The sequence below is a fragment of the Larsenimonas suaedae genome, assembly GCF_023712105.1.
GTDB classification, from domain to species: domain Bacteria; phylum Pseudomonadota; class Gammaproteobacteria; order Pseudomonadales; family Halomonadaceae; genus Larsenimonas; species Larsenimonas suaedae.
Genome location: NZ_JAMLJI010000002.1, coordinates 685,853 through 799,940, shown reverse-complemented (window position 1 = coordinate 799,940; position 114,088 = coordinate 685,853). Strand labels below are relative to the sequence as shown.

At 58.0% G+C, this 114,088-nt stretch carries 102 protein-coding genes, 1 other RNA gene and 1 riboswitch (1 of these 104 only partly in view); of the genes, 48 read left to right on the top strand and 55 right to left on the bottom strand.

Going from position 1 to position 114,088, the window contains the following annotated elements; translation table 11 throughout:
* Positions 1-1,368 carry the 5' portion of a LutB/LldF family L-lactate oxidation iron-sulfur protein gene (locus tag NAT49_RS09535; RefSeq protein ID WP_251593534.1) on the bottom strand. Its footprint begins 48 nt before the window's first position, so only the first 1,368 of its 1,416 coding nucleotides appear in the window; the start codon lies at positions 1,366-1,368; the stop codon falls past the left edge of the window.
* Positions 1,365-2,120, bottom strand: coding sequence for a (Fe-S)-binding protein (locus NAT49_RS09530; protein ID WP_251593528.1), 756 nt, complete (start codon positions 2,118-2,120; stop codon positions 1,365-1,367). Before NAT49_RS09530 ends, NAT49_RS09535 begins: the two co-directional genes overlap by 4 nt.
* 287 nt (positions 2,121-2,407) lie before the next feature.
* Here NAT49_RS09530 and NAT49_RS09525 point away from each other — a divergent pair, with 287 nt between their 5' ends.
* A complete protein-coding gene (locus NAT49_RS09525; RefSeq protein ID WP_251593527.1) occupies positions 2,408-3,187 on the top strand; it encodes a GntR family transcriptional regulator in 780 nt (259 codons plus the stop codon).
* Positions 3,188-3,189: 2 nt separating this feature from the next.
* On the opposite strand, the gene NAT49_RS09520 is transcribed toward NAT49_RS09525, so the two are convergent.
* From NAT49_RS09520 to NAT49_RS09510, 3 genes are all read right to left on the bottom strand, one after another.
* Positions 3,190-3,864 carry a metal-dependent hydrolase gene (locus tag NAT49_RS09520; RefSeq protein ID WP_251593524.1) on the bottom strand — a complete coding sequence of 225 codons (675 nt, stop codon included), beginning with the start codon at positions 3,862-3,864 and terminating at the stop codon, positions 3,190-3,192.
* 90 nt (positions 3,865-3,954) lie between these two features.
* On the bottom strand, positions 3,955-4,485 hold the full coding sequence (locus tag NAT49_RS09515) for a gamma carbonic anhydrase family protein (RefSeq protein ID WP_251593523.1): 531 nt from the start codon (positions 4,483-4,485) through the stop codon (positions 3,955-3,957).
* Positions 4,486-4,531: 46 nt separating this feature from the next.
* Positions 4,532-5,887, bottom strand: coding sequence for a sodium-dependent transporter (locus tag NAT49_RS09510; RefSeq protein WP_251593522.1), 1,356 nt, complete (start codon positions 5,885-5,887; stop codon positions 4,532-4,534).
* A 119-nt stretch (positions 5,888-6,006) separates the two neighbouring features.
* Between NAT49_RS09510 and prlC the strand changes: the two genes are divergently transcribed.
* Together prlC and NAT49_RS09500 are read left to right on the top strand one after the other, a co-directional pair.
* Positions 6,007-8,058, top strand: coding sequence for an oligopeptidase A (prlC, locus tag NAT49_RS09505; protein ID WP_251593521.1), 2,052 nt, complete (start codon positions 6,007-6,009; stop codon positions 8,056-8,058).
* 64 nt (positions 8,059-8,122) lie between these two features.
* Positions 8,123-8,374, top strand: coding sequence for a YheV family putative zinc ribbon protein (locus NAT49_RS09500; protein ID WP_251593520.1), 252 nt, complete (start codon positions 8,123-8,125; stop codon positions 8,372-8,374).
* 110 nt (positions 8,375-8,484) lie between these two features.
* Here NAT49_RS09500 and sodC read toward each other — a convergent pair whose 3' ends face one another.
* The 3 genes from sodC to NAT49_RS09485 all read right to left on the bottom strand — a co-directional run bounded on the left by sodC (position 8,485) and on the right by NAT49_RS09485 (position 10,876).
* Positions 8,485-9,015, bottom strand: coding sequence for a superoxide dismutase [Cu-Zn] SodC (sodC, locus tag NAT49_RS09495; RefSeq protein WP_251593519.1), 531 nt, complete (start codon positions 9,013-9,015; stop codon positions 8,485-8,487).
* A gap of 67 nt (positions 9,016-9,082) precedes the next feature.
* Positions 9,083-9,928, bottom strand: a complete 846-nt coding sequence (gene metF, locus NAT49_RS09490; RefSeq protein WP_251593518.1) for a methylenetetrahydrofolate reductase [NAD(P)H] — start codon at positions 9,926-9,928, stop codon at positions 9,083-9,085.
* A gap of 111 nt (positions 9,929-10,039) precedes the next feature.
* Entirely contained in the window at positions 10,040-10,876 is an 837-nt protein-coding gene (locus NAT49_RS09485) for a UDP-2,3-diacylglucosamine diphosphatase (RefSeq protein ID WP_251593517.1), read from the bottom strand.
* 187 nt (positions 10,877-11,063) lie between these two features.
* Between NAT49_RS09485 and NAT49_RS09480 the strand changes: the two genes are divergently transcribed.
* A complete protein-coding gene (locus tag NAT49_RS09480; RefSeq protein WP_251593516.1) occupies positions 11,064-12,191 on the top strand; it encodes a glycerol dehydrogenase in 1,128 nt (375 codons plus the stop codon).
* 109 nt (positions 12,192-12,300) lie between these two features.
* Here NAT49_RS09480 and ahcY read toward each other — a convergent pair whose 3' ends face one another.
* From ahcY to metK, 4 genes are all read right to left on the bottom strand, one after another.
* Positions 12,301-13,713 carry an adenosylhomocysteinase gene (gene ahcY, locus NAT49_RS09475; RefSeq protein WP_432806149.1) on the bottom strand — a complete coding sequence of 471 codons (1,413 nt, stop codon included), beginning with the start codon at positions 13,711-13,713 and terminating at the stop codon, positions 12,301-12,303.
* 16 nt (positions 13,714-13,729) lie between these two features.
* Positions 13,730-13,805, bottom strand: a riboswitch (S-adenosyl-L-homocysteine riboswitch).
* A 263-nt stretch (positions 13,806-14,068) separates the two neighbouring features.
* Complete coding sequence (locus NAT49_RS09470) at positions 14,069-15,310, bottom strand: cation:proton antiporter (RefSeq protein ID WP_251593512.1); 1,242 nt, start codon at positions 15,308-15,310, stop codon at positions 14,069-14,071.
* Positions 15,311-15,316: 6 nt separating this feature from the next.
* On the bottom strand, positions 15,317-16,333 hold the full coding sequence (locus NAT49_RS09465) for a PTS sugar transporter subunit IIC (protein WP_251593510.1): 1,017 nt from the start codon (positions 16,331-16,333) through the stop codon (positions 15,317-15,319).
* Between the two features lie 107 nt (positions 16,334-16,440).
* Positions 16,441-17,661, bottom strand: coding sequence for a methionine adenosyltransferase (gene metK, locus NAT49_RS09460; RefSeq protein ID WP_251593509.1), 1,221 nt, complete (start codon positions 17,659-17,661; stop codon positions 16,441-16,443).
* Between the two features lie 363 nt (positions 17,662-18,024).
* Between metK and tkt the strand changes: the two genes are divergently transcribed.
* Positions 18,025-20,016 carry a transketolase gene (gene tkt / locus NAT49_RS09455; protein WP_251593508.1) on the top strand — a complete coding sequence of 664 codons (1,992 nt, stop codon included), beginning with the start codon at positions 18,025-18,027 and terminating at the stop codon, positions 20,014-20,016.
* Between the two features lie 87 nt (positions 20,017-20,103).
* Here the strand turns inward: tkt and NAT49_RS09450 are convergent, their stop codons facing one another.
* Entirely contained in the window at positions 20,104-21,156 is a 1,053-nt protein-coding gene (locus NAT49_RS09450; protein WP_251593507.1) for a class I fructose-bisphosphate aldolase, read from the bottom strand.
* Between the two features lie 290 nt (positions 21,157-21,446).
* On the opposite strand from NAT49_RS09450, the gene NAT49_RS09445 reads away from it, so the two are divergent.
* Together NAT49_RS09445 and NAT49_RS09440 are read left to right on the top strand one after the other, a co-directional pair.
* A complete protein-coding gene (locus NAT49_RS09445; protein ID WP_251593506.1) occupies positions 21,447-22,466 on the top strand; it encodes a type I glyceraldehyde-3-phosphate dehydrogenase in 1,020 nt (339 codons plus the stop codon).
* A gap of 58 nt (positions 22,467-22,524) precedes the next feature.
* A complete protein-coding gene (locus NAT49_RS09440) occupies positions 22,525-23,694 on the top strand; it encodes a phosphoglycerate kinase (protein WP_251593505.1) in 1,170 nt (389 codons plus the stop codon).
* Between the two features lie 93 nt (positions 23,695-23,787).
* On the opposite strand, the gene NAT49_RS09435 is transcribed toward NAT49_RS09440, so the two are convergent.
* Positions 23,788-23,967, bottom strand: coding sequence for a hypothetical protein (locus NAT49_RS09435; protein WP_251593504.1), 180 nt, complete (start codon positions 23,965-23,967; stop codon positions 23,788-23,790).
* 437 nt (positions 23,968-24,404) lie between these two features.
* Positions 24,405-25,961 carry a DNA ligase gene (locus NAT49_RS09430; protein ID WP_251593503.1) on the bottom strand — a complete coding sequence of 519 codons (1,557 nt, stop codon included), beginning with the start codon at positions 25,959-25,961 and terminating at the stop codon, positions 24,405-24,407.
* A gap of 72 nt (positions 25,962-26,033) precedes the next feature.
* Here NAT49_RS09430 and NAT49_RS09425 point away from each other — a divergent pair, with 72 nt between their 5' ends.
* Entirely contained in the window at positions 26,034-26,336 is a 303-nt protein-coding gene (locus NAT49_RS09425) for a hypothetical protein (RefSeq protein ID WP_251593502.1), read from the top strand.
* Positions 26,337-26,417: 81 nt separating this feature from the next.
* Here NAT49_RS09425 and NAT49_RS09420 read toward each other — a convergent pair whose 3' ends face one another.
* From NAT49_RS09420 to erpA, 14 genes are all read right to left on the bottom strand, one after another.
* Positions 26,418-26,837: a F0F1 ATP synthase subunit epsilon gene (locus tag NAT49_RS09420; RefSeq protein WP_251593501.1), complete on the bottom strand. Its 420-nt coding sequence runs from the start codon at positions 26,835-26,837 to the stop codon at positions 26,418-26,420.
* A 27-nt stretch (positions 26,838-26,864) separates the two neighbouring features.
* A complete protein-coding gene (atpD, locus tag NAT49_RS09415) occupies positions 26,865-28,241 on the bottom strand; it encodes a F0F1 ATP synthase subunit beta (RefSeq protein ID WP_251593499.1) in 1,377 nt (458 codons plus the stop codon).
* A 45-nt stretch (positions 28,242-28,286) separates the two neighbouring features.
* The gene (gene atpG / locus NAT49_RS09410) at positions 28,287-29,171 is read right to left on the bottom strand and encodes a F0F1 ATP synthase subunit gamma (RefSeq protein ID WP_251593498.1); all 885 of its coding nucleotides are present in this window, start codon (positions 29,169-29,171) and stop codon (positions 28,287-28,289) included.
* Between the two features lie 59 nt (positions 29,172-29,230).
* Entirely contained in the window at positions 29,231-30,775 is a 1,545-nt protein-coding gene (gene atpA / locus NAT49_RS09405; RefSeq protein ID WP_251593495.1) for a F0F1 ATP synthase subunit alpha, read from the bottom strand.
* 16 nt (positions 30,776-30,791) lie between these two features.
* The gene (locus NAT49_RS09400; RefSeq protein WP_251593494.1) at positions 30,792-31,328 is read right to left on the bottom strand and encodes a F0F1 ATP synthase subunit delta; all 537 of its coding nucleotides are present in this window, start codon (positions 31,326-31,328) and stop codon (positions 30,792-30,794) included.
* 11 nt (positions 31,329-31,339) lie between these two features.
* Complete coding sequence (locus NAT49_RS09395; protein WP_251593492.1) at positions 31,340-31,810, bottom strand: F0F1 ATP synthase subunit B; 471 nt, start codon at positions 31,808-31,810, stop codon at positions 31,340-31,342.
* Positions 31,811-31,874: 64 nt separating this feature from the next.
* Complete coding sequence (atpE, locus tag NAT49_RS09390) at positions 31,875-32,123, bottom strand: F0F1 ATP synthase subunit C (protein ID WP_251593490.1); 249 nt, start codon at positions 32,121-32,123, stop codon at positions 31,875-31,877.
* 64 nt (positions 32,124-32,187) lie between these two features.
* Complete coding sequence (gene atpB / locus NAT49_RS09385; RefSeq protein ID WP_251593489.1) at positions 32,188-33,054, bottom strand: F0F1 ATP synthase subunit A; 867 nt, start codon at positions 33,052-33,054, stop codon at positions 32,188-32,190.
* Positions 33,055-33,069: 15 nt separating this feature from the next.
* Positions 33,070-33,468 carry a F0F1 ATP synthase subunit I gene (locus NAT49_RS09380; RefSeq protein WP_285836068.1) on the bottom strand — a complete coding sequence of 133 codons (399 nt, stop codon included), beginning with the start codon at positions 33,466-33,468 and terminating at the stop codon, positions 33,070-33,072.
* Positions 33,469-33,675: 207 nt separating this feature from the next.
* Positions 33,676-34,617 carry a ParB/RepB/Spo0J family partition protein gene (locus tag NAT49_RS09375; protein WP_251593487.1) on the bottom strand — a complete coding sequence of 314 codons (942 nt, stop codon included), beginning with the start codon at positions 34,615-34,617 and terminating at the stop codon, positions 33,676-33,678.
* A gap of 14 nt (positions 34,618-34,631) precedes the next feature.
* Positions 34,632-35,402: a ParA family protein gene (locus tag NAT49_RS09370; RefSeq protein ID WP_251593484.1), complete on the bottom strand. Its 771-nt coding sequence runs from the start codon at positions 35,400-35,402 to the stop codon at positions 34,632-34,634.
* A 42-nt stretch (positions 35,403-35,444) separates the two neighbouring features.
* Complete coding sequence (gene rsmG, locus NAT49_RS09365; protein ID WP_251593482.1) at positions 35,445-36,074, bottom strand: 16S rRNA (guanine(527)-N(7))-methyltransferase RsmG; 630 nt, start codon at positions 36,072-36,074, stop codon at positions 35,445-35,447.
* Positions 36,071-37,963 carry a tRNA uridine-5-carboxymethylaminomethyl(34) synthesis enzyme MnmG gene (gene mnmG, locus NAT49_RS09360; protein ID WP_251593480.1) on the bottom strand — a complete coding sequence of 631 codons (1,893 nt, stop codon included), beginning with the start codon at positions 37,961-37,963 and terminating at the stop codon, positions 36,071-36,073. The genes rsmG and mnmG overlap by 4 nt, the downstream gene beginning before the upstream one ends.
* Before the next feature lie 568 nt (positions 37,964-38,531).
* Positions 38,532-38,885, bottom strand: coding sequence for an iron-sulfur cluster insertion protein ErpA (erpA, locus tag NAT49_RS09355; protein WP_251593478.1), 354 nt, complete (start codon positions 38,883-38,885; stop codon positions 38,532-38,534).
* Between the two features lie 125 nt (positions 38,886-39,010).
* Between erpA and NAT49_RS09350 the strand changes: the two genes are divergently transcribed.
* The 6 genes from NAT49_RS09350 to NAT49_RS09325 are packed head-to-tail and all read left to right on the top strand — an operon-like array spanning position 39,011 to position 45,594.
* Positions 39,011-40,762 carry a chloride channel protein gene (locus NAT49_RS09350; protein WP_251593476.1) on the top strand — a complete coding sequence of 584 codons (1,752 nt, stop codon included), beginning with the start codon at positions 39,011-39,013 and terminating at the stop codon, positions 40,760-40,762.
* Between the two features lie 30 nt (positions 40,763-40,792).
* A complete protein-coding gene (gene hemJ / locus NAT49_RS09345; protein ID WP_251593474.1) occupies positions 40,793-41,224 on the top strand; it encodes a protoporphyrinogen oxidase HemJ in 432 nt (143 codons plus the stop codon).
* Positions 41,221-42,024 carry a bifunctional hydroxymethylpyrimidine kinase/phosphomethylpyrimidine kinase gene (gene thiD / locus NAT49_RS09340; protein WP_251593473.1) on the top strand — a complete coding sequence of 268 codons (804 nt, stop codon included), beginning with the start codon at positions 41,221-41,223 and terminating at the stop codon, positions 42,022-42,024. Before hemJ ends, thiD begins: the two co-directional genes overlap by 4 nt.
* Positions 42,017-42,649, top strand: coding sequence for a thiamine phosphate synthase (thiE, locus tag NAT49_RS09335; RefSeq protein ID WP_251593472.1), 633 nt, complete (start codon positions 42,017-42,019; stop codon positions 42,647-42,649). Before thiD ends, thiE begins: the two co-directional genes overlap by 8 nt.
* Positions 42,650-42,697: 48 nt before the next feature.
* Positions 42,698-43,984 carry a glutamate-1-semialdehyde 2,1-aminomutase gene (gene hemL / locus NAT49_RS09330; RefSeq protein ID WP_251593471.1) on the top strand — a complete coding sequence of 429 codons (1,287 nt, stop codon included), beginning with the start codon at positions 42,698-42,700 and terminating at the stop codon, positions 43,982-43,984.
* A gap of 38 nt (positions 43,985-44,022) precedes the next feature.
* Positions 44,023-45,594, top strand: a complete 1,572-nt coding sequence (locus tag NAT49_RS09325) for a bifunctional aminoglycoside phosphotransferase/ATP-binding protein (RefSeq protein WP_251593470.1) — start codon at positions 44,023-44,025, stop codon at positions 45,592-45,594.
* A gap of 27 nt (positions 45,595-45,621) precedes the next feature.
* On the opposite strand, the gene NAT49_RS09320 is transcribed toward NAT49_RS09325, so the two are convergent.
* Entirely contained in the window at positions 45,622-46,266 is a 645-nt protein-coding gene (locus NAT49_RS09320) for a response regulator transcription factor (RefSeq protein WP_251593469.1), read from the bottom strand.
* 894 nt (positions 46,267-47,160) lie between these two features.
* On the opposite strand from NAT49_RS09320, the gene NAT49_RS09315 reads away from it, so the two are divergent.
* Positions 47,161-48,699 carry a SulP family inorganic anion transporter gene (locus NAT49_RS09315; protein WP_251593468.1) on the top strand — a complete coding sequence of 513 codons (1,539 nt, stop codon included), beginning with the start codon at positions 47,161-47,163 and terminating at the stop codon, positions 48,697-48,699.
* A gap of 276 nt (positions 48,700-48,975) precedes the next feature.
* On the opposite strand, the gene NAT49_RS09310 is transcribed toward NAT49_RS09315, so the two are convergent.
* The gene (locus tag NAT49_RS09310; protein ID WP_251593467.1) at positions 48,976-49,707 is read right to left on the bottom strand and encodes a LuxR C-terminal-related transcriptional regulator; all 732 of its coding nucleotides are present in this window, start codon (positions 49,705-49,707) and stop codon (positions 48,976-48,978) included.
* Between the two features lie 265 nt (positions 49,708-49,972).
* On the opposite strand from NAT49_RS09310, the gene rdgB reads away from it, so the two are divergent.
* The 4 genes from rdgB (at position 49,973) to NAT49_RS09290 (ending at position 53,343) form a co-directional block, all read left to right on the top strand.
* The gene (gene rdgB, locus NAT49_RS09305; RefSeq protein ID WP_251593466.1) at positions 49,973-50,569 is read left to right on the top strand and encodes an RdgB/HAM1 family non-canonical purine NTP pyrophosphatase; all 597 of its coding nucleotides are present in this window, start codon (positions 49,973-49,975) and stop codon (positions 50,567-50,569) included.
* The gene (hemW, locus tag NAT49_RS09300) at positions 50,566-51,738 is read left to right on the top strand and encodes a radical SAM family heme chaperone HemW (protein ID WP_251593464.1); all 1,173 of its coding nucleotides are present in this window, start codon (positions 50,566-50,568) and stop codon (positions 51,736-51,738) included. The genes rdgB and hemW overlap by 4 nt, the downstream gene beginning before the upstream one ends.
* 10 nt (positions 51,739-51,748) lie before the next feature.
* On the top strand, positions 51,749-52,411 hold the full coding sequence (locus tag NAT49_RS09295; protein WP_251593460.1) for a YiaD family glycine zipper/OmpA-like lipoprotein: 663 nt from the start codon (positions 51,749-51,751) through the stop codon (positions 52,409-52,411).
* An 80-nt stretch (positions 52,412-52,491) separates the two neighbouring features.
* Positions 52,492-53,343 (top strand): 23S rRNA (adenine(2030)-N(6))-methyltransferase RlmJ, encoded by an 852-nt coding sequence (locus tag NAT49_RS09290; protein WP_309619111.1) that lies wholly within the window; start codon positions 52,492-52,494, stop codon positions 53,341-53,343.
* 80 nt (positions 53,344-53,423) lie between these two features.
* On the opposite strand, the gene NAT49_RS09285 is transcribed toward NAT49_RS09290, so the two are convergent.
* The 4 genes from NAT49_RS09285 to NAT49_RS09270 form a co-directional block, all read right to left on the bottom strand.
* Positions 53,424-54,068, bottom strand: a complete 645-nt coding sequence (locus tag NAT49_RS09285) for a PqiC family protein (RefSeq protein ID WP_251593457.1) — start codon at positions 54,066-54,068, stop codon at positions 53,424-53,426.
* A complete protein-coding gene (gene pqiB, locus NAT49_RS09280) occupies positions 54,065-55,711 on the bottom strand; it encodes an intermembrane transport protein PqiB (RefSeq protein ID WP_251593455.1) in 1,647 nt (548 codons plus the stop codon). Before pqiB ends, NAT49_RS09285 begins: the two co-directional genes overlap by 4 nt.
* The gene (locus NAT49_RS09275) at positions 55,680-56,990 is read right to left on the bottom strand and encodes a paraquat-inducible protein A (protein ID WP_251593453.1); all 1,311 of its coding nucleotides are present in this window, start codon (positions 56,988-56,990) and stop codon (positions 55,680-55,682) included. The genes pqiB and NAT49_RS09275 overlap by 32 nt, the downstream gene beginning before the upstream one ends.
* A 158-nt stretch (positions 56,991-57,148) precedes the next feature.
* The gene (locus NAT49_RS09270) at positions 57,149-58,036 is read right to left on the bottom strand and encodes a LysR family transcriptional regulator (RefSeq protein ID WP_251593451.1); all 888 of its coding nucleotides are present in this window, start codon (positions 58,034-58,036) and stop codon (positions 57,149-57,151) included.
* 109 nt (positions 58,037-58,145) lie between these two features.
* Here NAT49_RS09270 and NAT49_RS09265 point away from each other — a divergent pair, with 109 nt between their 5' ends.
* Together NAT49_RS09265 and NAT49_RS09260 are read left to right on the top strand one after the other, a co-directional pair.
* Positions 58,146-58,787 carry a DsbA family protein gene (locus tag NAT49_RS09265; RefSeq protein ID WP_251593449.1) on the top strand — a complete coding sequence of 214 codons (642 nt, stop codon included), beginning with the start codon at positions 58,146-58,148 and terminating at the stop codon, positions 58,785-58,787.
* Between the two features lie 87 nt (positions 58,788-58,874).
* Entirely contained in the window at positions 58,875-59,819 is a 945-nt protein-coding gene (locus tag NAT49_RS09260; protein WP_251593446.1) for an MBL fold metallo-hydrolase, read from the top strand.
* A 99-nt stretch (positions 59,820-59,918) separates the two neighbouring features.
* Here the strand turns inward: NAT49_RS09260 and mnmE are convergent, their stop codons facing one another.
* Positions 59,919-61,280 carry a tRNA uridine-5-carboxymethylaminomethyl(34) synthesis GTPase MnmE gene (mnmE, locus tag NAT49_RS09255; RefSeq protein ID WP_251593445.1) on the bottom strand — a complete coding sequence of 454 codons (1,362 nt, stop codon included), beginning with the start codon at positions 61,278-61,280 and terminating at the stop codon, positions 59,919-59,921.
* 126 nt (positions 61,281-61,406) lie between these two features.
* Here mnmE and NAT49_RS09250 point away from each other — a divergent pair, with 126 nt between their 5' ends.
* A complete protein-coding gene (locus NAT49_RS09250; protein WP_251593444.1) occupies positions 61,407-62,042 on the top strand; it encodes a flavin reductase family protein in 636 nt (211 codons plus the stop codon).
* A 56-nt stretch (positions 62,043-62,098) separates the two neighbouring features.
* Here the strand turns inward: NAT49_RS09250 and pgm are convergent, their stop codons facing one another.
* The 4 genes from pgm to rpmH all read right to left on the bottom strand — a co-directional run bounded on the left by pgm (position 62,099) and on the right by rpmH (position 66,294).
* Positions 62,099-63,763, bottom strand: coding sequence for a phosphoglucomutase (alpha-D-glucose-1,6-bisphosphate-dependent) (gene pgm, locus NAT49_RS09245; protein WP_251593442.1), 1,665 nt, complete (start codon positions 63,761-63,763; stop codon positions 62,099-62,101).
* Between the two features lie 212 nt (positions 63,764-63,975).
* Positions 63,976-65,640, bottom strand: coding sequence for a membrane protein insertase YidC (gene yidC, locus NAT49_RS09240; RefSeq protein WP_251593440.1), 1,665 nt, complete (start codon positions 65,638-65,640; stop codon positions 63,976-63,978).
* 127 nt (positions 65,641-65,767) lie between these two features.
* Positions 65,768-66,148 (bottom strand): ribonuclease P protein component, encoded by a 381-nt coding sequence (rnpA, locus tag NAT49_RS09235; RefSeq protein ID WP_251593439.1) that lies wholly within the window; start codon positions 66,146-66,148, stop codon positions 65,768-65,770.
* An 11-nt stretch (positions 66,149-66,159) separates the two neighbouring features.
* The gene (rpmH, locus tag NAT49_RS09230; protein WP_251593437.1) at positions 66,160-66,294 is read right to left on the bottom strand and encodes a 50S ribosomal protein L34; all 135 of its coding nucleotides are present in this window, start codon (positions 66,292-66,294) and stop codon (positions 66,160-66,162) included.
* A 392-nt stretch (positions 66,295-66,686) separates the two neighbouring features.
* Here rpmH and dnaA point away from each other — a divergent pair, with 392 nt between their 5' ends.
* The 5 genes from dnaA to argC all read left to right on the top strand — a co-directional run bounded on the left by dnaA (position 66,687) and on the right by argC (position 74,069).
* Positions 66,687-68,204 carry a chromosomal replication initiator protein DnaA gene (dnaA, locus tag NAT49_RS09225; RefSeq protein WP_251593434.1) on the top strand — a complete coding sequence of 506 codons (1,518 nt, stop codon included), beginning with the start codon at positions 66,687-66,689 and terminating at the stop codon, positions 68,202-68,204.
* A 59-nt stretch (positions 68,205-68,263) separates the two neighbouring features.
* Complete coding sequence (gene dnaN / locus NAT49_RS09220) at positions 68,264-69,367, top strand: DNA polymerase III subunit beta (protein ID WP_251593427.1); 1,104 nt, start codon at positions 68,264-68,266, stop codon at positions 69,365-69,367.
* A gap of 64 nt (positions 69,368-69,431) precedes the next feature.
* Positions 69,432-70,517, top strand: a complete 1,086-nt coding sequence (recF, locus tag NAT49_RS09215; protein WP_251593423.1) for a DNA replication/repair protein RecF — start codon at positions 69,432-69,434, stop codon at positions 70,515-70,517.
* 18 nt (positions 70,518-70,535) lie between these two features.
* Entirely contained in the window at positions 70,536-72,953 is a 2,418-nt protein-coding gene (gene gyrB, locus NAT49_RS09210; RefSeq protein WP_251593422.1) for a DNA topoisomerase (ATP-hydrolyzing) subunit B, read from the top strand.
* Positions 72,954-73,106: 153 nt separating this feature from the next.
* Positions 73,107-74,069: an N-acetyl-gamma-glutamyl-phosphate reductase gene (argC, locus tag NAT49_RS09205; protein ID WP_251593420.1), complete on the top strand. Its 963-nt coding sequence runs from the start codon at positions 73,107-73,109 to the stop codon at positions 74,067-74,069.
* A gap of 105 nt (positions 74,070-74,174) precedes the next feature.
* On the opposite strand, the gene gmhB is transcribed toward argC, so the two are convergent.
* Positions 74,175-74,744, bottom strand: coding sequence for a D-glycero-beta-D-manno-heptose 1,7-bisphosphate 7-phosphatase (gmhB, locus tag NAT49_RS09200; RefSeq protein ID WP_251593419.1), 570 nt, complete (start codon positions 74,742-74,744; stop codon positions 74,175-74,177).
* Between the two features lie 311 nt (positions 74,745-75,055).
* On the opposite strand from gmhB, the gene gbdR reads away from it, so the two are divergent.
* The 8 genes from gbdR to NAT49_RS09160 all read left to right on the top strand — a co-directional run bounded on the left by gbdR (position 75,056) and on the right by NAT49_RS09160 (position 84,353).
* Positions 75,056-76,186 (top strand): choline metabolism transcriptional regulator GbdR, encoded by a 1,131-nt coding sequence (gene gbdR / locus NAT49_RS09195; RefSeq protein WP_251593418.1) that lies wholly within the window; start codon positions 75,056-75,058, stop codon positions 76,184-76,186.
* Between the two features lie 184 nt (positions 76,187-76,370).
* Positions 76,371-77,348 carry a dipeptidase gene (locus tag NAT49_RS09190; protein WP_251593417.1) on the top strand — a complete coding sequence of 326 codons (978 nt, stop codon included), beginning with the start codon at positions 76,371-76,373 and terminating at the stop codon, positions 77,346-77,348.
* A 57-nt stretch (positions 77,349-77,405) separates the two neighbouring features.
* Positions 77,406-77,939 carry a DUF5943 domain-containing protein gene (locus NAT49_RS09185; RefSeq protein ID WP_251593416.1) on the top strand — a complete coding sequence of 178 codons (534 nt, stop codon included), beginning with the start codon at positions 77,406-77,408 and terminating at the stop codon, positions 77,937-77,939.
* Between the two features lie 11 nt (positions 77,940-77,950).
* Positions 77,951-80,023: a dimethylglycine demethylation protein DgcA gene (gene dgcA, locus NAT49_RS09180; RefSeq protein ID WP_251593415.1), complete on the top strand. Its 2,073-nt coding sequence runs from the start codon at positions 77,951-77,953 to the stop codon at positions 80,021-80,023.
* A gap of 48 nt (positions 80,024-80,071) precedes the next feature.
* Positions 80,072-82,027, top strand: a complete 1,956-nt coding sequence (locus NAT49_RS09175) for a (Fe-S)-binding protein (protein ID WP_251593414.1) — start codon at positions 80,072-80,074, stop codon at positions 82,025-82,027.
* Positions 82,024-83,295, top strand: a complete 1,272-nt coding sequence (gene etfA, locus NAT49_RS09170; RefSeq protein ID WP_251593412.1) for an electron transfer flavoprotein subunit alpha — start codon at positions 82,024-82,026, stop codon at positions 83,293-83,295. Before NAT49_RS09175 ends, etfA begins: the two co-directional genes overlap by 4 nt.
* Positions 83,282-84,094 carry an electron transfer flavoprotein subunit beta gene (etfB, locus tag NAT49_RS09165; protein ID WP_251593410.1) on the top strand — a complete coding sequence of 271 codons (813 nt, stop codon included), beginning with the start codon at positions 83,282-83,284 and terminating at the stop codon, positions 84,092-84,094. Before etfA ends, etfB begins: the two co-directional genes overlap by 14 nt.
* A gap of 13 nt (positions 84,095-84,107) precedes the next feature.
* Positions 84,108-84,353, top strand: coding sequence for a hypothetical protein (locus tag NAT49_RS09160; RefSeq protein WP_251593408.1), 246 nt, complete (start codon positions 84,108-84,110; stop codon positions 84,351-84,353).
* A gap of 118 nt (positions 84,354-84,471) precedes the next feature.
* On the opposite strand, the gene gbca is transcribed toward NAT49_RS09160, so the two are convergent.
* Complete coding sequence (gbca, locus tag NAT49_RS09155; protein ID WP_251593406.1) at positions 84,472-85,761, bottom strand: glycine betaine monooxygenase oxygenase subunit; 1,290 nt, start codon at positions 85,759-85,761, stop codon at positions 84,472-84,474.
* A 354-nt stretch (positions 85,762-86,115) separates the two neighbouring features.
* On the opposite strand from gbca, the gene gbcB reads away from it, so the two are divergent.
* Positions 86,116-87,222, top strand: coding sequence for a glycine betaine monooxygenase reductase subunit (gbcB, locus tag NAT49_RS09150; protein ID WP_251593403.1), 1,107 nt, complete (start codon positions 86,116-86,118; stop codon positions 87,220-87,222).
* A gap of 275 nt (positions 87,223-87,497) precedes the next feature.
* Here gbcB and glyS read toward each other — a convergent pair whose 3' ends face one another.
* Both glyS and glyQ read right to left on the bottom strand, forming a co-directional pair.
* Positions 87,498-89,573: a glycine--tRNA ligase subunit beta gene (gene glyS, locus NAT49_RS09145; protein WP_251593402.1), complete on the bottom strand. Its 2,076-nt coding sequence runs from the start codon at positions 89,571-89,573 to the stop codon at positions 87,498-87,500.
* 3 nt (positions 89,574-89,576) lie between these two features.
* Positions 89,577-90,542 (bottom strand): glycine--tRNA ligase subunit alpha, encoded by a 966-nt coding sequence (gene glyQ, locus NAT49_RS09140; protein ID WP_251593400.1) that lies wholly within the window; start codon positions 90,540-90,542, stop codon positions 89,577-89,579.
* Positions 90,543-90,683: 141 nt separating this feature from the next.
* On the opposite strand from glyQ, the gene rfaD reads away from it, so the two are divergent.
* Positions 90,684-91,628, top strand: coding sequence for an ADP-glyceromanno-heptose 6-epimerase (gene rfaD, locus NAT49_RS09135; RefSeq protein WP_251593398.1), 945 nt, complete (start codon positions 90,684-90,686; stop codon positions 91,626-91,628).
* Position 91,629: 1 nt separating this feature from the next.
* Complete coding sequence (waaF, locus tag NAT49_RS09130) at positions 91,630-92,631, top strand: lipopolysaccharide heptosyltransferase II (RefSeq protein WP_251593397.1); 1,002 nt, start codon at positions 91,630-91,632, stop codon at positions 92,629-92,631.
* Positions 92,632-92,745: 114 nt separating this feature from the next.
* Here the strand turns inward: waaF and NAT49_RS09125 are convergent, their stop codons facing one another.
* From NAT49_RS09125 to NAT49_RS09110, 4 genes are read right to left on the bottom strand one after another with little or no spacing between them, the layout of a single operon-like run.
* Positions 92,746-93,795: a glycosyltransferase family 4 protein gene (locus NAT49_RS09125; RefSeq protein WP_251593396.1), complete on the bottom strand. Its 1,050-nt coding sequence runs from the start codon at positions 93,793-93,795 to the stop codon at positions 92,746-92,748.
* Positions 93,795-94,613 (bottom strand): glycosyltransferase family 2 protein, encoded by an 819-nt coding sequence (locus tag NAT49_RS09120; RefSeq protein ID WP_251593395.1) that lies wholly within the window; start codon positions 94,611-94,613, stop codon positions 93,795-93,797. Before NAT49_RS09120 ends, NAT49_RS09125 begins: the two co-directional genes overlap by 1 nt.
* Entirely contained in the window at positions 94,606-96,480 is a 1,875-nt protein-coding gene (locus NAT49_RS09115; protein WP_251593394.1) for a DUF3413 domain-containing protein, read from the bottom strand. Before NAT49_RS09115 ends, NAT49_RS09120 begins: the two co-directional genes overlap by 8 nt.
* Positions 96,477-97,175, bottom strand: a complete 699-nt coding sequence (locus NAT49_RS09110; protein WP_251593393.1) for a 3-deoxy-D-manno-octulosonic acid kinase — start codon at positions 97,173-97,175, stop codon at positions 96,477-96,479. Before NAT49_RS09110 ends, NAT49_RS09115 begins: the two co-directional genes overlap by 4 nt.
* Between NAT49_RS09110 and NAT49_RS09105 the strand changes: the two genes are divergently transcribed.
* From NAT49_RS09105 to waaA, 3 genes are read left to right on the top strand one after another with little or no spacing between them, the layout of a single operon-like run.
* On the top strand, positions 97,174-98,253 hold the full coding sequence (locus NAT49_RS09105) for a glycosyltransferase family 9 protein (protein WP_251593392.1): 1,080 nt from the start codon (positions 97,174-97,176) through the stop codon (positions 98,251-98,253). The genes NAT49_RS09110 and NAT49_RS09105 overlap by 2 nt on opposite strands.
* Positions 98,253-99,683, top strand: coding sequence for a bifunctional D-glycero-beta-D-manno-heptose-7-phosphate kinase/D-glycero-beta-D-manno-heptose 1-phosphate adenylyltransferase HldE (gene hldE, locus NAT49_RS09100; RefSeq protein ID WP_251593580.1), 1,431 nt, complete (start codon positions 98,253-98,255; stop codon positions 99,681-99,683). The genes NAT49_RS09105 and hldE overlap by 1 nt, the downstream gene beginning before the upstream one ends.
* Positions 99,684-99,688: 5 nt before the next feature.
* A complete protein-coding gene (gene waaA / locus NAT49_RS09095) occupies positions 99,689-100,948 on the top strand; it encodes a lipid IV(A) 3-deoxy-D-manno-octulosonic acid transferase (protein WP_251593390.1) in 1,260 nt (419 codons plus the stop codon).
* Here waaA and rpiA read toward each other — a convergent pair.
* Positions 100,938-101,618 (bottom strand): ribose-5-phosphate isomerase RpiA, encoded by a 681-nt coding sequence (gene rpiA, locus NAT49_RS09090; protein WP_251593389.1) that lies wholly within the window; start codon positions 101,616-101,618, stop codon positions 100,938-100,940. The genes waaA and rpiA overlap by 11 nt on opposite strands.
* A gap of 165 nt (positions 101,619-101,783) precedes the next feature.
* Here rpiA and ilvA point away from each other — a divergent pair, with 165 nt between their 5' ends.
* Positions 101,784-103,298, top strand: a complete 1,515-nt coding sequence (ilvA, locus tag NAT49_RS09085) for a threonine ammonia-lyase, biosynthetic (protein ID WP_251593388.1) — start codon at positions 101,784-101,786, stop codon at positions 103,296-103,298.
* Positions 103,299-103,641: 343 nt separating this feature from the next.
* Here ilvA and NAT49_RS09080 read toward each other — a convergent pair whose 3' ends face one another.
* The 3 genes from NAT49_RS09080 to NAT49_RS09070 form a co-directional block, all read right to left on the bottom strand.
* Positions 103,642-104,247 carry a 5-formyltetrahydrofolate cyclo-ligase gene (locus tag NAT49_RS09080; protein ID WP_251593387.1) on the bottom strand — a complete coding sequence of 202 codons (606 nt, stop codon included), beginning with the start codon at positions 104,245-104,247 and terminating at the stop codon, positions 103,642-103,644.
* A 28-nt stretch (positions 104,248-104,275) separates the two neighbouring features.
* A non-coding RNA gene (gene ssrS, locus NAT49_RS09075) (6S RNA) lies at positions 104,276-104,457 on the bottom strand.
* A 59-nt stretch (positions 104,458-104,516) separates the two neighbouring features.
* Positions 104,517-104,840: a cell division protein ZapA gene (locus NAT49_RS09070; protein ID WP_251593386.1), complete on the bottom strand. Its 324-nt coding sequence runs from the start codon at positions 104,838-104,840 to the stop codon at positions 104,517-104,519.
* A 147-nt stretch (positions 104,841-104,987) separates the two neighbouring features.
* On the opposite strand from NAT49_RS09070, the gene NAT49_RS09065 reads away from it, so the two are divergent.
* The 3 genes from NAT49_RS09065 to NAT49_RS09055 are packed head-to-tail and all read left to right on the top strand — an operon-like array spanning position 104,988 to position 108,021.
* Positions 104,988-105,578, top strand: a complete 591-nt coding sequence (locus NAT49_RS09065) for a UPF0149 family protein (protein WP_251593385.1) — start codon at positions 104,988-104,990, stop codon at positions 105,576-105,578.
* Positions 105,579-105,603: 25 nt separating this feature from the next.
* Positions 105,604-106,794: a 2-octaprenyl-6-methoxyphenyl hydroxylase gene (gene ubiH / locus NAT49_RS09060; RefSeq protein ID WP_251593383.1), complete on the top strand. Its 1,191-nt coding sequence runs from the start codon at positions 105,604-105,606 to the stop codon at positions 106,792-106,794.
* A gap of 9 nt (positions 106,795-106,803) precedes the next feature.
* Positions 106,804-108,021 (top strand): UbiH/UbiF/VisC/COQ6 family ubiquinone biosynthesis hydroxylase, encoded by a 1,218-nt coding sequence (locus NAT49_RS09055; protein WP_251593382.1) that lies wholly within the window; start codon positions 106,804-106,806, stop codon positions 108,019-108,021.
* On the opposite strand, the gene NAT49_RS09050 is transcribed toward NAT49_RS09055, so the two are convergent.
* The 3 genes from NAT49_RS09050 to gpmI are packed head-to-tail and all read right to left on the bottom strand — an operon-like array spanning position 108,013 to position 112,133.
* Positions 108,013-109,305: a S41 family peptidase gene (locus tag NAT49_RS09050; RefSeq protein WP_251593380.1), complete on the bottom strand. Its 1,293-nt coding sequence runs from the start codon at positions 109,303-109,305 to the stop codon at positions 108,013-108,015. The two genes, NAT49_RS09055 and NAT49_RS09050, sit on opposite strands and share 9 nt — an antisense overlap.
* Before the next feature lie 56 nt (positions 109,306-109,361).
* Entirely contained in the window at positions 109,362-110,570 is a 1,209-nt protein-coding gene (locus NAT49_RS09045; RefSeq protein ID WP_251593378.1) for a murein hydrolase activator EnvC family protein, read from the bottom strand.
* Positions 110,571-110,579: 9 nt separating this feature from the next.
* Positions 110,580-112,133, bottom strand: a complete 1,554-nt coding sequence (gene gpmI, locus NAT49_RS09040) for a 2,3-bisphosphoglycerate-independent phosphoglycerate mutase (protein ID WP_251593376.1) — start codon at positions 112,131-112,133, stop codon at positions 110,580-110,582.
* Between the two features lie 181 nt (positions 112,134-112,314).
* Here gpmI and NAT49_RS09035 point away from each other — a divergent pair, with 181 nt between their 5' ends.
* From NAT49_RS09035 to NAT49_RS09025, 3 genes are read left to right on the top strand one after another with little or no spacing between them, the layout of a single operon-like run.
* Complete coding sequence (locus NAT49_RS09035; protein WP_251593374.1) at positions 112,315-112,737, top strand: rhodanese-like domain-containing protein; 423 nt, start codon at positions 112,315-112,317, stop codon at positions 112,735-112,737.
* A 46-nt stretch (positions 112,738-112,783) separates the two neighbouring features.
* Positions 112,784-113,251: a protein-export chaperone SecB gene (gene secB, locus NAT49_RS09030; protein ID WP_251593372.1), complete on the top strand. Its 468-nt coding sequence runs from the start codon at positions 112,784-112,786 to the stop codon at positions 113,249-113,251.
* 2 nt (positions 113,252-113,253) lie between these two features.
* Positions 113,254-113,985 carry a 16S rRNA (uracil(1498)-N(3))-methyltransferase gene (locus NAT49_RS09025; RefSeq protein WP_251593370.1) on the top strand — a complete coding sequence of 244 codons (732 nt, stop codon included), beginning with the start codon at positions 113,254-113,256 and terminating at the stop codon, positions 113,983-113,985.
* Positions 113,986-114,088 lie beyond the last annotated feature (103 nt).

Sequence of the window (114,088 nt, the reverse complement as noted above, 5' to 3'; positions counted from 1 at the left end):
CGGCGTCGGTCGCACTCGGTTGTCGGTCCAGGGCGCGACCCGCTTCGGCACCGCCGAACGGCACGCCTGCACGACTCGCACTCCTATCCGCCAGCAGCGGGGATGTCGAGCCAGCCAGGAAAACAGTTTCCAGCCCATGGCCTCCATCGGCCGACGTGCACTGCCGGCGCCTTCGATGTTGCCCTTGCCCTCGCCCACCGCCTCGTTTCGAAGCCGAACCAGCAATTTCGGGATGGGGATGCGCACCGGGCACACTTCTCCACAGGCCCCGCATAAGCTTGAGGCTGTGGGTAAGTTTTTGGTGGTGTTGAGCCCTAGAAGATGCGGCATCAGGATCTTGCCGATCGGCCCTGGATAGGTCGTACCGTAGGTATGACCACCCACCCGGGTGTACACCGGGCAGTGGTTCATGCAGGCGCCGCAGCGAATGCACTGAAGCGTCTCGGCATACTCCTCATCCTGATACATACGGGAGCGGCCATTATCGACCAGCACCAGATGCACTTCTTCCGGGCCATCCACTTCCTGGCCCCGCCAAGGGCCACTGATCATGTTGAAGTAAGTCGTGACGTTCTGGCCGATGGCCGAGCGGGTCAGAAGCGCATAAAGCGGCGGTACATCCTTGAATTCAGCCACCACCTTTTCGATCCCGGTGATCGCGATGTGCACCGGCGGCACCGTCGTGGTCAAACGGCCATTGCCTTCGTTTTCCACCAGACACAGGGTACCGGTTTCAGCCACTGCAAAATTGACCCCGGAAATGCCGACATCGGCCGTCTGAAACCGGTCACGAAGTTGCGCCCGCGCGGCATGCGTCAGCTCCTCGGCATCGTTTGTCTCACGAGTACCGGTGCGCTGGTGCATCAATGTCGAGATGTCGGCGGTGTTCTTGTGAATCGCCGGCATGATGATGTGCGAGGGCGTTTCATCCGCCATCTGCACGATGTATTCCCCCAGATCAGACTCGAGCGCCTCGATACCGGCCTCGGCCAGCCGGGCGTTGAGTTCGACCTCCTCGGACACCATCGATTTGCCCTTGATCACGCTTTGAGCGCCGCGGGCCTTGCAAAGCTCCGTGATCACGCGGCCAGCATCGTCGGCGCTCTCGGCCCAGTGCACGGTAATGCCGTTACGCTGACAGCTGGCTTCGAGCTGCTCGAGGAGATCCGGAAGGTGGCGCAGCGCCTTTTGACGAATGCCCTGGCCAAGATCACGCAGGGCCTCGATGTCCCACGAATCGAATGAGCCAAGACGCTTGGCCATCAATCCATCCATGGCGCCCCGGAAGTTATGCCTGAGCTGAGGGTTGGAAAGCGCCTGTGCCGATTGGTGGTGAAACGCTGCCGGAGTGAAGGTTTTTACACTCATGAGCTGCGCCGCCATAGATAGCTTGCAATATGCTCACCGTGAACCTTGGCCTTGCGGTACTTAAAGTGCCCATCGATATTCATGAGACACCCGCAATCAGAAGTGACTAGGTGCTCCGCCTGCGCCGCTTCAATCGCTGCACATTTATCCTCGACCATGGCCTGAGAGACCTTGCCATGCTTGACCGAAAAGGTACCGCCGAACCCGCAGCACTCCGAGGCACGCGCCTGCTCGACCAGAGTCACGTTGCTCAACTGACGTAGAAGCGCCGGGCCGGTATCGGCAAGGCCCATCTCTCGTCGAGCGCTGCAGGACGTATGCATGGCTACCCGCTCATCCGGGCCATGATCCTTAAGCCGAACATGACAGACGTGTACCAGAAACTCGGTCAGCTCAAATATGCGCTCGGCTACTGACTTGGCGGCCTGCTCTTCGGGCTGACCGTCAAAGAGTTCCGGATAATGACGCCGCATCATTCCACCGCAGGAGCCCGAAGGCACGATGATCGGCCAGGGCTCGTCGAACAGACGCAGCTGATGACGAGCCACGTCAATGGCCTGGGCGCGATACCCTGACGTAAAGGCCGGCTGACCGCAGCAGGTCTGGCCGTCGGGAAAGAGGACCTCGATGTTTTCTCGTTCAAGCAACGAAACGGCATCCAACCCCGCGCCGGGATAGAACACATCGATCAGACAGGTTCCGAAGAAATACACCTTCTCCGGTTTTGGGGGATACAGCTTCACTGTGCTCATCCGAACGCCCACGGCTGATAATTGGTAAAACCAATTTATAGTTGGTGTGAGGTACGGTAGGCGCTTCGCTTGACCACGGTCAACGCCTTGCTGGCGAAGCCGGCGTATCAATTAGTATAACGCTATAAAAAGATCAACAATTACAGGGCATTGCCCAGTCGTCAGCTTTAGATCCCTTACTATATATTGGTAATACCAATTTATACCTTTGGGCCGATTGTGGCTTTTGACACAATGACACCACTGCCGATCCCTGGTTGGCCCATTCTTTATCGAGCGAGAACCGCATGGCCTATCCTCCGCTTCGCCAGCCACGCCTGGCTGATGTCATCACCGAGCGCCTTGAAGCGATGATGCTCGAGGGCAGCCTGCTTCCGGGTCAGAAACTACCGCCGGAGCGGGAGCTGGCCGAACAATTCGGAGTCTCACGCCCCTCGGTTCGTGAAGCGATTCAAAAGCTGTCGGCCCGAGGGCTTCTGACCAGTCGTCAGGGCGGGGGCAATTTTGTCAGCGAGCGCCTGAACGGCGGGTTCGACGACCCCATGCTCGAGATGCTGGCACGGCATGAGGAATTTCACCTCGATTTGCTGGAGTTTCGCTCGGCCATGGAGGGTATTGCCGCGTATTACGCTGCACTCCGCTCGACCCAGGCCGACCGGGACAGACTTCAGGCCTGCTTCGACGCCCTGACCGACAGTTACAACCACCCCTCGAGCGAGCGCCACGCACAGTCAGAGGCGCAGGCCGACGCCGCCTTTCACTTCGCCATCGCGGAAGCGGCGCATAACGTGTTGGTGCTGCATAACGTACGCGGCATCTTTCATCTGCTTGAAAAAAGCATCACGGCCAATCTTGCGTTTCTGTTCGAAAAGCCGGGCACGCGCGACGTCTTGATCCAGCAGCACCGGACCCTGCTTGAAGCGATTCTGGAAGGACGAGCCGACGACGCCCGCGCCAGCGCGCATGAGCATCTGGCATTCGTCGAGGACAATATTCTGGAGATGGAGCGCGCCGAAACGCGCAACCAGCGGGCACTGAGACGCTCTCAAACCCATCTTCCGCGCTAGGGTCAGGTCACAAACAGCGACCAGGTGTGCTGAACCAGCGCCAACAGGGCTTCGGTGGGTGGAAGCCAGGGCGTAAGGGAGGCAAAGGCCAACAGCATCAGTACCGCGGTGGCTGGAGAGCCATAATCGAAAAGCTTGAAGGCCGTTCCAAAGGAGCGCTTGATGCGGGTGCCGGCCAGGTCAATGCTGTAGCACTCATCAAGCAATAGATGAATGCAGGCACCGACGAACAGCGCCACACCATGGCACCACGCCTGCGTCGGCGGTTGCTGGAACAACTGATAGCTCAAGCCGCTGACGGCGGCGCCACTGACGGCGGCGGCCAATAGCGAGTGCCAGATCCCCCGGTGGACCGAAAAGCGCTTGAAGATGGCGCTGCCCAGATACCGTATCGCGAGAAATGTCCCGGCGCCGAGCCCGAGTAGCCACGGCATCGGTAACCTCGACTGATACATCCCGATGCTGATCACCACCCCGAGAATGGCAAGCACCGTGAACATCAACCGAATCGCGTGGGAATTGTCGGAATCGATGTCCGGCAAAATGCCGCCGAGCGCCACCAGCCCCGCGACCGTGAACGCATTCGTCCAGGGCCAGAGACCCGCCTGAAACCCGAGCCCTGCGGTAACAACGCCGCCGACGGTCGCCACACCCAGATGGGTGTTGAAGTTTGCCATAGCTGTTTACTACTGGATAAAAAAACAGAGTATGGCCCAGAAAAAACAGCTATAACAATAGGTTGGATCAAAAAAGGCGGTGATGCCCGATCACGACGCCAAAAATCGATCCTTGAGCGCGACGTAGTTGTTGGCCGAGTACTCGAAAAAGCGGTACTCCTCCTCCCTCAAGGGACGAAGCGCCTTGGCCGGATTGCCCGCGTAGACATACCCCCGCTCAAGCCGCTTGCCCGACGGCACCATGGCCCCCGCCGCGATCAACACTTCACTTTCGACCACGGCGCCATCCAGCACGATAGCCCCCATGCCGACCAGCACCTTGTCGCCCACCGTGCAGCCATGCAGCACCGCCCGATGCCCGACCGTGACGTCTGAACCGATCGTCAACGGGTAACCTTCCGGATTGAAGTCGCTTGCGTGAGTGATGTGGAGCACACAGCCATCCTGAATGCTGGTGCGTGCACCGATTTGAATGCGATGCATGTCGCCCCGAATCACCGCCGTCGGCCAGACCGAGCAGTCATCGCCAAGCTCAACATTACCAATCACCGTACTGGCCTCATCGATGAATACGCGCTCACCGCACTGCGGCGAGTGTCCTTCGAACGCACGAACGCCCATTGCCTCTTCTCCTGATTCGTTTCGATCACTGCGGCGCAGAAGCGCCTCAGGTCAGCCAGCTCTTGATCAGTGGCGCCATGAGCACCACCACCACCAGTGGAATCGACACCCATCGCGTCAACCAAAGCCACGTCTGGCACAGGGCGTTAGAGCCACCCAGCGCCTTGAACACCTCGTCCCTGTCCATGACCCAGACGGCAAAGACCGCAATCAACGCCCCGCCCAGGGGCAGGAAGATGTCGGTCGGCACCGTGGTCACGACATCGAAGAAGTTGCCATCGCCCCAGAGGTACCAGGATTTCAGCGTGGAAAACGAAAGCGCCGAGGGCAAGCCTACAAGCCATACGCCGCCACCGACCAGCATCGCGGCCTGGCTCCGGCTCATGCGATCGGACTTCACCATGGCAACCATCGGCTCGGCCAGATTGATCGAGGACGTCCAGGTCGCCATGGCCAGAAGCAGGAAGAAGGCCCCGAGCCAGAGACTTCCGCCGGGAAGATCGGCAAAGGCGATCGGGAGCGTGACGAACATGAGCCCCGGGCCTGACGCCGGATCCATTCCTTGCGAAAACACCACCGAAAAGATGGCGATACCGGATAATAGCGCCACCAGAATATCCAGCACGGCCACCGTCAGCACCGCCTTGGGCAGACTCTGATGTTCCGGCATGTAGGCCCCATAGGCCATCAGCGCACACGCACCGATCGCCAGGGTGAAAAACGCATGGCCCATGGCGTTGAGCACGACCGAGGTCGTGATCACGCTGAGATTGGGCGTGAACAGCCAGGCAAGCGCGTCCTGAAACCCGGACGCCGTCGCGCCGTAGCCGACCAGCACGAACAGAACAATGTACAAAAGCGGCATCAAGACGTTATTGAGCTTTTCAAGCCCGCCGCCGATACCCGCCGCCACCACGGTCATGGTCATGAGCATGAAGACGGTGTGGTTGAAGATGACCCGAAAGGGATCCGCCAGAAAGCCCTCGAACGACTGGCCGATCACGGCGCCGCTCTGCCCGGCGAAACGCCCGGTCACTGAATCGAACAGATACTCGAGCGACCACCCCGACACCACCGAATAGAACGAGAGGATGAAAAAGACGGTCACGGCGCCCATAAGCCCGATCCAGCGCCAATGGGGCGAGCGCTGATTATTGACCGCCAGATGCGACAACGCCTGCATCGGGGTGCGGCGCCCGGCGCGGCCGACCGCGATTTCCGCCATCATGACCGGAAGCCCCAGTATCAGCACGAACATCACGTACAGCATCAAAAAGGCCGCGCCGCCGTTCTCACCGGTCATGTAGGGAAAACGCCAAATGTTTCCAAGACCAACGGCCGCGCCTGTCATCGCCATGATAAACGCCCGCCGTGATCCCCAGCGCTCGGCCACTTCACTCATAGGTCGTTTCCTTAATAATTCTCTGGCCTTGAAGATTCGTCATGAGTGGTGCGATTGAAAGTCGCTCGCCGCACCCTCATTGTTGTGAGTATATCTTTTCGCAGGCTGCGAGGTCTTTCATGTCCGACAATCCATTGCTCGATTCCCACACACTGCCGCCGTTTCAGGCCATTCGCCCGGAACACATCGAGCCCGCCATCGATCAATTGATCGATGACAACAAGGCCGAGATCGAGCGACTGGTTGCCCAGAACACCTACAGCTGGGACGCGCTTGCCAAACCGCTGGAAACCCTGAATGACCGCCTTTCACAGGCCTGGTCACCGGTATCACACCTCAACGCCACCATGAACACTCCAGAGCTTCGCGAGGCCTATCAGGCCTGTTTGGCCAAGCTTTCGGCGTACGGCACCTGGCTCGGTCAGCATGAAGGGCTGTTCAAGGCCTATCAGGCGCTGAAGGATGGAAGCGACTTCGACACGCTGACGACCGCGCAGCAGACGTCCATCGAACATACCCTGCGCGATTTTCGTCTGGCGGGCGTGGCACTGCCCGACGAGCAAAAAACGCGCTTTGGCGAGATCAAGGCACGGCTTTCAGAGCTTTCGAACACCTTTTCGAACCACGTACTTGATGCAACACAAGCGTGGTCGCTCGAACTTGAGGATGACACGCGGCTGGCGGGCATTCCCCAAAGCGGACTCGATACGCTTAAAGCCAATGCCGAAGCCAAGGGCAAGGACGGGTATCGCATTACGCTCGATTTTCCGAGCTTTTACCCGGTTATCACCTACGCCGACGACCGCGCCCTGCGTGAAACGGTCTATACGGCCTTTACCACTCGCGCCTCCGACCAGGGCCCGAACGCCGGCGAGTTCGACAACTCACACATCATGAGCGAGATCGTCACCCTGCGTCAGGAACTCGCGGGCATGCTCGGCTTCGAGACCTACGCCGATTACTCGCTCTACACCAAGATGGCCGATAGCCCGCAGCAGGTGCTGGACTTCCTTATCGATCTGGCCGACCGCGCACTCCCCCAGGCGCAGGAAGACATGGCAACGCTTCGCCAGTTTGCCCTCGATGAGCTTGATATCGAGCACCTGAACGCGTGGGACATCGGCTACGTAAGCGAAAAGCTCCGCCAGCAGCGCTACGCCATCTCTCAGGAAGAGCTTCGCCCCTACTTTCCGGCACCCAAGGCCGTCGATGGCCTGTTCAAGGTCACCGAACGCCTGTACGGCCTAACGTTCGAAGAACGCACTGACGTACCCAAGTGGCATGACGACGTTCGCTATTTCGATATTCTCGATCAGGGTGACATCATCGCAGGCTTCTACCTCGATCTTTATGCTCGTGAAGGCAAACGCGGCGGCGCCTGGATGGATGAGTGTCGCGTACGCAGAACACGAAGCGATGGCAGCCTGCAGTTGCCGGTGGCGTACCTGACCTGCAACTTCACTCGCCCTGTAGGCGACAAGCCGGCGCTTTTGACCCACGACGAAGTGCTGACGCTGTTCCACGAGTTCGGCCATGGCCTGCATCACATGCTGACCAAGCAGGACGTTGCTGATGTTTCCGGCATCAACGGTGTCGCCTGGGACGCGGTGGAACTGCCGAGCCAGTTCATGGAGAACTTCTGCTGGGAGCGTGAGGGGCTCGATATGATTGCCTCGCACGTCGATACCGGCGAGCCGCTGCCCGATGACCTGTTCGAGAAGCTAAAGGCTGCGCGCAATTTCCAGTCCGCCATGCAGATGATGCGCCAGATCGAATTCTCGCTGTTTGACCTGCGCCTCCACCATGAGCAGAGCGCGCCCTCGGCAGACGCCATTCAAGCACTCTTGAACCAGGTTCGCGATCAGGTCAGCGTGACTCCGCGCGCCGACAAGAACCGTTTCCAGCACGGTTTCAGCCATATCTTCGCCGGCGGCTACGCAGCCGGGTATTACAGCTACAAATGGGCAGAAGTGCTGTCGGCCGATGCGTTTTCGGCGTTCGAGGAGGCCGGCACGTTCGACCGTGAGACTGGCCAGAGCTTCCGGGAAAACGTGCTCGAAATGGGTGGCGCCCGCGATGCAGCGACGCTGTTCGAAGCCTTCCGTGGTCGCGCACCCAGCATCGACCCCCTGCTTCGCCACTCCGGCATCGTTACCGACGACGTTGCCTGATACTGACGCTTTTTGCTGTACATCGGGGCCGGTCTTCCGGCCCCTTCGTTTAAGGAGGCCGTGAATGTCCACGCCAAAACGTTTTATTGCCGGGGCAATCTGCCCACGCTGCGCCGAGATGGATCGGGTGCGCGCCTGGGAGAGTCAGGGCGTTCGTTATCGCGAGTGCGTCAGCTGTGACTTTTTCGAACAGCTCCCGATCGAAGAGCAGCCCGGCAACGACGAGATCGAGACACGGGTCAACCGCCCGCGCGATACCGAACAGAATAACGACATACAGACCGTCAAGATCATCACGCCGTCGTCGAAATCGTGATCGCTTTCCGCTGATCTCGACGCTTATATCGACGGCATCCGGCCGGTTCAGACACAAAAAAACGGCCTATCGATGGATAGGCCGTTTTGCGTTTGGCGAGCTTGATCGGCTCAGTCGGAGTCGATGACGCCGCATGCCCAGCGCGCGCCACCGCCACCGAGCTTCGGCGGTTCGCTGTAGGTGTCACCGCCTTCGTGGATCACCAGGGCATGACCTGCCAGATCACTCTCCTTCAGGCGCGGCGCCAGAACCGGTGTGGTCGCATTGCCTTCATCCCCTGCCATCAAGACAGGCAGATCGCCCAGGTGGCTGTCCTCGACGTACGGCCCCGCGTGAGTGCCCGTATCTGCCGGGTCGAAGTGACCACCGGCTGCACCAGCCGGCGTTACCTCTCCGTCCTTGGTGCTCGGTTGACAGCTCGGGGTCTGATGCAGATGAAAGCCATGCATGCTGCCGGGCGTCAAACCGTGGATGTCCGGGGTCATCAACAGGCCGTACTGGGTGTCCTTGAGCGTGACACTGCCCACGCTTTCCCCGGTACCAGACTCATTGACCTTGTTCAACGTGACATCGACGTCGGCCATGGCCATAGGCATGGCCACTACGGACAATGCCGCAGCCACTAGAGTTCGCTTCAACATGTCAGTCTCCTTGCCTCGCGTTTTAATGCACCCTACAACGCTAGCTCAGAGCCCGCGGTGATGCGAATCAACGCGGCAAAGACAGCCCATCCAGAATGGCAAGGCTCGGCTCGGCCTGATTGAGCGTGTAGAAGTGGATGCCCGGCGCACCGCCATCGATCAACTGCTGGCTCAGCTTCGTCACGAACTCCTGCCCAAAGGCCTGAAGGCTCTGGGTATCATCGCCGTACGCCTCGAGCTGGCGGCGGGCAAAGCGGGGAATTTCAGCCCCGCACAGCTCCGAGAACCGGGCCAGTTTCGAGTAGTTGGTGATCGGCATGATGCCCGGAATGATCGGCACGTCGCAGCCCTTGGCGCGCACTCGGTCGACGAAGTGGAAATAGGCGTCGGCGTTGAAGAAATACTGAGTGATGGCCATGTCGGCCCCAGCCTTGACCTTGTCAACGAAACGGCTGACGTCCTTTTCGATGGTGTCGGACTGAGGGTGGCACTCGGGGTACGCCGCGACCGAAAGCTTGAAGTGATCGCCGGTCTCCTCACGAATGAACTGGATCAAATCGGAGGCGTAGCGAAAATCACCGACGCCCATGGAGCCGGACGGCATGTCGCCGCGAAGCGCGACCAACCGCTCGATGCCAACGTCCTGATAACGTTTCAGGAGATCGGAAAGATCCGAGCGCTCACTTGAAATGCACGACAAATGAGGCGCGGTATCGACACCGGACTCGCGCACGTTCTGAACGGTTCCGAACGTTTTTTCACGGGTGGAGCCGCCCGCACCGAAGGTCACCGAGAAGAAATGCGGCGAACGCTCAGCCAAGCGGTCACGTACGAGGCGCAGCTTTTCCTCCCCGACTTCCGTGCGGGGCGGAAAGAATTCGAAACTGATGCTCAGGGAGGACTCGGTGCTCATGATCTATTCTCGTCTAGCGCCGGTAGGTACCGGATATAAAAGGGCTTATCGATGAGAGAATTGTGCCCGACTCCCCATCAGGAAACGAATGAATGTTTCTTGGAAACAACTTCAATTTGATTCATACACGGCGTGCGCCCTGGACGGCGTTGCCGAACCTGCGTTGTTGCCTTCGTAGAACGGCGCAGTCGCCAGTACCGTCAGCTCGTAGTCGACCATGTGGAACTGTCCGTCCTTCATTTCCACCAGCGCCGTGCAGTGCTCGACCCAATCGCCACAGTTCGCATACAGATACCCGTTGTACTCCCTGAGACTCGGCAAGTGGATGTGTCCACCCATATAGCCTTGCGTCCGCTCGGTTCGCGCCCGCTCGATCGCGGCGGTTTCGAATACGTTGATGTAGCGCTTGGTGCGTTCGGAATGGCGCTTGAGTGCGGCCGACAGTGACCAGTACGGCAGGTTGAAGCGCTCCCGTGTCTGCGTGATCCAGCGATTGATCACCCGAAGGCCGTTAAGCATGCGACTCCCGAGCTGGTGAAGCCAGGGCGCCACCGCCTCATGCATCTGCTCGTCGAACTCATCGCCATGAGCGATCAGCATCTTCCGACCATCCTTCATCGTGAAAAAGCATTCCTGCTCGATGCGAATGTTGAAGATTTCCGACCCGCACAAGCGCCGAAAGGCAGCGTCGTGATTGCCGGGAATGTAGATCATGTCGCAATCGGTGCGGGCACGCTCGATCAACAGTGAAATCAGCTGCTGCTGCGCAGGCGTCAACACCGCGCGGCGGCGCATGGCGATCAGATCGAAGATGTCACCGACCAGATAGATCCGGCTCGGGTTAATGCGCTCGAGCACGCTGATCAATCGACTGGCCTGGCAGTCGGGCGTCCCCATATGAAGATCGGAGATGAACAGGGTTTCGACGCTTTCGGTATCCAACGTCATCAAGGCTTATCCTTTATTTCGACTTCAACACGAAAGACACCCGCTGAACCCTTCGGTTCTCGGCGCCTTCCGCTCGCTATAGCTGCGGCAATTTTCCACGGCCTCGTTGTGGTTACGCCCCTTTTGAGCCCCTATCCTCGAAAAGGCAGCGTCCCGATACATCTGACGTTTAAACCTAGGAGGCCCCATGGCACCGAGCAAGCCGACACCCCGCGTCTTCATCAGCCCATCACGGTATGTACAAGGCCCGGGTATTCTCCTCGACAGCGCCGAGCACCTCAAGAAAATCGGTCAGCGCCACCTCATCGTCGCCGATGAATTTGTCTGGAACATGACGGGCAACGCCCTGCTGGGCCATTTGGATCAGGCCGGCATCCATGTCCACCATGAACAGTTCAACGGGGAAGCCTCGGCGGGCGAAATCGAGCGACTCTCCGCGCTTGCCGAGCGCTTTGACGCCGACGTCATTGTCGGGCTCGGGGGCGGCAAGACCCTCGATACTGCAAAAGCCATCGCAGATGATATCGGCAGCGCCTGCGCGATCTTTCCAACCACAGCCTCGACCGATGCGCCCACCAGCGCGCTGTCGGTCATCTATGACGATCAGGGCCGGTTCGACCGCTACCGCTTTTACGACAAGAACCCCGACCTCGTCCTGGTCGACACCGAGATCATCGCAAAGGCACCAGCGCGTTTTCTGGCCTCTGGCATCGCCGACGCCATGGCAACCTGGATCGAGGCGCGCTCATCGATTGCCGCCAATTCGATCACCATGGCAGGCGGACAGAGCACTCTACTCGGCGCCGCCATCGGCGAAACCTGCGAAAAAACCCTGTTTACTTACGCCCGCCAGGCCTTCCAGGCCAATCAGGCCGGCATCGTAACGCCTGCCCTCGAGGCTGTGGTCGAAGCCAATACGCTGCTCAGCGGGCTCGGATTCGAAAGCGGCGGACTTGCCTGTGCGCACGCGATTCACAACGGGTTTACTGCGCTTTCCGGTGATATCCATCACCTGACCCACGGTGAAAAGGTCGCCTACGGTACGCTGTCTCAGCTGATGCTTCAGGGCACCTCGGATGAAGAGTTCGAACGTTACCTCGCGCTCTACATCGAACTCGGCTTGCCGGTCACGCTCGAGGCGCTGTCGTTGGACAGCAACGACACCGAGGCCTTGAACGCGGTCGCGACCGCCGCACTGAAAGACGGCGAGACCAGCCATAATCTTTCATTCGAACCCACACCCTCGATGATCGTTGGCGCCATGATCGCGGTGGACCGCTACGCCCAGAGCTATAAGACGCGTCACGGCCTTTGAGCCTTTAGCACGGGCGTGCGTAACCGCCGCCATTCAAAAAAAATGCCGCCCCATGGGGCGGCATTTCGCGTTCAGGATCCGTTTAACTCAGATCGTTGAACAGCGCCGATCAATAGCGGTATTCGTCCGGCTTGAACGGCCCTTCCTGCGGCACGCCCAGGTACTCGGACTGCTTGGCCGTCATCTTGGTCAGAACACCGCCAAAGCCTTCGACCATGTAACGCGCGACTTCCTCATCGAGCTGCTTGGGCAGCACTTCGACCGTCAACCGCGCGCTGCGCTCGCTTTCCTCGAGGTCGGCGAACTTGCGCTCGTACAAGTGAATCTGCGCTAGCACCTGGTCGGCGAAGGAGCCGTCCATCACGCGAGACGGGTGACCGGTCGCGTTGCCCAGGTTGACCAGGCGCCCTTCGGAGAGCAGCAGCAGGTAGTCGTCGCTGGTCGGGTCGAAGTTGTCCTGCGAGCCGTCGCGGTAAATCTTGTGTACCTGCGGCTTCACTTCTTCCCAGCCCCAGTGCTTGCGCATGTAGGCGGTGTCGATTTCGTTATCGAAGTGACCGATGTTGCAGACGACCGCGCCTTTCTTGAGCGCCTTCAGCATGCCGGCGTCGCACACATTTACGTTGCCGGTCGTGGTGACCACCAGATCGATCTTGCCGAGCAGGGTCGTATCGACCGCGTCGTCACGTTCGGTGTTGGCGCCATCGATGTAGGGCGAGACAACTTCATAGCCGTCCATGCACGCCTGCATCGCACAGATCGGATCGATCTCGGAGACCTTCACGATCATGCCTTCCTGACGAAGCGAGGCCGCAGAGCCCTTGCCCACGTCGCCGTAGCCGATCACCAGCGCCTGCTTGCCGGAGAGCAGATGGTCGAGCGCGCGCTTGATCGCATCGTTCAGCGAGTGGCGGCAGCCGTACTTGTTGTCATTCTTGGACTTGGTCACCGAGTCGTTGACGTTGATGGCCGGCACTTTCAGCGTGCCTTTCTTCATCATCTCGATCAGGCGGTGAACACCGGTGGTGGTTTCTTCACTGATGCCGTGAATGGCGTCAAGCAGCTGCGGGTACTTGTCGTGCAGCAGTTCGGTCAGATCGCCACCGTCGTCCAGCACCATGTTGGGCTTCCAGCCATCGGGGCCTTCCACGGTCTGCTCGATGCACCACCAGAACTCGTCCTCGGTTTCGCCTTTCCAGGCAAAGACCGGGATGCCTGCCGCCGCGATGGCCGCTGCCGCCTGATCCTGGGTTGAAAAGATATTGCAGGAAGACCAGCGCACGCTCGCACCCAGCTCGATCAGTGTCTCGATCAACACCGCCGTCTGGATGGTCATGTGAATGCAGCCCGCGATCCGGGCGCCCGCAAGCGGCTGCTCGGCGCGGTATTTCTCGCGAATTTTCATCAGCGCGGGCATTTCGGTTTCCGCGATGCGAATTTCGCGACGGCCCCAGTCGGCCAGCGACAGATCCGCGACCTTGAAATCACCGTCTTTGGTCGTGTCATACGCCATTGCGCACATACCTTTCTCCATTCTTAGCGAATGGGCGCCGTTGCCTCTTCATGAGCGCCCCTCGAGCCTCGCGGTCACCCGCTGCAGCGCCCCTCGAGCGGCACGTAATCAACCTGTCGACCGCCTGAATCCGTCAAAAGGTCGACAAGACGTCAGTATAACGAAGATGACTCGAATGCCGAACCGTCGGGCTCGGCACCTGTTTACACGCCTGGTCCTTCTTTTCTATCTCTACTTCGCCTATCCCTGTTTCTTCGGCCATGAGGCGGCGGAGTTTAGACGATAAGCAATACGCAGTATCCCGCTGTGGATGATTTTTCCATGACACCGGCTGTGGATAGATCACATTGGAAAGGCCGCACCGCTACTTGTGAGGCAGTACCGCCCTGACCAGCGTTCCGATCGTCAGGCCCTGCACCAGAATCGAGAACAGCACGATGATGTAGGTGATGACCACAAGCGTCTCCCGGTATGGGCTTTCAGGCAAGCCAAGCGCCAGCGCCACCGAAATGCCGCCGCGAAGCCCACCCCAGGTCAGCACGCGCGTCGTGCCCGCTCGAAAATCGAACGTCTTGCGCAACAGCGTGGTCGGAAGCCCGATGGTCAAAAAGCGCACGCACAGGATCAGAGCAATCAAGGGCGCAGCGATCCAGAGGTAATCGAGCGTCAGCGGAATCAGCAAAAGCTCGAGCCCGATCAACACGAACAGGACCGCGTTCAGAATTTCATCGATCAATTCCCAGAAGCCATCGACGTAGCGGCGGGTGTTATCGGACATCGCCCCGGTACGAGCCATGTTGCCGATGATCAGCCCGGCCACCACCATCGCAATGGGGCCGGACACATGAAGGCTCGAGGCCAGAGCGTAGCCGCCAATCACCAGCGCCAGGCTCAGCATCACCTCGACCTGATGCTGATCGATGCTTTTCATCAGGGAATAGACCAGCCCGCCAAGCGCCAGGCCAAGTGCGATGCCGCCGCCGGCCTCTTCAAGAAACAGCAGACCAACGCCCGATGGCGTGAGTGCATGGCTTGACGACGCGCTCGCCGCGCCCAGAAGCGCGGTAAACACCACCACCGCAACACCGTCATTGAACAGCGACTCCCCGACGATCTTGATTTCCATGTCGTCCGGCGCACCGGCATTTCGCATGATGCCCAGCACCGCAATGGGGTCGGTTGGCGAAATCAGGGCACCGAAGGTCAGGCAGTAGAGATAAGGCACATCGACCCCGAACTGGGCAAACAGCCACCAGGCCGCCGTGCCGATCGCCATCGTCGAGATAAGAACGCCAAAGGTCGCCAATAGCCCGATCGAATAGCGGTAGCGCTTGAGCTTGTCGAGATCAACGTGCAGGGCTCCTGCAAACAGCAGAAACGACAGCATGCCGTCCATCAACAGGGCATTGAAGTTGATCTGATTGAGCCAGAACTCGGCGTGATCGGTAATGACGGTCATCCCGAAGTGATTGAGATTGACCAGCACCAGCGATAACGCAAGCCCGATCACCATCACGCCGATGGTGGGCGGCAGCCGCAATACCTTGTAGTTAAACCAGAGAAAGAGCGCCGTGATGGAAATGAAAAGCGCGGCGATGTTCAACATGACCTTTTACTCGATCGATAAACGAAAATCGCCAGGGTGAATCCAGCCCTGACGGCACATGAAAAGATAGCTTGCGAAGGCGATGAGTGCCGGGCCAAGCACACACAGCACCGCGATGCCTAAAAGCGATGCGCTTGAAACGCCCATCGTCTGAACCACCATGATTGGCCCGACCAGCCCACTGGTGCCCATGCCCGCACCGGCGGCGTTGCTGCTGAGCGAAAATACGGTCGTTGCCAGCGGCCCGAGCAGCGCCCCTGCAAGCGTCGGCGGCACGAGAATCAGCGGCTTGCGGGCGATGTTGCCGATCATCAGCATCGATGTGCCCAGCCCGAGCGCAAGCGCGGGCCCAACGCCGTTATCCCGATACCCGGCTGCCGCGAAGCCGATCATCTGTGCGGCGCAGCCGACCGTGGCCGCACCGGCCGCCAACCCGTTCAGATCAAGCATGATCGCGATCGCCGCGCTCGAGATCGGCGCCGTCAGCGCAAGGCCCATGACGGTTGCAACGATTGCGCCCATCAGAATCGGGCGAAGCTCGGTGGCCCAACTGATTGTCTGCCCAAGCCCGGTCAGCGCCGAGGCGATGGGCGGCGCCACCAACACCGAAACCAGATACCCAAGCACAAGCGTCACCAGCGGCGTCACCACGATGTCCAGTGGCGTTTCCTTGGCAACCAGCTTGCCTCCTTCGACCGCGACCAATGTCGCGAGCAATGCGCCTGCCGGCCCGCCGAGTGCGGCGCCGAGGCTTCCGGTGACCAGCGCGCTGTAAAGCACCAGCGGCGGCGCGCCGAGCGCATAGGCCACCGCCACACCGATGGCAGCCCCCATCAGACCCATGGCGGTGGTACCAAGCGTCACCAACGCCTCGACGCCAAGCCCGTTACCCAGCGTCTTTAAAATCAACCCGATGATCAGCGAGGCAAAAAGCCCCAGCGCCATATGGCTCAAGCACGTGACACCGTAGAGCTTGAGCCCAGGCGTTACGCCCTTGCGTTGAGCGAACGTCTTGAACGACACGCGTAATCCTCACTCGACGTCATCGAGCGCCAGGCGCTCATGAACAGGAAACCGACATGAAAAGACCCGAACGAAGTCGGGTCTTGGAAACGGCGTACAGCGATTGGTCAGAGGCCGGCGGCCGCCTTGAGATCGTCCGCCTTGTCGATCTTTTCCCACGGGAAGGCCGTGAAGGTTTCGGTCTGGGCCTGGCCATTGACGTCGGTCCAGCTGTAGCTGTGCTCGAACGGATCACGGCCAAAGTGACCGTAGGACGCCGTCAGCTGATACATCGGGTGCAGCAGATCGAGCATGCGCGTGATCGCAAACGGACGCAGGTCAAAGTGCTCGCGCACCAGCTCGATGATCCGGTCGTCGCCGATCTTGCCGGTGCCGAACGTGTTGATCGAGACAGAGGTGGGCTCGGCCACACCGATGGCGTAGGAGACCTGAATCTCGCATTTGTCGGCCAGGCCCGAGGCGACAACGTTCTTGGCCACATATCGGCCAGCATAGGCCGCGCTGCGGTCGACCTTTGACGGATCCTTGCCGGAGAACGCTCCGCCGCCGTGACGCGCCATGCCGCCGTAGGTATCGACAATGATCTTGCGACCGGTCAGACCGCAGTCACCCACCGGGCCACCGATCACGAACTTGCCGGTCGGGTTGATGTGAAACTTGGTGGAATCAGTGATCCACTCGCTCGGCAGCACCTTGCGGATAATAAGCTCTTCCACCGCCTGGCGGAGCTCTTCCTGAGAAATGCCGTCGTCGTGCTGAGTGGACAGGACTACCGCATCAACCGCTACAGGCTTGCCATCGGCGCCGTAGCGGAAGGTCACCTGGCTCTTGGCGTCCGGACGCAGCCACGAAAGCGTGCCGTTCTTTCGAAGCTCGGCCTGACGCTCGACCAGACGATGCGAGTAGTGGATCGGTGCCGGCATATAGGACGGCGTTTCATTGGTGGCGTAGCCAAACATCAGGCCCTGATCGCCTGCGCCCTGATCTTCGGGCTTGGAACGATCGACCCCCTGGGCAATGTCCACACTCTGCTTGCCGATCAGGTTCAAGACGCCGCAAGTCGCACCGTCAAAGCCAACCGCGGAGGAGGTGTAGCCGATGTCGTTGATAACACGACGCACCAGATCCTCAAGATCGACCCAAGCCGAAGTAGTGATCTCACCGGCAACGATCGCAACACCGGTCTTGACCAGTGTCTCGCACGCCACGCGGGCCTGCTTGTCGCGCGCGATCAGCGCGTCTAATACGGCGTCGGAAATCTGATCGGCTATCTTGTCAGGATGCCCTTCAGACACCGATTCGGAAGTAAACAGTGAGTATTCGCTCATGAAACGTCCTTGATCCTCACGTCCAGGAAGAAAAGACCGCTAGCAAATCGTGTTGCCGCGCGCGACTTTGTGAAAGATGAACCAAAAAGTGTACACGCTGACCGATAACGTGCCTAGCGCGCGACACACACCTCGATAACTCGGCCATACCTCGAGCAAGATCAAGGCTCTACGATCACCCTAACCTTCTGTTTCAAACGCAGGCGTTTAGTATTGAATACGCCCTGGATTTGTGATCGAGGCGATCAAATCACACCGGCCTATCTCATACGGGGCTGAAACGCTATTCTGAGGGTTCGAAAGTCTTTGAACGGGAGAACCAGGCAGGTTCTTCTGATAATCACAAGCAGGAGCGTTAACGACATGTCATCTCGTCGCCAACTTGCCAATGCCCTTCGCGCCTTGTCCATGGATGCCGTACAGAAGGCAAACTCGGGCCATCCGGGCATGCCCATGGGTATGGCGGACATTGCCGAAGTTCTCTGGAACGATCACTTGAAGCACAACCCGGCCAACCCTGACTGGGCAGATCGTGATCGTTTCATTCTATCCAACGGCCACGGCTCGATGCTGCATTACGCACTGCTGCACCTGAGCGGCTACGACCTGCCGATGGAGGAGCTGAAAAACTTCCGCCAGCTCGGCTCCAAAACGCCAGGTCACCCTGAGCACGGCTACACGCCGGGCATCGAGACCACGACCGGGCCGCTGGGCCAAGGTCTGGCCAACGGTGTCGGCATGGCTGTAGCCGAGCGTACGCTTGCTGCACAGTTCAACCGTGACGGGTTCGACATCGTCAATCACCGCACCTGGGTGTTCGCAGGCGACGGTTGCCTGATGGAAGGCATCAGCCACGAAGCCTGCTCACTCGCGGGCACGTTGGGTCTTGGTAATCTGGTCGTGTTCTACGATGACAACGGCATCTCCATTGATGGCGAGGTCAAGGACTGGTTCACCGACGACACCGCCGGCCGCTTCCGCGCCTACGGCTGGCACGTCATCGACACCATCGATGGCCACGACCATGAGCAGATCAACCGAGCCATTGAAGAAGCAAAAGACGTTACCGACAAGCCGACCCTGATCATCTGCAAGACCGTGATCGGCTTCGGCTCGCCCAACAAGGCCGGCAAGGAAGAATCTCACGGCGCCGCCCTCGGCGACGATGAGATCGTCGAAACCCGCAAGCAGCTTGGCTGGGAATACGACGCCTTCGAGATCCCGGACGAGATCTACAGCGCGTGGGATGCCCGCGAGCAGGGCCAGTCGCTTGAAGACGAGTACAACCGCCAGATGGCTGAGTACGAGAAGGCCAACCCGGAACTGGCCCAGGAATTGAAGCGTCGCTATAGCGGTGAGCTGCCGCCTGACTTCGATGGTGACAAGATCATCAAACAGGCTCAGGAAAAACAGGAAAAGACCGCATCGCGCAAGGCATCACTCGGCGTTCTCAACGAAGTCGGCCCGAACATGCCGGAACTCTTCGGTGGCAGTGCCGATCTCGCCCCCTCCAACCTGACGCTTTGGGATGGTGCCAAGGCAATCAGCAAGGGCGATTTCGACGGTAACTACCTGCACTACGGTGTACGTGAGTTCGGTATGGGCGCCATCGCCAACGGCATCGCGACCCATGGCGGTTTCGTGCCCTATGACGCGACCTTCCTGGTCTTCATGGAGTACATGCACAACGCCGTACGCATGTCCGCCCTGTCGCACACGCGCATCCTTCACGTCTTCACCCACGACTCCATCGGTCTGGGCGAAGACGGCCCGACGCACCAGCCGATCGAGCAGCTGGCGGATCTGCGTAACCTGCCGGGTCTACACACCTGGCGCCCATGCGATGCAACCGAAACGGCTGCAGCCTGGGTCGAGGGCCTCAAGCGTGAAAAAGGCCCGACGGCACTGATCTTCTCGCGTCAGAACCTGGCCGGACAGGCCCGTAACGATGAGCAGTTGGCCAACATTCGCCGCGGCGGCTACGTCCTGAAGGATGCCGACGGCGGCGCGCCGGAGCTGATTCTGATCGCCACCGGCTCCGAAGTCGAAATCGCAATGGACGCCGCTCAAGCGCTTGAGGAAAAAGGCCGGAAGGTACGCGTGGTCTCCATGCCTTGTACCACGCTGTTCGATGAGCAGGACGCCGAGTATCGCAACGCCGTTCTACCGAACGACGTGCGCAAGCGTTTGGCGATCGAAGCCGCAATTCCCTCGACCTGGTACAAGTACGTCGGCCTGGACGGCGATGTAATCGGCATGACCAGCTATGGCGAATCCGGCAAGGCCGAAGACCTGTTCAAGCATTTCGGCTTTACCGTCGACAATGTCATCAAGCGTGCCGAAGCGTTGAGCTAATCAACTCATCGAATTCGGACACGAAAAAGCCCGGCATCTGCCGGGCTTTTTTTTGGTCATGCACTTCGTATCCGAACGATGAAGCGATCAGGCGATCGTTACATCGTTTGACAGATAGACGTCCTGGATGGAATTCAGGAGCTGAACCCCTTCCTTGAACGGCTTCTGGAACGCTTTACGACCGGAGATCAGACCCATGCCGCCCGCGCGCTTGTTGATGACCGCAGTACGTACGGCTTCGCCAAGATCAGATGCGCCCTTGGAACCGCCGCCTGAGTTGATCAGCCCTGCACGGCCCATATAGGCGTTGGCAACCTGGTAGCGGGCCAGATCGATCGGGTGATCCGAAGTCAGCTCGCTATAAACCTTGTCGTGGGTGTGACCAAAGCCGACTGCCGTGTAGCCACCGTTATTTTCAGGAAGCTTCTGCTTGACGATGTCGGCCTTGATGGTCGCGGCCAAATGTACGGCTTGGCTGCTCAGATCGGAAGACACGTGGTAGTCGGTGCCGTCTTTCTTGAACGCCGGGTTACGCAGGTAAGACCACAGTACGGTGACCATGCCAAGCTCATGCGCACGCTCGAAGGCTTCGCTGATTTCGGTGATCTGACGACGGCTTTCCGGCGATCCGTAATAGATGGTGGCACCTACCGCAACACAGCCCATGCGATGAGCCTGTTCGACCTGCGCAAACAGCGTCTGGTCGTAGATGGCCGGGTAGGTCAGCGTTTCGTTATGGTTCAGCTTGACCATCATCGGAATCTTGTGTGCGTAGCGGCGCGAGACGCTGGACAGGACACCCAGAGTGGAAGCAACGCAGCTGCATCCGCCTTCGATGGCGAGCTCGACGATGTTTTTCGGATCGAAGTACATCGGGTTGGGTGCGAAAGAGGCGCCTGCGGAATGCTCAATGCCCTGATCGATCGGCAGCATGCTGACGTAACCGGTGCCGGCAAGGCGACCTGTATTGAACAGTGCCTGCATGTTGCGCAATACGTGCGGGCTGCGATCGCTGTCTGACATGACGCGATCGATGTAATCGTGTCCAGGCAGATAGAGGTCTTCTTTCTTGAAACCGGTACAGGTGTGATTCAGCAAATGATCGGCTTCGTCACCCAGCAGCTTCGCAATATCGGTCATTGATGCTACTCCTTGGCTTTTGATAGGGAACATGCCTTTACGGTCATGCTCATTGGGCACTCGGGCCCACTCTCTCGATTATTGTCCGACGGTCCATCGCGCACGGTTGAGCGCTACCTTACACACTACGTGCGGCACACTATCATGCAGGAGTGACCAATGATCGTGTGAACGCCCTCTCTTTATACAAAAGTAGAATACGATACAGCGCCAGCGCGACATTTCGAGCCGATACCCCTGCCGACATCTGCGTTACCATGCGTATTTACCGCCATCATGACGATAGACACATGCGCTATAGAATCGCCATAAACGGGTACGGCCGCATCGGGCGCAGTGTCTTGCGGGCGCTGTTTGAAAATAGGCTCGATGACCGCTTCGAAGTGGTCGCGATCAACGATCTGGCCGCTCCGGACGCCCTTGCCTACCTTACCCGCTTCGACTCAACCCACGGACGGTTTCCAGGGAGCGTCGAACTCGAGCACGGCGCGTTGATGATCGATGATCACCCACCGATTCGGCTTCTCAGGGAGCCGTCCGTGACGCTGCTGCCCTGGGCGTCCGAGAGCATCGATCTGGTCTTTGAGTGTTCGGGCTATTCAAGCACCCGTGAGTACGGCGAACAGCACCTGGCCGCCGGCGCCGGAAAACTGCTCTTTTCGAATCCGGCCCGCGATGACGTGGACGCCACAATTATCGATGGCGTCAACCATGACACGCTAATGCCTGACGCCCGCATTGTCTCGACCGGTTCGTGTACTACCAATGCTCTTATTCCAATTCTGACCGAGCTCGATCGAACGTTTGGCGTCGCCCATGGCGCAACGACCACCATGCACTCGGCCATGAATGACCAGCCGGTAATCGATGCCGCCAATGGCAACGACCTTCGCCGCACCCGCTCGGCCTTGAGTTCGATGGTACCGGTCTCGACAAGCCTTGATATTGGCATCGCCCGGCTCATGCCCCATCTTGCCGGCCGTTTCGAGTGCCTTCATATTCGTGTACCGACGATCAACGTCTCCATGATCGATATGGCCATCACGCTTGAAAGCGATGTCGATACAGCCACCATCAATGCCTGCCTCGAGCACGCTGCTCGCACCCACTTGAAGGGCCGTCTAGGCTTTACCGACGAACCCGTGGCCTCGATCGATTTCAACCATGACACGCGCTCAAGTATTGTGGATGGCACCCAGACACGCGTGGCCGGCAAGCGCCTGGTCAAACTGGTCTGCTGGTTCGATAACGAGTGGGGCTATGCCAACCGTATGCTGGATGTCGCACAACGCTGGGTAGACCTGTGTTGATCAACTGCCCTTCAATCAAGCCGTTTGATTCATCGCAATAAAAGAGGAGTGCACCGCAATGGATGTTCGCAAGATGAGTGATCTGTCTCTGGACGGACAGCGTGTATTGATTCGCCAAGACCTGAACGTTCCGGTCAAGGACGGTCGAGTGACGTCGGATGCTCGTATTCAGGCAAGCCTTCCAACCATCAAGGCTGCTCTTGAGCAAAACGCGCGCGTCATGTTGATGAGCCATCTGGGTCGCCCGACAGAGGGCTCTCCGGAAGACGAGTTTTCAATGGCGCCGGTGGCAAACCGGCTCAGCGAACTGCTGGGTGTGACTGTGCGTCTTGAAAAGGACTACATGAACGGTGAGCCGCTGAATATCGAGGCAGGAGAAGTCGTTCTTCTGGAAAACGTGCGGTTCAACACAGGCGAAAAGAAAGACGACGAGACGCTTTCAAAAGCCTATGCGGCCTTGTGCGACATCTACGTGATGGATGCCTTTGGTACGGCCCACCGTGCCCAGGCATCTACGCATGGCGTGGCACGTCACGCACCAACCGCCTGTGCCGGCCCACTGCTTGCAAAGGAACTGGACGCACTCGAGAAGGCCCTGTCTCATCCCAACCGCCCCATGGTTGCAATCGTTGGCGGTTCCAAGGTCTCCAGCAAACTGGATGTGCTCGTCGCCTTGTCCGAAAAATGCGATCAGCTGATCGTTGGCGGCGGCATTGCCAATACCTTTATCGCTGCAGCAGGCTATAACGTCGGTAAATCCCTGCATGAAGCCGATCTTATCGATCAAGCCAAGGCTCTGATGGACAAGGTCAGCGTGCCGCTGCCGGAAGATGTGGTCGTTGCAAAAGAGTTTTCAGAAAGCGCCGAAGCCACGACCAAGCTTCTAAACGAACTCGACGATGACGACATGATCCTGGATGTAGGCCCCAAAACGGCAGCAAGCTTTGCGGCAACGCTCAAGGAAGCGGGCACGATTCTTTGGAACGGTCCGGTCGGTGTATTTGAAATCGAACAATTCGGCCACGGAACCAAAGCAATGTCTGAAGCGGTGGCTGAAAGCAACGCATTTTCCATTGCAGGCGGCGGAGACACGCTGGCTGCCATCGATAAATACGGGGTATCCAACGATATTTCCTATATTTCAACCGGTGGCGGTGCATTTCTAGAGTACGTCGAAGGCAAGGAGCTTCCAGCCGTTCAGGCGCTCAAGGCCGCGGCTAAAAGCTGAGAAGTTGGTAAACTCTTCTACCATAGAAAACGGGCGCTCCAGTAGAGCGCCCGTTTTGGCATGACTGCTTGGAAGAGGGGCCAATAAGCCTATCTAGGCAGCATCGCGGTGATTCAAGAAACCTGGCTGTACGTCTGCCTGGTCTGCCGGATGGCTTACCGCATACGCCAACTGTTCTTCACGCTCACTTGTACGGCCCGATACCATCATTGCTCCAGCCATGAACAGGATAAGAAGGGCATAGAGCGCGCCGCCAACGATCAACAGTGTCATAATTATTTCTCCTCAGCCTAGTCTTAGGGCTATTAATAGTGGAGCCACCGCTTTCGGATCGAAGTAGTCCTGCAGGCCGCACGTTCCTATGCGCTAATGCCGCTGTTTTCACAGCCCTGCCTGGAATTACCCGTTAACTTCTTGATCTTGAGCCAGCTTCATCGACAAGAAAATCGGCTGAAAATGGGTTTCTTTAACACCCTACCGTTATCTTTCTATGAATCTATATTGGCAAAAGCATGACTACATGCAGCACTACTTTAGTCACTCGATACATAAAAACACATTACCTATTAGTATGATAAAAGTACTAACTTTTACTTACAAAGCTAAAAAATCTTTGCCATCCTTATAAAATTTATAAATTTCAACGCTTTATATCTAATATCCATCAGAAAAAGGTCGATATTTTCATTTACGATAGTGCTCTATCAAGCTTAATGTAACAGTTCGTTCGCTGACAACCCCACTAATCGCTTACCTTCTGAAACATTCGAGAAGTTTTTTTCCGAGGATAAACCGCTGATGCCTAGGGCCTTAAGCCACTCTGACCGGCTTGGCGCTGACTTTTCCTTAAATATTGTTACTAAGCGCGAGGCACGACGTTTAGAAATGCCCGCTTCTATCAATGTGTCGTACTCGAAATACATCCAGTCATCCAACCGCGTCACTAGTCCATGCTCGATCAGTGACACCCACGTCTTTTCACCAATACCCCGCATATCAAGCCCTTTTACTGACGACAACCACACCAATCTCGCCAGGAATTGCTGCATGCACTGAGCGCTCAAGATTAGACAGGAGGTCTCGTGATAGCGGCGCTCATCGGGCGCTTCAGTCGTTGGTTTACTACCCGTAAACAGCACTGAATCCAGGACAGGAATCACACTGCCCGCTAAACGGATCGTAATGACCGCGCCGGGCCCTATGCCGCTTTCTTTCCATCGTCTTACGGAACCAAGGCTTACGCGAGCAATTGACCGATCATCTAAAAGAGTAGGCTTTATAGTAACTATGGGGGTGATTCGGCCGGTGCGTCCGACGGTAAATTCGACACTCTCGACCGTCGTAAGGCTTTTTAATGCCGGGTATTTCCATGCACGGGCACGATCCACGGAGGGCGAAAGAAATGACTTATGTAAAACGACCCCATCGGTTGCGAAAGGAAGCCCGGTATTCCACCAGTGAGCTCTAAGCTCAGTCACATCCTTGATATCAACTACATTATGGGTAAAGCGGGAACTGGTAGTGAATCCCCATTGGCGAAGCGTGGCTAAACGATCTTCAAGTGAGGCATCCGACACCAGACGCCATGCGAAAAAACCAATGTTCTTTTGGAGGGAAGGCGATAGTGAGGATTGATTCATCCACCCAACAATCTCGCGCCTTGCGCCTTTTGTACCAAGTTTTTGGATGTGCTGACGGCGCTTTGAATAAAGCTCTCCTTGAATGATTACCCTTGAATCGAAGGGCCGAGGCAGCACTAAGGGAACGACAGCACCCGATGACAGCTTATCGCGCCACTCCTGGCCGTGCTGGCCATCTCCTCGACTGATGATATGGGCAAGTACGCCCTGCTTATAGACCAGCGTTACCGCAACACCATCTACCTTGGGCTGGACATAGAGCTTTTGATCGGACGCGGCTATCCAGCGTTGTAGCTCGCGGGCATCGCGAACTTTCTTGAGCCCTGCCTGCACATACGGATGGCGAACGCGTTCTTCTATAGGGGGCTGGCCGGATACTAGGGCCTCGGATACCGATGCCACCTCTCCAATCGTTTTTGAACACTGCGCAAGTTGGTTGCGCGCACTGTCATAGACGTCGTCACTTACAATGCGTCTTCCCTGTTCATGGTAAGCCTTGCGCCAGTTCTCGACGTTTTCACGAAGGATGCTTAACGTCTCTGGTGGAAAGCACGCCACTCTCTCGGACGACCAGGCAAAAACCGGCAGTATCCACCATAATGAAACAATCAAAATCGCAGTACGCATGAACCGTTCCATAAGCAATTAACTTATTTAACGGCCAAGGATATTCAAGTTTCACTGACAAGGACGCACACTATGAGTATGAGAACAATCGAGTGGGATTCCCCGGAACATGAAGGTGTCACTGAGCACTATGACGATCTCTATTTTCTGAAAAAGAAGCCTTCAGAAGGAAGCATTGTTACTGCACGCTATAAGAGCACCAATGTCCGACTGAAAGTCGTCGAACGCCAGGGGGATTCAACATCGGTCGCCGAAGTCATTAGCGTCAACTCTACTGATGCAACCAATAACGGCGTCGATCTTCATGTGGGAGAGCACGTGCTGCTGCCCGATGATAAGCGTGCCTTTGTGAGCGGAAGCGACGAAGACGAGTAACCGCATTAATGGATTGATTCCATGAAAAAAGGCTTCCCGAACGGGAAGCCTTTTTTTAGTCGAACTGAGCAGTCGTGAGCGTTAGCTTCGTCTGCGCAGTTGATGAAGCGCACGCAGTTTGGCACTTGCTTCAGCAAACTGTGCCAAAGCGATAGAGTGCTGCTCGGCAGATTCATGCTCGCTAAGCTCACGCTGAGCTTCTTCACGAGCGCGTTCCGCTTCGGCTTCATCAATATCACGAGCGCGCATCGCCGTATCGGCCAGAAGAGAAACCACGTCTGGCTGGATTTCAAGAAATCCGCCGGAGACATAGTAAACTTCTTCGCGACCGTCTTCACGTATGACACGTACTGGGCCAGGCGCTAACTCGGTCAACAACGGCGCATGACCCGGGCGGATACCGAGATCGCCTTCCGTGCCGGCGGCAATGACCTGCTCGGCGTCGCCAGAAAAGATACTCTTTTCAGCACTCACGATATCGCAATGGATCTTCGTAGCCATATTGATGTCCTCTAGCCAGGCACTGGCTTACTTCATGTTTTTGGCTTTCTCGATCGCTTCATCCATAGTGCCGACCATGTAGAACGCCTGCTCAGGCATATCGTCATAATCGCCATTGAGGATGCCCTGGAAGCCACGAATGGTTTCTTTCAGCGAAACGTACTTACCAGGTGCGCCGGTAAAGACTTCAGCAACGAAGAACGGCTGCGACAAGAAGCGCTGGATCTTACGCGCACGCGCAACGACCTGCTTATCTTCATCGGAAAGCTCGTCCATACCCAAGATCGCGATGATGTCCTTGAGCTCTTTATAGCGCTGCAGAACACCCTGGACCTGACGCGCGATACCGTAGTGCTCCTCACCCACAACCAGTGGATCGAGCTGACGCGAGGTGGAATCCAGCGGATCAACGGCCGGGTAGATACCAAGCTCAGCAATCTGACGGGAAAGTACGACAGTCGCATCAAGGTGCGCGAACGTGGTCGCCGGCGATGGGTCAGTCAAGTCATCCGCAGGAACATAAACGGCCTGGACAGACGTGATCGAGCCCGTCTTGGTCGAGGTGATACGTTCCTGAAGCTGGCCCATCTCTTCAGCCAGAGTCGGCTGATAGCCTACGGCCGACGGCATACGACCAAGCAGTGCCGATACTTCGGTACCTGCCAGGGTATAGCGGTAGATGTTATCGACGAACAACAGAACGTCGCGGCCTTCGTCACGGAATTTCTCGGCAACGGTCAGACCGGTCAGAGCGACACGAAGGCGGTTTCCGGGCGGCTCGTTCATCTGGCCATAAACCAGTGACACCTTATCCAGAACGTTGGATTCCGACATCTCGTGATAGAAGTCGTTACCCTCACGTGTACGCTCACCGACACCTGCAAAGACCGAGTAACCGCTGTGCTCGATAGCGATGTTACGGATCAACTCCATCATGTTGACCGTTTTACCAACACCGGCACCACCGAACAGACCGACCTTACCACCCTTGGCGAACGGGCAGACCAGGTCGATAACCTTGATGCCGGTCTCGAGCAGCTCGCTCGATGACGACTGCTCGGCATAACTCGGCGCTGCGCGGTGAATCGGCATGCGCTCTTCTTCGCCGATATCGCCGGCTTCGTCGATCGGCTGACCCAAAACGTTCATGATGCGGCCGAGCGTCTTGGTACCAACCGGTACTGAAATCGGTGAACCGGTGTTCTTGATTTCGAGACCGCGCTTGAGGCCTTCGGTGGAGCCCATCGCGATGGCGCGAACCGTGCCGTCACCCAGCTGCTGCTGGACTTCGAGAACTGTTTCGCTGTTCAAGACTTCTAATGCGTCGTAGACCTTGGGCACATTGTCCCTCGGAAACTCGACGTCAATCACCGCACCGATGATTTGTACGATACGTCCGTTCATCTTGTTTCCTCTTAAACCTGCTTAAAAACCTGTAGACCCCAACCGTTAAACGGCGGCTGCGCCGCTCACGATCTCGGAGATTTCCTGTGTGATCGCTGCCTGACGAGCCTTGTTGTACTCCAACTGCAGCTCATCGATCATGTTGCCTGCGTTATCTGTCGCGTTCTTCATGGCGATCATTCGAGCAGCCTGCTCACAGGCAATGTTTTCCACGACGGCCTGATAGACCTGGGATTCGACATAGCGCACAAGCAGTTTATCGAGCAACGCCTTTGCGTCCGGCTCGTACAGGTAATCCCACAATGCGCGCTCACGAGTGTCGGAGGCGTCATCGTTCGCGGGCTCGTCCACCGAAAGAGGCAACAACTGACGGACGATGGGTTTTTGGGTCATGGTATTGACGAATTCGTTGCAGACGACATTGAGTCGATCCAATTCGCCGTTATCAAAAGCATCCAGCATGACCTTAACGCTACCAATCAGATCCTGGGTGGTAGGCGCGTCACCGACTCCGGTCTTGGCCGCCAATAGCTCACTGGCATTGTACTTGCGGAAGAAGGTACTGCCCTTGCTACCTACAGTGCAAAAGCGTACTTCCGCGCCCTGATCACGCCATTGCTTCACGTCACGCATGACCGTTTTAAGCAAGTTGACGTTCAAGCCACCACACAGTCCGCGATCGGATGTCACGACGATGTAACCAACACGCTGCACATCTCGAGGCTGCATGTAGGGGTGGTGGTACTCAGGGTTAGCCTTGGACACATGGCCAACGACCTTTCGAATCTGGCGGGCATAAGGCTGACTGGCTGCCATGCGATCTTGCGCCTTACGCATTTTAGACGCAGCAACCATTTCCATGGCACTGGTAATCTTCTGCGTATTCTTGACGCTCCCGATCTGGGATTTAATCTCTTTTCCGGCTGCCATAGCGTTATCCTATTCGAGCAACTCTGGAAAGAACCCGCAGGGCGGGTTCTTTCGAGTCGTTAGTAGCTCTGGGTCGACTTGAAACCTTCGACGCCCGACTTGAGGCCCTGCTGGATTTCGTCATCATATCCACCTTTCTCGTCAATCTTGGCAAGAAGGCTTGAATGCTGAGATTTCATGTACTCAAGCAGCGCACGTTCGAAGTCCAGAACCTTGTCGACGGGCACGTCTTCAAGGAAGCCTTCGTTGGCGGCATAAAGCGACACGGCCATCTCAGAAACAGACATGGGAGAGTACTGTTTCTGTTTCATGAGCTCAGTTACACGCTGACCGTGCTCAAGCTGCTTACGTGTCGCTTCGTCAAGATCGGAGGCGAACTGAGAAAACGCGGCCAGTTCGCGATACTGAGCCAGTGCCAGACGCACACCGCCACCCAGTTTCTTGATGATCTTGGTCTGGGCCGAGCCACCGACACGCGATACGGAGAGACCCGCGTTGATCGCCGGACGAACGCCCGAGTTGAAGAGGTTGGTTTCCAAGAAGATCTGACCGTCGGTGATCGAGATCACGTTGGTCGGAACGAACGCGGAAACGTCACCGCCCTGGGTTTCGATGATCGGCAGCGCTGTCAGAGAACCAGTCTTGCCCTTGACCTTACCGTCGGTGAACTTCTCGACGTACTCTACGTTAACGCGAGCAGCGCGCTCGAGCAGACGAGAGTGGAGATAGAACACATCACCCGGATAGGCTTCACGGCCCGGCGGGCGCTTGAGCAGCAGCGAAATCTGGCGGTATGCCCACGCCTGCTTGGTCAGATCGTCATAAACGATCAGGCCGTCTTCGCCACGGTCACGGAAGTATTCGCCCATGGTGCAGCCGGCGTAAGGCGCCAAGAACTGCATCGCGGCCGGGTCGGCAGCGCCAGCGACAACAATGATCGTGTGCTCCATCGCACCGTGCTCTTCGAGCTTACGAACGATGTTGGCGATCGTGGACTGCTTCTGACCAACGGCTACATAGACGCACGTAACGCCCTTGCCTTTCTGGTTGATGATGGCATCGATCGCGATCGCCGACTTACCAATCTGGCGGTCACCGATGATCAACTCACGCTGACCACGACCGATCGGCACCATGGCGTCGATCGCTTTCAGACCGGTCTGCACCGGCTGGTCGACGCCCTGACGCGTGATAACGCCCGGTGCGACCTTTTCGACCGCGTCGGTTTCAGTGGTCTTGAGATCGCCCTTGCCGTCAATCGGGTTACCGAGTGCGTCCACGACGCGACCGACAAGCTCCTTACCGACCGGCACTTCAAGAATGCGGCCTGTACATTTGCCGGTCATGCCTTCCTGAAGGCTCAGGTAATCGCCGAGCACAACAACGCCAACGCTGTCACGCTCGAGGTTCAATGCCATACCGAAGACGTCGCCGGGAAACTCGATCATTTCACCGAACATGACGTCGTTCAGGCCATGCATCTGGATGATGCCGTCTGCCACGCTGACGATCGTGCCTTCATTGCGCGCTTCGGCATCAACGTTCAGGTTTTCGATGCGACTTTTGATAACGTCGCTAATTTCGGAAGGATTCAGTTGCTGCATGCCATGTCCCTCGAACTCAGATATTCAAAGTGCTTGCTAGTTTGGCCAGTCGACCCCGCACGGAACCGTCGATAACGGTATCCCCTGCGTGAATGACGACACCGCCCAGCAGCGACTTGTCTACCTGAGTAGTAATAGAGATTTCGCGGTTCAAACGCTTTTTAAGCGCGCTTGCCAACGTGTTCTTTTGCTCGTCATCCAACGGATACGCTGAGATGATGACCACATCGATACGCTGCTCATACTCGGCACGTTCGTGCTCGAACAGTTCAGCGATTTCGGGTAATAACGCAAGGCGCCCTTGCTGAGCCAAGACATGAATGAAATTCCTGGCACGCTCCTCGAGATCATTACCGCAAACGTCGATCAAAAGCTCCGCTTTCTCTTCACGGGACTTGCGTGGGTCATGCAGGATCTCGTGAATCTTGTCTTCCAACGTGACGCTGGCGACCGTGGTCAGCATGGCTGACCACTGATCCAGGCTTGCGGACTCCCGGGCCAAATCAAATGCGGCCTTGGCATAGGGACGAGCAAGTTGTGACGTATCAGCCATGTGGCCTCCCCTTAGAGTTCAGCCGCGAGCTTGTTCAGCATTTCGCGATGCGACTGTTCGTCTACAGAGGATTCCAACACGCGCTCTGCACCAGCGATCGCCAAGGCAGATACCTGGGACCGCAAATCTTCCTTGGCACGATTGATTTCCTGCTCGATCTCGCTTCGTGCATTGGCAACCATTCGTTCGCCTTCGGCACGCGCCTGTTCACGAGCTTCTTCAATCATCTGATTGGATCGTGTACGTGCCTGTTCAAGAATCTTTGCAGCTTCGTCCCGGCTTTCGCGCAAGGTCTGCTCAGCTTGCTGGTTCGCCTCTTCGAGCTTTTGCTCGGCGTGGCTCGCCGCGTTCAGACCATCTTCGATTTTCTTCTGGCGCTCATAAAGTGCCTTGGTGACCGGTGGCCACACGTACTTCATGCAAAACCAGACGAAAACGGCGAAGGCGATGGACTGACCGATAATGGTTAGGTTCAGGTTCACGCCAGTACCTCTCGCTTCGTTTATAGGGTGAGTGACTTTCCGATGGCCTTAGGCCCCGGTGCCATTAGCCCGTAAACGGGTTAGCGAAGGTGAAGAACAGGCCGATACCGACACCGATCATGGAAACAGCGTCCAGAAGACCAGCGACGATGAACATTTTGACCTGAAGCTGCGGGATCATTTCCGGCTGACGAGCTGCGCCTTCGAGGAACTTACCGCCCAGAAGACCAAAGCCAATGGCAGTACCGAGTGCGCCCAGGCCGATCAAAAGAGAAACGGCGATAGCAGTCATACCGAGAATTAATGGATCCATGGTTACTCTCCAAAGTTGTGAATCGTCAGTGATGGTTTAAGGGTTAACGGTTATCCGATCAACGTCAGTGTTCTTCACTTGCCTGGCTGAGATACACGATCGTCAGCATCATGAAGATGAAGGCCTGAAGTACGATGATCAGAATGTGGAATGTTGCCCAGGCAAAGTGCAATGGCAGCTGCCAAAGTCCCAGAAGGGCAATAAGGATGAAGATCAACTCACCCGCATACAGGTTACCGAACAGACGCAGCGCCAGTGATACAGGCTTAGCGAGCAGAGTAACCAGTTCCAGCAACAGATTGACCGGGATCAGGATCAGTTGCGCCAATTTGTTCGAGCTGGAAAAAGGATGCAGCGTTAGCTCACCGATGAATCCGGAAAGCCCTTTCATGCGAATGGAGTAGTAGATGATCAGCGCAAAAACGCTCAAGGACATGCCGAAGGTAGCGTTAATGTCTGTAGTCGGTACGATGCGGAAGAACACATGATGCGGATCCGCTCCGAAGAAATCGGTGCCAATGCGCTTGGCAAGCTCTGGAATCCAGTCGACGGGCACCAGGTCCAGAAGGTTCATCAGGAAGATCCAGCAGAAGATAGTCAGCGACAAAGGCGCAATCAATTTGCTCTTGCCGTGGAACGTTTCCTTGACGGAGCTGTCAACAAATTCGACAAGCATTTCCACCATGTTCTGAAGGCCACTGGGAACGCCAGAGCTTGCCGCTTTTGCCGCCTTGCGGAAAACGAAAAGAAAGACCACACCGCAGATAATTGACCATAGCATGGTGTCTACATGGATGGCCCAGAACCCCATATCCGCTGCTTGCTGCGCGTTATGAGCAAATGACAAGCCATTATCGGGATGATAGCCGAATGTCAGATTCTGAAGATGGTGTTGAATATAGCCCGATGAGGTCGGATTACTGCCTGCCATAACTCTGCCTCGGTTCTAGGGCGACGTAGTGCGTTTCACCAGTAAGGGACTTAACCAGTGAACGCCCAGTGCCGCCACGTATGCGCCAAAAAAATAAGCTGGGTTTGAGGGCGGCACTGCAGCGAAGATCAATATGAACAACGCCACCGTCAAACCGAACTTACCGGCTTCTGCACGGTAGAAGTTGGTCATGATTTGTCGAGCATGTCGCGCACCCTGAAGTCTGAATGCACGCCATGCAAAGTAGAAACCGGGCAAGAGACAGACCAAGCCACCCTTCAGCGACGATAGTGCACCTGATGCACCATGTGTCCATCCACTCACGCCGATCATGAGTACGACGACTGCTATTTGTACTACCAGCAGACGAACGACTATCGGTCGTCTGATCGCAGCGGGTTTTTGATTCGCCATGTCGTCGATGCTCGGTTACTAAGGCCCAGTGCACTTACCTTGCATCCAATGGGCAAAGCTCGGCGGATTATAAGAGAGCGGCGTCAGTGCTTCAATGCAAAAGGGCCTAAATTCCGTGATTTTTCGTTCGGTTACCACCAAAGTCCATCAATCTCCAAAACCTTGCCCCGAAATCCCTTTTGTCAATTAAAGCCGCCTTAAAACGCGTTATTTTATGTGCGACAAAATGCCATCAAGCTCATCAAGGCTTGAATAACGGATCGTCAGTCGGCCCTTGCCGGTCTTGCCATGATTGATTTGCACGGCAGCGCCCAACAAATCACCCAACTGCCCTTCCAGTTTCTTGACGTCAGATGAGCCCGGCGCTTCTTGTGTAGCCTGTGGTTTCGAGTCGGCCTGGATGCGCTTGACCAGTTCCTCGGTCTGCCGAACGGTCAGGCCACGAGCCACAACATCTCTGGCCGCATGACGCTGCTTTAGCCCCTTGAGAGCTAACAGCGCCCGGGCGTGCCCCATATCCAGATCCCCTCGCTCAAGGAGCGTCTGCACCTCGTCATCAAGGGCCAAAAGCCTCAATAGATTGGCGATTTGTGCTCGGGAACGCCCCACGGCATGAGCAGCCTGCTGCTGTGTCAGTTCGAACTCATCAATCAAACGCTTGAGTGCGACTGCCTCTTCGATGACATTGAGGTTTTCCCGCTGGATGTTTTCGATCAGCGCCATTGCAAGCGCCGTTTCATCATCCATGCTGCGCACAATGGCAGGAATCACGTTTAGCTCGGCGAGCTGAGCAGCCCGCCAGCGCCGCTCTCCGGCAATGATTTCGTAGTTGACCGCGCCGCGGTCGGTGACCGGGCGCACGACAATCGGCTGCATCACACCCTGAGCACGGATGGAGTCGGCCAATTCCTCGAGTCGTTCAGGCTGAATATCGCGTCGCGGCTGGTATTTGCCACGGCGCAGCTGATTGACTGGGATGGATGTCAACGTATCGCCCTGGTCGCCGGTATCGGAGACGTTTTCTTCGACCGAAGTCAACAAGGATGTCGAGGCGTCGTGTTCCAGAGGGGCCTGCATCTGAGAGCGTTGTTTGGCACCGGAACCGATAAGGGCATCCAAACCTCGGCCTAGGCCGCGCTTACGTGTCATTGGAATTCCTCACGTCAAAGCGAAAGACGACGACTTAATTCTTTGGCAAGCACGCGATAGGCGTGGCTGCCTCGCGATAGCTTGGCGTACTTGGTAACGGGCAGACCATGGCTTGGCGCCTCGGCGACCCGGACATTTCGAGGAATGGCTGTCTTGAAAAGCGCCTCTCCAAAATAGTCCGACAGCTGTTTGCTGACATCGCGCGTCAAACTGTTCCGATTATCGAACATGGTCCGGATAATACCGTAGATCTCAAGTGTCGGATTCACGCTGTCGCGAATCTGTTCGACGGTATCCAAAAGCGCAGAAAGGCCTTCAAGGGCATAAAATTCGCATTGGAGGGGAATCAGAACGCCATGGGAGGCTGTCAGCGCATTGACCGTGAGCATGTTCAACGACGGTGGACAGTCGATCAAGATTACATCGTACTCGTCGGCGACCTCGCCAAGTGCGCCATCAAGGCGCCGTTCTCGGCCCTGCTGATCAATCAGATCCACTTCGGCTGCGGTCAGGTCACCGTTACCGGGAAGAACGTCGTAGCCTGCCTCTTCTGCAGAAACGATCACGTCCTTCGCCTGGCGTTCTCCCAGCAGAACATCCAACACGCTACCAGCACTGAGGTCGTGCTTATCGATGCCACTGCCCATGGTGGCATGTCCCTGCGGATCCAGATCCACCAACAGAATACGGTGTTTCAATCCGGCAAGTCCGGCCGCCAGATTAACCGCCGTAGTGGTCTTGCCGACACCGCCTTTCTGGTTGGTTAGGGCAATGATGTGGGACACGTTTACATTCCTTATTGACAGGCCGATCTGCACGCACGGTGGTCAGGCCGATAATTGACGCGCCCGGATCAAGTGGCGTTGCCCTGATTCGTTCGGCACGTTCAGTTCGATCGTCTCGATCAGCTCGATGCCCGAAGGAAGCGCATCGGGCTCAGAGTCCAGCCGCCCTTTCATCGCAAGCCATTCTCCGTCGGCTGCAAGCAGATGCTGACTCGTCTCGGTGAACTGACTCAACGTGGAAAACGCGCGACTGATGATCTGATCGAACCCCCGCTCGGGGTGGTACTGCTCAAGACGCTCGTGCACGGGTTCGACGTTTTCAAGCCCCAGCGTCCGGCAGGCATGCTGCTGAAAGCGCACCTTCTTGCCGTTACCATCAAGCAGCGTTACCTGAAGCTCCGGTCGGGCGATGGCCAAAAGGATACCGGGAATGCCAGCGCCTGAACCCACATCGAGCAAGCCAGGCCCTTGCAACCAGGGCAGCACGCTGAGGCTGTCCAGTACATGACGTGACACCATCTGGTCGGGGTCTCGTACGGCGGTGAGGTTATAAGCCCTATTCCACTTATGCAACAAGGCCACGAATTCACTCATTCGCTCTATGGCCTCGCTCGATAGCGTACAGCCCATCGCATCAATGCCTTGCTCAAGCCGAGTCTTGATGCTTGTCATGCCGACTGTTCCTGGGACGTTGCCACCAGACCGTGCTTTTTCAGATGCACCAGCAGAAGGGATACGGCTGCAGGCGTCACGCCCGAAATTCGGCCGGCCTGAGCGAGGGTCTCAGGACGGGCAGCGTCGAGCTTTTGTCGGATTTCATTGGATAAACCGTCGATACGGGTGTAATCCAGCGATGCCGGCAGGGTCATGGACTCGTGTCGACGCAGTTTGTCGATGTCCTGTTGCTGGCGAACGATGTAGCCCTCGTATTTCGCCTGGATCTGCACCTGCTCGATGACGGCCTCATCCTCGAGCTGCTGGCCGGTGACTGACGCCACATCGTGGTAGTCGAGTTCGGGACGTTTCAAGAGATCAAGGAGCCGATACTCGCGAGGCAGTGCTCCGATTTTGGGTTCAAGCTGTTTGGCCTCGTCACTGCCTGCCTGAACCCAGGTCGCTGCCAAGCGCTCTGTTTCCGCCTCCATTTGCGCCCGTTTCTGCTCAAATCGAGTAAACCGGGCGTCATCGACAAGCCCTAGCTCACGACCGATCGGTGTCAGTCGAAGATCGGCGTTGTCTTCACGAAGCAGCAAACGATACTCGGCGCGCGAGGTGAACATCCGATAAGGCTCTTGAGTCCCCATGCGAATCAGATCATCAACCATCACGCCGAGATACGCTTCATCTCGGCGGGGCGTCCACGCGTCCTTGCCCTGGGCACGCCGCGCCGCATTCAAACCCGCCAAAAGCCCCTGCGCGCCGGCTTCTTCGTAGCCGGTGGTGCCATTGATCTGACCGGCAAAATACAGGTTGTCGATGAACTTCGTTTCCAGCGAGTGCTTCAAGTCACGAGGGTCGAAGAAATCATACTCGATGGCGTAGCCGGGACGCGTGATGTGTGCGTTTTCCAATCCTTCGATGGAGCGCACCAGGGCCAGCTGGACATCGAAGGGTAACGACGTCGAAATGCCGTTTGGATAGAGCTCATGGGTGTCGAGCCCTTCAGGTTCCAGAAAGATCTGATGGCTCGTCTTGTCGGCAAATCGATGGATCTTGTCCTCGATCGACGGACAGTACCTCGGCCCTACGCTTTCGATGCTGCCCGAGTACATCGGAGAGCGGTCCAGATTCTTGCGAATGATGTCGTGAGTGCGCTCATTGGTGTAGGCAATATGGCAACTGACCTGAGCCGGATGTTGATCCCGTGAGCCCATGTAGGACATGACCGGAACGGGTGTATCGCCCGGTTGCTCGGCAAGTCTTGAGAAATCCACGGTGCGGGCGTCGATTCTGGGCGGCGTGCCTGTCTTGAGACGACCGACGTTGAACGGCAGTGCTCTGAGTCGCTGCGCCAGTGCATTGGCCGGGGGATCGCCTGCGCGTCCCCCGGTCTGACGCTCCATACCGATATGGATAATGCCGCCCAGGAAGGTCCCTGTGCAGAGCACCACGGTTTGACTTGTAAACCGAATTCCGCCGCTGGTCACGACTCCTTTGACACTTCCGTCTTCCACGATCAGGTCATCAGCAGCCTGTTGAAATAACGTCAGATTTTCTTGGTTTTCCAGCATGTGCCGGATCGCGGCCTTGTAACGCACTCGATCGGCTTGAACGCGTGTTGCACGAACAGCGGGCCCCTTGCGTGCGTTCAGTACGCGAAACTGGATACCCCCTTGATCCGTGGCAAGTCCCATGGCGCCACCGAGCGCATCGATTTCCTTGACCAGATGACTCTTGCCGATGCCCCCAATGGCGGGATTGCAGGACATCTGCCCGAGCGTCTCGATGTTGTGTGTCAGAAGTAGGGTTTTGGATCCTGTACGAGCGGCGGCAAGTGCGGCTTCGGTTCCTGCATGGCCACCGCCGATGATGATGACATCAAAGCGGTCCGGATAATCCACGGCGCGACCTCGTCAATACGAATGGGAATGGGGATAACTGTGTTCCTGAATGGCGCGCATTATAACGCCCCTGTGTGTAACCGTCAGTCTTTTCCACACCTCTCGGGCTTCACGCTCAAACGACCTTTCTATTAAATATAAAGAGAATTATATAAAGAAGTTTTGTAGTGGTTGTGATTGTAGAGTGCGCCTTTTTCTGTGGTTAACTCACATTCTTACCCACAGAACAATGGGTTGAGCTGTTAAAAATAACAGTGAAAACTGCTTTAAGCCCTGGTGAGGACGTTCTAACAAGCTGTGCATGAGTTGCCGTTTCATCCACAGGCGCATTGTCCACGCGTTTATCAACGTGCGTATACCGGCTCTGTTACCAGGGTTGTCAAGAAATACGAATATCCAGACATCAAGGCGTACCGCCCGTATGACGGGGGTAATATGAAAATCTTCTCAAAAGTTATCCACACCCTTTTTGTGAAAAAAAACCGAGAAAAAAAGGAAAATAAAAAAAGCGGGCCGTAAGGCCCGCTTTTTTTATGCGCATTTGGTTCTGGCGATGTATCGGTGAGGGTTAGACCATGAAGGAGGCTCCACAACCGCAGGTCGTAGTGGCATTGGGGTTCTGGATCAGAAAGCGAGCGCCTGCTAATCCTTCTTCATAGTCAACGGTCGATCCGACCAGATACTGATAGCTCAACGGATCGACGGCGAGAGTCACATTGTCACTGGTAATCAAAGTGTCGTCTTCTGCGGTGGTGTCGGTTAGATCGAAGCCATACTGAAAACCTGAGCAACCACCGCCGGTAACGAATACCCTGAGCTTCAATGCTGTATTTTGCTGCTCGTGCATCAGCGATTGGACGCGAGCAACGGCACGATCCGTTAGTATCAAGGGAGTGGGAACAAAAGAACTTACCCCGCTCATTGCAGACTCCTGCGTTCGCGTGGAAATAAAGACCATTATCGTGGGCTTTGTTGCAATGGGTCAAACGTGGATGCCCAATAATCCACCATGGTTGATGTGTTGATCGAACGCCAAAGGAGAACGACGTGCGTCGTCTGAGCAAGCCTCATTTCACGCTGGATACCTTTCGTCGCCAGCTGGCCAGTATCGACGCACTGCCCCAGCTTTGTATTCTCGGAGTGCTGTCTGGAATCCTGACCGGTGCCATCATGGTCGGGTTTCGTCAAGTTATCTCCATAGGCGCGGCATTGTTCATGCCAAATGGCAATTCTGAAGCCTTCGAGCAGTTGACACCCTATATCCGTACAGGGCTTCCGATCGTGGTTGCCTTGGTTATCATGGGAGGGCTCGCCTGGCAGCCTCTTCGCCGCAGAAACCTCGGTATCGGTCATGTCATCGAACGCCTGACGTACCATCAGGGGCAGATGCCCAGCGCCAACTGGCTCAACCAATGGTGGGTTGGCGTCCTGTCGGTGCTTGGTGGACTTTCCGCTGGCCGTGAAGGCCCGGCCATCCACCTTGGCGCCGGCGCATCAAGCTGGATGGGTGAGCGGCTTCGCCTGCCGCATAACAGTTTGCGTGTGCTGGTTGGATGTGGCACGGCAGCAGGTATATCGGCCTCGTTCAATACACCCATCACCGGGGTCATCTTTGCCATGGAAGTGGTGATGATGAGTTATACCCTGACGGGGTTCATGCCCATTATATTGGCGTCGACCATGGGCGCGGTGGTGGCCCAACTGGCCTATGGTGTCGAGCCGGCTTTCACGATTCCGGATCACATCACTGGCCATCTGATCGATCTTCCCTGGATCACGGTGATGGCGTTGGTGATCGGCATTCTGGCCGGCAGCTTCATTTGGCTTGTTCGTTTCGCTCAGCGACATAACGGCGTTCACTGGTCGCTGCGCTCATTGGCCATTGGCGGTGCCACCGCCATGATTGCGTGGTGGTATCCGGAAGTTCAAGGCATCGGCTATGACACCGTCGGATTTACGCTGAACGAAGACCCGTCTCTGGATCTTTTGCTGATGATTGCCTGCGGCAAGCTGATGCTGACGGCGCTGACGTTTGCCTGGGGCATTCCGATCGGCGTGATCGGTCCCATCATGGTGATCGGCGCGACCGCCGGCGCCCTGTGTGGTATCGCCGGTGAAGCACTTTTTCCGACGCTTGCCTCCGATCATGATCTTTATACGATGCTTGGCATGGCGGCAATGCTTGGCGCCGTACTGCAGGCGCCGTTAGCGGCGCTGATGGTACTGATCGAGCTGACGCACAACACCGAAATCATTCTCTACGGCATGCTGGCGGTGGTCGTATCGGGCTTGACCAGTCGCCAGTGTTGGCATTGCCGAGGGTTTTTCATTTCGACACTGACCCAGGAGGGCCTGCATCCGCTCCAGCAGCCGCTCATGCAGGCGCTGTCCAGGGTGGCTGTGCCTGCCGTAATGGATCGATCGATCGCACGGGCAGCGCCTGTCATCGAGCGGGCCAAGGCGCAGCGGTTGATGGAAGGCAAACCGGTCTGGATCATCGTCACCCCGGACGACGACGATAAATCACCGGTGGCGCTGGCGGCGGCGGATCTGGCGCGTGTATTGCTTGACGAGCACTGGGAAGAGGTCGATTCGATCAACCTGCTGGAGATTCCCGCACAGCGTTTGGCACTGGCTCCGATCGATCTGCAGGCAACGCTTTCCGAGGCGTTCGATCAGCTCAACGAATACGGCGTCGATGCCTTGTATGTCGAGCACACCACGGCGCCCCTCGTGCGTAAAATCTCAGGTATCATCACGCGAGAAGCCATAGAAAACTATTATCGATACCGGCGCTGAACAGCGATCGGATCTTGTTGAGGAGAAAGCATGTTTCTTTGGGTCAAGGCGTTTCACCTCATCTCACTGGTGGTGTGGTTTGCGGCGCTCTTTTATCTGCCGCGTCTGTTCGTTTATCACACAAGCGCCCTCAAGCAAGGTGATGAGCAGGGAAGTGAGCGGTTCAAACTGATGGAGCGCAAGCTCTATCGCGGCATCATGACGCCGGGCATGATCGCGACGCTCGTATTCGGGCTCTGGCTGGTGGTGCTTGCGCCCGGCGTACTGCAACAGGGGTGGTTCTACGCAAAGCTTGCCCTGGTTGTGGCGCTGATCGGGTTTCATCATATGTGCCTTGCGCAGGTAAAGCGGTTTGCAGCCGATGAAACGCCGAGAAAGAGGGTGTTTTACCAACTGCTCAATGGCGTCCCCGTACTGGTTTTGGTCGCCGTGGTGATTCTGAGCGTGGTCAATCCGTTTTGACACGTCCGGTTGTTCTTATACTCAGCGGGCATGACCCCACCGGCGGCGCCGGGCTAACGGCCGACGCCGAAGCGGTCGCGGCCCATGGTGGGTGGCCGGTAACGCTTGCAACCGCCATGACCGCTCAGAATACCTACGGAGTCGAAGCCGTGTGGCCCACTCCGGTAGCTATGTTGGAACGTCAGCTGTCGGTCCTCGAAGCTGACATGTCGTTTGACGCCATCAAGGTCGGGTTGATTGCAGATGCCGGAGTGCTTGAGTTCGTGGCCAGGCTCCTTGCCCGTTATCGTAAGTTGCCGAGCGTGCTTGACCCGGTTGTGACATCCGGCACGGGGCAGGCGATGAATGGTAACGTGGCTCCCGGTGCGCTTCGTGCATTGCTCGATGACGTGACACTGGTAACGCCCAACACGGCGGAACTGCTGCGCATGAGCGAAGTGCCTGACCCAGAGCGCGCCATCGAGCGGCTTTCAGCGCAGAACGCACATGTCTTGGTCACTGGAACCGACGTCGACCCAGGCGCCGAGCGAATAACGCATTCTCTATTTCATGCTGGCCGTGCAATCAAACACTGGTCCTGGCCGCGCTTGTCAGGCAGCTACCATGGGTCGGGGTGTACGCTGGCGGCAAGCTGTGCGGCGCTCATGGCGCAGGGCGATTCCATCGAGAGCGCCTGCGCGCGCGCGCAGAGTTACACCTGGCATGCGCTCGAACACGGCATCAGACTCGGCGGTGGGCAATTCATGCCTGGCCGGTTCTGGCATTATCCTCTGTCAGCCACGGAGCATAACGATGACTGAGTCCCTTTCCTGGCAGCGCGGACTCTACGTACTGACCGATGAAACGCTTTTGCCGGATGACGAGTGTTTGTTCGCCGCCGTCGATGAGGTGCTGGCGGCAGGTATTGCCCTGCTTCAATACCGTAATAAACGTGGCAGCGCCGACGAGCGGCTTCGTCAGGCGCAAGGACTTTGCGTGCGCGCTCAAGCGGCAGGCGCGCCGCTGATCATTAATGATGATGTCGAGCTGGCGTATAAGGTCGGCGCCGGTGTGCACCTGGGGCAAGGCGACGGCTCGATTCGAGCCGCCCGGTCGCGGCTTGGGCCTGACGCCATCATCGGAGCCACCTGCCACGATTCGCTCGAGTTTGCGCGGGCAGCCCTCGATGACGGGGCGGATTACGTCGCGTTCGGCCGATTCTTCGACTCTCATACCAAACCCGATACCCCGCCGGCCACGCTCTCGGTGCTGACCGAGGCGCGCGCACTCGGATGCCCGGTCGTGGCGATTGGTGGCATCGATCATCGGACCACGCCACAAATCCGAGAGGCCGGTGCCGATTTGATTGCAGTGGTGGGCGCTGTCTTTGGTGGCGGTGCCCCTGCCGATAATGTCGAGCGGCTCAGACGGGTGCTGGGCTGCTAATCTTTTGAGACCTGATTCACCTTTCTATCGTTTATTCATGGATACGTTATGACGACTTCCGAACAGCTCTTTACTCAAGCGCAGCGCCATATTCCAGGCGGCGTCAATTCACCGGTGCGTGCATTCAAGGGGCTCTCCAGAGCGCCGCTGTTCATCGAGCGTGCCCAATATGCTTATCTGTTCGATGTCGAAGGCAAGCGTTACATCGATTATGTCGGCTCCTGGGGCCCGATGATTACCGGCCACGCCGATCCGGACGTACTGGACGCGGTTCGACGTCGGCTGGACGATGGCCTGTCATTCGGCACCCCGACCGCCATCGAAACGGATATGGCGGATCTGATCTGCGACATCATTCCCTCGATCGATATGGTGCGCATGGTCAACTCCGGTACCGAGGCGACCATGTCCGCAGTGCGACTGGCTCGGGGCTACACCGGCCGGGATAGAATCGTCAAATTCGAAGGCAACTACCATGGCCATGTGGACTCACTGCTGGTCAAGGCCGGCTCCGGGGCCCTGACACACGGTGAGCCCAGCTCACCGGGCGTACCGGCCTCGCTTGCCGAGCACACCATCACGCTCGACTACAACGACATCGAGGGCGTCAAACGCTATTTCGACGTCGAAGGCGATCGGGTCGCGGCCATCATCGTCGAGCCGGTGGCCGGCAACATGAACTGCATTCCGCCTGTGCCCGGCTTTCTGGAGGCGCTGCGCGAGGTGTGCGACCAGCATGGCAGCGTGTTGATCTTTGACGAAGTCATGACCGGTTTTCGTGTAGCGCTTGGAGGTGCCCAGGCCCACTATCAGGTAACACCGGACCTCACTTGCCTTGGCAAGATTGTCGGTGGAGGAATGCCGGTGGGGGCCTTTGGTGGCAAGCGCAAGATCATGGAATATATTTCGCCACTGGGGCCTGTCTATCAAGCGGGCACGCTGGCGGGTAATCCGCTGGCCATGGCGGCGGGCATCGCACTGCTTAAAAAAGTGCGAGCGCCCGGCTTTCATGACGCGCTGACTCAGCGGGTTGACACGCTGTGTGACGGACTCGAGGCCCGCGCGAAAGCTCAGGGCATCAACATGATTACCCAGCGTGCCGGGGGCATGTTTGGTCTGTTCTTCACGGACGCAGAGCAGGTGCAGAACTTCACCGAGGCGACTGGCTGCAATACCGAGGCGTTCCGTCAGTTCTTCCTGGGCATGCTTGAAGAGGGCGTCTATCTCGCGCCGTCCAATTATGAAGCCGGGTTCATGTCCAGCGCGCACAGCGAGGATGATCTTCAAGCGACGCTCGACGCTGCTGAGCGCGTTTTCGCAACGCTTACGCTTTAACGACAAGAACGCACGACGCACGTCATGGGAGACGGATTTTGAGCCAGACGCTGATCAACGCTTTGCAGCAGGCAAAGTGTTACCCCCACCCCGTCGAGGGCTTTGATCTTCGAGAAACGCATATTTCGTGGATCGTGATGACCGGGCACTACGCCTATAAGATCAAGAAGCCGCTGGATTTTGGGTTTCTTGATTTTTCGACGCTCGAAAAACGCCGCCACTGCTGCGATGAAGAGATTCGACTCAACGCGCGACTGGCAGGCGATCTTTACCAGTCCGTTGTCCCGATCACCGGTTCTCCCGAGGCACCGATCATCGGTGGTTCCGGCGAGCCATTCGAGTACGCAGTGTGTATGAAGCAGTTCGACGATGAAGGCTTGTTCAGTACCCTGCAGGCCACCGGGCAGCTTACTCAAACCATGATGGATGATCTGGTCGATCAACTGGTGGCGTTTCACGCCCGGGCAGAGCGGGCCGAGGCTGACAGCGAATTTGGAACGCCCGAGGCGGTTATCCATCCGGCGCAGGAAAATTTTGATCAGCTCAAACCGCTGTTGTCAGACGCTGATGATCTGAAGCGCCTTTCAGAGCTCGAAGCGTGGACACAGAATCTGTTCGAGCGGTTCACACCTCTGCTTAAGCAACGCCACGATCAAGGTTTCATCCGCAACAACCACGGCGATATCCACCTGGCCAATGCCGTCATGCATGAAGGTCACGCCCTGATTTTTGACTGCATCGAGTTCAACGATCATTTTCGTTGGAACGACGTATGTTGCGAACTGGCGTTCTTGCTGATGGACCTGGAGGCCCGTGGTGAGCAGGAGCTTGCCAACCGGGCTTTGGACCGTTACCTGGAACGAAGCGGGGATTTCGAGCTGGTCAAGCTGCTGCCTTTTTATAAGGCCTATCGTGCGATGGTGCGGGCCAAGGTGGCCATGTTCCGCTATCAGCAACCGGATCTGCACCCTGTGGACCGGGACGCGGTATTGGCTGACTTTAGACGCTACCTGACCCTTGCCGAGCGCTACAGCGAATTCAGTATGCCTTATATGCTGATTGCAGTCGGTGTGTCCGGCAGTGGCAAGAGCCGCTTTACCGAGCAGGCCGTGCGGCAGCTTGGAGGGATTCGGGTACGCTCTGATGTGGAGCGCAAGCGGCTGCATGGTATGGATCCCTTTGCACCCGCAAAGAACCATGAACTTGGGCGTGGATTGTACTCACCGGAAGCGACACGGAGTACGTACGATCGACTCTCAGCACTCAGTGGCATGCTGTTGCAGGCCGGACACAGTGTGTGCGTCGATGGCACCTGCCTATCGCATGCTCAGCGTGAACAGCTTCGATTCGAAGCCGAATCACGCGGCCTGCCCATGCTTTTGATCAGTTTCGAGGCCGATGAGGCAACTTTGAAACGGCGAATTACCAAGCGCAGCCAGCGCCGTGATTCGGTGTCGGATGCGGGATTGGACGTCTTGGAGCATCAGCTTCGTTCCTTCGAGCCATTCACACCCGATGAACAAGCGCGTTTGGTGCACCTGGATACCACGGCCGAAGATGCCAATTTAACGCTTGTTGCCTTGATAAAAGAGCATCTGCAGCTTGCATGAGTCGTGATGCGTCGGTCGTCTGATGATTTAGACCGGCGTATCCGCTTGTTGGCGTAAAAGATTGAGCGCCTGTGCGCGGTTTTTCACTTTCAGCTTTCGAAAGATGTGGTACAGGTGCGATTTTACGGTGTGTTCACTGATGCTCAGTTCCTGCGCGATGTCGAAATTGCTCGCGCCTGTTTTCAAAAGCTGAAGAATTTCCACCTCTCGGCGCGTCAAGCTCTTGAACGGCATATTGTCGTTACGTTGGCGCTGCCAGTAGGCTGTCAGCAGCTTTTCCATCAAGGTGCGCGATAGCCACATTTCCTCGTTGAACAGCGCATTGATGCCTTTCGAAATCAGCTTCAAGGGATCGCGTCGATAGAAAATGCCTTGCAGCGGAAAGCGCATCATCAACTGAATGGCATGCTCTTCGGAATCGATGTTGAATCCGGAGAGAATGATACGTGCATCGCTGTGCGCGCGCCGTGCCCAGGCTTGAGCAATGTTGTCATCAACATAATCCTGATCCAGCAGTACGAGCATCCTGTCGGCATCCGGCGCCGCTTCTTGTGCGTCCGGCTCCAAATCCATGACCTGACAATCCTGTTCGCTTCTCAAATAGTCGAGAAACAACTCGTTTTGCGGATTTTTAGACGTCACCATCACGATGACAAAAGATTCTTGAGTCATTTTCGGCTCTAACTTTTCTTAGGCTGGATGCTGAACAAGACCATTGAGATACCTGCGTTAACATTTAACCTGTAAATTATAAAAGTTTAATTTAATCTGATTTTTTAATTTATATAGTTAAACTCTGTTTAAGTACTTTGATCTAGCCTAGAAGATCATTTCGAATAAAGGTAATCACTTCGAGCTGTTTTGTAGATAAGTTAAGCACTTGAGTAATTATACTTTAAAAAGAGCGTAACCCCAGAGTTTGCGCAAATTTTCCGTTGAAATGGCGCAATAGGCACAAGGCAAAGTGGGAGTTCTCATGAAAAAGCGTTGTATGTCTTGATAAGGCTCAGAAGAAAAGATGAATGCTATCGTCATAAGGTGGGTGGCACGCTTACACAGACGGCGTATTTCATTGAAAACCAAGTCCGATCTGTTAAAGCAGGTCTGAGAAGCCAGGTGGTATTGAATACCCCGATTTATGTTGATTCACACAGGCCAGTTACAGTGATTAACCAAGTAAGCAGTGGATGAGAATTAGTTAAGCCTGATGCTTTGTTCGGTTAATTTGCTTTTGAGGGCGCATGCTCGAAAACGTTATAGATAATAATGAAGATAAACATCGCATTTATTAGGTCGCAGCACTGGTTTGTTGAGCGCATTATTTTAGAGTTTGTTATTTAACTTGTTGATGCCATTAAAAAGGTGAGTCCTTTTTTAATATAAAAAAATAAAAGAGCGGATAAGGATTGTGCTTACTTCAAGTTGCTCGATTTTAAGGGGAGTAAAGAAAGCGTTGAGCAAGGGGCGAACCGCATAGTCTATACGAGGCGCTGGAACGCTTAGAAAACCTGGATACAAGCTGGCTCGATAAGAGCTATCTATTCATTACTCACAAAAGGAGGGCGCATGTCTGCCTTTCCGTTTACGTTCAAGCACTGTGCTCGCGATATACCCGCTGGCGCTGTGGTGTTTCTTGTAGCGATTCCTCTGTGTTTGGGGATCGCGCTCGCCTCTGGAGCACCGCCGATCTCTGGGCTTTTGGCCGGTATTGTCGGGGGCGTTGTTGTCTCGTTGTTCAGTGGCTCTGCGTTGAGTGTCAGTGGTCCTGCTGCGGGCCTTACTGTCATTGTGCTCGGGGCCATTTCGACCATCGGGTTCGAAAAGCTGATGATCGCGACGGCTCTGGCCGGCGTTATTCAAGTAGTATGTGGCTATCTGCGCCTTGGCAAGATCGGCTCATACGTACCCAATGCCGTCATCAAGGGGATGCTTGCGGCTATTGGTTTGATTCTCATCATGAATCAGCTGCCTACTGCGTTTGGGCTCGATGCCGATGCAGCACTTGATTTGAGTGCGCCTGCACAATGGCTGAGCGCAATGGCGCCGCTGGCTATCCTGATTGCAGGCGTGTCGTTGGCCATACTCTGGTTCTGGGAGCAGCCGGCCAGCCATGTGCTTGGCCCATTTCGGCGGATACCGGCACCGCTTCTGGCTGTGCTGGTTGCGCTTGCGCTTGATCATCTCGGGCCAATGATGGGGCTTGGCGCGCTCTCGGCCAATCAACACGTCTCTTTACCGGGTCTTGAGGGGCCTGCCTCGTTTCTTTCTCAGATCGCGTTACCTGACCCGAGCGCCCTTTTGGACCCGGCGGTACTGATCACCGCCTTGACCATTGCGCTTATTGCAAGCCTTGAAACGCTTTTGAGTATCGAGGCTGTGGACAAGATAGATCCCCTTGCGCGCCATTCGCCGCCCAACCAGGAATTAAAAGCACAGGGGGTGGGTAACTTTGTGTGCGGTCTCATTGGGGCGCTTCCGATCACGGCCGTCATTGTCAGAAGCTCTGCCAATGTTCAAGCTGGGGGGCGGACACGTCTTGCAAGTTTTATTCACGGCGGGCTCTTGCTGATCAGTGCGATGTTTCTGGCTTTTGCGCTTGAATGGATTCCGCTTGCCTGCCTCGCGGCGATCTTGATTCATACAGGATTCAAGCTTGCGAAACCGGGTATGGTCGCGTCGCTTTATCGCGCCGGATGGAATCGTTTCATTCCCTTTATCGTAACCGTTGGCACGGTTGTGATGACTGACTTGATCAAGGGGGTGGCAGCCGGTGTCATCTGCGGTTTGTTCTTTCTACTCAAATCGAGCCATCGATCGACGATCTCGTTTACCAAGAGCGGTAAGGAGTGTGTCTTGAAGATTCATCAGGATATTTCCTTTATCAACCGCGCTCGAATGCGGCAATACCTGGATCTAGTGCCCGAGGGGAGTCATCTGGTCATCGATGCGCGCAATGCCTCTTTTATTGACCCAGATATTCAGGAAGATATGGATGCCTTTATTGCGGGAGCGGAAAAGCGAGATATTACTGTCGAGCTTCAGTCCTTCGATGGCGTGACGGCAACCTTTTCACCACAGACGCTGCGCTTGCAACATGCGGCCTGAAGTCAACCAGGGTAAAGTGAACGCCCGCTCGCCCCCGGGGTTTAAAACGGGGGCGTGTTTTCGGCAATATGGTCAAAGCATCAGGAAAATAAAGCCTGTATCAGACAAAGAGCGGCTGGCTTTTTCAAAAACAAGACAGGGGCTGTATGAAGATTCCAGCGTTATCAGCCTTGGCGTAATGCAGGATGTGATGCCGGTCAGCCCGGTTTTGCGATGTGTCGTAAGCTGTTTTGGCCCAAAATATCGCGACGAGACATTCAGGGGGTGTAACACTTGTCAGCCATTATTGGCAGATGAGGTATATCCAAGGTTTTGTCGGACCCAGTTCATTGCTTGAATGCGGTTTTTGACCTTCAGCTTTCTAAAGATATTGTACAAGTGAGACTTGACCGTATGCTCACTGACAAAAAGCTGATTCGCGATCTCGGTGTTCGATGCGCCTGTGCCCAGTAAGCGAAGAATCTCGAGCTCACGATGGGTCAGACCACATGATGGCCGATACGCATTGATCTGTTGACGGCGATAAAATTTGATCAACCGTGTCATCAGAGTCCGCGACATCCATAATTCGCTGTTGATCAGCTTGGCAATGCCCTTACAGATCAAGGCCAGACTATCTCGGCGATAGAACACACCTTGAAGCCTGAACGTGGTGGCCAGCGTCAGCGCCTGATTTTCATCGCCCAGGTTGAATGCGGCCATCGTCATGTTCGAGTCTTCTTTCGTTGTGCACTCTTCCCACTGATGCATGTCTTTTTCGTTGACGTGGTCGGCGTCTAATAGCACCACGAAGTGTGTTTCCAGATCTTCGGGTACGTTATCCTTTGGCCCCATTGCTTCTACGTTGCAATTCAGCTTGTCACGTACGTACTGTACGAAAAGCTCGCTTTGGGGATTGATTTCTGTCACGAGAAGAACGGTGACGTTGATATCTGTTTCCACACAGCCTCCTGAATGCTGTAGGCGCAAAGGAAGATCACTTGCTCCAGCGGAGGAAAGAATGTCCATTTACTTGGATCATACGCCTAGTTTGTAAATTAAAGTAACATCTTTTTGAGGCCATCGCTTCACGAAAGCATGCCGGAGTGCTCAAAGCGCTTCCGATATTTTTTAATGCCGGATCAAGCGATTGCCCTTTAGCTCATGATGCTATTACGGCACATCGATGCCATTTTAAAGCGGAAAGTTTATCGCACCCCCGCTTTTGGAGCATTTTTTGATGAGGGCTTTCGCAGAGCCGGTTTAGCCCATCAACAGACAAAAGGCCCCACGCATGTCTTCTTCACTGGTTCTTGCAAGTGGTAACAAGGGCAAACTCGACGAATTTCATCAACTGCTTGCGCCACTTGGTGTACGTGTTCACGCTCAGTCTGAATTTGACATCGGCTCTGTCGAGGAAACCGGCCTCACCTTTGTCGAAAATGCCTTGTTGAAAGCACGCCATGCATCACGACTTTCTGGATTGCCAGCGCTCGCTGACGATTCGGGGTTGGCGGTTGATGCCTTGAACGGCGCGCCTGGTATTTTTTCGGCACGCTTTAGCGGCGTAAATGCGACAGATGCGCAAAATAATGACGCCTTGCTGAATGCGCTGAAAGGTACAGATCCCGATAAGCGTCGGGCACATTACTGGTGTGTTCTGGTCTATCTCGCTCATGCTGACGACCCGGTTCCATCGATCGTTCAAACCTCATGGACAGGTCGGATTCTGACAGTGCCTCAGGGCAATAACGGCTTCGGCTACGATCCTCTTTTCTACCTTCCCGAGCAGGGACAGACGGTGGCCGAACTCGAGGCAGTTGAAAAAAATAGACTCAGCCACAGGGGCCGGGCCATGCAAGAACTGCTCAAGATACTTTCAACCCGATGATCTTACCTTCTATTTCACTCTATATACACGTGCCTTGGTGTATCAGAAAGTGTCCTTATTGTGACTTTAACTCACATGAGGTAGGCGCTCATGGAGTAAACAATGAAACCGATTACGTTGAAGCGCTGATCGCTGATTTCAAGCGTGATGCCGAGTTCCTGAGTGGGCGACGCATCAATTCGATTTTCATTGGTGGTGGAACGCCGAGTCTTTTCTCTGACGTAGCCTATGGGCGGCTGCTCGAGGCAATTTCAAGCATGGCAACCCTTGAGGGGGGCGCCGAGATAACGCTTGAAGCCAATCCCGGCACCACCGAGCGTCGCTATCTGGCCGGGTATCGCCATGCCGGCATCAATCGATTGTCTCTTGGTGTGCAAAGCTTCAACGAGCAGGCGCTTTCGGCACTTGGGCGTATCCATGGTCGAGGTGAGGCCCTCAGCGCCGTTGACGATGCGCGCCGGGCAGGGTTTGATAATTTAAACCTTGATCTCATGCACGGTCTGCCACAGCAGAGCGTCGAGCAAGCGCTCGAGGACCTTGATACTGCGATCGGCCTTTTCCCTGAACATCTCTCCTGGTATCAGCTGACGTTTGAACCGAATACTGCGTTTTACTCCAAGCCGCCTGAGCTTCCCGACGAAGACAGTCTGATCGACATTCAGGAGCTTGGGCATCAGCGACTTGAGCAGGCGGGTTTCAAACGCTACGAAATCTCGGCCTACGCAAGAAGCGATGCGCTGCGCTCGAGGCATAATCTCAATTACTGGCGCTTTGGTGACTATCTTGGCATCGGTGCAGGTGCTCACGGTAAGGTCAGCCGCGCCCAGGACAAAACGCTTTTGATCGAGCGTTATTGGAAAACGCGTCAGCCGGAAGCCTATCTTCGTCGCCGCAATGACCCGAGAGGATTTCTGGCCGGGTCACGGATGCTTGAACCAGAAGAGATTCCGACCGAATTTCTGATGAATGCGCTTCGCCTTGTGGATGGGGTTCCATCATCGCTATGGTATGACCACACAGGCCTTTCGCACGATACGCTTAGTGCGCACTTGAGTCAGGCCCGAACGCGCGGGCTCATAAATGATAAAGACGCGGTTATACAGGCGAACGAGAAGGGATTGCTCTTTTTGAACGACGTGCTCGAACTTTGCGACAGCACCCCAACCTGATGGAGTAAGGATGAAAAAAATAGCCTGGATTGCGCTACCTCTGACCATGGCGGTCGGTTTGGCCGGATGCAGTACCTACAACCCCTATACCAACGAGCAGCAGACCTCGAGCCTTGCCAAGGGTGCCGGTATCGGTGCGGCAGTCGGCGCTGTGGCCGGTGCGACCAAAAGTGGTCACCACCGAACCGACAAGGCCCTGATCGGCGCGGCCCTCGGCGCGGCCGCCGGCAGCGGTATCGGGTACTATATGGACCGTCAGGAAGCGCAGCTGCGTCAGAAAATGCAGGGCACCGGCGTCAGCGTGACCCGCTCTGGTGATCAGATCATCCTGAACATGCCGGGCAGCATCACGTTTGCCTCCGATTCGACCCAATTGACGCCGCAGATTCAAAACGCGCTCAATGGCGTCAACGAAGTACTTAAAGAGTACGGCGATACCAACATCAACATCACAGGCTACACCGACTCCACTGGGGCGGCGTCCTACAACCAGCGTCTGTCCGAGCAGCGCGCGCAGTCGGTTGGAAATTACCTGGCGCAAAGCGGCGTCGATTACAATCGCCTCAACATTCGTGGCGGCGGCGAGCAAAACCCGATCGCAAGCAACGATACGGAATCGGGCCGCGCTCAAAATCGGCGTGTCGAGCTGACGTTGACGCCCAAACAAGGCTGATTGCGCTTTTCCTCGAACAGAGGCGCCTGTTAAGGCGCCTCTTTTTTTGACTCTCGTGTTTTCATCAAGGAATTAACACCGTGCTTTCCTACCAGCATGCCTATCACGCAGGTAATTTTGCGGATGTCCATAAGCACCTCGGTGTCCACGTCATGATGGAACATCTTTTACGTAAAAAATCATCCATTACGTATATAGACACGCATGCAGGACGTGGCCTGTATCCGCTCTCCGGTAAGGAGATGACACGGGGCGCAGAGTATCAAGACGGCATCGTTCCGCTGTTGAAGCACGCCACCGATCATCCTGACGTCGCCTCGTGGCTTGCCGCGCTCGATACGCTACAAGCCAGCGGTAATTCTTCGCCGTCTCTGCGCTTCAAGCGTTATCCCGGCTCGCCATGGTGGCTGGCGCGTAATCTGCGCTCAGGCGATCAGGCACATTTCTTCGAGTTGCATCCAGGAGAGTTCAAGCACCTCGAGGCGCAGTCATTTGTCGGCAGCGCGCATTGTTATCAGCGTGATGGGCTGAACGATGTCGTTGCGATGCAGCCGGTTGCCACGCCGCGTCTACTTTGCGTGATTGACCCATCTTACGAGGTCAAAACGGATTATCAGCAGGTGGCTTCGACGCTTGCCAAATTACTGAGCAAGTCGCGGCACGCGGTCGTGATGGTCTGGTATCCCGTGTTGCCGGATGGCCGTCATCAGGTTCTTCTGGATCACGTAAAGGCATCGGGCCACAAGAAAATCTGGAAAAGTGAGCTGATGCGCTGGCCTGAAGGCCATACGCGAGGCATGCATGGTTCAGGTCTTTTGATCGCGAATCCGCCCTGGCAGTGCCCGGAGACGCTCACCGATGCGTATACGAGCGTTGCTCGTGTGTGGGGCGGCTCGGCTCGCCATCACGGTACCTGGCTTTGCCCGGAGTGATAAGCCGCCCTTGATGCGTTTTATAAGCGCTCGCTGCTCTTTTACCGCTGCCAGGCAGTGAGCGTTAAAGAAGACCGCCGTTACTGAGGTACTGCTTCCGTGGCGGCTTCTGCGCTGGATGGGTTGCTTGAAGAGGGCGCACCCTGCAACGCCACGATGCGTTCAGCAATCTGGTCGCTGCTGCGCGACCAGGCCGTACTGAGGGCTCGAACCAGAGCCGGATAGCCGTCCTCGGCAAGAGGTACGGTATGTTGAAACCGGTCCTGAATTCGCACATCGCCATTAGCATTCGTCACGCGGTACTGGCCGGAGGCGACCGCCTGGCCGTCGAAGCGCCCCTGAAACTGCTCCACATCGACCGTCAAGGTCATTCCATCGCCCGGCTGAGAATCTATGCGTGTCGCGGGCAATGCGTGTTGAAGCGACGATTGAAGGCGCTGGGTGAGCTGGTGGCCCAGCTCCCCCGCCCACAAATTCTGCTGGGCCGCCTGCAATTCGATGTCGCTGACCTGCATGACGATGCCATTGCCTGCCAGCATGCCCGAAAGGCGGACACCGGGCACCGCCAGTACATGCCGCGCCGGGAAGGGCGCCGAGCTGCTCGGCACTTCAGCCAGCGTATAGCGATGAAATTCAGTGCTGCCACCGCTGACGCACCCGGTCAGGGTGAGCGCTGTAATCGCCAGTGTGCAGCCGCGCGTGAAGTGTGAAAGCGATCGCATCATGGGGCCGCCTTGGGTTGGGGGTCGGTGATGACCTCTCGGTTGAACAAGAGGGCGTTCGGCTTTTCGCTCAGCGTGCGCGCCGCGGGCTGCAGGTCGTTCAGAAGCTGCTGCAGTGACTTGAGCGTCTGCGTCAGCTCGCCGTAGGCCGGTGTATCCTGTGAATAGCTATCCAGCGTGCCCTGAACCGATTCAAGGGTTTGGCGCGTCTCTGAGGGCAGCGCGCGGGTGGATGGATCATCCAATAGCTCATTGAGGCGCGTGCTGGTCGCCGTCAGTTCCTTGACCAGCGCATCGGAGCTTGCAAGTGTCTGATCCAGGTGATTCAGGGCGGGCTCGATTTGAAGGTCGTTGAGCTTGTCGAGCAGCGCCGATACCTTTTGTTCGATCTGCGCGAAGCTGCCCGGCTGGCTTGGCAGAATATCGATGCCTTCGAACTGATTGATCGTATCGACAGGCTCTGCGCTGTCGTCGAAGTTCAGATCCACGAACAGCGCGCCGGTAAAGAGGTTACCCGCCTTGAGTGAGGCGCGAAGCCCTTCCTTGACCAGGCGGTTGACCCGAGCACGCCACTGTTCGATGCCTTGCTTATCGAGATTGCTTTGGATGCGCTGAGGCTCGATGCGAATCAGCACTGGGATGCTGAAGTTGGTCAGCGAGCGCTTTTCGACCTTGATCAAATGGTACGCCACGGTATCGACGGTGCCGATACGAACCCCTCGGTACTCGACCGGTGCCCCCTTGTGCAGGCCGCGTACCGTGTCATCGACCATTACGATGTACTTGAGGTAATGGCTGAAGCTGCCTTGACGCGCGGTTTCTTCATCGCCGTAGAGCTCGAACGTATTGTCGGTCTGCGCGATGGGGTTGCCGGGGGCAATGTCTTCCGGCACACCAAAGGTGACGCCCCCGCTGATCAGAGACTCGATCGAGGCCAGATCCAGGGTGAAGCCTTCCGTACTCAGATCGAACCGCACGCCCGAGGCGGACCAGAAGCGGGTATTGGTCGTCACAAGCGAGCGATAGGGTTTGAAGATGTACAGGCGGTAATGCATCTGGCGGTCCGAGGTGTCGAAGTTGGACGCCTCGACTCGGCCCACCGTGAAGCCCTGAAAGATGACCGGGTCGCCCACGCTCAACGCGTTGGCGTTAGCGCTGGTCAGGTTGATGCGAAGGCCGCCGGCATCCGGGGGGGCGACCGGTGGCTTTTCGAGCATGTCAAAGCGGCGTTTGGTTTGCTCGGCGCGCCCGGGCTGGAGCTGAATGTAGGGGCCGGAAAGTACTGTATTCAGGCCACTGATGCCCTCACGACCGACGCGCGGCTTGACCACCCAGAACCGGCTGTCGGTCTTCAACAGGTTTTCGGCGTCTTCATGCATGCGCGCCGTGACCACTGCGTGACTGGTATCGTCGGACAACGACACCGAATTGACCCGGCCCACTTCGACGTTGCGCGCCTTGATCAGTGTCTTGCCGGCCTCGATGCCTTCGGCGTTGTCCATGATCAGGGTGATCTCGGGCCCGCGCGAGGTGAAGGTGTGGTAGAGCATCCACCCCCCGATGAGCACGGCCAGAAGCGGCACCAGCCATACGGGAGAGATCGATTTTTGCCGTTTACGAAGTGCCTGTGGGAGCGACGAACTCATTCACACTGTCCTGTTGATCTCGAGGGTTGTCCCACAGTAAGCGGGGATCGAAGCAGATAGCTGCCAGCATAGTAAGAATGACGACCCCGGCAAAGGCGATCACGCCCAAACCCGGGTAGATCGACATGACAGACCCCAGGCGCACCAGGGCGACCAGAAGCGCCACCACGAACACATCGATCATCGACCATCGCCCGATCAGCTCGGTCATGCTGTAAAGCCGATGGCGCAGCAGCGGCCTGGAGGGATAAGGCCGCCAGACCTTCCAGCTCAGCCACCCAAGCGCCAGAATCTTGGCAATGGGGATGACCACGCTTGCCACGAAAATGATCAGAGCGATAGGCCAGTCACCGGAGCCCCAAAGGTGCATCACACCCGCGATCACGGTCTGGGGAGAGCTGTCGCCGAGGGTGGTTACGGTCATGATCGGAAGCGTCATGGCTGGAATGTAAAGAATGATCGATGTAACCAGCAGGGCAAGCGTGGTCTGAAGGCTTCTGTACTTGCGAAGCCGCAGGGCGCCACTACAGCGACGGCAGTGTCCGCGTTGATCCGAATCAAGCTCATTCAATGTGTAGCACACCGGGCAGCCCGTCATGTTCTGCTGGCGGCCTGTTCTGCCGGCGCGGGCGTGCCTTAGCGGCCGGTCGGGCCCACCGATGAAGGTCCAGAGCCAGTCATGGTCCATCACCCGCGTCGTTTTAAGCATCAGGATCACGAAGGCGGCATAAGCCCAGAACGACACGCCGAAGCCAATCTCGGCAAGGGCCAGAATCTTGACCATGCTGACCAGCACCCCGATCAGAAAGACATCGGCCATCATCCAGGGCTCCATGCGCTTCAAGAGTCTGCCGAAGCCACGGCGCGCCACCGGGGTATAATTCCAGAGCGGTCCCAGGTGCAGATAGATGCTGACGCTCAGATAGATCGCCGGCAGGATGATGATGCCCCACCAGATCAGAAACGACAGGGCTTCGTAGTGCTGTTGCAGCAATGTGTTGGCCGCTTCGCTCAGCCCCATGGCGCGTTTCACGCCGCGCGCCTCGAACGAAATGAACGTAAACGGCAGCGCAAGTCCCAGCGCAATCAGCGCGCTCAGGGCGTAGGCCACCACGTGGGTGGCAGGCTTGTTGTGGCGTTGAGCCAGCACATGGTGACAGCGTGGGCAATGGGCAGCCTCGCCAGGCGAGAGTCTTGGAACTTCGCTGACAAGATCGCATTCTGTGCAAGCCCTGAGCGGTAATGGGCTGGACGTGGCAATAGGGTGCGATACGGTCATCGTCGGTGCTCAATTAAGCGGCGTCGGCACGCAGCGTGCCGTGTCCGAGAGTGCCACGCCACTCACAGGCTGAAAAGCATTGTTACGAAATAAACGAACAGCCAGCGTGTGGCAACAGGTTCGCTCAGACGTTTCAAGCCATGTTCTCATCAAGCGACCTAGCGAATCAGCATATCGATAAATGCTCGCACCTTGGCCGGGCGATAGCGTGCCGGTGGCAGTACCGCGTGGATATCGCCTCTGGGCAGATGCCACTGCGGCAGAACGTCAATCAATCGGCCAGCGCTTACATCGGCGTCGACTACATAGTCGGGCAGCACCGCAAGACCTGCGCCATTGAGTGTGGCTTCGCGCACGGCAAGCGTTGCATTGAGCTTGATCGAGGCGGTAAGTGTCACGCGCTCCTTCACCAGCTCATCGCGATGAAAGGTCCAGCGGGTCGGGTCGCGCAGTGCCGTGTTGGCGATGATCGGATGATCGATCAGCGCCTGGGGCGTTTCAACGTCGGCAAGACGTTCCTGCCATGACGGTGCGGCGACCAGACGCTGTTCGAAGTGACCGATCAAACGCGCCTGCAAATGATCATCAGTCAGCCAGCCCACTCGAATGGCCAGATCAAGGTCGCTGTCCTCCAGGTTCATTGTTTGATCGCCGAACTGCGCCTCGACCTGACACTGCGGGAAGCGCTCCGAAAACGCGGTGATGGCCGGGACAATGACGCCAACGCCATAGTCAAACGGGGCCGTCAGGCGCAGCGTGCCCGAAGGTGTCTGCGCTGACTCAGCCAATTCATCGAAGGCATCTTCCGCTTCCTTGAGAATCAATGCGCAGCGGTAATAGAACGCCTGACCCGCCTCGGTAGTACGTACTCGACGTGTGCTTCGAGTCAAAAGCGTGGCATGGCAGTCACGCTCAAGGCGTGCGACCTGCTGGCTGACCACTGCCCGTGTAATGCCGAGTCGGTCGGCGGCGGCTGTGAACGAGCCGGTTTCGACCACAGCCACGAAATAGGTTAAACGGTTGAGATTCGAAGGGCCGGTTGCCACGGTACGCTCCATTGTATGCTTTTAACACTCAGTGCGTTTGTATTGTATGTATTTATCTTGATCCGTGCAGGCCTCAAGATGCACTCATTCACTTACGGGGCATTCTGCGATGGCTTCTCGACTCATTTATCTCTTCGACCCCTTGTGCGGTTGGTGCTACGGCGCCGGTAGCGCTTTGCCTAGCCTACTGGCCTCGACCGACCTGACGCTTTACATGCAACCAACCGGCTTGTTCTCAGGCGAGGGCGCTCGCCTCATGGATGAGGTTTTTGCTGATTACGCCTGGCGCAACGATCAGCGAATTTCCCGGCTGACCGGACGTGAATTCAGCACGCGCTATCGCGAACAGGTCTTGACCGATCACGCCCAGTCGTTTGACAGCGGTCCGGTGACCGTCGCACTGACGGCAGTCCATTTGAGCGCTCCCGAACGCGAATTCGATGCGCTCGAGGCCATCCAGCGGGCGCGGTATGTGGATGGGTGCGACATCACCCGGCTCGAGACGCTGTCGGCCATTCTCGAAAGCAGTGGCCTGGTGGACGCAGCGCGGCGGCTGGGCGCGCCGGACAACGCCCTGTTGACGGCCAACCAGATGCGAGTGGGCCAGGGGCGCGCGTTACTCGAGCAGACCGGAGCGCAGGGCGTACCGACCCTGGTGGTCGAGCGTCAGGGCCAGCAGCACGTACTTTCCAGCAGTGCGCTGTTTTCAAACCCCGAGGCCCTGGCTCGGGAGTTGCGCGCCACCGCGTGACTCCGCTGCTAAATTCAAAGAATCTTAATCAATATTTCCTTGATATATTCCAGCTACCTCAACCGAACCCCGAAAAAGGAGTCGCTCATGTCGCGCTCAAAACGTGTGCTTTCCCTCTCCGCCCTCACTTTGGCTGCTGTCCTTGCTGGCTGTTCGAGCGGTGCGACCTCTACCCAGAATGACGCTTCCTCACCGTCATCTGAGCATACTCAGCAGGGCGTAACCGATACGCTGACGACCCAAGTATTCAATCCGGGGGAGCAGGCCATTTTCGCGGTGTCCTCGGTACTGGTCGAAGGCAAGCACAACGCCATTCTCATCGACGCGCAGTTTTCCGCCGAGCAGGCGCAGAAACTGGCTGATCAGATCAGGGCGTCCGGACGCACCCTGACCACGATTTACATCAGTCACGGCGACCCCGATTACTATTTCGGTCTGGATACGCTGCACAAGGCGTTCCCGGAGGCCAAGATCGTGGCAACGCCTCAGACGATTGCTCACATCAAGGCCACCATGGACGAAAAAATGAAGGTGTGGGGGCCGCAGTTGGGTGAGAACGCGCCGGAGAAGCTGATCGTGCCGGAGCCGCTTAACGGCGACACATTGATGCTCGAAGGCAAGGCGCTCGAGATCGAAGGGCTCAACGGGCCGACGCCGGAGCGCACCTTTGTCTGGATTCCTTCGATCAAGACCGTGGCTGGCGGTATTCCGGTCGTGTGGGGCGAGCACGTCTGGATGGCCGATACACAGACACCGCAGTCACACGCTGACTGGTTGGCCACACTCGACGCCATCCGGGCGCTTGCCCCTGACACCGTGATCCCTGGTCACTTCGTCGGCAGTTACCCCAAGGGGCTTCAGGCCGTCGACTTCACCGCCGACTACATTCGCGCGTTTGACAAGGAAACCGCGAAAGCCAGCGATTCCAGCGCGTTGATCAAGGCCATGAACGCCCGCTACCCGACGCTTGGCGGTGAAGGCTCGCTCGAGCTCAGCGCTAAGGTCGCGATGGGTGAGATGGAGTGGCACTAAGCCACGACGCATTGGGTGATACTCGAAAGCGGCCTCATGGAGGCCGTTTTTTTAGGCGAGTCGCGCCACTAGCAACGAGAATCCATGGCGCTTCTTGCTCTATTTCCCGATGCAGAAACTGCCAAAAATCTCGCCGAGCAGGTCATCGGCGCTGAATTCGCCGGTGATTTCGCCAAGCGCTTCCTGTGCGGCGCGCAGATCCTCGGCCAGAAGCTCACCTGCGGCGGCGCCAAAAAGCTGCGCTTCGCCGTTGTCGAGCGCGGCCTTGGCACGGTCAAGCGCTTCGAGGTGGCGCCTTCGTGCCGAGAAGCGGCCTTCGGTGGTCGCGGAGTACCCCATCACGGTTTTCAGATGCTCCTTGAGCGTGTCCACGCCTGCCCCGGTGTGGGCCGACATCCGCACCACCGGCGGTGTGGCGGTTAACTCCGAGCCGAGGGCTTCATCGGTGGTGTCGACCTTGTTGCGCACCAGCGTCAGCCGGCTCTGGTCGGGCAGGCGAGCGACAAATTCGGGCCAGATGGCCATGGGGTCGGTGGCTTCGGTCTCGGCGGCATCGACCATCAAAAGCACCCGGTCGGCCGTCTCGATCTCCTGCCACGCGCGCTGTACGCCGATGCGTTCGACCGCGTCCGGCGTATCCCGGAGCCCGGCGGTATCGACCACGTGCAAAGGCATGCCATCCAGATGAATATATTCCTTCAAAACGTCTCGGGTGGTGCCGGCGATGTCGGTGACGATCGCGGTGTCCTGCTCGGTCAGCCGGTTCAAGAGGCTTGATTTGCCGGCGTTGGGCCTGCCGGCGATGACCACGGTCATGCCTTCGCGCATCAGGGTGCCCTGCGCGGCTGCGGCGCGAACCTCGCCGAGGGCGGTCTTGACCTGACTGAGCTTGTTGGCCACATGGCCGTCGCTCAGAAAGTCGATTTCCTCTTCAGGGAAATCGATGGCGGCCTCGACGTAGACCCGAAGCTCGATGAGCTGCTGCACCAGGGTGCCGACGCGCGTCGAGAACTCGCCCTGAAGCGAGCGCAGGGCATTTTCAGCCGCCTGACGGGAGCTGGCCTCGATCAGATCCGCGATGGCCTCGGCCTGGGCGAGATCCAGCTTGTCGTTCAAAAAGGCGCGCTCGGAAAATTCACCCGGTCGCGCCAGCCGGACGCCCCGGGTGATGGCGTGTTCGAGCAGAGTGTCCATGATGATCGGGCCACCGTGCCCTTGAAGCTCCAGCACGTGCTCGCCGGTAAAGGAGTGCGGGGCGGGAAAGTAGAGCGCAAGCCCCTCGTCGAGCACCTGCTGGTTCGTACCCACGAACGGGCCGTAATGCGCATGACGGGGCGTCGGCATGAAGCCGAGAAACTGTTCGGCAAGCTCCGGCACACGAGGGCCTGAGAAGCGAATCACACCGACGCCGCCGCGCCCGGGTGGGCTTGCGAGCGCGGCAATCGTGTCCTGATCGAGCATGAAATGTCCTGTGTGATGACGGTAAGGCAATGGCCGCTATTGTCGGCGCTGGCCTGAGCCGTCGCAAGCGCCGGACGCCAGTGGCCCTGCTACAGTTGGGCGATACAGTGTAATAAGGTGTTTTTCATGTCTCAGGATGCGTATTTCTACGAACCCAAACACGGCCATGGGTTACCCCATGATCCGTTTAAATCGATCATCGCGCCGCGCCCGATCGGCTGGATTTCCTCGCAGGATCAAAACGGGGTGCGCAATCTGGCCCCTTACAGCTTTTTCAATGCCTTCTGTGCGGCGCCCCCGATCATCGGGTTTGCAAGTGCGGGCTGGAAGGATTCGGTACGTAACATCGAGGCTACCGGCGAGTTCTGCTGGAATCTGAGCACGCGCTCGCTGGCGGCGGCGATGAATACAAGCTGCGACGCCGTGGACGCGGCGGTCGATGAATTCGAGCTGGCGGGGCTTACGCCTGCGGCATCCAGCGTGATCTCGGCGCCGCGGGTTCAGGAAGCGCCGGTGTCGTTCGAGTGCCGGCTAACGCAGCTTCTAAGGCTTGAAACCGCTGACGGTACAGCGGTGGATACGTGGCTGGTGATGGGAGAGGTCGTGGGCGTGCATATCGATCCGGCTCTTCTTGAGGAGGGCATTTATCAGACCGCGGCGGCCGAGCCGATCATGCGTGCCGGCGGCCCGACCACCTATTATACGATCAGCGACAACGAGCGGTTTGACATGGCGCGACCGGGGGCTGCCCCGGGCGGATGAGCCAAAAAAAGCCGGCACTCGGTGCCGGCTTTTTTCATTTGCAAGCGCAATAGGCGTCAGCCGGCCAACACGCCGTCGACCAGCGCCTTGGCCTCCTTTTGAAGCTGCTTCAAGTGCGCTTCGCCTTCGAAGCTTTCCGCGTAGATCTTGTAGACGTCTTCAGTGCCGGAAGGCCGTGCGGCGAACCAGCCCGCATCGGTTTCCACCTTGAGTCCGCCGATGGCAGCACCGTTGCCCGGTGCTTCGGTCAGAATTCGGGTGATGGGGTGGCCCGCGAGCGTATCGGCGGTCACCTGTTCCGGCGTCAGCTTGCCAAGCATGGCTTTCTGTTCGCGGTCGGCCGGGGCGTCGATACGCTCATAAACCGGTGCACCGTACTTATCGGTCAGCTTCTTGTAACGCTCACCCGGGTCGTCGCCGGTGACAGCAGTAATCTCGGCCGCCAGAAGCCCGAGAATGATGCCGTCCTTGTCGGTTGACCACGCCTTGCCATCAAACGTCTGGAAGGAGGCGCCAGCCGATTCTTCACCGCCGAAGCCGAGCGTGCCTTCGATCAGGCCGTCGACAAACCACTTGAAGCCGACGGGCACCTCGGTGACCGTTCGGCCAAGACCCTCGGCGACACGGTCGATCATGGAGGAGGACACCAGCGTCTTGCCGATGGCCATCTGTTCACCCCAGTTCGGTCGGTGCGTGAACAGGTACTCGATGGCGACCGCCAGATAGTGGTTGGGGTTCATCAGGCCGTTGGAGCGCGTGACGATGCCGTGACGGTCATGGTCGGTGTCACAGGCAAACGACACGTCGAAGCGGTCCTTGTTTTCGATCAGCCCGGCCATGGCATGGGGCGACGAGCAGTCCATGCGGATCTTGCCGTCCCAGTCCAGGCGCATGAAGCGGAAGGTCGGATCGACGGTGGTAGAGAGCACCTCGAGCGGCAGATCAAAGTGCTTGGCAATGCGCGGCCAGTAGTGGACACCGGCGCCGCCGAGCGGGTCGACTGCGAACGTCCGACCGCTCTTGCGGATGGCGTCCATGTCGATGACCTTATCCAGGCCCTGGATATAACTGTCGATGAAATCGAAGGGTTGGGTGGTCGGTGCCTCGAGCGCTTCCTGATAGCTGATGCGTCTGACGCCTTCGAGTTCGGCTTCGAGCAGCTCGTTGGCGCGATTTTGAATCCACTTGGTGATGTCGCCGCCGGCAGGGCCGCCGTTGGTGGGGTTGTACTTGAAGCCCCCATCCGTCGGCGGATTGTGGGATGGCGTGATTACGATGCCATCGGCAAGGCCGGTGATGAGGCCGTCATTGTGGTTCAGGATGGCATTCGATACGGCAGGAGTCGGCGTGTAGCCGGGTTCACCACCGGTTTCCTCACAGCCTGCGTCGATACGGACCTCAACGCCATTGGCCGCCAATACTTCCAGTGCGGAAATGAAGGCCGGCTCGGACAGGGCGTGTGTGTCCATGCCAATGAACAGCGGGCCACCGATGCTTTCGTTATACCGGTAGTCACAGATGGCCTGGGTGGTGGCCAGGATGTGCCATTCGTTGAAACTGGTTTTCAGCGACGAACCGCGATGGCCGGAAGTGCCGAAGGAGACCTGCTGAGCGGGGTTCGATGCGTCGGGGCGCTCGCTGTAATAGCGCGCGACCAGGCGCGGCAGATTGGCAAGCTGGTCTTCCTTGGGCGCGTGCCCGGCATTGGGATCGATACTCATCATGCATTCCTTTGGTGAGGGCGTGTCTGCGTCATGTCGCGTCAAGTGTATCAGGGTCGTCATGACGTCGATGTGCCTGCCCGCCGATAACGGCGTTCAAGCCTTCTTGCCGCGACTGCGTGCTCGCAGTATAGGCCCGGTTGATCCACGGGCCTTCTGCTACATACAAAAACGCCCTCGCAAGCGAGGGCGTTTCATGCGGGCAAGTGCACTTACTTGCTGATTTCCTGCTTCTTCTGATCCTGCTTTTCGATCTGGCGCGTCACGTAGTACTGCTGCGCGATCGACAGGCAGTTGTTGGTGATCCAGTAAAGGACCAGACCCGCCGGGAACCACAGGAAGAAGAACGTGAAGATGATCGGCAGCATCTTCATGATCTTGGCCTGAGTGGGGTCGGGGGGCGTCGGGTTCAGCTGCTGCTGCACGAACATCGACAGACCCATCAGAATCGGCAGGATGAAGTAGGGATCCTGCGCGGAAAGATCGTGAATCCAGAGCATGAACGGCGCATGACGCAGTTCGATGGACTCCATCAGCATCCAGTAGAGCGCGATGAAGACCGGCATCTGAATGACCATCGGGAGACATCCGCCCAGCGGATTGATCTTCTCCTTCTGGTAGAACTTCATCATTTCCTGCGACATCTTCTGGCGATCATCGCCATGCGCTTCCTTGATGCGCTGCATCTCGGGCTGCATCTTGCGCATCTTGGCCATCGACTTGTAGGCCTTGGCCGACAGCGGGAAAAGCACGGCCTTGACGAAGCAGGTCAACAGGATGATCGACCAGCCCCAGTTGCCGATGAGTCCATGGATGAACTTCAGGACCAGAAACAGCGGGGTCGCCAAAAACCACAGCCAGCCGAAATCGATGGTGCGGTCGAGCTTGGGTGCGATCGCTTCCAGGCGCTCATGAATCTTCGGCCCGGCGTAGAGTGAGGCGTCAAGCGTCGCTTCCTCGCCCGCGCCGATCTGCGTATTGGGGCTCGCGAAGGCGGCGACGTTGCGGTTCTGGCTGTCTTCGGTGGCGTAGAACAGGTTCTGCTGCTTGGCGTCAGGCACCCAGGCGGCGACAAAGTAGTGCTGGATGATCGCGACCCAGCCACCCTCGCTCTCGGTGCGCTTGAAGTTGCCTTCCTTGATGTCTTCGAAACTGACTTTCTGGTAAGGCTCTTCGGTCGTTGAGAACGCCGCACCCAGATAGGAGTGCATGCCAACACCGGCGCCGCTGGTCGGGTCGTCGCTGTTGTCACGAACGAGCTGACCGATGAAGCGCGCCGAAACCGGCTGCGTGCCACCGTTTCTGACCAGGTAGTCCACCTTCACTTCGTAGCTGTCGCGCTCGAAGGTGAACCGCTTGGTGATGTCGAGGCCCTTGAGCGTGGCCTTCAGGTCCACGGTCAGGGTCTTCTCTTCATCGCTCAAGCGGTAGGCCGTCTTCTCGGGCGAGAAGGTGATCCGGCCCTTGTGATTGCTGAGCTCGAGCCCGGACTTGGCCACATAGTTCATGGCCTGTTCGTTGGCGAGCAGCACAAAGGGCTGATTGCCGCCGAGTTGCTGGGTGTGCCTGGGCAGTGAGGCGTAGACGATGTCGCCGCCACGAGGATCGATGCGCAGATTCAAAACGTCGGTGTCGACGGAAATCAGCTTGCTGCTGCCGGAGGAGGCAGGCTCCTTGGTCGCGTCTACGCTCAGTTCATCGGTCGTTGACGGTGCATCGAGGCTATTGGACTGCTTGGCGTCGCTGCCCTGGCTTGCAAGCGCCGGCGTTTCGGGCTGCGGTGTCTTGGGCTGGTGATAGTCCTGATTCCACTGGATGACCATGAGGTAGGTCACCACGGCGAGAGGTATCACGAAAAGGAGTCGTTTCAGATCCATGCGTGTTTTGCCCGGTAAGGGTGTGTATGTCGGGTCCAGACGAAGAACCGCCCGAGCCAGTCATTGCAACATGCTGGTCGGGCGGAGTCTCTGACGTCTTGTGGCCATGACCTTCGTACTCGCATAATCAAGCGGACTTTTTCGAACGGTTCCGTTTGACGTCCTGTTCGAGTCGCCTCCACATGCCGTGAAACTGGCGCTTGAGGGTCTCGTTGTCCAGGTCTGCAACACCACGCTTGGAAAGAACTACGATATCCACAGCGGGGAGCCAATGCTGACGAAGGCGAATGGATTCGCGTGTCAGACGTTTCAATCGGTTTCGGTCAACGGCGCGACGCATGGTTTTCTTGCTAAAAACCATTCCCACACGGGCATGGTTCAAATCATTGGGGAAGGCGAGGGCGAGAACGCCTTTGCCATGCACCTTGTAACACGCATTATCGAATACGTGCTGATACTCTCGGCTGCTGAGCAGCCTTAGAGCGCGTGCAAAACCATGCGACTCCATCCAGGGACCGATTAAGCGCTGAGGCGCTTGCGACCTTTCGCACGACGACGAGCGATGACCTGACGGCCGTTTTTGGTTGCCATGCGGGCACGGAAACCGTGGTTGCGCTTGCGTTTGAGGACGCTGGGCTGAAATGTACGTTTCATAGCTGATTCCCAGGAAGTGGTTGGTATGAAAACAGGTGATTAGCGGCACTTGCTTTTTGCAAATTCCGATCAAGGGCGAGGATTCTAGTGAATTAGGCGCAGCCGTGCAATTTTAATTCACCGTTAATTCACTGATCGATACGTGATTTTTTCCGCTGAAAGGCGCGTATTCAGTACGCTCTGGCGCTCAGCCCCTGTGGACAGTTTTGTGCACTAAAAAAGGAAAACTCTAAAAGGGTGCGTTTGTAAGTCCAAGGATTGTTAGCAGAATCATAAGGTTGTTTCCAAATTAATTATCCACACCCCGAGTCGGCACATGACGGGATGTGGATAACCTGGGTGTGAATCGCTACAATGCCGGCTTTGCATCGGTCAAACCCTGGTGAGGTCGTGTGTCTATCGCTTTGTGGCAAAAATGCCTTGATTATCTGCAGGACGAGTTGAGCTCACAGCAGTTCAATACCTGGATTCGTCCCTTGCAGGCCGAGGCCGTCGAAGATGCGAACGAGGTTGAGCTGCTTGCGCCCAACCGGTTCGTGCGCGATTGGGTCAACGACAAGTATCTAAAGCGCATCAATGAAATGATGCGCGAACTGTCGCCGGGCAAGCCGCCCAAGGTAAGCCTTGGCATCGGCAGCCGGCGCAGTGTATCAAATCCTGCGGCGGCATCTGCAGCGACAGGTTCGACGCGAACGTCAAACGATGACGCACCGGCCGCGCCGGTTCCGCCCAAGATGCCGTCTGCCGGGCGCATGAACATGTCAAACCGGCAGGACGCTCCGCGGCCGGCCAGCGAGCCGGCAATGCCATCAGGCTCGAGTGTGAGCGGTCAGAACCAGCGCTCCTCGAGCGGTGAGCGCCATGTTCAGGTCGAGGGCAGCCTCAAGCACCAAAGTGGCTTGAACCCCAATTTCACCTTTGAAACCTTTGTCGAGGGCAAGTCGAACCAGCTTGCGCGCGCGGCGTCACGCCAGGTTGCCGAGAACCCGGGGGGCGCTTATAACCCCTTGTTTCTGTATGGCGGAGTTGGCCTGGGTAAGACGCACTTGATGCATGCGGTCGGTAACCACCTGGCGGGGCTCCGTGATAACGCTCGCGTGGTGTATCTGCACTCCGAGCGCTTCGTGGCGGATATGGTCAAGGCGCTTCAGCTCAATGCCATCAACGACTTCAAACGCTTCTATCGAAGCGTCGATGCGCTTCTGATCGATGACATTCAGTTCTTTGCCGGCAAGGAACGCTCGCAGGAAGAGTTCTTTTATACCTTCAATGCGCTGCTTGAAGGCGGACAGCAGATGATCTTGACCTCCGACCGCTATCCAAAGGAGATCAGCGGTGTGGAGGAGCGATTGAAGTCTCGTTTCGGGTGGGGGCTAACGGTCGCGATCGAGCCGCCGGAGCTCGAGACTCGGGTGGCGATCTTGATGAAAAAGGCCGACCAGGCTCAGGTCGATCTGCCCCACGATGCGGCCTTTTTCATTGCCCAGAAGATTCGCTCCAACGTGCGTGAGCTCGAAGGCGCGCTCAAGAAGGTCATCGCAGACTCGCACTTTACCGGTCGCCACATCGATCAGGAATTTATCCGTGAGTCGCTCAAGGATCTGCTGGCCCTGCAGGACAAGCAGGTCGGCGTTGATAATATCCAACGCACCGTCGCCGAGTACTACAAGATCAAGGTGGCCGATCTGCATTCCAAGCGACGCACCCGCTCGATTGCAAGGCCCCGGCAGGTTGCGATGGCACTTGCCAAGGAGCTGACCAATCATAGCCTGCCGGAAATCGGCGATGCGTTCGGTGGTCGAGACCACACAACGGTACTGCACGCGTGTCGCAAGGTGGCCGAGCTTCAAACCGAAAACGCCGACATTCGTGAGGATTACAAGAACCTCATGCGGCTACTGACCAGTTAACGCCGCAGCACTGAGGTATTGCGCGCGTTATATGTTGCACACGACAAGAGTGACGTTTCATGAAATTTTCCATTTCCCGTGAAGCCCTGCTGCGTCCGCTGACTCTGGTTGCGGGCGTGGTCGAACGTCGTCAGACGCTGCCGGTGTTGTCGAACGTTCTTTTGAGCGTTGACGAGCACGAGCTGTCTCTGACCGGCACCGATCTTGAGGTCGAGCTGGTCGGGCGCACCGTACCGGATTCGGTGGAGCTGCCGGGCAGCGCCACGGTGCCCGCGCGCAAGCTGATGGACATCTGCAAGTCGCTGCCTGAAGGCTCGGTGATCTCGGTCACGGTCGAGGATAGCCGTGCGATTGTGCGGGCCGGGCGCTCCCGGTTCACGCTGTCGACGCTGCCGGTTGCCGAGTTTCCCAATATCGATGAAGGCCAGAGCAAGGCCGAAATCACGTTGACTCGCGGTACGGTCAAGCACTTGATCGATGCGACGTCCTTTGCGATGGCGCAGCAGGACGTTCGCTATTACCTCAATGGCATGTTGATCGATCTGAGCGACCAACTGGTGCGCGCTGTTGCAACCGATGGCCACCGGTTGGCCATGTGCGCAAAATCTGCCGAGTTTGCACTCGAGACGCCAACCAAGATGATCCTGCCCCGCAAGGGCGTCATCGAGCTGTCCCGTTTGCTCGACGACAGTGATGAGCCGCTGACCCTGATCATCGGTGACAACCATCTGCGTGCGCGCACGGGCAATTACACGTTCACCTCGAAACTGGTCGACGGCAAGTTCCCGGATTATGAGCGGGTCGTGCCGAAAAACGGTGACAAGCAGTTCATGGCCGACCGGGCCGAGCTGCGCCAGGTGCTGTCGCGTACTGCGATCCTCTCGAACGAGAAGTACCGAGGCGTTCGATTGAACCTGGAAGAGGGCACGCTGCGGGTCACGGCCAACAACCCCGACCAGGAAGAAGCCGAAGAGATCGTTTCTGTCGAGTACAGCGGGGCGCCTCTTGAAATCGGGTTCAACGTCGGGTATCTGGTCGATGTCTTGAGTGTGCTTGGCACCGAGCAGGTTCAGATGACGCTGTCCGATCCCAACTCCAGCGCACTCATGGAGGCCACCGGCGGCAGCGACGCGCTGTACGTGGTCATGCCGATGCGCCTTTGATGTGTTTCTCCGGCGGCGTTCGCCGCCGGATCGATCCCAAGCGATTCTATCCTTTCGAGCCACTATGCCCCTTGATCAGTTTCGGTGTACGGGCCTTCGCAATCTGGCGCCGATCGACATCACCCCCAGCGACCACATCAACCTGATTACCGGCGCCAATGGCAGCGGCAAGACCAGCGTGTTGGAAGGGCTGCACATTCTCGGGATGGCGCGCTCGTTTCGCACTCATCAGCTCAAGCACGCGATCCATCACGAGGCGGACGGGTTGACTGTCTTCGGCCGGCTGGCCGGCACAGTGCCGGTCCCGCTTGGTGTGCGCCGGCAGCGAAGCGGTGATGGGGTCGAGCTTCGTGTCGCCGGCGAGCGCGTCGACCGGATCGCCACCCTTGCTGAAAAGCTGCCCATGCAGGTGATCAACCCGGATGCCTTTCGCTTGATCGAGGGGGCGCCTGCGTCTCGGCGGGAGTTTCTCGATTGGGGCGTCTTTCACGTCAATTCCGAATTTTTCGATCTCTGGCGAGCAACGCGTCGGGCGTTGAAACATCGGAACGCGCTTTTAAGACATGATAGAATGGACCGTCAGGCCATCGCGGTGTGGAGCGCCGAGCTGGCCCGCTGGGGGCAAAGGCTTGATCAGATGCGTCAGGAGTACATCCAGGCCTTTCGGCCGGTGTTTGAGCGCATTTTGGCCGAACTGGTTGATCTGCCCGGGCTTCAGCTCCGCTACTACCGCGGGTGGGACAAGGCTCGACCGCTGGACGACGTGCTGTCTCAAGGCATCGATACCGACCGGCAGATGGGCTTCACCCAACAAGGACCGCAGCGCGCGGATCTTCGTCTTCGGGTTGGAAAATATCCGGCGGCGCAGGTGTTGTCTCGCGGTCAGCAAAAACTGGTGGTCAGTGCCATGAAATTGGCGCAGGGGCACTGGCTTGAAGAAGCCACCGGGCGGCAGTGCATTTATCTGATCGACGACCTGGCGGCCGAACTGGACGAGACGCATCGGCAGGCCTTCTGCGGACTTCTTGAACAGATGACATGTCAGATTTTTCTTACCGGCATTGATCGGCATTTGCTCGATGATGTGTGGCGTGGGCCTACGGACATGGCGCATTTCCACATCAGCGATGGACGATTGACGGCGGCGTGATTCCATATGGAGCAGGCAATGAGCGAGCAGGCTTACGATTCTTCCAGCATCAAGGTATTGAAAGGGCTTGATGCTGTCCGTAAACGGCCAGGAATGTACATCGGGGATACCGACGATGGGACCGGTCTGCACCACATGGTCTTCGAGATCGTCGATAACTCCATCGACGAAGCGCTTGCCGGCCATTGCAGCGAAGTTCTGGTAACGATCCATCCGGACGAGTCGGTGTCAGTGTCCGACGATGGCCGCGGTATTCCGACCGACGTGCACTCCGAGGAAGGGGTGTCGGCGGCCGAGGTGATCATGACGGTGTTGCATGCCGGCGGCAAGTTCGATGATAACTCCTACAAGGTCTCGGGCGGCCTGCACGGGGTGGGGGTCTCGGTCGTGAATGCGCTCTCCGAGCAGCTCAAGCTCACCATCTGGCGCAACAATGAGGTGCATGAGCAGATCTACTCGCACGGCGTGCCCCAGAAGCCGCTGAGCGTGGTCGGAAAGACCGAGAAAAGCGGCACGATGATCACCTTCAAGCCGTCCGCCGAGACGTTCGCCAACATTGAATTCCAGTACGACATCCTTGCCAAGCGACTGCGTGAACTGTCGTTTCTAAATTCCGGTGTGGCCATTCGTCTACATGACGAGCGCGACGGTCGGGAAGAGCTTTTCCACTATGAGGGCGGTCTCAGGGCGTTCGTTGAGCACTTGAACAAGAACCGAACCGCGCTCAACCCTGTATTTCATTTCGAGATGGAGCGCGAAGACGGCATCGTGGTCGAAGTCGCGATGCAGTGGAATGACAGCTTCACCGAAAACATCTATTGCTACACCAACAACATTCCCCAGCGCGATGGCGGCACCCATTTGGCCGGGTTTCGTGGTGCGCTGACGCGCTCGCTCAATGGCTACATCGAGGCCGAAGAGCTTCAGAAGAAGTCCAAGGTCGCGACCTCGGGCGATGATGCGCGAGAAGGTCTGACCGCCATCATTTCGGTCAAGGTGCCGGATCCAAAGTTCTCGTCCCAGACCAAGGACAAGCTGGTGTCGTCCGAGGTGAAAACCGCGGTCGAGCAGGAAATGAGTCGCAACTTCGGTGAGTATCTGGTCGAACGGCCGAACGAGGCCAAGGCCATCGTCAACAAGATGCTGGACGCCGCCCGCGCTCGTGAAGCGGCCCGTAAGGCGCGTGACATGACGCGGCGCAAGGGCGCGCTCGATATCGCGGGGCTTCCCGGAAAGCTGGCGGATTGCCAGGAGAAGGACCCGAGCCGTTCCGAGCTGTATCTGGTGGAGGGTGACAGCGCCGGCGGCAGTGCCAAGCAGGGCCGTGATCGCCGTACGCAGGCGATCCTGCCGCTCAAGGGCAAGATCCTGAATGTCGAGAAAGCCCGGTTCGACAAGATGCTGTCCTCGGCCGAGGTTGGCACGTTGATTACGGCGCTTGGGTGCGGGATCGGCCGTGAAGAGTTCAACCCGGACAAGCTTCGCTATCATTCCATCGTCATCATGACCGACGCTGACGTCGATGGCTCGCACATTCGAACGCTGCTGCTGACGTTCTTCTTCCGTCAGATGCCTGAGCTGATCGAGCGGGGGCACGTGTTCATCGCTCAGCCGCCGCTTTACAAGATCAAGCGCGGGAAGCAGGAGATGTATCTGAAAGATGAACAGGCGCTGCAGGACTATCTGACCAGCACCGCGCTTGATGGGGCAACGCTTCACATAAATCAGAACGCCCCCGGCATCGGTGGCGCGCAGCTTGAATTGCTGGTCAACCGATACCGCGATGCGATGCGCCGCATTGATCGCTTGAGCCGTGTCTATCCGGCCGAAGTTTTGAAGAAGTTGATCGAAGTGCCGCGCATTACGCCGGAGACGTTGAACGACCAGGGTGCGATGGCGGCCTGGGTCGCGAAGCTTCAAACCCGAATGGATACGGTTGTTGCCTACGAGGGCGGGCCGACCTATACCTTCGAGGTTCGCCATAACGAAGAGCAGTCCGTGTACCTTCCGAGTGTGACGCTGGCCGCTCATGGTGTGGCAACCGATTACCCGCTGGGCGTCGGCTTCTTCCATTCAGGCGATTATGACGTTATTGCCAAGCTTGGCGAAGAACTCGATGGACTGTTGGAAGAGGGCGCGTATATTGCCCGCGGCGAACGCTCTCGCAATGTCGAGACGTTCAGCGATGTTCTGGAATGGCTCATGAAAGAGGCTGGCCGCGGCTTCAGCGTCCAGCGCTATAAAGGGCTGGGTGAGATGAACCCGGATCAGCTGTGGGAAACCACGATGGACCCTGAGTCACGTCGAATGCTGCGGGTGTCGATCGAAGATGCGGTAGCCGCTGATCTCATGTTCAATACGCTCATGGGCGATGAGGTCGAGCCGCGTCGAGACTTTATCCAGAGTAATGCCCTAACGGCGAACCTCGATATCTGATGACTGATGTTTCACGTGAAACATCGATCGAAAGCCGGCTTATGCCGGCTTTTTTTAGTAGAGGCTGAATGCCGATGACGCCGCTCGGCGTGATGGAGCCAGGTGCGTTATGATAAGCAACAACGAATCGAACCGGTTGAAAGAGGTCAGGTAATGGCACCGAAAGTGTACGTGGATGGTCAGTCGGGTACCGCAGGGCTCAGATTGATGGATTATCTCAAGGCGCGTGATGATCTGGAAATCCTTCGAATCGATGAAGATCAGCGACGCGACGCCCGGGAACGGGCACGGTTGATCAATGCATCCGATGTGACCTTTCTGTGTTTGCCGGATGATGCGTCGCGTGAGGCGGTGGCCATGCTGGACAACCCCAATACCACCATCATCGATGCCAGTACGGCCTTTCGAACAAACAATGACTGGGCCTATGGTTTGCCGGAATTGACGCGAGGTCAGCGCGAGGCAATTCGAGGCAGTCGGCGTATTGCAAACCCGGGATGTCACGCCAGCGCATTCATCCTGTTGGTGCGGCCGCTAGTTGAGGCGGGACTTTTGCCGGCCTCAACGCCGCTTTCGGCCTTTTCACTGACAGGCTACAGCGGCGGCGGCAAGCAGATGATTGCCGACTATGAATCGAGCAGTGATCCCAGGCTTCAAAGTCCTCGAATGTACGCACTTGGGTCGATGCACAAGCATTTGCCTGAGATGACACAGCACGGGCATCTTGAGGCCGCGCCCGTATTCACGCCCGTGGTCGGAAACTTTTTGAAAGGCCTGACCGTGACCGTACCGCTTCATCTCGGTCAGATGGCGCGTGGTGTAACACCGGAATCGGTGGTTTCGGCCCTCAAAATGCACTATCGCGACGAACCCTTCATTCGAGTGATGGCGTTCGACGACGATGCGACCAATCTTGATCAGGGCTTTTTCGACGTTCAGGGATGTAACGATACCAACCGAGCGGATTTGTTCGTGTTCGGTAATGGTGAACGACTCACGCTCATGGCTCGCCTGGACAACCTGGGTAAAGGGGCCGCAGGCGCGGCAGTACAGTGCATGAATATCGCACTGGGGCTTGAGGAGTCGATGGGGCTGACGTCAGGGGTCGACGCGTAATCGAGTAGGGTGTTTCACATGAAACACTTTACTGGTTGAAGATGTGCCATTGAACGCCCTGCTTCAACGCAGGGCGTTCATGTATTCTGATTCATGCATTCTGGTTCATGTGTTTTGATGAGTATGTGCGATCAAAGTGTCAGCGAACTCTTGGAGGCAGTGCGACACCATAACCGAGCTGGGGTGACGCAGTGCCGTTAATTCCTTCTCTGCGTCCTTGCCCTTGCCTGTCTTGACCAGTGCCAACCGACACCCCATGGCCTCACCGGCCTGAAGGTCTCTCAGGGTGTCACCCACCATCCAGCTGTTATCAAGCGTCTTGTAGCCTAAATGGTCACGGATATTTTCAAGAAGGCCGGTACCGGGCTTTCGGCACCGGCATTGATCGTTCGGGCCGTGAGGACAGTAAGCGATATGGGCAATGCGCCCGCCGGCACCCTCAATCAGAGTGGTCATCTTGGTATGCATGGCTGCGAGCGCCGCTTCATCGAACAACCCTCGTGCCAGACCGGATTGATTGGTCGCGATGGCAATGGTGTGGCCTGCCTGAGATAGCCGGGCGATGGCTTCGATCGCACCGGGAATGGGCTGCCACTCGTCACTGGATTTGATGTAGCTGGCGGAGTCCTCATTGATCGTGCCATCTCGGTCGAGAATGATCAGATTGCCCATCATGCGTGGCCTTTTTGGTCGCTTTTGGAATAAACAGTGAGCCTGTCGGTCTTAAAACACTAATTGTCGCTTAAGAGAAAGCAAATTTATGCGATGCAGGCCGTTGAAAATAAACCGGCATCGATATTAACTATTTCAATGATAGAACCGGATTGCCAGATTCCATAAATGTCTTCGGGCAGACTGGGGTCTAATAACGTATAAGTGTGCGTGTCATCAATTCTTAATAATATACGTGTCCCGCCATCGGGTGGGCAGTGACGTGAACCATCAGCCGCGCAATAAACATAACAACAAGCAATGAGGAGTGACCTATGGCAACGAACATCAATGATCGTTCAAGAGAGAGCCCGTCTCAAAAAGGGCAGTGCATCGGGTTTTTACTGTTGGAAAACTTTACCCTGATTTCGCTGGCATCCGCGATCGAGCCACTGCGTATGGCCAACCAGCTGGCGGGTGAAGAGCTTTATCGGTGGCATACGATCAGCGTTGATGGCGCGCCACTTCGGGCCAGTGACGGCCTGATGGTCACCCCGGACGTTTCCATGACGCAGGTGCCCGAGCTCGATGGCGTCATCGTTTGTGGTGGCGTTGCACCTCAGGTCAGCGTAACCCGAGACCATGTACTGTGGCTGCAGAAGCAGGCTCGGGCTTCGGCGCGCATGGGCGCGATTTGTACCGGAAGCTGGGCGCTGGCTCGGGCCGGCCTGCTTGATGGGGTGGAAACAAGCGTGCACTGGGAATGTCTGGCCTCGATGCAGGAAGCATTTCCCAAGGTAGAACTGACCACGCGACTCTTTTCCATTGACCAGGACCGATTTACCGCCTCAGGCGGCACCGCGCCGCTCGACATGATGCTCAACATGATCGGCCACGATCATGGTCGCGAACTGTCCGTTGGCATCTCGGAGATGTTCATCTACGAGCGTATGCGAAGTGAACAGGACATGCAGCGTGTACCGCTCAAACATATCCTGGGCACGACACAGCCCAAGCTTCTGGAAATCGTGGCGCTGATGGAGTCGAACCTCGAAGAACCAATCAGCCTGGCCGAACTTGCGCGCTACGTCGACGTGTCCAGACGTCAGCTCGAACGTCTGTTCCAGAAATACCTGCATTGCTCGCCGTCTCGTTACTACCTCAAGCTGCGCCTGACCCGCGCACGGCAACTTCTGAAGCAGACCTCGCTGTCAATCATTGAAGTCGCCTCGGCCTGTGGGTTTGTCTCGACGCCGCACTTTTCGAAATGCTACCGCGAGTACTACGGTACCCCGCCGCGTGACGAGCGCATCGAACTTCTTTCGCGAGCGCACCACAAGCCTGTCGAGGTGTTGCCCGATCAGGAGCCAGTCACTCTGGCGACGGCGACGTTCTCGAGCGCCCAGCTTGCGCTTTCCAACGCCAAGGGCGAACCCACCTACGCCACGATCCGAATACCTCGTTGATCTGCGCTCCCGGCACCTTCGACGCCTGACTCTCGTCAGGCGTTTTTATGTCAGAACGCGCATGTCCGTCCAGCGCCCTCGCATGCTTTGACGCATTTGGAATAATGGTTGTCGCATCCAAACGTCGCTTGGCAAGTAGGCGGGGATATGCTGGCCTCCATCAACCAGAGAGTGGAGAAGTATCATGACCCCGTCCGAACTGCACGACGACGCTATCGTCATCGATGGCCTGATTATTGCCAAATGGGAACGCGAACTGCTGGAAGATATGCGCAGAGGCGGTCTGACTGCAGCGAACTGCACGGTTTCCGTATGGGAAGGGTTCAAGGCCACCGTCGACAACATCGTCAGCACTCAGAAGCTGATGGATGAGTGCAGCGATCTGGTCCGCCCGGTTCACACCACTGAAGACATCACCCGTGCCAAGGAAGAAGGTAAGACCGGCATCATCTTCGGCTTTCAGAATGCTCACGCGTTCGAAGATCAGATCGGCTATGTCGAAATCTTCAAGAAGCTTGGCGTTGGCATCGCTCAGATGTGCTACAACACCCAGAACCTGGTCGGTACCGGGTGCTACGAGCGTGACGGCGGCCTGTCCGGCTTCGGTCGTGAAATCGTTGCCGAAATGAACCGCGTTGGCATGATGTGTGACCTGTCCCACGTTGGTGCCAAGACCAGCCAGGAAGTTATCCTCGAATCCAAGCAGCCGGTCTGCTATTCCCACTGCCTGCCCTCTGGCCTGAAAGAGCATCCGCGCAACAAGTCCGACGAAGAGCTCAAGTTTATCGCCGATAACGGCGGCTTCGTTGGTGTCACCATGTTTACACCGTTCCTGCGCGCGGGCGTCAATGCCACTGTCGACGACTACGTCGAGGCGATCGAGTACGTCATGAACATCGTGGGTGAAGACGCCATCGGCATTGGCACCGACTTTACCCAGGGTCACGATCAGCAGTTCTTCGAGTGGCTGACCCACGACAAGGGCTACGCACGTCGTTTGACGCGCTTTGGTGAAATCATCAACCCGAAAGGCATTCGTACGGTCGGTGAGTTCCCCAACCTGACCGAAGCCCTGCTTCGCCGCGGAATGAGCGAGCAGCAGGTTCGCAAGATCATGGGCGAGAACTGGGTGCGCGTACTTCGCGACGTCTGGGGTGCCTGATAGCAACACCATCACCGATTCACGTGTAACAACGACAAAAATTTGAGGTTGACGACTGTGACTACTACCGCCCCGCAACTACCGATCGAAGTTGACAGCGAAACAGGCATCTGGACAACGGATGCTCTGCCGATGCTGTACGTTCCGCGCCATTTCTTCGTCAATAACCACGTCGCTGTAGAAGAAGCGCTCGGCGCCGAGAAATACGCCGAAATCCTCTATCACGCCGGCTACAAGAGCGCCTGGCACTGGTGTGAAAAAGAAGCCGAATTGCACGGCCTTGAAGGTGAAGACGTCTTCGAACATTACATGAAGCGCCTTTCCCAGCGCGGCTGGGGTCTGTTCATCACTGAAGAGATCGATCTGGATGCCGGTACGGCAAGCGTGCGCCTTGAACACAGCGCCTTCGTCTATCAGATGGGCAAGGTAAACCGGAAGATCGAATACATGTTCACAGGCTGGTTCGCCGGCGCCATGGATCAGATCCTCCAGGCCAAGGGCAGCGATCTGCGCACCGTGGCCGAGCAGGTTCAAAGTGCTGCCGAGCCGGGCTGTGATGTTGGCCGATTCAAAGTGACCCCTGTTAGCTGAGGAGAGATGGTATGGCTTTTGAAGCAATGTTCGAGCCGATTCAGATCGGCAGCCAGACCATTCGTAACCGAGTGGTCAGCACAGCGCACGCTGAGGTCTATGCAACCGATGGGGGCATGACCACCGACCGCTACGTCAAATATTACGAAGAGAAGGCGAAGGGCGGCTGTGGCCTTTGCATCTGCGGGGGCTCCTCGATCGTGTCGATCGACAGCCCGCAGGCTTGGTGGAGCTCGGTCAATCTGTCGACCGACCGCATCATCCCGCACTTTCAGAATCTGGCCGATGCCGTGCACAAGCATGGCGGCAAGATCATGATCCAGATCACTCACATGGGCCGTCGCTCACGTTGGGATGGTTTCAACTGGTCAACACTGCTGTCGCCGTCCGGCATCCGTGAGCCGGTCCACCGTTCGACCTGTAAGACGATCGAGGAAGAAGAGATCTGGCGCATCATCGGCGATTTCGCCCAGGCGGCGCGCCGTGCCAAAGAAGGCGGCCTTGATGGGGTCGAGCTTTCTGCGGTTCACCAGCATCTGGTCGACCAGTTCTGGAGCCCGCGCGTCAACAAGCGAACCGACCAGTGGGGCGGCAGCTTTGAAAACCGCATGCGCTTTGGTATGGAAGTCCTGAAAGCCGTTCGCGAAGAAGTCGGCGACGACTTTGTGGTCGGCATGCGTATTACCGGTGACGAGTTCCATCCGGACGGTCTCGATCACGAAGAGATGAAGCGGATCGCGGCCTATTACGACGCGACCGGCAAGGTCGATTTCTTCGGTGTCGTGGGCTCCGGGTGTGACACGCACAACACGCTTGCCAACGTCATCCCGAACATGAGCTATCCGCCGGAGCCGTTCCTGCACCTGGCTGCGGGCATCAAGACCGTCGTCAATGTGCCCGTAATCCATGCGCAGAACATCAAGGACCCGAACCAGGCCAGCCGTATTCTGGAAGCCGGTCACGTTGACCTCGTCGGCATGACCCGTGCCCACATCGCCGACCCGCATTTGATCACGAAGATCAAGATGGGTCAGACCGACCAGATTCGTCAGTGCGTTGGTGCGAACTACTGCATCGACCGTCAGTACCAGGGTCTTGACGTCCTGTGTATTCAGAACGGCGCAACGTCTCGTGAGTACATGGGGCTGCCGCACATCATCGAAAAGACCAAGGGCCCGCTTCGCAAGGTCGTGGTTGTCGGTGGTGGCCCCGGTGGTATGGAAGCTGCACGTGTCAGCGCCGAGCGCGGCCACGACGTGACGCTTTTTGAAGCCAAAGACCAGATCGGTGGACAGATCACAACGGCCTCTCGTGCGCCGGGTCGCGATCAGATGGCCGGTATCACGCGCTGGTATCAGCTTGAGCTTGATCGTTTGGGCGTGGATGTTCGCCTGAATACGCCAGCTGATGAAGCAACCATCAAGGACCTGCGTCCAGACATCGTCATGCTCGCCACCGGCGGTACGCCGCACGTAACGCAGGTGCCGGACTGGGGCTTTGATCCCGATCCCGAAAAGAGCCTGGTCGTCAGCAGCTGGGACATCCTCGACGGTAAGGTCGAGCCCAGCAAGAACGTACTGGTCTTCGATACGATCTGTGAATTCTCGGGCGTGTCGGTAGCCGATTACATGGCTGACAAGGGCTCCAAGGTCGAGATCGTGACCGACGACATCAAGCCGGGCGCTGCCGTAGGCGGCACTACCTTCCCGACCTACTACCGTACGCTTTACGAAAAAGAAGTCATCATGACGTCTGACCTCGCACTGCATAAGGTCTACCGTGAAGGTCCTGCGCTCGTGGCTGTGCTTGAAAACGAGTACACCGGCGAGATGGAAGAGCGCGTGGTCGATCAGATCGTCGTCGAGAACGGGGTCAAACCCAACGAAGAGCTTTACTACGCCCTCAAATCACAGTCGCGCAACAAGGGTCAGATCGACCTGGAAGCGTTGTACGCGATTGAGCCGCAACCGAGCCTGAGCGAGTCAGGTGAGGGCTTCTTGCTGTTCCGGATTGGCGATTGCACTGCGCCACGCAACACGCACGCCGCCATCTATGACGCCTTGCGTCTCTGCAAGGATTTCTAAGATCTGCCCGCGCGGTGCGCCGCGCGGGCTGTCCGGGAGGCTTTTCCAATGCTGGATATCCTGATACCGCTGCTTTTGGCTGCGGCCCTTGTGTTGGCCGTAGTTGGTGCGTTTCGACGCATCGCCATGTGGCGCCGTGGTCGACCATCCCCCGTCAACATCGTGAAAGGGCTGGCCTCGATCCCCAGGCGTTACCTGGTCGATCTTCACCACGTCGTCGAACGTGATAAATACATTGCCCACACGCACGTGGCCACCGCCGGTGGTTTCGTGGCGTCCATGGTGCTTGCCATCATCGTGCATGGTTTTGATCTGGCCGGTGGCATTCTTGGCTGGCTGCTGCTGGCGTTCACGGCGATCATGTTTGTGGGCAGCGTGCTGGTCTATCGCCGCCGCATCAATCCGCCGGCGCGCTTGTCCAAGGGCCCATTTCAGCGCCTGCCGAAAAGCCTGATCGCGTTTTCAGTTGGCATGTTCCTGACTACCCTGCCTGCGGTCGGTTTGATGCCGGAAAACGCCGGAAGCTGGGTGTTTGCGTTGGTGCTGGTTGTGCTGGTCGCCTGGGGCCTTTCTGAGCTTGTCTTCGGCATGACCTGGGGTGGCCCCATGAAGCACGCCTTTGCCGGTGCGCTTCATCTGGGGTTCCACCGCCGTCAGGAGCGCTTTGGTGGCGGCCGTTCGACCGGTCTCAAGCCGCTCAACCTCGACGACGAGTCCTCGCCTCTGGGCGTTATCAAGCCGGAAGAGTTCACCTGGAATCAGCGTCTGGGCTTCGATGCCTGCGTGCAGTGTGGGCGGTGTGAGGCAGTTTGCCCGGCGTTCGCAGCCGGTCAGCCTCTTAACCCCAAGAAGCTGATCCAGGACATGGTGGCGAGTATGACCACCGGAACGGACGCCAACTACGCCGGCTCCAACTACCCCGGTCAGACCGAAACGCATGAAATTGGTCCGGGGGGTGTGCTGGTGGCCCGTGAAGGCAAGGCGCTGGTCGATGCCGATACGCTGTGGTCCTGCACCACCTGTCGTGCCTGTGTCGAAGAGTGCCCGATGATGATCGAGCACGTGGATGCAGTGGTCGATATTCGTCGTCATTTGACGCTCGAGCACGGTGAAACACCGGGCAAGGGCGCAGACGTACTGAACAACCTGATCGCGACCGACAACCCCGGCGGGTTCTCGCCCAACTCACGCATGAACTGGGCAACCGATCTTGAGCTCCCGATGCTCAAGGACCGGGATCACGCCGAAGTGCTTTTGTGGCTTGGCGATGGCGTGTTCGACATGCGCAACCAGCGCACGCTTCGCGCGCTGATCAAGGTCCTGCGGGCAGGCAACGTTGATTTCGCCGTTCTTGGTAACGATGAGCGTGACAGTGGTGATCTGGCACGCCGTCTTGGCGATGAAGCCACGTTCCAGTCGCTTGCCAAGCGCAATATCGCAACGCTTGCCAAGCATTCGTTCGATTGCATCGTGACCTGTGATCCGCACAGCTTCCATGTGCTCAAAAACGAGTACGGCGACTTTGGCGGACACTACGAGGTCTATCATCACAGCGGTTACTTGAACCGTTTGATCGATTCCGGCCGCGTCTCGTTGAACAAGGCTGATGTTGGCACCGTGACCTATCACGACCCCTGCTACCTCGGTCGCTACAACGGTGAGTACGAAGCGCCGCGCTCCGTCCTCAAGGCTCTTGGCCTTGAAGTCAACGAAATGGCGCGCTCGGGCTATCGCTCTCGTTGCTGCGGTGGGGGCGGGGGTGCACCGGTCGTGGATGTACCCGGCAAGCAGCGTATTCCCGACATGCGGATGGAAGACATCCGAGAAACCGGCGCGGAAATCGTTGCAGTAGGCTGCCCGCAGTGCACGGCCATGCTTGAAGGGGTGGTCGAGCCGCGTCCTGACGTCAAGGACATCGCTGAGTTGGTCGCCGATGCGTTGTCGGATACACCGGCACCGCGCTCCCACGCCGATAACAAGGAACCCGTGGAGGTGGTCGCATGAGTCTGACTCGAAAAAATCCCCGTCTGGAATGGATCGCACGTAACCGGCTGCACCCGGAGCACGCGCAGGTCATGGCCGAGCTGGATGCGTCCAGCTCGCCGTCTCAGTGGATGGGGCCCAACGGTCTCCTGCGACGCGACCCGCACCGTGTCGGACGAATGGGACCCAATGGCTTAAAGCGCATCGACCGAAGCGGTCTGCTGGCCGGTCAGGCCTATGGCTCTGGCGGTAAGCAGGCCAAGGCCGAGCCGCAAAAGCCCTTGATCACGATCGACGATCCGGCGTTCATCGTTGCGGTCGTTCCGGACATGGCCGGTGGCGAACTGACCAGTCACGACAAGGATGTGCTCGGTATGGCGCGTCAATTGGCGGATGCCGATCCGCAGCGCCAGGGCGCGGTATTGGCCGTGGTGTTTGGCAGCTACCGTGAAACACGCTTCGAGCATGCCGGTATCGATCGGTTGGTCTTTCTGGAGGACGAGCGGCTGGAAGGCTATAGCCCGGAGCGCCGCTTGAGCCGCCTCGAGGACATCGAGCGCGAGCTCACGCCCGAGCGCTGGCTGTTCCCGGACTCCCAGCTCGGCGGTGCCGAGCTGGGTCGTCGTCTGTCCGTACGGCTCAAGGAGCGTCCGGCGACACACGTCTGGCAACTTCTGTCTGAAGATGGCGAGTGGCGTTGTGAGTGCCGTGGCGCGCGTGAGCGCTCTGACATCGTGCGATCGCTTCCCCGCTGCATTCTGGCACTGGAAGAGTGTGCAGAGCCGGTCTCTGAAAACCGGTATGAAGTGAAACCGGTTGAACTGAGTTCCACGGCGCCCGAGACAATGATTCGCATCGACAACCTCGGTCAGGTGGAAGTCGATCCGGCAAGCGTTGCACTGGGCGAGGCCGAATTTATCCTCTCCGGCGGCAATGGCGTCAAGAACTGGGACCGCTTCCACAACGCAGCGCTTCAGCTCAGGGCTGCCGAAGGCGCCTCGCGTGTGGCGGTGGATAACGGATTCATGCCCCGTGAACGCCAGGTCGGCGCCACGGGAACGTGGGTCAGTGCCCGGGTCTACATTGCCGTGGGCATCTCCGGCGCCATTCAGCACCTTCAGGGGATCGAGCGCTGCAACAAGGTGGTTGCGATCAACAACGATGGTGGCTGTGACATGGTCAAGCGTGCCGATCTTGCCATCATTGGCGATGCCGAAGGCGTGCTGGAAGCACTGGTTGAGCTTATAGAGCAGAAACGGTCCGAGGAGTCGCACCATGAAGCCGCGTGAATCCGATAAAAAAAGTGCCTCGCTGTCTATTTCCGTGTTGGTCTCGACCGGTCGACACCCGATCACCGGCCGACCGGGTCGCGCCGATCAGGATTCCCGTGCGGTCGAGCTTGCCATGAACCTCCAGGGGGGCTCGGTCAGTTTGTTGCACGCAGGCCAGCCGACGGAGGAATGCAAGGAGGCGCTTCGGGGGTATCTTGGGATGGGCATCGATCGCATTTCGCTGATCGAGCAGTCTGAACATGCCGACATCACCGAGGTGCTTACCAAGACGCTGAAGTCCTCGAACCCCTCGCTTGTGCTGGCGGGCACGAAAGCCGAACAGGGCGAAGGTTCTGGCCTTCTGCCCTTTCTGCTCGCAGAGTCACTTGGGTGGTCTCTGGTGTCAGGACTTGTCAGCATCGAGTCGGTCGAAAATGGCCAGGCAACGATTCTTCAAGCGCTCCCGCGTGGTCAGCGCCGGCGTTTGAAAGTGCGGCTGCCCGCCATCGCAACCGTCGATGAAAGTGCAGAGCGTGCGCGTCAAAGCGCGTTTGGTCCGGCGCGACGCGGCACGATTGAAACGATCAGCGAAGCGAGCCATATTGATGAAACGCTGGCCAGCTTTGAGATCAAGAAAGCTCGGGTACGGCCCAAGCGTCTCAAGATCGTCAAGTCGTCCTCTGCCAGGGATCGTTTCAAGGCAGCCGCAGCCAAGTCCGGCGGCGGCGGCGGCCAGGTGCTCTCTGATGTCAGCGCTCAAGAGGGGGCTGAAGCGATATTCAAGCTTCTTCAGGAAGAGAACGTGCTGAAACTGTGAGGGGGATATAGCGATGATGCTGGTCGATCTGATAGACGAAGTTGACTTCAAGGTGGCACTTCAGGTGCATAACGTGCCCATCCAGGACCCTCAGGCGTCGGTGGATGTTATGGCCCAAGAGGCGTTCAAGGCCTGGCAGGCAGGCCAGGCCGACGGGCTCAAACCGCTGTTTGAGCAGTGGATTGCCTGCGCCGATGCCATTCATCCCGTTGTGCTTGATGCTATTCAGCGCTGGTGGGGTCCGGTCATCGAGACCTGAGACGCCACATTGTCGAAATCAGGCCCCTTCGGCGTTGCTGTCAAAGGGGCCCGAAACAAAAAGGCTCGTCCGTGGACGAGCCTTTTTTGTGGTGGCCTACTGGGCTTGGTGCGTGCTCTTAGCCCTTGGCCAGCTTGAGATCAGGCACGTCACCTTCGATGTTGTCGATCATCTGCTCGCTGTACCACGCGAGGAAGTCGATCACGCCGAACTCATAGGTTTTTGAGTAGGGGCCGGGCTGATAGGCCTGGGAATTGATACCGCGCTGGTTTTCTTCAGCCAGCTTGCGGTCCTGGTCATTGGTGGCATCCCATACACGGCGCAGTTCGTCAGGGTTGTAGTCTTCACCTTCGACGGCGTCCTTGTGCACAAGCCATTTGGTCGTGACCAGCGTTTTCTGCGCGCTCAGCGGCAACACACGGAACACGATCGCATGATCGCCCATGAAGTGGTTCCAGGAGTTCGGCAGATGGAGGATACGCAGAGAGCCCATATCGGGGCTTTGCAGGCGGCCCATCAGCTTCTTGGAGCCCGGCTTGCCATCCATGGTCATCGAAACGACGCCGTTCAGCAGCGGAGTACGGGTCAGACGGTTACGACGCCCGATACGCTTGAGCTCGAACGGGACGCTTTCTGCGGACCAATCGGCTTGTTTCCTGGCAACCAGCGCCTTGTAGTCGTCGGTCGCACGGGGGTCATCGGTGTCATCGAACTCGATCAGCGAGTTCAGAAGCTCGGGGTGCGAACCATTACAGTGGTAGCACTCACGGTTGTTTTCGATGACAAGCTTCCAGTTGGCATCCTCGACGATGTTGGACTCTACCGCGATCTTGGTATTTTCCATATCGTAGGGTTCGAGGTAGTGATCCAGTGTTTCGGCAAACTCGTCGAATGAAGGCGCTTCGCCTTCGGACAGGCATACGAAAATGAATCCACCGGCAACGCGGACATGAATTGGCTTTAAGCCGTAGGCATTCATGTCGAAATCTTCGCCCATGTCGGAGCCTGCAAACAGCAGACGGCCGTCCAGCTCATAGGTCCACTGGTGGTAGGGGCACACCAGTTTGGCTGCCTTGCCACGCTCCTGCAGACACAGTTTTGACCCGCGGTGGCGGCAAACGTTATAGAAGCCGTGAATGGCATCCTTGTCGCCGCGGACGAGAACGATAGGATTTTCACCTACGGTCAACGTCAGGTAGTTCCCCTTTTTGGGAACCTCACAGGTCATTCCAGCGAACAGCCACTCTTTGCTGAAGATTTCCTGCATATCCACTGCGAAAACCCGCTCGTCCTTATAAAAGGGTTGCGGTAAAGTGAACGAAGGGTCACGCTCATTCAGCATCTGAGCGCACGCTTTCTTGGTTTCGCCAAGCGGGTCTTCGAGCCGCTCGTGGTTAATCAGTTGCATAGTCTGGAATCCTCATGAAAAGTCGCCGCCGGCACGGGGGGATTGAGCAGGCGTTGTTCTTATTTTGTCTCCTTCTGCAGCAGGCGACCTTTTCGCGCGGGGAAGGCCGTTTGCCCAAGGGTGACAAATGAAGTTTGCGTTAGGTGGCTGAGGGCGGATTATCCGATGGCGACATACTCTGACACACCCGCGACGTGAGATAGGAAAAAAAATGGGCGGGGTGGTTATGAGAGTTATGCCGATGTCGCAGCAGGACAAGTCGATAGGGTGGTGCGCCGCCAGAATTTGTTCACGAACGGGGCACAAGGGTGTCCTGACTGCGTTGCATTGCAGGGCCTGTAGAGAGTGACCACCATGACTACCAGCTTTTTTAATCCGGTAACGACCCAAACCTGGGTTAACGGCCGTCACGCAGTGCGCTGCGTGAAGGTAATTCAGGAAACGCACGATGTGCGTACTTTCTGCTTCATGGCTGACCAGCCCCTGATGTTCTTCTTCAAACCGGGGCAGTTTGTCACGGTTGAGCTGGAGATTCATGGTCAGACGGTCATGCGCTCTTATACCATCTCGAGCTCACCCTCGGTACCCTATAGTTTCTCCATTACGGTCAAGCGTGTACCGGGCGGCTATGTATCCAACTGGCTGCACGACAATCTGTCGATCAATGATCGACTGCACGTTCACGGCCCGGTCGGTGACTTCAACGCAATCGACTACCCGGCCGACAAGGTATTGCTGCTCTCTGGCGGTGTCGGCGTGACACCGTTGATGTCGATGACCCGCTGGTTTTTCGACACGAACGCATCGGTTGATGTCGACTTTATTCACAGTGCCCGCTCCCCCGGCGACGTCATCTATCACCGTGAGCTGATTCACATCTTCTCACGTATTCCCGAGTTCAAGCTCCATGTTATCTGTGAGAAGAAAGATGACCTTGGTGAAACCTGGGCAGGTTATCGCGGCTTCCTGACAGAGCCGATGTTCCGGATGATGTCTCCGGACTTCATGGAGCGTGAAATCTTCTGCTGCGGCCCCGTTCCCTACATGAATGCGGTTAAAAAGATTCTGCGTGAAAGTGGGTTTGACATGAACCACTATCACGAAGAATCGTTTGGCGCCACGCCGACCGACGTTCGTGAAAACGCGGAAGAACTTGCCGAGCTTGCCGAAGTCGCGGCTGAAGAAGTCGACGTTGCCGACATGATGAATGTCGAGTTCGCCGAGTCCGGCAAGAGCGTCCGGATTCAGCCGGAAGAAACCATTCACGCCGCGGCCTCCAAGCTTGGGCTCCACATTCCCAAGGCGTGCGGTATGGGAATCTGTGGTACATGCCGTGTCGGCCTCAGATCCGGTGAGGTTGAGATGGAGCATAACGGCGGTATCACCGATGAAGATATCGAAGAAGGGTACATCCTTTCATGTTGCAGTCGTCCGAAGGGCGATGTCGTTGTCGATTTCTGACAGTTCAGCGTTGAATTGATGTTTCACGTGAAACATCGATTCGAAAACACGCTCAGCCTCTGAATGAAAAAAGCGAAGCACATGATGTGCTTCGCTTTTTTTATGCAAGGTATGTGCGCCTCTGAAATATCATCACATGAGCGCTCAAGGTGGTACAGAGTGGGGGAGGAGGGCGATAAACAGTCAGATGCTGTGTTTCACGTGAAACATCCGGACACAAAAAAAGCCCCCGAAGGGGCTTTCTACGCAGCGGCTGGCAAGCCTTCAACGACTAGCTAGCCCTGAGGCAGCAGCGAGATATCGGCAATCTCGAGAAACTGCGTTTGCAAGGCTGCCAACAGAGCAAGCCTGTTGTTTCGAACCTTTTCGTCTTCAGCCATTACCATCACCTGATCGAAAAATGTATCGACCGGTGTCTTGAGGCCGGCCAGTACATCCAGCGCGTCGCTGTAACGACCGGCTTGAATGTGAGGCTTCGCCTCAAGGCGGGTGCGTTCGATGGCGTCAAAAAGCGCCCGCTCGGCGTCATTTTCAAGCAGTGCCTGATCAACCTCGGAGCTGATACTCCCTTCCTGCTTGGAAAGAATGTTGGCCACACGCTTGTTGGCCGCTGCCAGGGCGCGCGCTTCATCGCGATGCGTGAACGCATGTACGGCCTTCAAGCGCCGCTCGAAATCAAATGGGCGGGTCACCGGGCGTGCACGTACCGCCTGATAGGTTTCAACGGCCATACCGTCTTCCTGTGCCCAGGTGCGGAACCGGTCGAGCATGTATTCAAGTACATCCTCGACCACGCTTGCGGCATTGGGTAGGTTGGCATGCTGGGCAGCGGCTTCAGTGAGCAGTTCACGCAGGTCGAGGTTATATCCTCCACGTACCAGAATGCTCAGAACACTGATAGCGGCGCGGCGCAGGGCAAATGGGTCCTTGGTGCCGCTTGGGCGTTGGCCAATGCCAAAGATACCGGTCAGTGTATCCAGTCGATCCGCCAGAGCCAGAGCGATACCGGTCGGTTCATCAGGGATGTCGTCGCCTGCAAATCGCGGCAGATACTGCTGATAGATGGCCTTGGCCACGGGCTCCGGCTCGCCGTCGAAACGCGCGTAGTACGCGCCCATGATGCCTTGAAGCTCCGGAAACTCGAGCACCATCTCGGTGACCAGGTCGCACTTGGCAAGAAGCGCCGCACGCTTGGCATGCTCGACGTCACTTTCGACCGCACCAGCGATCGATTGCGCAACGGCCTGAAGGCGACGACTCTTGTCCGCCAGAGAGCCCAGTTTCTGCTGAAACACGACGCTTTCGAGTGCATCGACGCGGCTTGCAAGCGTTGATCTGCGGTCGGTCTCGAAGAAAAAGGCGGCGTCGGCGAGGCGAGGGCGGATCACGCGCTGGTTGCCTTCGATGACCTGCGACGGGTCCCTGCTTTCGATGTTCGAGATCGTGATAAACGCCGGCACCAGATTGCCCTGGGCGTCGAGCAGATGAAAGTATTTCTGGTTGGCTTTCATCGAGGAGACCAGGCATTCCTGGGGCACTTCGAGAAAGCGTTCATCGAACCGACCTGCCAATGCGACCGGCCATTCGACAAGCCCTGAGACTTCGGTCACAAGCTCGTCATCGATGACGGCGGTTGCGCCGAGGGCCTCGGCTTCACGCTGAACCTGAGCGATGACGTCCTGACGACGACGCGACATGTCGGCCAGCACCTTGCCTCTGGTCTCGAGTGTCGCCAGATACTCATCGGCTGACGCAAGTTCCAGCGCGTCGGGCGCGTGGAAGCGGTGGCCGTAGGTGGTGCGTCCGGCGTCAAGCTCGAGGATGCGCCCCGGAATGACATCGTCGCCGTGCATCATTACCAGCCAGTGCACCGGCCGGGAAAACTCAATGCGAGAGGCACCCCAGCGCATGTTCTTGGGCACCGGCAGCGCCATGACGGCGGCCTTGGCGATCGAAGGCATCAGCTCAAGTGTAGACTGGCCTGTCTCTTTGTGGCGATAGGCAAGGCGCAGGCCCTTGTCGGTCTCGAGCTGATCGAGATCTGCCACCTCGACCCCGCAGGAGCGCGCAAAGCCTTCCGCGGCCTTGGTCGGTGCGCCATCCTTGAATGCGGCTTTTACGGCCGGGCCAAGTTTTTCGATTTCTCGGTCGGGCTGCTGAGTGCTCAGGCGCTCGATGCTCACAGCCAGCCGCCGTGGCGTGGCGTAGGCGTGAACGTCGCCGTACTGCATTTCGGCGTCATCCAGGCCCTTTTTAAGGCCGGATGCCAAGGCCTCGGCCAGGGGAGCCAGCGCGCCGGGAGGCAGCTCTTCGCAGCCGAGTTCGATCAAAAAGGTGCGTTCGCGTGCCATGGCTTATGCGTCTCCTTGCTGTGTGGGGTCGTCCTGAAGCAGTTCCTTGCGCAGCGCTTCTGACGCCATCGGGAAGCCGGCTGCCTTGCGCGAGGCGTAGTAGGCGCTTGCCACGTCGCGGGCGAGGGTTCGTACGCGAAGAATGTAGCGCTGGCGTTCGGTGACGGAAATGGCGTGACGTGCGTCAAGCAGATTGAAGGTGTGCGAGGCTTTCAGGACCATTTCGTAGGCCGGCAGCGGCAGCGGCTGCTCGAGAGCGAGCAGTTTTCCGCACTCGCGCTCGTAGTAATCGAAACTTTCAAACAGGGTCGGTACATCGGCGTGTTCGAAGTTATAAGTCGACTGCTCCCGCTCGTTTTGCAGGTAGACGTCGCCGTAGGTGACGATGCTGCCATCGGGGGCCTTGGTCCAGACAAGGTCATAGACGCTGTCGACGTCTTGCAAGTACATCGCGATACGCTCGAGCCCGTAGGTCAGCTCGCCAGTGACCGGGAAGCATTCGATGCCGCCGGCCTGCTGGAAATAGGTGAACTGGGTGACTTCCATGCCGTTGAGCCATATTTCCCAACCAAGCCCCCAGGCGCCAAGCGTGGGCGATTCCCAGTTGTCCTCGACAAAGCGGATGTCGTGGGTAAGCGGGTCAAGTCCCAGCGCTTCCAGTGAGCCCAGATAAAGCTCCTGAAAATTGGCAGGGGAGGGCTTCATCACGACCTGAAATTGATAGTAATGCTGCAGTCTGTTCGGGTTTTCACCGTAACGCCCGTCGGTCGGGCGGCGGGAGGGCTGAACGTACGCCGAGTTCCAGGTTTCCGGGCCGATGGCACGGAGGAAGGTGGCCGGGTGAAATGTCCCCGCGCCGACTTCCATGTCCAACGGTTGCATGATTATGCAGCCCTGATTTGCCCAGTAGTGTTGCAGGGCAAGAATCAGGCCCTGAAAAGTACTTACGTCCGGCTTCGCCTGTGTCATCGGGAGAGTACCCCTGGCCCATGTTCATGAATTAATCCGCCGGCAAGTATACAATTAGCGGCTATCCGGTTATAGAGCCGCGTTTCGGTCCCATCATCCAAGCCGATGCGCCACACGTTTTGCACCAAATGGAGTGACACCATGATCGTAGTAACAGGCGGGGCGGGCTTTATCGGAGCCAACATCGTCAAGGCGCTGAATGCGCGCGGTCACACCGATGTTGTTGTGGTCGATGATCTGACCGACGGGACCAAGTTCGTCAATCTGGTCGATTGCCAGATCGAGGACTATCTCGACAAGGATGATTTCCTGGCCCGCATCAAGGCCGATGAGTTGCCGCCCATCGACGCCATCTTCCACGAGGGGGCGTGCTCGGCGACCACTGAATGGAACGGCAAGTTCATGCTCGAAAACAATTTCGAGTACTCGAAGGTGTTATTGAACTACTGCAACGAGCGCAATATCCCGTTTCTGTATGCCTCATCTGCGGCCACCTACGGTGGCAGCGACATTTTCGTCGAGCAGCCGGAGTGTGAAAAGCCGCTCAATGTCTATGGGTACTCGAAGCTGCTGTTCGATCAGTATGTGCGTCATCACTGGGATCGTCTGACGACCCAGGTGGTTGGTTTTCGCTACTTCAACGTCTATGGCCCGAGAGAGCAGCACAAGGGCAGTATGGCGAGCGTGGCGTTTCATCATCATACCCAGGTGAGTCACGGTGATAACCCCAAACTTTTCGGTGCGTGGGAAGGGTATGAGGCCGGCATGCAAAGCCGTGATTTCATCTATGTCGGCGACGTGGTCGATGTGAACCTTTGGTTTTTCGACCATCCCGAGCGTTCTGGCATCTTCAACCTGGGAACCGGACGCGCCGAGCCGTTCAAGGCGATCGCCGAAACCGTGACCGGCTACTACGGCAAGGGCGAAATCGAGTACATCGACTTCCCCGATCACTTGAAAGGTCGCTATCAAAGCTATACCCGGGCCGATATCCAAAAGCTTCGAGACGCCGGATACGACGGAACGTTCAAGACGGTGTCCGAAGGGGTAACGGACTATCTGGATTGGCTCAATGGTGCGAGCTGACATGAACGCTCGAGCCGAGCGCATCCTGGTCGTCGGCCCGTCCTGGGTCGGCGACATGGTCATGGCGCAAAGCCTTTTGAAAACACTCAAGGCGCGTTCGCCCGAGGTGCGCATCGATGTCATGGGGCCGAAATGGTCCGTACCGATTCTGGAGCGAATGCCGGAGGTCGATACGGCCTGGACGCTCGAAATCGGTCACGGTCAGTTCGGGTTTAAAACGCGCTGGCGGCTCGCACGCGCTCTGCGTGGGCAGTTCGATCACGCCATCGTGTTGCCGCGCTCCTGGAAATCGGCGCTGGTCCCGTTTCTGGCGGGCATCCCCCACCGAACCGGATTTACCGGTGAGCAGCGCTATGGCGTGCTCAACGAACGGCGAACACTCGATAAATCGGTGCTTGACCAAACCGTAAAGCGCTTCGTATCGCTTGGGCTCCCAGTCGATGAGGCCTACCCGCCGGTGGAGATTCCGGCCCCCGAACTGATGCTTGATGCCGATAATCTGGCGCGGCTCGAAACGCGATTGGGGCTTGGCTCTGCGCCACGTATCGCCATGATGCCCGGCGCGGAATATGGCCCGGCCAAACAGTGGCCGCTTGAGTATTATCACGCGCTGGCAGCGAAGTTGATTGCCAGAGGGTATGAGGTGATGGTTCTGGGCGGGCCGAAGGATGCGCCGGCCGGTGAGACAATCGCGGCGTCACTGGATGGGGCGTTCAATCTCTGCGGCGAAACAAGTCTCGCCGACGCTGTCGATCTTCTGGGAAGCTGTGAACAGGTAGTGACCAATGATTCGGGCCTGATGCATGTGGCCGCGGCTACCGGCACCCGTATTCACGCCATCTACGGTTCTTCCTCGCCAAAGTACACGCCGCCGCTGACTGACCGCGCGGTGATTCATACCCTGGATCTTTCGTGCTCGCCCTGTTTCGAGCGTCACTGCCCGCTGGGTCATACGGATTGCCTGAACAAGCTGTCGGTCGAACGTATTGAGGCGATGATGTAGCACGTCTGAGTGTTTCACGTGAAACACTCAGACGGTCATCGGCCCTGTTCCATGAAAAAAGCCCGAATGTTTCACGTGAAACATTCGGGCTTTTTTTGGCGCTGGAGAACGTGACTATTGTTCTGCCATATCCACATAAAGGGCGTGATACGCATCAGCCATGGCGTGAGGTGAGAACTGCACCAGCTTCTCGCGGGCGCCGTCCTTGAGTTCCTCAGCCAGTGCCGGCGCGCCCAGAAGTCGGTCGAGTGCGTGCTCGAGCGCGTCTGCGTCGTCCGGCGGGACCAATAGCCCACTTCTCTGATCGATGATGATGTCCGGGATGCCGTCCACACGGCTCGCAACGATCGGAACGTCATGGTCCATGGCGTCCAGCAGCGTCGAGCCAAGCCCTTCGTTGCGTGACGGAAACGCAAACAGCGTCATGGCGTCGAGGTAATTTTCTACATCGGGCTGAAACCCCTCCCAGATTACGTTGGTGAGCTCGCGGCTCTCCCGATGCAATGCCTCGGCGTCTTCGCCGTCGCCCAGAAGCAGAAAGCGGACATCCGGGTGCGAGGCCTGAAAGCGCCGTGCGACCTCCAGAAGAACGCGCTGGCCCTTGTGACGGTCAACCAGCGCGCCGATATGACCGATGACCGGATGGCCTTCAAAGCGTGCCTTGAGCTCTGCCACGCGCTCGAGATCGGAGGGCCGGTGTGAAAAGACGCTGGGAACGCGTGCGATCCGCCGGGTAAAGGCGAGGGCCTCGAGGTGCTGTTCGATCACGGACGAGATCGCGACGGTATAGGCGGCCGAGCCGTAGGTACGCCGATTGAACCACTTGTCCTTGACGGGTTGAGGGACGCGGCGGGTCAGCAGGTACGGAGTGCCTGTCAGGCGCTTGTGCAGATAGGCCCAGTGTACGGCCTTGGCCTCATGCGCGTGAACGGCGTCAGCACCGATGCCGAAGTGGCCTGTCAGTGCATTTCTGGCCTCAACGATCGTCACGTCGAGATGGCGCACTTGGTCGATCAGGGGCGAATCGGGACGGCACACCAGGGTCTGGCGAAGTGCACCCGAGTACCGGTGGGCGAGCTGTTCAATGAGAATGACGGTCTGGCGTTCACCCCCCCGAAAGCCGCGAGCCAGATTGACGTGACATACGTGCAAAGGGGTTGCCATTACCACACCTTGTCGAAGTTTTCGGCGTCTCGAACGCGGGCGTCGCGTTGAAACTCCAGAAGCTTGGCGTATTTAAGATAGGCATTGGTCGCGGCGGAAAGGGCCACGGACAGCCCATCCACACCGGCAAGGAATCCACGCTGAAAGACATATTTGCGAACGAACGCATTTAAACCGTGTAAAAACGGTGACCATGCTGATGCGCGTTTGCCTTTCAGATACATCACCTTGGCGGAGCGGTTCGAGAAGCGCCCGCTGGCCTTGGTAAACAGCTCCCCGAGATTTGCAAACGAGTAGTGCTCGAGATCCGCATCGAGCTGGTGCACGGATTTGGCCTGAACCGAGGCGTGCTGACGGGTTTCCGAGAATCCGGTGCGGTGGCGGTTATAAAGGCGTACGCAGTAATCCGGGTACCAGCCGCAGCGCTTGACCCACCGTGAGCCGATGAAGTTGCGGCGGCGAAAGGCAAAGCCATCGTGACCCGTCGCCTCGAGGTCTAGACCAAGGATGGTCTGGATGGCCTGCTCGGTCAGGCGCTCATCGGCGTCGAGCGACAGCACCCACGTGTTCGAGGCAGCGCCGGGGCCGACGTTTTTTTGATAGCCATCGCCCAGGTAGGGCTGGTGAATGACACGGGCGCCGGCGCGCTCAGCAATCTGACAGGTTGCGTCCTGTGAGCCTGAATCGACCACGATCAACTCACTGCACACCCGTGACAGTGAGGCCAGACACGCTTCAATGCGTTCGGCCTCATTCAGGGTGATCACCACCCCCGTAATCGGCGTCGTGGCATGCCCGGTAGCAGCGGGGTCAGTCATAGAACCGTCCCATGAGGTTGACCGCCTCAAACACCGCCGGAGAAAACTGCTCCTGATCAAGCGTGTTCAGCTCGGGATCATAGGTCACCCAATCGCCGCTGTCCTTGACCTCGGTGATCCGGTCTTTCTCGATGATGGCGTAGCCGAGATAGCTGTTGGCAATCACCCAGGGATGGTCGAGTGTCGGGTCGAGCAGATCCTTGCCCTGGCTGTAGTCAGCGGGTGGGTTGGCGCAGCCAAGCGCATGCTTCATCAGGGTCGGTACCACATCCAGATGGCTGGTCATGCCCTTATGGGTGCCTGGCTGGACGTTCGGGCCATGAATGAGAAGCGGCACCTGGGTCTGATAGCGGCTGAAGTTGCTGTTATGACCCCAGAAACTGTGGCCGGTGTCGTTGAAGGACTGGCCGTGATCGGAGGTGACGATGAGGTAGGTGTTGTCCCACTCGCCGTGGGCTTTCAGGTCATCGATGACGCGCTTGATGAGTTGGTCATCGTAGTGCGCGGCGTTTCGATGCAGGTTTCTCACCGGAATCGGGTCGGTGTCAGGGCCGAGTTCGGTGTATTCAAGCGTGTCGAGCGAGGGCTGCCAGGGGCGCTCCGCGTCGTCAGGCACACTGTAGCCATGGGGCGCGTCATAGAACAGGAAGCCGAAGTAGGGCTGGCCTGCGTCGGCCGTGCGGCGCTTGGTCTGCCAGTCGAGCCAATCCTTGGTCATGTTTTTATCGCGTGCGGCCGGATCTTCGCCTTCATGAGTGCGAAGACGAAGATCCGGAACGGAGGAAAACACGGTGCGGTCAAAGCCCACGCCATCGAAACTGGCCGAGCCGAACAGACCCAGCCGGTAATTTTCCTGTTGCAGTGTACGGATGAAGAGGCTGCCGGTCTGGCTGTCTTCCATGGTGTTCCAGTAGTTGCCGGTCAGACCGTAGAACAGGCCGAATACCCCGTTACGGGTGGCGTTACCGCTACTGATGTGATGCTCAAAGCGCAGGCCGCTCTCGTTGAGTGCCTGGTACAGATGGGGGGTGGTCTTGGGGCCGTACTCGTCGAAGCGCCAGGAATCCAGCGCGATCACGACCACGTTGGGCGGGGTGTCGCCGGGCGTGCATGACAGCGGCTTTGCCGGCCAGTTGAGCGAGCCACTGTCATGGGCTCGGTTCATGCTCAGGTTCTTTTCACGCGCGGCTCGGGGGTCCAGCCAGCCGTTCTTTTCCATGAAGTCCTTGGCGGTGGCGGGAAACAGCAGTGGGTAGATGCTGGTCTGCTGCGTAACGCTTCGCTTGTATTGGGCATCGGCAACGACGTGAATGGCATGGCTTGCAATGGCCATGATCAAAAGGCCAAGAAAGGTCTTCCAGACCGGAAACGCAATGCCCTGAGCGCGGGCCTGAATGCGCCAGGCAAGCCAGGTCTCGAAGAGTAAAAGACCCACGATCACGCCGATGCCGAGCGCCCAGGTCGAGGCGGAAAAGCTGAATATTTCGCCGTTCTGGTCGTGCACGAACAGCGACAGCATGAAGTGATTGACGTGGAAGCGGTACTGGCTGAAGACCACCGTGTCGAGTGCCAGCGCCCAGAGCCCGGCCGCCGCGATCAGACTCATGACCGGGATCATGGCCTTTCTGGGCAGTACGAGCGCGGCCAGCGCCATTGGCAGCCAGGCCAACATGACCAGCAGGCCGAAATGCCCGATCCAGGTCGTTACCAGATAGGCAATGCCCCACGGGTCCGACGGCGCATTGAAAAAGGGCAGATAGCGGGTCGCGATACCCCAGACAACGACCAGATTGATCAGCGCGAAAAACGCGCTGCCGCGCAGATAGAAGCGCTTATTAGGCGTGAATTTATCCATAAGTAGCGTCAAGCGTTGTATCCAGAAAGTAGGGCAGTGTGGTGGCGCCGCGCCCGGTCGGGCGCGAACTTGTCGAATGAGCGCTTCAGGCGCTCGAGGTTTCGCTTCTTGAAGCCGCCCTTGCCTCGAATGCGACAGCGGTCGAGGTCGATAAGCCAGGGCGAATCAACGGCGTCGAGCAAAATGTTGCGGGCGTTGAGGTCCACGTGATCGAGGCCGAGATCGTGAAATTGACGTATCATGGCACCCACGCGGCTTAAAAGCTGCGGCGTGGCAGCCTCGGTCGGGAGCACATCGGCAAGCGGTCGTGCCTTTGGGATGCACACGGTAATCAGGGCGGCCTGATAGGTACACCCTCTTGGCCAGAGACAGCCGCCGACCGGCGCCGGCACTGGCAGGCCCGCGTTTCTAAGCCGTGCGGTCAGGCGAAATTCTCGAAAGGCCCTGCTGCGTTCGGCGCCGAGCCAGGCGTAGCGGTCGTCGTTGAAACGACCGATCAGCCCGCCACGACGATAAGGCCTAAGCACCCAGTGTTCGTTCGGGGCAGCCTCGATGAACACGCTGGCGCCGCGGCCGGGCGCTTCCCCGGTTACCTGAGCCTTTTGATGCCAGAACTCGGGGGTGAACCAGTCGGGCCCGATTTGTGGGGCTCTTTCAGCATCATATAGAATACGCGTATTTGCGTGTCGGGACGTCACTATCCGCATGAAGCATCCTTTGCCTGCTTATCCATCACATCTTTGTGTGTTGCGGCTTTCCGCCCTCGGCGATGTCTGCAATCTTGTACCGACCGTCCGCGCTCTTCAGCGCCAATGGCCCGATACGCGCATCACCTGGATCGTCGGAAAAGGTGAGTACAGTCTACTGGCCGGCCTTTCAGGGGTCGAGTTTATCGTATTCGACAAAAAGACGGGGCTTGCCGGCATGCGCGCTATCTGGCGCACGCTGAAAGACACCCGCTTTGACGTGCTGCTTCACATGCAGCAGTCGATTCGCGCCAGCATTCTGTCGCTGGGGCTCAAGGCAGACGTTCGGCTGGGCTACGATTCAGCGCGCGCCAAGGACCATCAAACCTGGTTCACCAACCGTCAGCTTGCCCCCCATCCGCGGGCTCATGTGCTTGAATCGTTCATGGATTTCGCCCGCGCGCTCGGCGTGGAAGACACCGAACTCGACTGGAACATTCCGATTCCTGACGACGCCGAACTCGAGGCCCAAAGCCTGATCAGCGGCCGCGATGCGCTGGTGATGAGCCCGTGCGCCAACCCACGGCTACGAAACTTTCGTAACTGGACACCTGAAGGCTACGCCGCAGTGATCGACCACGCCCATGACGCACACGGGCTGACAACGTTTCTGACCGGCGGCGGCAGCGACCAGGAGCAGGAAATGGTCAACGCCATTGCCCATCACTGCCGGGTCGCGCAACCCGTCAGCGTGCTGGGCAAAACCTCACTCAAGGGCGTGCTTGCCCTGATTCGGCAGGCCCGGGTGGTCATCGCGCCGGATTCCGGGCCGGTTCATATGGCCAATGCGCTGAATACGCCGGTCATTGGGCTGTTTGCGACCACCAACCCCGACCGCGCCGCGCCGTATTGCTGGCAGGACTATGTGATCAATCGCTACGAGGCGGCGGCCCGCACCTATCTGAAAAAACCGGAACAGGCGCCCTGGGGCACACGGGTGCGTCACCCCGAGGCGATGAAACTGATCGAGGCGGATGCTGTAAACGCCATGCTCGACCGACTCCTCCAGGACACCGAAACGCACAAGAGGCCGCAATGATGAAACTGGATTTCAAGGCGCTGGAGGCGGCACGTGTCGTCGTGGTCGGCGATGTCATGCTCGACCGCTACTGGACCGGGCCCACCTCGCGTATCTCGCCCGAGGCGCCAGTGCCGGTCGTGCGCGTCGATGGCAGTGAGGACCGCCCGGGCGGAGCGGCCAACGTCGCGCTCAACATTGCCTCGCTCGGCGCCACGGTGACGCTTTCCGGACTGGTCGGTCAGGACGACAACGCGCGGCTGCTTAGCGATGCATTGACCAATGCCGGCATCGGGGTCGATTTTCAGGAAAGCGAACGCGCCCCGACCATCACCAAACTGCGGGTGATGAGTCGCAATCAACAGCTGATTCGACTCGATTTCGAGCAGTCGTTTGCCGACATCGACATGACGCCACTGACGGCCAAGGTCGAACACGCCCTCGAAACCGCGGAGCTCATGATTCTCTCGGACTACGGCAAGGGCACGCTTGCCGATGTGCAGGCCTTGATCGAGGCTGGCCGTCGCGCGGGCAAGCGGGTTCTGGTTGACCCGAAAGGCACCGATTTTTCGCGCTATCGCGGTGCCAGTCTGATGACGCCGAACCTGAGTGAATTCGAAGCCGTGGTTGGTCCGTGCCCGGACGATGCGACGCTTTCTCAAAAGGGCGAGCAGCTTCGTCTCGAGCTTGAGCTCGAGGCGCTGCTGGTCACCCGCAGCGAGCGCGGCATGACCCTGATTCGAGAAGACGCTCCGCCGCTTCATCTGCCAACGCATGCCCGGGAGGTGTTCGATGTGACCGGGGCCGGTGATACGGTCATCGGAGTGCTGGGGCTTGCGCTGGCGGCGGGTCACGCGCTGCCCGAGGCAATGATGCTGGCCAATCTGGCCGCGGGTCTGGTGGTGGCCAAGCCCGGTACGGCAACGCTCTCGATCGCCGAGCTCTACACGGCAATGCACGGCGACCGCCTGGCGGAATTCGGCGTGACGGACGCAGACACGCTGGCGCTTTCCGTGCGCGCCGCACAGGGGCGCGGCGAGCGTGTGGTCATGACCAATGGCTGCTTCGATATTCTCCATGCCGGCCATGTGGCCTACCTGGAGCAGGCTCGCCGCCTCGGGGATCGTCTGATCGTTGCGGTCAACGACGACGCATCGGTTCGACGGCTCAAGGGGGAAAAGCGCCCGATCAACGCGCTCATGCGGCGTATGCAGGTGCTGTCCGGCCTGGCTGCGGTGGACTGGGTCGTGCCGTTTAGTGAAGACACGCCGGCCGAGCTGATCGAGCGTATTTTGCCGGACATTCTGGTCAAGGGCGGCGATTACAAGGCGGAAGACATTGCCGGCGGCGAGGCCGTGATTGCTCACGGCGGTGAGGTGCGCGTGCTCGATTTCGAGGACGGCGTTTCCACGACCGCCATGATCTCGACCATCCTCGGCCGAGGCGAGTGAGCTGCGTGCGTTTTCTTTATTCTCTTGCGCTGTATCTGCTCTCACCGTTTATCTGGTGGCGTGTATGGCGTGAGTGGTTACCCACTCACTCGCGCTGGGAGCGTTTGGGGCGGGTGCCTTATGAGACGGCGCCTGTCATCTGGGTGCATGCAGCCTCCGTGGGTGAAGTGATGACGGCACGCCCGCTGGTGCAGGCGCTTGAAACGCGCTATCCGGCGCACAAGATCGTGATGACCACCATGACCGCAACCGGCGCAAATCAGGTGGCGTCGCTGTTCGAGGGGCGCATTTGCCATCATTTTCTGCCGCTTGATTTTCCCGGCGCAGCCAAGCGATTTGTCCGGCGTGTGCGCCCGGCGCTTGCCATCGTGATCGAAACCGAGCTGTGGCCGAACCTTCTGGCAGAGTGCCAGCATCATGATGTGCCGCTTGCGCTGGTAAACGGCCGGCTCTCCGCAAATGCATTGCAGCGTTATCAACGAATTCGCCCCTTGATGCGGGATACGCTCGCCCACTTTGACTGGCTTGGCATCAAGGACCGAACGGATCTTGAGCGGTTCAAGGCGCTTGATGGGCCGGTGTCGAGAATGGAGGTTACCGGCGGGCTGAAGTTCGACCTGCGCTACAACGGTGCGCTTGAGAAAGTGAGTGAAGACATACTTTTTCAATGCGATGGCCGGTTTATCTGGGTGGCGGCGTCGACGCACGAGGGTGAGGACGCGGCGCTAATCGATGCGCATGCAAGGCTGCGTGAGCGATATCCCGGGGCGTTGATGATTCTGGTGCCCCGACACCCGCAACGCTTCGACGCCGTCGCGCAGTTGATCGAGGACAGTGGGCAGTGCCTGGCTCGGCGCTCCCGTGGCGATGGCATTACCTCACGGGTCAGTGTCTATCTGGGCGATACCATGGGCGAACTCATGGGGTTCTACGCAGTGGCCTCGGTTGCGTTCGTGGGCGGAAGTCTGGTGCCTGTCGGTGGGCATAACCTGCTTGAACCGGCGGCGCTTGCGGTACCGGTAGTGACCGGGCCACATCTTGAAAATTTCAGTGACATCGCCGATCTGCTCGATGCCGATGACGCACTTGTCCGTGTGTCGACGACCGGTGAGCTGGTGGACGCTCTAGCCGAGGCCGCCACCGCGCCTGAGCAGGCTCGGGCGCGAGGGCGTCGTGGGCTGATGGTGGTCGAGCGCCATCGTGGGGCGCTCGAGGCAACGCTCAATGGGCTCGAGCGCCTTCTTCCAGGTGGTGTCAGCGGGTAATACGCGCGACGCCGTCATCACGGCCCAACAGAAGGACATCCGCGCCGCGGCGAGCGAAGATGCCATGGGTAACGATGCCCGTGATCTGATCGAGGGTGGCCTCCATCGAGCGGGGGTCGTCGATCACGAAGTTGTAGATGTCGATGATCTGATTGCCGTTGTCGGTCACGACACCTTCCCGATACATCGGATCGCCGCCGAGCTTGACGATCTCGCGTGCAACGAAGGAGCGCGCCATCGGAATAACTTCGATCGGCAGCGGAAAGCCGCCGAGGCGCTCAACGTATTTTGACCCATCCGCAATGCAGATGAATGTCTGCGCGCATGCCGCCACGATTTTCTCACGCGTAAGCGCCGCACCGCCGCCCTTGATCATGGAGAGCTCGGTGTCGATTTCATCGGCGCCATCGACGTAGACCGGCAGCGTGCCGACGCCGTTCAGGTCATACACGGGAATGCCGTGCTGCTTCAAACGGTCTGCCGAGGCCTTTGAGCTTGCCACGGCGCCATCGAAGTCATGACGGTAAGCGGCGAGCTCATCGATGAACAGATTAGCCGTCGAGCCGGTGCCGACCCCGATGACGGTTTGGCGGTCCAGCAGCGGGACGATCTCGTCGACGGCGGCACGGGCAACGGCCCGTTTCAGTTGATCCTGCGTCGTGGTGGCCATGGCGTACTCTTCGCTGAAAGTGCGTGAAAGGGCGTGTCATGCCCTTGGGGGAAGGCGTATTATACGGAGTCCACCCGGTTCGTGTAGACGTGGCCCGCGTTCCTTTTTAGGCTGGTTTCCTCGACGGGTGACCCTGTTTTTGCAATGTGCCATTAGGACAAGAGAATGCTTGAAGCATACGTGAAGAAGATCCTCCAGGCGCGCGTGTATGAAGCCGCCTCCGAAACGCCGCTTTCCGCAGCGCCCATGCTCTCCAAGCGATTCAACAACCAGATTTGGATCAAGCGTGAAGATCTTCAACCGGTGTTCTCGTTCAAGGTTCGTGGCGCATACAACAAGATGGCGAGTTTGACGCCGGAGCAAAAGGCGGCGGGCGTGATTGCTGCCTCGGCCGGCAATCACGCTCAGGGCCTTGCGCTCTCGGCCAAGAAAATGGGCGTCAAGGCCACCATAGTCATGCCCTGCATCACGCCTGACATCAAGGTGCAGGCCGTGCGTGCGCTTGGCGCCGAGGTCGTGTTGTCCGGCGATGCGTTCAATGAGGCGCTCGACCATGCGCGCACGCTGATTGCCCAGCACGGCTATACCTACATTCCGCCCTACGATGACCCGGACGTCATCGCCGGTCAGGGCACCGTGGGCATGGAAATTCTTCGTCAGCACCCTGATCCGATCGAGGCCATTTTTGTGCCGGTTGGCGGCGGCGGGCTCGCTGCGGGCATAGCTGCCTACGTTAAATACCTGCGCCCGGACATCAAGGTGATCGGCGTCGAGCCTGCCGATGCGGCGTGTTTGAAGGCGGCGCTGGATGCCGGTGAGCGCGTGGTACTGCCTCAGGTGGGGATCTTTGCCGAAGGTGTGGCGGTCTCACAGATCGGGGAGACACCGTTTTCGATTTTGAAAGACCACATCGATGGTGTGATCACCGTGTCGGCTGATGAAATGTGTGCTGCCGTCAAGGATATCTTCGAGGATACCCGGGCTGTTGCCGAGACGTCAGGTGCGGTGGCGCTTGCCGGGCTCAAGAAGTACGTTCAGGAAACCGGCGTGACCGACCGGACGCTTGTGTGCATCAACTCGGGCGCCAATACCAACTTCGACCGACTCCAGCATATTGCCGAGCGAACCGAGCTCGGTGAGCAGCGCGAAGCAATTCTTGCGGTCACGATTCCCGAGCGCCCGGGAAGCTTCAAGCAGTTCTGTACGGTCATCGGTGAGCGCATGGTGACCGAGTTCAATTACCGCTATGCAAAAGGCGACAAGGCCCATATCTTCGTGGGTGTTCGGGTGCAGCCGGGCGGTGAGGATCGTGCGGCACTGATCCAGCAGCTTGAATCGGCGGATTATCCGGTCGAGGATCTGACCGATAATGAGCTTGCGAAGCTTCATATCCGGCATCTGGGCGGCGGGCGTGCGCTGCACGCGTTCGAAGAGGAAGCCTATCGGTTCGAGTTCCCCGAGCGACCTGGGGCATTGATGCGGTTTCTATCGTATCTGCCGGAAGGCTGGAACATCTCGATGTTTCATTACCGCAACCACGGCGCCGCGTATGGGCGCGTTTTTGTCGGCCTGCAGCTGCCGCGTGAAGATCTCTATCAGCTTGAAGAGCATCTCGACAGCATCGGGTATCGCTACTGGAAAGAAACCGATAACCCGGCCTATCGCCTGTTCACCGCATGATGGATTAAATGGAACGTTTGAAATGACCGCCTTAAAGGCGGTTATTTCATACAAGAAGAGGGGAATTATCGTCGTATCGTGAGTCGGGTCGATGTAGGCAGAATGACGTATTCAGGTTTTTTAAAGAATGGCGTTATTCATTAAAAAGTGTGACTTCTGGTTGATTGTGCCGAGGCTGGCTGATTATAGTGCGTCTCTCGTACGCTCACGCATCCCTTTGAATGGAATGGCTCCATGAAACGCAAACCTGATCTCGTTGTTACTCTTGTGTTCTTGTTCGGCATCGGCATGGTTGCGACTGGGTACGCCCAATCGTTGATGGGCGCGTGAGCCCGACTCAGCTCTAACGATAGACAGCGCGGTCTGTAACGACGGCATCGAGCGGCACATCCCAGCTCTGAAACGGCAACGTATCCACGTGCTGAATGTCATGAGCCAGGCCAATCAGCCTTGGTGCCGGTCGAACGCGTTGAGTGAACGCAAACGTGCGGTCATAGAAGCCGCCGCCCATACCCAAGCGGTTGAGCGCGGCATCGAATCCCACCAGTGGCATCAGTACGACATCCAATCCCCAGGGCGGAAGCCGACGAGCGCGGCCTGCATTCAGGCGCGTGTGCGGCTCGGAAATACCGAATCGGTTACGCGTCATCCGGGTCCTTGCGTGGTAGTGAACGAACCAGAGCCGGTTATCGGAAAGCGGTTTCAAGACAGGCAGGAAGGCGCGCGCCCCTTTTCGCTGCATCCACGGCAATAAAAGCCCAGGATCTATTTCCCCATCGTTTGGCAGATACAAGGCAACACGACGTGCTCGTTTGAGCTCGGGCATGCGTGAAAGCTGGCGCTTCAAGGCCACGGCGGCATGTCGTTGCTGTGTCGGAGAGAGCGAGCGGCGCTGTTCGCGAAGCGTGCGTCTGAGCTGAGCTCGGCTTAGACCTGATGAATCAAGCATTAGGAAACGGCTCGTGCTGGGGCGGGAAAGGTTCTCCGGGGTACCGCTGTTGTTTCTGCCCTTGAACCTATTGGTTCAAGGTGGGTGGCCTCAAGCAGACCGTCAGGCTTTCCGACGCGCGGACATGCACACGGGTCTGCAAATGTGGCCCCCTGGGTATTACGCATAGGCTCGAGGGACTACAACAACTGGCGAGCACTCCAGAGAACGAGGTTCAGTCTAACAGATTCTGGCGGGCGCGCCCAAAGGTAAACGCGGTGAAGCGCCCGCTATTCGTTCGATGAGGTCGGCGACGTTCGTGGCGTAACCCGCTCGACAGCCCGGCCAAGCGCATCGCTTGACTGGGCGGCGACATGCTCGCCCTTGAGGCGGAGTTCGCGCTCTCCCATCAACTCATGGGTAATATTGAGCCCGGCCATCAATGCGATCTTGGTGATATCCGCCACCTTGCCCTGCGCGTGAATGCCCTCGAGTGCGGTATTGAGGTATCTGGCCGCATCGAGCAGAGCCGGCTCTTCGTCATCGGAGCAGTTGACGAGATAGGTCTGACCCAGCAGGGTGATTTCGATAGTGCGGCGGGATGCCTCGCTCATGATGACGTGCTCCGGCATGGGCCTTTACGGGCCAGTGCGCTAAGATGGTGAATCATGGTTACGCACTATAGAGAGCCGCTATTGACCGGTCAACGCACCGCTCTGGCGTTCTTTTAAATTCGATCCGACAACGCGCGACAGGAGCCCATGTCGATTCAAGAAGACTCCCTCGATTTCTCACTGATCAGTGACCTCTTTCTGGCCCACGGTAGCCTGCAGTCACCGTCCTTTCTGGATGGCCGTCTTTGCGCCCAGATCGCGCTTACCGACCTAAGCCCGGAAGCCTGGCTTGATGAAGTCTGCTCCGCACTTGGCGTGGATGAACCAAGCGATCGTGATGCGGCAGCGCAGCTGCTTGAGTGGCGAAAACGCACGGAAGAACGGCTATCTGCCAGCGAGCTTGGCTACGAGCCTTTGATTCCAGACGACATCTACTCTATCTCGGAGCAGGCCCAAGGGCTCAAGGACTGGTGCCTTGGCTTCTGTGAGGTGCTGTCCGAGGTCGAGCACGACATACGTGATCAATGGCCGTCTGCGCTCAAGGAAGCGCTCGAGGACGTTAACACCCTGTGCGGCATCGAAACCGACCTTGATAACACCGCCGAAAACGAAAACGACCTGTTCGCGCTGACCGAGCACGCCCGTATGGCCGCCATGCTGCTTTATACGCAGCAGCACCCCGGTCAGCCGGATGTCGAACAGGTGGATGAAAACGACCCTGAGGTGACCCGCCACTAAGCCGGTCTCTTAAGATAAGGACATCATGAGCCATACGGACATCGCCATTATCGGTGGCGGCCTGGTCGGTGCAAGCCTTGCCTGCGCACTGGCCCCGCTCATCGAGCGCCATGGTCTTACGGTCACCATCATCGAGCCGGCCGGGCTCAGTGCGCCAACGATCCCGCAGCCAAGTTTCGATGATCGGTCGAGTGCGATCGCCTACGGCTCGGCGCGTTATTTCGGCGCCCTCGGGCTGTGGCCGGCCATGAGCGAGCGGGCAAGCCCCATCCGGACCATTCATATCAGTCAGCGCGGCTATCTTGGCGCAACGCGGCTCTCGCACCGCGACGTCGGGACGACCGCGCTTGGCTATGTGCTTCGAAACCGCTGGATGGGCCATGTATTGCAGTCTCGGCTGGCAGAGCTACCGGTGCAGTGGTTAAGTCCTGACTCGGTCGAGACCATCACGGCGCAGTCAACGGGATATCGCCTGACGCTGGCGTCGGGCAAGACCCTCGACACACACCTTGCGGTCATGGCCGATGGCGGCCGTTCCGGACTCAAGCAGCAGCTTGGCATCGAGGATGATGTCACCCCCTACCACCAGCACGCGCTTATCAGCAATGTGCGCCTTTCCAGGCCGCATCAGGGCACGGCGTTTGAGCGCTTCACACCCGAGGGGCCCGTTGCGCTCCTGCCGCTTAATGGCCGCGAAATGGCGTTGGTGTGGACTCACGAGGCCGAGGCGCTCACCCGCGCCATGTCGCTTTCCGATACGGACTTTTTAAGTGCGCTTCAAGCCCGCTTCGGTGACCGCGCTGGCCGGTTCGAGCAGGTCGGCAAGCGAATAAGCTACCCGCTCTCGCTCAAGCAGGCGCGCGAGCAGGTGCGCGGTCATCTGGCGATTCTTGGCAATGCGGCCCACAGTCTTCACCCGGTGGCAGGGCAAGGGTTCAACCTGGCGCTGCGCGGCGTGGCGGATCTCTGCGCTGAAATCGAGGCGACACTCAATGCGTCGGAGGCGCTTGGCAGTCATGCCATGATGACGCGCTTTGAGGCGCGTCGAGCGCGTGATCGCGACCAGATCGTTGGCTTCAGTGACGGTTTGGTACGCCTGTTTGGCGTTACCAATCCATTGGTTTCTCACGCACGTGGACTCGGACTGATCGGTCTGAACGTCATGACCCCGGCTCGCCGCGCACTAACACGCCGAGCGATGGGGCTCGAGCGCTAGGAGAGAGCTATGCAGGATGTAATCGTGGTCGGCGCAGGCATGGTCGGAAGTGCCCTGGCGCTGTCGCTTGCGAAGGGTGGGCTAACGGTGTGCCTGGTCGATGCCAGTGCCGGTACGCCTTGCTGGCAGACCTCAATGATCGATCAGCGCGTCAGTGCCATCACTCAGGCCTCGCGGTATTTTCTCGAGCACCTCGGTGTCTGGCCCAGTATCTGCACGCGTCGCGTCAGTGCGTACAAGGCGATGACGGTCTGGGATGGGGAAGGCAGCGGGGAAGTGACGTTCGATGCCGAAGACGCCGCCAGTGAGTCGCTCGGCCACATCGTCGAAAACAGTGCCATTACCGACGCGCTGCACGAGGCGCTTGATGCGCACCCGGGCGTCACGTGTGACTGGCAGTTCAGCGCGAGCGGTTACTCACTTACAGGTGAGGGCGTGCGGCTTTACTGTGACGATGGCCGTACCCATGAAGCACGGCTTCTGGTCGGTGCTGACGGTGCTCGCTCGAACATCCGGCACTTTGCCGGGATTCGAACGCGCGACCGTGACACCGGCCAGCGCGGTGTGGTAACCACCGTGACACACGCGCTACCGCACCAGCGTACCGCGCGTCAGATTTTCCTGCCGGGAGGGCCGCTGGCGTTTCTGCCATTGATGCCCGACGAGCGCGAGCTCACCAGTTCGATCGTGTGGTCCTCCGAAGCACCGCTTGCCGAATCGCGTATGGCGCTATCGGATGAGGCGTTCAAGGCGGAGCTGGCCGACGCCTTCGAATACCGGCTGGGTTCAATTACCTCGGTGGCGCCCAGGGTCGCCTTTCCGCTGATCCAACGCCACGCCGAGCGCTACACCAGCGAGCGTGTGGCATTGGTCGGGGACGCGGCCCATAGCATCCACCCTCTGGCGGGCCAAGGGGTCAATCTGGGGTTTCTGGATGCAGCGACATTAAGTGAGGAAGTACTTACCTCTGTCAGACGCGGCATTGCAGTAGGCAATGCCCAGGCGCTTTCCCGGTATTCGCGTCGTCGGCGCGGAGACAACGCTCAGATGCTGATGCTGATGGATGCGTTTCGACTCGGCTTCAAGAGTCAGTGGGCGCCGCTTCAGCTGGCGCGCAACCTCGGGCTTAACGGCGTCGAACACGCCACGCCCCTCAAGCGCTTTTTTATCCGACAGGCATTCGGTCAGCGCGGCAGTGTCCCTGCCTCCATGACCGGCTCAGTCTGATGAGTGCCCCTTCGCGCGGGCGCCCCATACATTAAGCCCTCTGAGCAGATTCAGTGCCTCGCCTAGCGGATAATCCTTTTGGGCCAGTTCGGAGGCCGGGGCGGTCTCCGTGCGGTTTGACGATGCGTTGATCAAGTGGTTCTCAAGTGAGCGCTCACGTACCTGTAAGCGCTCGCTTTCATTGATGTTCAGCGTGCCGCGCTGAACGCCGATGTCCGGCACGATACCGGTTGCCTGAATCGAATGGCCGTCTGGGGTGAAATAGCGTGCTGTGGTCAACTTGAGCGCTGAGCCATTGCTGAGTGGCATGACCGTCTGCACCGAGCCCTTACCAAAGGTGGGTTCGCCCATGATGATGGCGCGCTGATGATCCTTGAGGGCGCCCGCCACGATTTCCGCGGCAGAGGCCGTGCCTGCGTTGACCAGGACGACGACCGGCGTGCGCTCTGGAACAGCGTGCGCGGCATCGGCGGTAAAGCGCGAGCGGTGTTCCGGAAGGCGGCCCTTGGTGTAGACAATCAGCCCACCCTCAAGAAACTCGTCGGCGGTCGTGACCGCGCTGTCCAGCAGGCCGCCCGGGTTATTGCGCAAATCGAGCACCAGCCCCTGCAAGGGCTCTTTATCATTCTTCAGCCGCTCGAGGGCGCGATCAAACTCATCGGCGGTGCGCTTTTGAAAGCGAGAAATCCTGATATAGCCATACCCTGGTGCGAGTGTGCGCTCACTTACACTTTCTTCCTGGATGATTTCACGCGTGAACGTAAGTGTGCGAGGTGACGCCTCGGCATGAGAGCCTGACGCCGACTCGAGCGTCAGGGTCAACTCGGTGCCTTCGTCGCCGCGCATTCGGGTAATGGCGTCCTGAAGCGTCATCCCCTCGGTCGATGTGTCGCCGATGGCAAGAATACGATCCCCTGGCTGGACACCCTGACGGGCGGCCGGCGTTTCATCGATCGGGGCGATCACGACGATGGCGCCCCGCTTTTCGCCGACCTGAATGCCGATGCCGGCAAACTCGCCACTGGTCGCTTCCTTGAGGTCCCGGTAAGCCTCGGCGTCGAGGTAGGCCGAATGCGGATCGAGCTTTGACACCATGCCTTTCATGGCGTTGTCGAACAGCGTCTTGTCATCCACCGGGTCAACGTAGGTCTGGCGCACCTGCTCGAAGACCTGTGAAAAGGTCTTGATGTCCTCAAGCGGCAGCGCGTCCACGTCGGCCTGTGCCGGTGCCGTGGCACCAAACAGTGCGGCCATTGCCAACGCGGTGGGTAGAAAACGACGCATAACCTCTCCTTGGACGTGCTTGAGTACGTAACGGCGGCTCAGTGGCTAACGCCGGTTCAGTGACGCGATAGCCAGCGCAGTGGGTTGGTCGGATGACCGCCCTTTCGAACCTCGAAATAGAGCGCCGGCTGGTCGAGCCCCCCGGTGTCGCCCACGCGTGCGATGACGGCGCCTTTTTCAACGCGGTCGCCGGTGCTCACCGTGAGCTGCTGGTTATGGGCGTAAAGCGTCAGGACATTACTGGCATCATCGATAATGACCAGATAGCCAAAGCCACGAAGCCAGTTGGCAAACACGACCTGGCCGCCGGCCATGGCACGTACGGAGCTTCCGGCCTTGGCGGCCAGCAGGATGCCATTTTTGTGTACGCCCTTGCCTTGACGGTAGTCCGTCAAAAGGCGAGCGCCCGTGACCGGATAGGTCCCTGTCTTGCCAGAGGCCTTGATCGTTCTGGGCGCCTCGGCCTGCTCTTCTTCGGCGGTCAGGCCCGAGCCTTGAGGGCGCGTACGGGCCTTTTCATGGGCCTTTTCGAGTTGACGCTGCATGTTTTCAAGCAGCGACTCGACGTGGGTGCGGTCATCCTCGAGCGAGGCCAGTCGTTGCCTTTGCGAGCTGTAGGTCGCATTGAGGCGCTCGAGGGCGCTTGCGCGCGTGCTGCGCTGGGCCGTCAGCCGATCACGTTGCTGGGTCAGGGCCGCGAGATTCTGTTCGAGTTCGCTCTGTTGCTGTTTAAGTGCCCGAGTGTTGTTGGCCAGGTCCTGGTTCAGCTGCGCAAGCGCGTCCAGGCGCTCGCGGCGGGCCTTGTTCAGCACGTTCAGGTAATGCTGAAACCGAGCGATGCGGGTCGGGTCACCCTGGTCGAGCAGGAGCTTGATCTGCGGGTCCTGGCCCAGCCGGTAAAGTCCAGCCATCTGTTTGGCCAGGGCCACCTGTTGATCGGCACGGTCGTGTTCGAGTGTGGTCTTGCGCTCATTGAGCGTGTCAAGCGAGTGCTTGATGTCCTGCTGCTGATTGATGAGCGTATCGATCTTGCGGTGGGTCGTTGAAAGCTTGACTTCCGCTGACTTGAGGGCAGATCTGGCCTCGCGCCGGGCGCTTGACGTGTCGTCGAGCTCGGAGCGCGTGGTTTGAATCGTCTGGTTGATGCGCTCAAGGTCCGCTTTCGAGACCTCCTCACCCAAAGCTCCCGGTATGAAACCGGGAGCCAGAGTCAGAAAGCACCCCAGCAACAGGGCCTTTCGCGCGTGATTGAAAAATGCACGCATGAGCTTGAATCAGTCCGGGGTCACCAGGGGGCGGCCGGTCATTTCGGACGGCGCTTCTTCACCGAGCAGCGTCAGAAGTGTCGGTGAAATATCGCAGAGGCTGCCATCGTCGCGGATGGTGTCTGCGCGCTCGCCGACGTAAATCAGCGGTACCAGGAACGTAGTGTGCGAGGTGTGCGGATTGCCGGAGTTTGGATCGACCATCATTTCACAGTTGCCGTGATCGGCGGTGACCAGACATTCGCCGCCGACCTCGTGCATGGCCTCGATCACGCGGCCAAGGCAGGTGTCCACGGTCTCGACGGCCTTGACGGCGGCATTGAAGTCGCCGGTATGACCGACCATGTCGCCGTTGGCGTAGTTGCAGATGATCAGATCAAAGCGCTTGTCGCGAATCGCCTCGACCAGCTTGTCGGTAATGCCTTCGGCGCTCATTTCAGGCTTCTGGTCGTAGGTTTTAACGTCGCGTGGCGACGGGACCAGAATGCGCTCCTCGCCCTCGAATTCGTTTTCCTCGCCGCCGGAGAAGAAGAAGGTGACGTGCGGGTACTTTTCGGTCTCGGCGATACGCAACTGCTTGAGCCCGCGTGCGGCGGCGACTTCACCCAGTGTGTTCTTGAGATCGCTTGGCGGGAAGGCAATCGGTGCTTTGATGTCTTCGGCGTACTGGGTCATGGTCACGAAATTGACCTTGGGCGGTGTGCGCTCGAAGCCGTCGAACGACTCGCTTAGAAACGCGCGGCTCAGTTCGCGGGCGCGGTCGGAACGGAAGTTGGCGAACAGCACCGTATCGCCATCGGCGATGGTGATTGGCGCGCCCTCGGGCTGAATGCTGGTGGCCTCGACGAATTCGTCGGTCTCATCACGCTCATAGGCTGCATTCAGGGCATCCATTGCACTCTTGGCCGTATGGCGGCCCTTGCCGTCGGCGACGACGCGGTAGGCGTCCTCGACCCGCTCCCAGCGGTTGTCGCGGTCCATGGCGTAGAACCGGCCGACTACCGAGGCGATCTGGCCGGTGCCAAGCTCGGTCAATGCCTTGTCGATTCGCTCGATCGAGTCGCCTGCGCTTTTCGGGGCGGTGTCACGACCGTCGGTGAAGGCGTGCAGGTAGACCGACTTGGCGCCACGGCTTTCGGCCAGTTTCAAAAGCGCAAGCACGTGGTCTTCATGGCTGTGAACACCGCCCGGGGACAGAAGACCCATGACGTGGACGGCCTTGCCGGCCTCGACGGCCTTGTCGATGGCGTCGGTCAGTACATCATTACGCTCGAGCTCACCGTCTTTGACGGCCTTGGTGATGCGGGTCAGTTCCTGATAGACGACGCGGCCGGCGCCCAGGTTCATGTGACCGACCTCAGAGTTGCCCATCTGACCTTCAGGCAGTCCGACGAACCCGCCATCGGTGTGAATCAGCGTATGCGGATAGCGGGATTTCAGGTCATCCATGACCGGCGTGTTCGCGCTGTAGACGGCGTTGTTTTCCGTAGCGTCGTTTTGACCGACGCCATCGAGAATGATCAACGCCACGGGACGTGGACGGGATGTCGCTTCCTTCGTCATGAAATCGCCTCAATTAGCTGGTTCGCGTAAGGTGCACTTTCAGGCATCATACCCCACGCCCACTACCACGTCAGCCGGACGTCAGACGGCGGCTTGTGTATACTGGGCGCGCTTTTTTTCCGGAGGGCGAGGCACGCAATCACGCCCTCCAGAGTCAGGATCTCCCAAGAGTGTAGGCCCAATGTTCGATCAATTTTTAGAGTTTGCCCAAAATCACCTCGTGCTGGTCAGCATCTTCGTGGTGCTGCTGCTGGCGTGGCTGGCCTTTGAAACCAAGCGCAACGCCGAAGGCGGTGTGACTTCCGGTGAAGCCACACGCATGATTAACCGCGATGAAGCAGTCGTGGTCGATATTCGCGAGCCCAAGGAATACAAGGCCGGCCACATTGCCGGTGCTGTCAATATCCCGGCCGGCAAGCTCGAAAAGCGCATGAACGAGCTTGAAAAACACAAGGACACGCCGGTGATCGTCGTGTGCAAGTCAGGCCAGACCGCGGGTCAGTCCATGACGACGCTCAAGGCCGCCGGTTTCTCGAAGGCCGCCAAGCTCAAGGGCGGCATGGCGCAGTGGCAGGCAGACGAACTGCCGGTCGTGCGTCGATAACCCATAACCGCATCGAGCGACTCGATTCATTTTCAAGGGGTATGTGATGTCAGAACAAAACGCCACCGAGCAGGGCCAGGACGACATTCAGTTCGCGCTTCAGCGCATCTACGTCAAGGACATCTCGTTCGAGGCGCCCAACTCGCCCTCGGTCTTCCAGCAGCAGTTCCAGCCGCGGGTCAAGCTGGATGTGGACAACGGCTACACCGCGGTCGGCGACGGCGTCTATGAAGTGACCGTCAAGATCACCGCTCAGGTCTACAACGGTGCGGAAGAAACCACGGCGTTTCTGGCGGAAGTCGAGCAGGCAGGGCTTTTCACCATTTCCGGTCTGCCGGACGCTCAGCTCGATCACACCCTGAACGCGTTCTGCCCGAACGTTTTGTTCCCTTATGCCCGTGAATGCATCGATAGCCTTGTCAATCGTGGCAGCTTCCCGGCACTGATGCTGGCCCCGGTCAACTTCGATGCCATGTACGCTCAGAAGCAACAGGCCGCCCAGGCGACCAACTGAGCATGAGTACCCGGCTTTATGTAGATCAGGCGCTGCCCCTCGGGCAGCGTCTTTCGTTGCCGGAAGGGCCGGCGCGTCACCTGGCGACCGTATTGCGGGCGCGGGTCGATGAGTCGGTCCGGCTGTTCGATGGCCACGGTCGTGAGGTGGAGGCCAGGGTGACGGCCATCACCCGCAAGCAGGTCGAGGTCGAGATCGAACGTGAGTGCTCACCCACGCCAGAATCCCCGCTTGAAGTGCATCTTGGCCAGGCAATCTCCAAGGGTGATCGCATGGATTATGCGATTCAGAAGGCGGTCGAACTTGGTGTGAGCGAGATCACGCCGCTTTACACCGAGCGCGGCGATGTACGGCTCAAGGGGGAGCGGGCGGCCAAGAAGCTGGCTCACTGGCGAGGTGTGGCACTCAGTGCCTGCGAGCAATGCGGGCGGGCACGCGTACCGACGCTTCACGAGCCGTGTGCGCTCGAGGACTGGCTCTCGATGCGCGAGGAGCCGCTGCGGCTGGTGCTCCACCCCGGCAAGCCTGGCTGGAAGGACCCGCCTGAGCCGCCTGAGGCGGTCTCGGTACTGATCGGCCCTGAGGGGGGCCTTGGCGAGGCGGAAGTCGAACGCGCTGGCCATCATGGCTTTCAGCCGCTGGGGCTTGGGCCCCGCGTGCTTCGAACCGAAACCGCGCCCGTGGTTGCGCTGACGCTTTTGCAGGCGCGCTACGGAGACCTGTATACATCCTGAATCGGTCGGCTCATTCAACGAGCTGCGACCTTTCTGCGACGGTGTTTGCACCGATCGGTCATGGTATCGCGTCAGACCATGTCGCATACTACGAGCATCAAGA

What these genes read in the sequence shown, in the direction of transcription:
- NAT49_RS09530 (WP_251593528.1), bottom strand. Translation starts at nt 2,120, where the DNA reads ATGAGCACAGTGAAGCTGTATCCCCCAAAACCGGAGAAGGTGTATTTC.
- NAT49_RS09525 (WP_251593527.1), top strand. Translation starts at nt 2,408, where the DNA reads ATGGCCTATCCTCCGCTTCGCCAGCCACGCCTGGCTGATGTCATCACC.
- NAT49_RS09520 (WP_251593524.1), bottom strand. Translation starts at nt 3,864, where the DNA reads ATGGCAAACTTCAACACCCATCTGGGTGTGGCGACCGTCGGCGGCGTT.
- NAT49_RS09515 (WP_251593523.1), bottom strand. Translation starts at nt 4,485, where the DNA reads ATGGGCGTTCGTGCGTTCGAAGGACACTCGCCGCAGTGCGGTGAGCGC.
- NAT49_RS09510 (WP_251593522.1), bottom strand. Translation starts at nt 5,887, where the DNA reads ATGAGTGAAGTGGCCGAGCGCTGGGGATCACGGCGGGCGTTTATCATG.
- prlC (WP_251593521.1), top strand. Translation starts at nt 6,007, where the DNA reads ATGTCCGACAATCCATTGCTCGATTCCCACACACTGCCGCCGTTTCAG.
- NAT49_RS09500 (WP_251593520.1), top strand. Translation starts at nt 8,123, where the DNA reads ATGTCCACGCCAAAACGTTTTATTGCCGGGGCAATCTGCCCACGCTGC.
- sodC (WP_251593519.1), bottom strand. Translation starts at nt 9,015, where the DNA reads ATGTTGAAGCGAACTCTAGTGGCTGCGGCATTGTCCGTAGTGGCCATG.
- metF (WP_251593518.1), bottom strand. Translation starts at nt 9,928, where the DNA reads ATGAGCACCGAGTCCTCCCTGAGCATCAGTTTCGAATTCTTTCCGCCC.
- NAT49_RS09485 (WP_251593517.1), bottom strand. Translation starts at nt 10,876, where the DNA reads ATGACGTTGGATACCGAAAGCGTCGAAACCCTGTTCATCTCCGATCTT.
- NAT49_RS09480 (WP_251593516.1), top strand. Translation starts at nt 11,064, where the DNA reads ATGGCACCGAGCAAGCCGACACCCCGCGTCTTCATCAGCCCATCACGG.
- ahcY (WP_432806149.1), bottom strand. Translation starts at nt 13,713, where the DNA reads ATGTGCGCAATGGCGTATGACACGACCAAAGACGGTGATTTCAAGGTC.
- NAT49_RS09470 (WP_251593512.1), bottom strand. Translation starts at nt 15,310, where the DNA reads ATGTTGAACATCGCCGCGCTTTTCATTTCCATCACGGCGCTCTTTCTC.
- metK (WP_251593509.1), bottom strand. Translation starts at nt 17,661, where the DNA reads ATGAGCGAATACTCACTGTTTACTTCCGAATCGGTGTCTGAAGGGCAT.
- tkt (WP_251593508.1), top strand. Translation starts at nt 18,025, where the DNA reads ATGTCATCTCGTCGCCAACTTGCCAATGCCCTTCGCGCCTTGTCCATG.
- NAT49_RS09450 (WP_251593507.1), bottom strand. Translation starts at nt 21,156, where the DNA reads ATGACCGATATTGCGAAGCTGCTGGGTGACGAAGCCGATCATTTGCTG.
- NAT49_RS09445 (WP_251593506.1), top strand. Translation starts at nt 21,447, where the DNA reads ATGCGCTATAGAATCGCCATAAACGGGTACGGCCGCATCGGGCGCAGT.
- NAT49_RS09440 (WP_251593505.1), top strand. Translation starts at nt 22,525, where the DNA reads ATGGATGTTCGCAAGATGAGTGATCTGTCTCTGGACGGACAGCGTGTA.
- NAT49_RS09435 (WP_251593504.1), bottom strand. Translation starts at nt 23,967, where the DNA reads ATGACACTGTTGATCGTTGGCGGCGCGCTCTATGCCCTTCTTATCCTG.
- NAT49_RS09430 (WP_251593503.1), bottom strand. Translation starts at nt 25,961, where the DNA reads ATGCGTACTGCGATTTTGATTGTTTCATTATGGTGGATACTGCCGGTT.
- NAT49_RS09425 (WP_251593502.1), top strand. Translation starts at nt 26,034, where the DNA reads ATGAGTATGAGAACAATCGAGTGGGATTCCCCGGAACATGAAGGTGTC.
- NAT49_RS09420 (WP_251593501.1), bottom strand. Translation starts at nt 26,837, where the DNA reads ATGGCTACGAAGATCCATTGCGATATCGTGAGTGCTGAAAAGAGTATC.
- atpD (WP_251593499.1), bottom strand. Translation starts at nt 28,241, where the DNA reads ATGAACGGACGTATCGTACAAATCATCGGTGCGGTGATTGACGTCGAG.
- atpG (WP_251593498.1), bottom strand. Translation starts at nt 29,171, where the DNA reads ATGGCAGCCGGAAAAGAGATTAAATCCCAGATCGGGAGCGTCAAGAAT.
- atpA (WP_251593495.1), bottom strand. Translation starts at nt 30,775, where the DNA reads ATGCAGCAACTGAATCCTTCCGAAATTAGCGACGTTATCAAAAGTCGC.
- NAT49_RS09400 (WP_251593494.1), bottom strand. Translation starts at nt 31,328, where the DNA reads ATGGCTGATACGTCACAACTTGCTCGTCCCTATGCCAAGGCCGCATTT.
- atpE (WP_251593490.1), bottom strand. Translation starts at nt 32,123, where the DNA reads ATGGATCCATTAATTCTCGGTATGACTGCTATCGCCGTTTCTCTTTTG.
- atpB (WP_251593489.1), bottom strand. Translation starts at nt 33,054, where the DNA reads ATGGCAGGCAGTAATCCGACCTCATCGGGCTATATTCAACACCATCTT.
- NAT49_RS09380 (WP_285836068.1), bottom strand. Translation starts at nt 33,468, where the DNA reads ATGGCGAATCAAAAACCCGCTGCGATCAGACGACCGATAGTCGTTCGT.
- NAT49_RS09375 (WP_251593487.1), bottom strand. Translation starts at nt 34,617, where the DNA reads ATGACACGTAAGCGCGGCCTAGGCCGAGGTTTGGATGCCCTTATCGGT.
- rsmG (WP_251593482.1), bottom strand. Translation starts at nt 36,074, where the DNA reads ATGACAAGCATCAAGACTCGGCTTGAGCAAGGCATTGATGCGATGGGC.
- erpA (WP_251593478.1), bottom strand. Translation starts at nt 38,885, where the DNA reads ATGAGCGGGGTAAGTTCTTTTGTTCCCACTCCCTTGATACTAACGGAT.
- hemJ (WP_251593474.1), top strand. Translation starts at nt 40,793, where the DNA reads ATGTTTCTTTGGGTCAAGGCGTTTCACCTCATCTCACTGGTGGTGTGG.
- thiE (WP_251593472.1), top strand. Translation starts at nt 42,017, where the DNA reads ATGACTGAGTCCCTTTCCTGGCAGCGCGGACTCTACGTACTGACCGAT.
- hemL (WP_251593471.1), top strand. Translation starts at nt 42,698, where the DNA reads ATGACGACTTCCGAACAGCTCTTTACTCAAGCGCAGCGCCATATTCCA.
- NAT49_RS09320 (WP_251593469.1), bottom strand. Translation starts at nt 46,266, where the DNA reads ATGACTCAAGAATCTTTTGTCATCGTGATGGTGACGTCTAAAAATCCG.
- NAT49_RS09315 (WP_251593468.1), top strand. Translation starts at nt 47,161, where the DNA reads ATGTCTGCCTTTCCGTTTACGTTCAAGCACTGTGCTCGCGATATACCC.
- NAT49_RS09310 (WP_251593467.1), bottom strand. Translation starts at nt 49,707, where the DNA reads ATGGACATTCTTTCCTCCGCTGGAGCAAGTGATCTTCCTTTGCGCCTA.
- rdgB (WP_251593466.1), top strand. Translation starts at nt 49,973, where the DNA reads ATGTCTTCTTCACTGGTTCTTGCAAGTGGTAACAAGGGCAAACTCGAC.
- hemW (WP_251593464.1), top strand. Translation starts at nt 50,566, where the DNA reads ATGATCTTACCTTCTATTTCACTCTATATACACGTGCCTTGGTGTATC.
- NAT49_RS09295 (WP_251593460.1), top strand. Translation starts at nt 51,749, where the DNA reads ATGAAAAAAATAGCCTGGATTGCGCTACCTCTGACCATGGCGGTCGGT.
- NAT49_RS09285 (WP_251593457.1), bottom strand. Translation starts at nt 54,068, where the DNA reads ATGATGCGATCGCTTTCACACTTCACGCGCGGCTGCACACTGGCGATT.
- pqiB (WP_251593455.1), bottom strand. Translation starts at nt 55,711, where the DNA reads ATGAGTTCGTCGCTCCCACAGGCACTTCGTAAACGGCAAAAATCGATC.
- NAT49_RS09275 (WP_251593453.1), bottom strand. Translation starts at nt 56,990, where the DNA reads ATGACCGTATCGCACCCTATTGCCACGTCCAGCCCATTACCGCTCAGG.
- NAT49_RS09265 (WP_251593449.1), top strand. Translation starts at nt 58,146, where the DNA reads ATGGCTTCTCGACTCATTTATCTCTTCGACCCCTTGTGCGGTTGGTGC.
- NAT49_RS09260 (WP_251593446.1), top strand. Translation starts at nt 58,875, where the DNA reads ATGTCGCGCTCAAAACGTGTGCTTTCCCTCTCCGCCCTCACTTTGGCT.
- mnmE (WP_251593445.1), bottom strand. Translation starts at nt 61,280, where the DNA reads ATGCTCGATCAGGACACGATTGCCGCGCTCGCAAGCCCACCCGGGCGC.
- NAT49_RS09250 (WP_251593444.1), top strand. Translation starts at nt 61,407, where the DNA reads ATGTCTCAGGATGCGTATTTCTACGAACCCAAACACGGCCATGGGTTA.
- pgm (WP_251593442.1), bottom strand. Translation starts at nt 63,763, where the DNA reads ATGAGTATCGATCCCAATGCCGGGCACGCGCCCAAGGAAGACCAGCTT.
- yidC (WP_251593440.1), bottom strand. Translation starts at nt 65,640, where the DNA reads ATGGATCTGAAACGACTCCTTTTCGTGATACCTCTCGCCGTGGTGACC.
- rnpA (WP_251593439.1), bottom strand. Translation starts at nt 66,148, where the DNA reads ATGGAGTCGCATGGTTTTGCACGCGCTCTAAGGCTGCTCAGCAGCCGA.
- rpmH (WP_251593437.1), bottom strand. Translation starts at nt 66,294, where the DNA reads ATGAAACGTACATTTCAGCCCAGCGTCCTCAAACGCAAGCGCAACCAC.
- dnaN (WP_251593427.1), top strand. Translation starts at nt 68,264, where the DNA reads ATGAAATTTTCCATTTCCCGTGAAGCCCTGCTGCGTCCGCTGACTCTG.
- recF (WP_251593423.1), top strand. Translation starts at nt 69,432, where the DNA reads ATGCCCCTTGATCAGTTTCGGTGTACGGGCCTTCGCAATCTGGCGCCG.
- gyrB (WP_251593422.1), top strand. Translation starts at nt 70,536, where the DNA reads ATGAGCGAGCAGGCTTACGATTCTTCCAGCATCAAGGTATTGAAAGGG.
- argC (WP_251593420.1), top strand. Translation starts at nt 73,107, where the DNA reads ATGGCACCGAAAGTGTACGTGGATGGTCAGTCGGGTACCGCAGGGCTC.
- gmhB (WP_251593419.1), bottom strand. Translation starts at nt 74,744, where the DNA reads ATGATGGGCAATCTGATCATTCTCGACCGAGATGGCACGATCAATGAG.
- gbdR (WP_251593418.1), top strand. Translation starts at nt 75,056, where the DNA reads ATGGCAACGAACATCAATGATCGTTCAAGAGAGAGCCCGTCTCAAAAA.
- NAT49_RS09190 (WP_251593417.1), top strand. Translation starts at nt 76,371, where the DNA reads ATGACCCCGTCCGAACTGCACGACGACGCTATCGTCATCGATGGCCTG.
- dgcA (WP_251593415.1), top strand. Translation starts at nt 77,951, where the DNA reads ATGGCTTTTGAAGCAATGTTCGAGCCGATTCAGATCGGCAGCCAGACC.
- NAT49_RS09175 (WP_251593414.1), top strand. Translation starts at nt 80,072, where the DNA reads ATGCTGGATATCCTGATACCGCTGCTTTTGGCTGCGGCCCTTGTGTTG.
- etfA (WP_251593412.1), top strand. Translation starts at nt 82,024, where the DNA reads ATGAGTCTGACTCGAAAAAATCCCCGTCTGGAATGGATCGCACGTAAC.
- etfB (WP_251593410.1), top strand. Translation starts at nt 83,282, where the DNA reads ATGAAGCCGCGTGAATCCGATAAAAAAAGTGCCTCGCTGTCTATTTCC.
- NAT49_RS09160 (WP_251593408.1), top strand. Translation starts at nt 84,108, where the DNA reads ATGATGCTGGTCGATCTGATAGACGAAGTTGACTTCAAGGTGGCACTT.
- gbca (WP_251593406.1), bottom strand. Translation starts at nt 85,761, where the DNA reads ATGCAACTGATTAACCACGAGCGGCTCGAAGACCCGCTTGGCGAAACC.
- gbcB (WP_251593403.1), top strand. Translation starts at nt 86,116, where the DNA reads ATGACTACCAGCTTTTTTAATCCGGTAACGACCCAAACCTGGGTTAAC.
- glyS (WP_251593402.1), bottom strand. Translation starts at nt 89,573, where the DNA reads ATGGCACGCGAACGCACCTTTTTGATCGAACTCGGCTGCGAAGAGCTG.
- glyQ (WP_251593400.1), bottom strand. Translation starts at nt 90,542, where the DNA reads ATGACACAGGCGAAGCCGGACGTAAGTACTTTTCAGGGCCTGATTCTT.
- rfaD (WP_251593398.1), top strand. Translation starts at nt 90,684, where the DNA reads ATGATCGTAGTAACAGGCGGGGCGGGCTTTATCGGAGCCAACATCGTC.
- waaF (WP_251593397.1), top strand. Translation starts at nt 91,630, where the DNA reads ATGAACGCTCGAGCCGAGCGCATCCTGGTCGTCGGCCCGTCCTGGGTC.
- NAT49_RS09125 (WP_251593396.1), bottom strand. Translation starts at nt 93,795, where the DNA reads ATGGCAACCCCTTTGCACGTATGTCACGTCAATCTGGCTCGCGGCTTT.
- NAT49_RS09120 (WP_251593395.1), bottom strand. Translation starts at nt 94,613, where the DNA reads ATGACTGACCCCGCTGCTACCGGGCATGCCACGACGCCGATTACGGGG.
- NAT49_RS09105 (WP_251593392.1), top strand. Translation starts at nt 97,174, where the DNA reads ATGAAGCATCCTTTGCCTGCTTATCCATCACATCTTTGTGTGTTGCGG.
- NAT49_RS09110 (WP_251593393.1), bottom strand. Translation starts at nt 97,175, where the DNA reads ATGCGGATAGTGACGTCCCGACACGCAAATACGCGTATTCTATATGAT.
- hldE (WP_251593580.1), top strand. Translation starts at nt 98,253, where the DNA reads ATGAAACTGGATTTCAAGGCGCTGGAGGCGGCACGTGTCGTCGTGGTC.
- rpiA (WP_251593389.1), bottom strand. Translation starts at nt 101,618, where the DNA reads ATGGCCACCACGACGCAGGATCAACTGAAACGGGCCGTTGCCCGTGCC.
- ilvA (WP_251593388.1), top strand. Translation starts at nt 101,784, where the DNA reads ATGCTTGAAGCATACGTGAAGAAGATCCTCCAGGCGCGCGTGTATGAA.
- NAT49_RS09080 (WP_251593387.1), bottom strand. Translation starts at nt 104,247, where the DNA reads ATGCTTGATTCATCAGGTCTAAGCCGAGCTCAGCTCAGACGCACGCTT.
- NAT49_RS09070 (WP_251593386.1), bottom strand. Translation starts at nt 104,840, where the DNA reads ATGAGCGAGGCATCCCGCCGCACTATCGAAATCACCCTGCTGGGTCAG.
- NAT49_RS09065 (WP_251593385.1), top strand. Translation starts at nt 104,988, where the DNA reads ATGTCGATTCAAGAAGACTCCCTCGATTTCTCACTGATCAGTGACCTC.
- ubiH (WP_251593383.1), top strand. Translation starts at nt 105,604, where the DNA reads ATGAGCCATACGGACATCGCCATTATCGGTGGCGGCCTGGTCGGTGCA.
- NAT49_RS09055 (WP_251593382.1), top strand. Translation starts at nt 106,804, where the DNA reads ATGCAGGATGTAATCGTGGTCGGCGCAGGCATGGTCGGAAGTGCCCTG.
- NAT49_RS09050 (WP_251593380.1), bottom strand. Translation starts at nt 109,305, where the DNA reads ATGCGTCGTTTTCTACCCACCGCGTTGGCAATGGCCGCACTGTTTGGT.
- NAT49_RS09045 (WP_251593378.1), bottom strand. Translation starts at nt 110,570, where the DNA reads ATGCGTGCATTTTTCAATCACGCGCGAAAGGCCCTGTTGCTGGGGTGC.
- gpmI (WP_251593376.1), bottom strand. Translation starts at nt 112,133, where the DNA reads ATGACGAAGGAAGCGACATCCCGTCCACGTCCCGTGGCGTTGATCATT.
- NAT49_RS09035 (WP_251593374.1), top strand. Translation starts at nt 112,315, where the DNA reads ATGTTCGATCAATTTTTAGAGTTTGCCCAAAATCACCTCGTGCTGGTC.
- secB (WP_251593372.1), top strand. Translation starts at nt 112,784, where the DNA reads ATGTCAGAACAAAACGCCACCGAGCAGGGCCAGGACGACATTCAGTTC.
- NAT49_RS09025 (WP_251593370.1), top strand. Translation starts at nt 113,254, where the DNA reads ATGAGTACCCGGCTTTATGTAGATCAGGCGCTGCCCCTCGGGCAGCGT.